The 113,867-nt window shown below is 71.4% G+C and carries 103 protein-coding genes, 1 pseudogene and 1 riboswitch; of the genes and pseudogenes, 64 read left to right on the forward strand and 40 right to left on the reverse strand.

Annotated features, from left to right (window positions below; genetic code table 11):
- Positions 1-141: 141 nt before the first annotated feature.
- The gene (locus ABZZ20_RS27045) at positions 142-1,071 is read right to left on the reverse strand and encodes a glycerophosphodiester phosphodiesterase family protein (protein WP_356873905.1); all 930 of its coding nucleotides are present in this window, start codon (positions 1,069-1,071) and stop codon (positions 142-144) included.
- Between the two features lie 247 nt (positions 1,072-1,318).
- Between ABZZ20_RS27045 and uvrB the strand changes: the two genes are divergently transcribed.
- The 4 genes from uvrB (at position 1,319) to ABZZ20_RS27065 (ending at position 7,492) form a co-directional block, all read left to right on the forward strand.
- Positions 1,319-3,484, forward strand: a complete 2,166-nt coding sequence (gene uvrB, locus ABZZ20_RS27050) for an excinuclease ABC subunit UvrB (RefSeq protein ID WP_356873907.1) — start codon at positions 1,319-1,321, stop codon at positions 3,482-3,484.
- Between the two features lie 87 nt (positions 3,485-3,571).
- Positions 3,572-4,150: a TerD family protein gene (locus ABZZ20_RS27055; RefSeq protein ID WP_356873909.1), complete on the forward strand. Its 579-nt coding sequence runs from the start codon at positions 3,572-3,574 to the stop codon at positions 4,148-4,150.
- A gap of 103 nt (positions 4,151-4,253) precedes the next feature.
- Complete coding sequence (locus ABZZ20_RS27060; RefSeq protein WP_356873911.1) at positions 4,254-6,275, forward strand: TerD family protein; 2,022 nt, start codon at positions 4,254-4,256, stop codon at positions 6,273-6,275.
- A 221-nt stretch (positions 6,276-6,496) separates the two neighbouring features.
- Positions 6,497-7,492, forward strand: a complete 996-nt coding sequence (locus ABZZ20_RS27065) for a TerC family protein (protein ID WP_356873913.1) — start codon at positions 6,497-6,499, stop codon at positions 7,490-7,492.
- A 29-nt stretch (positions 7,493-7,521) separates the two neighbouring features.
- On the opposite strand, the gene ABZZ20_RS27070 is transcribed toward ABZZ20_RS27065, so the two are convergent.
- The 3 genes from ABZZ20_RS27070 to ABZZ20_RS27080 all read right to left on the reverse strand — a co-directional run bounded on the left by ABZZ20_RS27070 (position 7,522) and on the right by ABZZ20_RS27080 (position 10,352).
- Positions 7,522-8,838 (reverse strand): MFS transporter, encoded by a 1,317-nt coding sequence (locus tag ABZZ20_RS27070; protein ID WP_356873915.1) that lies wholly within the window; start codon positions 8,836-8,838, stop codon positions 7,522-7,524.
- Between the two features lie 149 nt (positions 8,839-8,987).
- The gene (locus ABZZ20_RS27075; RefSeq protein ID WP_356873917.1) at positions 8,988-9,644 is read right to left on the reverse strand and encodes an MBL fold metallo-hydrolase; all 657 of its coding nucleotides are present in this window, start codon (positions 9,642-9,644) and stop codon (positions 8,988-8,990) included.
- 9 nt (positions 9,645-9,653) lie between these two features.
- Positions 9,654-10,352 carry a maleylpyruvate isomerase family mycothiol-dependent enzyme gene (locus ABZZ20_RS27080; RefSeq protein WP_356873918.1) on the reverse strand — a complete coding sequence of 233 codons (699 nt, stop codon included), beginning with the start codon at positions 10,350-10,352 and terminating at the stop codon, positions 9,654-9,656.
- A gap of 185 nt (positions 10,353-10,537) precedes the next feature.
- Between ABZZ20_RS27080 and uvrA the strand changes: the two genes are divergently transcribed.
- Entirely contained in the window at positions 10,538-13,543 is a 3,006-nt protein-coding gene (uvrA, locus tag ABZZ20_RS27085) for an excinuclease ABC subunit UvrA (protein ID WP_356873920.1), read from the forward strand.
- 537 nt (positions 13,544-14,080) lie between these two features.
- On the opposite strand, the gene ABZZ20_RS27090 is transcribed toward uvrA, so the two are convergent.
- A complete protein-coding gene (locus ABZZ20_RS27090) occupies positions 14,081-14,974 on the reverse strand; it encodes a carbohydrate kinase (protein ID WP_356873922.1) in 894 nt (297 codons plus the stop codon).
- A gap of 117 nt (positions 14,975-15,091) precedes the next feature.
- Here ABZZ20_RS27090 and ABZZ20_RS27095 point away from each other — a divergent pair, with 117 nt between their 5' ends.
- The 12 genes from ABZZ20_RS27095 (at position 15,092) to pgi (ending at position 29,922) form a co-directional block, all read left to right on the forward strand.
- Positions 15,092-15,523 (forward strand): Rieske (2Fe-2S) protein, encoded by a 432-nt coding sequence (locus tag ABZZ20_RS27095; RefSeq protein WP_356873924.1) that lies wholly within the window; start codon positions 15,092-15,094, stop codon positions 15,521-15,523.
- A 133-nt stretch (positions 15,524-15,656) separates the two neighbouring features.
- Positions 15,657-17,681 carry an excinuclease ABC subunit UvrC gene (gene uvrC / locus ABZZ20_RS27100; protein ID WP_356873926.1) on the forward strand — a complete coding sequence of 675 codons (2,025 nt, stop codon included), beginning with the start codon at positions 15,657-15,659 and terminating at the stop codon, positions 17,679-17,681.
- Positions 17,682-17,717: 36 nt separating this feature from the next.
- Positions 17,718-18,689: an RNase adapter RapZ gene (rapZ, locus tag ABZZ20_RS27105; RefSeq protein WP_356873928.1), complete on the forward strand. Its 972-nt coding sequence runs from the start codon at positions 17,718-17,720 to the stop codon at positions 18,687-18,689.
- A complete protein-coding gene (gene yvcK, locus ABZZ20_RS27110; protein ID WP_356873929.1) occupies positions 18,686-19,756 on the forward strand; it encodes a uridine diphosphate-N-acetylglucosamine-binding protein YvcK in 1,071 nt (356 codons plus the stop codon). Before rapZ ends, yvcK begins: the two co-directional genes overlap by 4 nt.
- Positions 19,747-20,736, forward strand: coding sequence for a DNA-binding protein WhiA (gene whiA / locus ABZZ20_RS27115; RefSeq protein ID WP_356873931.1), 990 nt, complete (start codon positions 19,747-19,749; stop codon positions 20,734-20,736). Before yvcK ends, whiA begins: the two co-directional genes overlap by 10 nt.
- Positions 20,737-20,895: 159 nt before the next feature.
- Positions 20,896-23,853, forward strand: coding sequence for a M14 family zinc carboxypeptidase (locus ABZZ20_RS27120; RefSeq protein WP_356873933.1), 2,958 nt, complete (start codon positions 20,896-20,898; stop codon positions 23,851-23,853).
- Positions 23,854-24,061: 208 nt separating this feature from the next.
- The gene (gene gap / locus ABZZ20_RS27125; protein WP_356873935.1) at positions 24,062-25,066 is read left to right on the forward strand and encodes a type I glyceraldehyde-3-phosphate dehydrogenase; all 1,005 of its coding nucleotides are present in this window, start codon (positions 24,062-24,064) and stop codon (positions 25,064-25,066) included.
- Between the two features lie 143 nt (positions 25,067-25,209).
- Positions 25,210-26,421, forward strand: a complete 1,212-nt coding sequence (locus ABZZ20_RS27130) for a phosphoglycerate kinase (RefSeq protein WP_356873937.1) — start codon at positions 25,210-25,212, stop codon at positions 26,419-26,421.
- 6 nt (positions 26,422-26,427) lie between these two features.
- Positions 26,428-27,204: a triose-phosphate isomerase gene (gene tpiA, locus ABZZ20_RS27135; protein ID WP_356873939.1), complete on the forward strand. Its 777-nt coding sequence runs from the start codon at positions 26,428-26,430 to the stop codon at positions 27,202-27,204.
- Positions 27,205-27,354: 150 nt separating this feature from the next.
- Entirely contained in the window at positions 27,355-27,576 is a 222-nt protein-coding gene (gene secG / locus ABZZ20_RS27140) for a preprotein translocase subunit SecG (RefSeq protein WP_054222744.1), read from the forward strand.
- A gap of 181 nt (positions 27,577-27,757) precedes the next feature.
- Positions 27,758-28,093 (forward strand): RNA polymerase-binding protein RbpA, encoded by a 336-nt coding sequence (locus ABZZ20_RS27145; protein WP_007263454.1) that lies wholly within the window; start codon positions 27,758-27,760, stop codon positions 28,091-28,093.
- Between the two features lie 173 nt (positions 28,094-28,266).
- Positions 28,267-29,922: a glucose-6-phosphate isomerase gene (gene pgi / locus ABZZ20_RS27150; RefSeq protein ID WP_356874091.1), complete on the forward strand. Its 1,656-nt coding sequence runs from the start codon at positions 28,267-28,269 to the stop codon at positions 29,920-29,922.
- A 61-nt stretch (positions 29,923-29,983) separates the two neighbouring features.
- Here pgi and pgl read toward each other — a convergent pair whose 3' ends face one another.
- The 5 genes from pgl to tkt all read right to left on the reverse strand — a co-directional run bounded on the left by pgl (position 29,984) and on the right by tkt (position 36,677).
- The gene (gene pgl / locus ABZZ20_RS27155; RefSeq protein WP_356873941.1) at positions 29,984-30,766 is read right to left on the reverse strand and encodes a 6-phosphogluconolactonase; all 783 of its coding nucleotides are present in this window, start codon (positions 30,764-30,766) and stop codon (positions 29,984-29,986) included.
- 97 nt (positions 30,767-30,863) lie between these two features.
- Positions 30,864-31,907: a glucose-6-phosphate dehydrogenase assembly protein OpcA gene (gene opcA, locus ABZZ20_RS27160; protein WP_356873943.1), complete on the reverse strand. Its 1,044-nt coding sequence runs from the start codon at positions 31,905-31,907 to the stop codon at positions 30,864-30,866.
- A complete protein-coding gene (gene zwf, locus ABZZ20_RS27165; RefSeq protein ID WP_356873945.1) occupies positions 31,904-33,430 on the reverse strand; it encodes a glucose-6-phosphate dehydrogenase in 1,527 nt (508 codons plus the stop codon). Before zwf ends, opcA begins: the two co-directional genes overlap by 4 nt.
- A gap of 5 nt (positions 33,431-33,435) precedes the next feature.
- A complete protein-coding gene (tal, locus tag ABZZ20_RS27170; RefSeq protein WP_356873947.1) occupies positions 33,436-34,554 on the reverse strand; it encodes a transaldolase in 1,119 nt (372 codons plus the stop codon).
- 35 nt (positions 34,555-34,589) lie between these two features.
- Positions 34,590-36,677, reverse strand: a complete 2,088-nt coding sequence (gene tkt, locus ABZZ20_RS27175; protein WP_356873949.1) for a transketolase — start codon at positions 36,675-36,677, stop codon at positions 34,590-34,592.
- 253 nt (positions 36,678-36,930) lie between these two features.
- Here tkt and ABZZ20_RS27180 point away from each other — a divergent pair, with 253 nt between their 5' ends.
- The 3 genes from ABZZ20_RS27180 to ABZZ20_RS27190 all read left to right on the forward strand — a co-directional run bounded on the left by ABZZ20_RS27180 (position 36,931) and on the right by ABZZ20_RS27190 (position 39,514).
- Positions 36,931-37,878, forward strand: a complete 948-nt coding sequence (locus tag ABZZ20_RS27180; protein WP_356874093.1) for a heme o synthase — start codon at positions 36,931-36,933, stop codon at positions 37,876-37,878.
- A 24-nt stretch (positions 37,879-37,902) separates the two neighbouring features.
- Positions 37,903-38,247 carry a hypothetical protein gene (locus tag ABZZ20_RS27185; RefSeq protein ID WP_356873951.1) on the forward strand — a complete coding sequence of 115 codons (345 nt, stop codon included), beginning with the start codon at positions 37,903-37,905 and terminating at the stop codon, positions 38,245-38,247.
- 139 nt (positions 38,248-38,386) lie between these two features.
- On the forward strand, positions 38,387-39,514 hold the full coding sequence (locus ABZZ20_RS27190) for an amidohydrolase family protein (protein WP_356873953.1): 1,128 nt from the start codon (positions 38,387-38,389) through the stop codon (positions 39,512-39,514).
- Between the two features lie 91 nt (positions 39,515-39,605).
- On the opposite strand, the gene ABZZ20_RS27195 is transcribed toward ABZZ20_RS27190, so the two are convergent.
- The 4 genes from ABZZ20_RS27195 to ABZZ20_RS27210 form a co-directional block, all read right to left on the reverse strand.
- The gene (locus tag ABZZ20_RS27195; protein WP_356873955.1) at positions 39,606-40,595 is read right to left on the reverse strand and encodes a COX15/CtaA family protein; all 990 of its coding nucleotides are present in this window, start codon (positions 40,593-40,595) and stop codon (positions 39,606-39,608) included.
- A 4-nt stretch (positions 40,596-40,599) separates the two neighbouring features.
- Positions 40,600-41,757, reverse strand: a complete 1,158-nt coding sequence (locus tag ABZZ20_RS27200; protein WP_356873957.1) for a hypothetical protein — start codon at positions 41,755-41,757, stop codon at positions 40,600-40,602.
- A gap of 84 nt (positions 41,758-41,841) precedes the next feature.
- Positions 41,842-42,624, reverse strand: a complete 783-nt coding sequence (locus ABZZ20_RS27205; RefSeq protein ID WP_356873959.1) for an ABC transporter permease — start codon at positions 42,622-42,624, stop codon at positions 41,842-41,844.
- Positions 42,621-43,547, reverse strand: coding sequence for an ABC transporter ATP-binding protein (locus ABZZ20_RS27210; RefSeq protein ID WP_356873961.1), 927 nt, complete (start codon positions 43,545-43,547; stop codon positions 42,621-42,623). Before ABZZ20_RS27210 ends, ABZZ20_RS27205 begins: the two co-directional genes overlap by 4 nt.
- Before the next feature lie 295 nt (positions 43,548-43,842).
- Between ABZZ20_RS27210 and ABZZ20_RS27215 the strand changes: the two genes are divergently transcribed.
- From ABZZ20_RS27215 to ABZZ20_RS27265, 11 genes are all read left to right on the forward strand, one after another.
- The gene (locus ABZZ20_RS27215) at positions 43,843-44,586 is read left to right on the forward strand and encodes an ArsR family transcriptional regulator (RefSeq protein WP_356874095.1); all 744 of its coding nucleotides are present in this window, start codon (positions 43,843-43,845) and stop codon (positions 44,584-44,586) included.
- Positions 44,583-45,998, forward strand: coding sequence for a Fe-S cluster assembly protein SufB (gene sufB / locus ABZZ20_RS27220; protein ID WP_356873963.1), 1,416 nt, complete (start codon positions 44,583-44,585; stop codon positions 45,996-45,998). Before ABZZ20_RS27215 ends, sufB begins: the two co-directional genes overlap by 4 nt.
- Before the next feature lie 101 nt (positions 45,999-46,099).
- Positions 46,100-47,278 carry a Fe-S cluster assembly protein SufD gene (gene sufD, locus ABZZ20_RS27225; RefSeq protein ID WP_356873965.1) on the forward strand — a complete coding sequence of 393 codons (1,179 nt, stop codon included), beginning with the start codon at positions 46,100-46,102 and terminating at the stop codon, positions 47,276-47,278.
- Entirely contained in the window at positions 47,278-47,595 is a 318-nt protein-coding gene (locus ABZZ20_RS27230) for a bifunctional 3-phenylpropionate/cinnamic acid dioxygenase ferredoxin subunit (RefSeq protein ID WP_356873967.1), read from the forward strand. Before sufD ends, ABZZ20_RS27230 begins: the two co-directional genes overlap by 1 nt.
- Before the next feature lie 7 nt (positions 47,596-47,602).
- Positions 47,603-48,367 (forward strand): Fe-S cluster assembly ATPase SufC, encoded by a 765-nt coding sequence (gene sufC / locus ABZZ20_RS27235; RefSeq protein ID WP_356873968.1) that lies wholly within the window; start codon positions 47,603-47,605, stop codon positions 48,365-48,367.
- Positions 48,364-49,620 carry a cysteine desulfurase gene (locus ABZZ20_RS27240; protein ID WP_356873970.1) on the forward strand — a complete coding sequence of 419 codons (1,257 nt, stop codon included), beginning with the start codon at positions 48,364-48,366 and terminating at the stop codon, positions 49,618-49,620. Before sufC ends, ABZZ20_RS27240 begins: the two co-directional genes overlap by 4 nt.
- Before the next feature lie 31 nt (positions 49,621-49,651).
- Positions 49,652-50,116, forward strand: a complete 465-nt coding sequence (sufU, locus tag ABZZ20_RS27245) for a Fe-S cluster assembly sulfur transfer protein SufU (protein ID WP_356873972.1) — start codon at positions 49,652-49,654, stop codon at positions 50,114-50,116.
- Positions 50,113-50,457: a metal-sulfur cluster assembly factor gene (locus ABZZ20_RS27250; RefSeq protein WP_030388904.1), complete on the forward strand. Its 345-nt coding sequence runs from the start codon at positions 50,113-50,115 to the stop codon at positions 50,455-50,457. The genes sufU and ABZZ20_RS27250 overlap by 4 nt, the downstream gene beginning before the upstream one ends.
- A 278-nt stretch (positions 50,458-50,735) precedes the next feature.
- Positions 50,736-52,109, forward strand: coding sequence for a DUF3616 domain-containing protein (locus ABZZ20_RS27255; protein WP_356873974.1), 1,374 nt, complete (start codon positions 50,736-50,738; stop codon positions 52,107-52,109).
- Positions 52,110-52,163: 54 nt separating this feature from the next.
- Positions 52,164-52,484: a multidrug efflux SMR transporter gene (locus ABZZ20_RS27260; protein WP_356873976.1), complete on the forward strand. Its 321-nt coding sequence runs from the start codon at positions 52,164-52,166 to the stop codon at positions 52,482-52,484.
- Positions 52,484-53,023 (forward strand): TetR family transcriptional regulator, encoded by a 540-nt coding sequence (locus ABZZ20_RS27265; RefSeq protein WP_356873978.1) that lies wholly within the window; start codon positions 52,484-52,486, stop codon positions 53,021-53,023. The genes ABZZ20_RS27260 and ABZZ20_RS27265 overlap by 1 nt, the downstream gene beginning before the upstream one ends.
- A 29-nt stretch (positions 53,024-53,052) precedes the next feature.
- Here the strand turns inward: ABZZ20_RS27265 and ABZZ20_RS27270 are convergent, their stop codons facing one another.
- The gene (locus tag ABZZ20_RS27270) at positions 53,053-53,928 is read right to left on the reverse strand and encodes a winged helix-turn-helix transcriptional regulator (RefSeq protein WP_356873980.1); all 876 of its coding nucleotides are present in this window, start codon (positions 53,926-53,928) and stop codon (positions 53,053-53,055) included.
- An 89-nt stretch (positions 53,929-54,017) separates the two neighbouring features.
- On the opposite strand from ABZZ20_RS27270, the gene ABZZ20_RS27275 reads away from it, so the two are divergent.
- Both ABZZ20_RS27275 and dapD read left to right on the forward strand, forming a co-directional pair.
- Entirely contained in the window at positions 54,018-55,289 is a 1,272-nt protein-coding gene (locus ABZZ20_RS27275; RefSeq protein WP_356873982.1) for an MFS transporter, read from the forward strand.
- Positions 55,290-55,298: 9 nt separating this feature from the next.
- The gene (dapD, locus tag ABZZ20_RS27280) at positions 55,299-56,279 is read left to right on the forward strand and encodes a 2,3,4,5-tetrahydropyridine-2,6-dicarboxylate N-succinyltransferase (RefSeq protein ID WP_356873984.1); all 981 of its coding nucleotides are present in this window, start codon (positions 55,299-55,301) and stop codon (positions 56,277-56,279) included.
- A 168-nt stretch (positions 56,280-56,447) separates the two neighbouring features.
- On the opposite strand, the gene ABZZ20_RS27285 is transcribed toward dapD, so the two are convergent.
- From ABZZ20_RS27285 to ABZZ20_RS27295, 3 genes are all read right to left on the reverse strand, one after another.
- Complete coding sequence (locus ABZZ20_RS27285) at positions 56,448-56,702, reverse strand: hypothetical protein (RefSeq protein WP_356873986.1); 255 nt, start codon at positions 56,700-56,702, stop codon at positions 56,448-56,450.
- A 150-nt stretch (positions 56,703-56,852) separates the two neighbouring features.
- Positions 56,853-57,290, reverse strand: a complete 438-nt coding sequence (locus ABZZ20_RS27290) for a GNAT family N-acetyltransferase (RefSeq protein ID WP_356873988.1) — start codon at positions 57,288-57,290, stop codon at positions 56,853-56,855.
- A gap of 101 nt (positions 57,291-57,391) precedes the next feature.
- Positions 57,392-59,233 (reverse strand): endonuclease/exonuclease/phosphatase family protein, encoded by a 1,842-nt coding sequence (locus ABZZ20_RS27295; protein ID WP_356873990.1) that lies wholly within the window; start codon positions 59,231-59,233, stop codon positions 57,392-57,394.
- 318 nt (positions 59,234-59,551) lie between these two features.
- On the opposite strand from ABZZ20_RS27295, the gene ABZZ20_RS27300 reads away from it, so the two are divergent.
- Both ABZZ20_RS27300 and ABZZ20_RS27305 read left to right on the forward strand, forming a co-directional pair.
- Complete coding sequence (locus ABZZ20_RS27300; RefSeq protein ID WP_356873992.1) at positions 59,552-61,021, forward strand: hypothetical protein; 1,470 nt, start codon at positions 59,552-59,554, stop codon at positions 61,019-61,021.
- Between the two features lie 184 nt (positions 61,022-61,205).
- Positions 61,206-62,645, forward strand: coding sequence for an alkaline phosphatase PhoX (locus tag ABZZ20_RS27305; RefSeq protein WP_356873994.1), 1,440 nt, complete (start codon positions 61,206-61,208; stop codon positions 62,643-62,645).
- 51 nt (positions 62,646-62,696) lie between these two features.
- On the opposite strand, the gene ABZZ20_RS27310 is transcribed toward ABZZ20_RS27305, so the two are convergent.
- The 4 genes from ABZZ20_RS27310 to ABZZ20_RS27325 form a co-directional block, all read right to left on the reverse strand.
- A complete protein-coding gene (locus tag ABZZ20_RS27310) occupies positions 62,697-62,882 on the reverse strand; it encodes a hypothetical protein (protein ID WP_356873996.1) in 186 nt (61 codons plus the stop codon).
- Between the two features lie 114 nt (positions 62,883-62,996).
- Positions 62,997-64,220 (reverse strand): TerD family protein, encoded by a 1,224-nt coding sequence (locus ABZZ20_RS27315; protein WP_356873998.1) that lies wholly within the window; start codon positions 64,218-64,220, stop codon positions 62,997-62,999.
- A gap of 54 nt (positions 64,221-64,274) precedes the next feature.
- Positions 64,275-64,496 (reverse strand): hypothetical protein, encoded by a 222-nt coding sequence (locus tag ABZZ20_RS27320; RefSeq protein ID WP_356874000.1) that lies wholly within the window; start codon positions 64,494-64,496, stop codon positions 64,275-64,277.
- 129 nt (positions 64,497-64,625) lie between these two features.
- Positions 64,626-66,149, reverse strand: a complete 1,524-nt coding sequence (locus ABZZ20_RS27325; RefSeq protein ID WP_356874001.1) for an aldehyde dehydrogenase (NADP(+)) — start codon at positions 66,147-66,149, stop codon at positions 64,626-64,628.
- A gap of 147 nt (positions 66,150-66,296) precedes the next feature.
- On the opposite strand from ABZZ20_RS27325, the gene ABZZ20_RS27330 reads away from it, so the two are divergent.
- From ABZZ20_RS27330 to ABZZ20_RS27360, 7 genes are all read left to right on the forward strand, one after another.
- The gene (locus ABZZ20_RS27330; protein WP_356874003.1) at positions 66,297-67,109 is read left to right on the forward strand and encodes an IclR family transcriptional regulator; all 813 of its coding nucleotides are present in this window, start codon (positions 66,297-66,299) and stop codon (positions 67,107-67,109) included.
- 94 nt (positions 67,110-67,203) lie between these two features.
- Complete coding sequence (locus tag ABZZ20_RS27335; RefSeq protein ID WP_356874005.1) at positions 67,204-68,244, forward strand: hypothetical protein; 1,041 nt, start codon at positions 67,204-67,206, stop codon at positions 68,242-68,244.
- A 110-nt stretch (positions 68,245-68,354) separates the two neighbouring features.
- Positions 68,355-69,635 carry a histidine kinase gene (locus tag ABZZ20_RS27340; protein WP_356874097.1) on the forward strand — a complete coding sequence of 427 codons (1,281 nt, stop codon included), beginning with the start codon at positions 68,355-68,357 and terminating at the stop codon, positions 69,633-69,635.
- The gene (locus ABZZ20_RS27345) at positions 69,632-70,324 is read left to right on the forward strand and encodes a response regulator transcription factor (RefSeq protein ID WP_356874007.1); all 693 of its coding nucleotides are present in this window, start codon (positions 69,632-69,634) and stop codon (positions 70,322-70,324) included. Before ABZZ20_RS27340 ends, ABZZ20_RS27345 begins: the two co-directional genes overlap by 4 nt.
- Before the next feature lie 62 nt (positions 70,325-70,386).
- Positions 70,387-71,835, forward strand: a complete 1,449-nt coding sequence (locus tag ABZZ20_RS27350; protein ID WP_356874009.1) for a penicillin-binding protein 2 — start codon at positions 70,387-70,389, stop codon at positions 71,833-71,835.
- 63 nt (positions 71,836-71,898) lie between these two features.
- Positions 71,899-72,411 (forward strand): GNAT family N-acetyltransferase, encoded by a 513-nt coding sequence (locus ABZZ20_RS27355; RefSeq protein WP_356874011.1) that lies wholly within the window; start codon positions 71,899-71,901, stop codon positions 72,409-72,411.
- 81 nt (positions 72,412-72,492) lie between these two features.
- Positions 72,493-73,203, forward strand: a complete 711-nt coding sequence (locus tag ABZZ20_RS27360; protein ID WP_356874013.1) for a DsbA family oxidoreductase — start codon at positions 72,493-72,495, stop codon at positions 73,201-73,203.
- A 77-nt stretch (positions 73,204-73,280) separates the two neighbouring features.
- Here the strand turns inward: ABZZ20_RS27360 and ABZZ20_RS27365 are convergent, their stop codons facing one another.
- A complete protein-coding gene (locus ABZZ20_RS27365) occupies positions 73,281-74,363 on the reverse strand; it encodes an aminotransferase class V-fold PLP-dependent enzyme (RefSeq protein ID WP_356874015.1) in 1,083 nt (360 codons plus the stop codon).
- 65 nt (positions 74,364-74,428) lie between these two features.
- Here ABZZ20_RS27365 and ABZZ20_RS27370 point away from each other — a divergent pair, with 65 nt between their 5' ends.
- A complete protein-coding gene (locus ABZZ20_RS27370) occupies positions 74,429-75,517 on the forward strand; it encodes an amidohydrolase family protein (protein WP_356874017.1) in 1,089 nt (362 codons plus the stop codon).
- Positions 75,518-75,813: 296 nt separating this feature from the next.
- Positions 75,814-76,731 carry an SCO1860 family LAETG-anchored protein gene (locus ABZZ20_RS27375; protein ID WP_356874019.1) on the forward strand — a complete coding sequence of 306 codons (918 nt, stop codon included), beginning with the start codon at positions 75,814-75,816 and terminating at the stop codon, positions 76,729-76,731.
- A 9-nt stretch (positions 76,732-76,740) separates the two neighbouring features.
- Here the strand turns inward: ABZZ20_RS27375 and ABZZ20_RS27380 are convergent, their stop codons facing one another.
- Both ABZZ20_RS27380 and cobC read right to left on the reverse strand, forming a co-directional pair.
- Entirely contained in the window at positions 76,741-77,973 is a 1,233-nt protein-coding gene (locus ABZZ20_RS27380) for a CapA family protein (protein WP_356874021.1), read from the reverse strand.
- Positions 77,974-78,158: 185 nt separating this feature from the next.
- On the reverse strand, positions 78,159-79,589 hold the full coding sequence (gene cobC, locus ABZZ20_RS27385) for an Rv2231c family pyridoxal phosphate-dependent protein CobC (protein WP_356874023.1): 1,431 nt from the start codon (positions 79,587-79,589) through the stop codon (positions 78,159-78,161).
- An 86-nt stretch (positions 79,590-79,675) separates the two neighbouring features.
- Between cobC and ABZZ20_RS27390 the strand changes: the two genes are divergently transcribed.
- Positions 79,676-80,401, forward strand: coding sequence for a ZIP family metal transporter (locus ABZZ20_RS27390; RefSeq protein ID WP_356874025.1), 726 nt, complete (start codon positions 79,676-79,678; stop codon positions 80,399-80,401).
- A 2-nt stretch (positions 80,402-80,403) separates the two neighbouring features.
- Here the strand turns inward: ABZZ20_RS27390 and ABZZ20_RS27395 are convergent, their stop codons facing one another.
- From ABZZ20_RS27395 to ABZZ20_RS27425, 7 genes are all read right to left on the reverse strand, one after another.
- Entirely contained in the window at positions 80,404-81,834 is a 1,431-nt protein-coding gene (locus ABZZ20_RS27395) for a cobyrinate a,c-diamide synthase (RefSeq protein ID WP_356874027.1), read from the reverse strand.
- The gene (cobO, locus tag ABZZ20_RS27400; RefSeq protein ID WP_356874029.1) at positions 81,828-82,427 is read right to left on the reverse strand and encodes a cob(I)yrinic acid a,c-diamide adenosyltransferase; all 600 of its coding nucleotides are present in this window, start codon (positions 82,425-82,427) and stop codon (positions 81,828-81,830) included. Before cobO ends, ABZZ20_RS27395 begins: the two co-directional genes overlap by 7 nt.
- A complete protein-coding gene (locus ABZZ20_RS27405; protein ID WP_356874031.1) occupies positions 82,427-84,568 on the reverse strand; it encodes a putative cobaltochelatase in 2,142 nt (713 codons plus the stop codon). Before ABZZ20_RS27405 ends, cobO begins: the two co-directional genes overlap by 1 nt.
- 184 nt (positions 84,569-84,752) lie before the next feature.
- Complete coding sequence (locus tag ABZZ20_RS27410; protein ID WP_356874033.1) at positions 84,753-86,273, reverse strand: cobyric acid synthase; 1,521 nt, start codon at positions 86,271-86,273, stop codon at positions 84,753-84,755.
- Positions 86,270-87,229 carry a cobalamin biosynthesis protein gene (locus tag ABZZ20_RS27415; protein ID WP_356874035.1) on the reverse strand — a complete coding sequence of 320 codons (960 nt, stop codon included), beginning with the start codon at positions 87,227-87,229 and terminating at the stop codon, positions 86,270-86,272. The genes ABZZ20_RS27410 and ABZZ20_RS27415 overlap by 4 nt, the downstream gene beginning before the upstream one ends.
- A 38-nt stretch (positions 87,230-87,267) precedes the next feature.
- Positions 87,268-87,419: riboswitch (cobalamin riboswitch) on the reverse strand.
- Between the two features lie 102 nt (positions 87,420-87,521).
- On the reverse strand, positions 87,522-87,743 hold the full coding sequence (locus ABZZ20_RS27420) for a hypothetical protein (protein ID WP_356874037.1): 222 nt from the start codon (positions 87,741-87,743) through the stop codon (positions 87,522-87,524).
- Positions 87,744-87,771: 28 nt separating this feature from the next.
- Entirely contained in the window at positions 87,772-89,073 is a 1,302-nt protein-coding gene (locus ABZZ20_RS27425) for an inorganic phosphate transporter (RefSeq protein ID WP_356874038.1), read from the reverse strand.
- 361 nt (positions 89,074-89,434) lie between these two features.
- Here ABZZ20_RS27425 and ABZZ20_RS27430 point away from each other — a divergent pair, with 361 nt between their 5' ends.
- On the forward strand, positions 89,435-90,565 hold the full coding sequence (locus tag ABZZ20_RS27430; RefSeq protein WP_356874040.1) for an alpha/beta fold hydrolase: 1,131 nt from the start codon (positions 89,435-89,437) through the stop codon (positions 90,563-90,565).
- Positions 90,566-90,772: 207 nt separating this feature from the next.
- Complete coding sequence (locus tag ABZZ20_RS27435; protein ID WP_356874099.1) at positions 90,773-92,167, forward strand: hypothetical protein; 1,395 nt, start codon at positions 90,773-90,775, stop codon at positions 92,165-92,167.
- A 52-nt stretch (positions 92,168-92,219) separates the two neighbouring features.
- On the opposite strand, the gene ABZZ20_RS27440 is transcribed toward ABZZ20_RS27435, so the two are convergent.
- Complete coding sequence (locus ABZZ20_RS27440; RefSeq protein ID WP_356874042.1) at positions 92,220-92,615, reverse strand: VOC family protein; 396 nt, start codon at positions 92,613-92,615, stop codon at positions 92,220-92,222.
- A gap of 81 nt (positions 92,616-92,696) precedes the next feature.
- A pseudogene (locus ABZZ20_RS27445) lies at positions 92,697-92,911 on the reverse strand (neutral zinc metallopeptidase); the annotation flags it as partial.
- A 366-nt stretch (positions 92,912-93,277) separates the two neighbouring features.
- Here ABZZ20_RS27445 and ABZZ20_RS27450 point away from each other — a divergent pair.
- From ABZZ20_RS27450 to amaP, 8 genes are all read left to right on the forward strand, one after another.
- Complete coding sequence (locus ABZZ20_RS27450) at positions 93,278-94,876, forward strand: ABC-F family ATP-binding cassette domain-containing protein (RefSeq protein WP_356874044.1); 1,599 nt, start codon at positions 93,278-93,280, stop codon at positions 94,874-94,876.
- 363 nt (positions 94,877-95,239) lie between these two features.
- A complete protein-coding gene (locus ABZZ20_RS27455) occupies positions 95,240-95,461 on the forward strand; it encodes a helix-turn-helix domain-containing protein (RefSeq protein WP_005319113.1) in 222 nt (73 codons plus the stop codon).
- A 163-nt stretch (positions 95,462-95,624) separates the two neighbouring features.
- Positions 95,625-96,404 carry an enoyl-CoA hydratase/isomerase family protein gene (locus ABZZ20_RS27460; protein ID WP_356874046.1) on the forward strand — a complete coding sequence of 260 codons (780 nt, stop codon included), beginning with the start codon at positions 95,625-95,627 and terminating at the stop codon, positions 96,402-96,404.
- Positions 96,405-96,655: 251 nt separating this feature from the next.
- Positions 96,656-97,087 carry an Asp23/Gls24 family envelope stress response protein gene (locus ABZZ20_RS27465; protein WP_356874048.1) on the forward strand — a complete coding sequence of 144 codons (432 nt, stop codon included), beginning with the start codon at positions 96,656-96,658 and terminating at the stop codon, positions 97,085-97,087.
- Between the two features lie 10 nt (positions 97,088-97,097).
- Positions 97,098-97,280 (forward strand): hypothetical protein, encoded by a 183-nt coding sequence (locus ABZZ20_RS27470; protein WP_356874050.1) that lies wholly within the window; start codon positions 97,098-97,100, stop codon positions 97,278-97,280.
- A 7-nt stretch (positions 97,281-97,287) separates the two neighbouring features.
- Positions 97,288-97,671 (forward strand): hypothetical protein, encoded by a 384-nt coding sequence (locus ABZZ20_RS27475; RefSeq protein WP_356874052.1) that lies wholly within the window; start codon positions 97,288-97,290, stop codon positions 97,669-97,671.
- Entirely contained in the window at positions 97,668-98,303 is a 636-nt protein-coding gene (locus ABZZ20_RS27480) for a DUF6286 domain-containing protein (RefSeq protein WP_356874054.1), read from the forward strand. Before ABZZ20_RS27475 ends, ABZZ20_RS27480 begins: the two co-directional genes overlap by 4 nt.
- A gap of 4 nt (positions 98,304-98,307) precedes the next feature.
- The gene (amaP, locus tag ABZZ20_RS27485) at positions 98,308-98,862 is read left to right on the forward strand and encodes an alkaline shock response membrane anchor protein AmaP (protein ID WP_356874056.1); all 555 of its coding nucleotides are present in this window, start codon (positions 98,308-98,310) and stop codon (positions 98,860-98,862) included.
- Between the two features lie 24 nt (positions 98,863-98,886).
- Here the strand turns inward: amaP and ABZZ20_RS27490 are convergent, their stop codons facing one another.
- The 5 genes from ABZZ20_RS27490 to ABZZ20_RS27510 form a co-directional block, all read right to left on the reverse strand.
- Entirely contained in the window at positions 98,887-99,642 is a 756-nt protein-coding gene (locus ABZZ20_RS27490) for an SDR family oxidoreductase (protein ID WP_356874058.1), read from the reverse strand.
- Between the two features lie 10 nt (positions 99,643-99,652).
- On the reverse strand, positions 99,653-100,447 hold the full coding sequence (locus tag ABZZ20_RS27495) for an SURF1 family protein (protein WP_356874060.1): 795 nt from the start codon (positions 100,445-100,447) through the stop codon (positions 99,653-99,655).
- 116 nt (positions 100,448-100,563) lie between these two features.
- Complete coding sequence (locus tag ABZZ20_RS27500) at positions 100,564-100,797, reverse strand: hypothetical protein (RefSeq protein ID WP_078613516.1); 234 nt, start codon at positions 100,795-100,797, stop codon at positions 100,564-100,566.
- 63 nt (positions 100,798-100,860) lie between these two features.
- Positions 100,861-101,838: a DEDDh family exonuclease gene (locus ABZZ20_RS27505; RefSeq protein ID WP_356874062.1), complete on the reverse strand. Its 978-nt coding sequence runs from the start codon at positions 101,836-101,838 to the stop codon at positions 100,861-100,863.
- A gap of 155 nt (positions 101,839-101,993) precedes the next feature.
- Positions 101,994-102,653 carry a TetR family transcriptional regulator gene (locus ABZZ20_RS27510; protein ID WP_356874064.1) on the reverse strand — a complete coding sequence of 220 codons (660 nt, stop codon included), beginning with the start codon at positions 102,651-102,653 and terminating at the stop codon, positions 101,994-101,996.
- Between the two features lie 112 nt (positions 102,654-102,765).
- Between ABZZ20_RS27510 and ABZZ20_RS27515 the strand changes: the two genes are divergently transcribed.
- From ABZZ20_RS27515 to ABZZ20_RS27545, 7 genes are all read left to right on the forward strand, one after another.
- Positions 102,766-103,563, forward strand: a complete 798-nt coding sequence (locus ABZZ20_RS27515) for an acetoacetate decarboxylase family protein (protein WP_356874066.1) — start codon at positions 102,766-102,768, stop codon at positions 103,561-103,563.
- A gap of 1 nt (position 103,564) precedes the next feature.
- The gene (locus ABZZ20_RS27520; protein ID WP_356874068.1) at positions 103,565-104,449 is read left to right on the forward strand and encodes an SDR family NAD(P)-dependent oxidoreductase; all 885 of its coding nucleotides are present in this window, start codon (positions 103,565-103,567) and stop codon (positions 104,447-104,449) included.
- Positions 104,450-104,459: 10 nt separating this feature from the next.
- The gene (locus ABZZ20_RS27525) at positions 104,460-105,791 is read left to right on the forward strand and encodes an amidohydrolase family protein (protein WP_356874070.1); all 1,332 of its coding nucleotides are present in this window, start codon (positions 104,460-104,462) and stop codon (positions 105,789-105,791) included.
- Positions 105,788-107,014 (forward strand): amidohydrolase family protein, encoded by a 1,227-nt coding sequence (locus tag ABZZ20_RS27530; protein WP_356874072.1) that lies wholly within the window; start codon positions 105,788-105,790, stop codon positions 107,012-107,014. The genes ABZZ20_RS27525 and ABZZ20_RS27530 overlap by 4 nt, the downstream gene beginning before the upstream one ends.
- A gap of 221 nt (positions 107,015-107,235) precedes the next feature.
- Positions 107,236-108,111, forward strand: coding sequence for a sterol desaturase family protein (locus tag ABZZ20_RS27535; protein WP_356874074.1), 876 nt, complete (start codon positions 107,236-107,238; stop codon positions 108,109-108,111).
- A gap of 74 nt (positions 108,112-108,185) precedes the next feature.
- Complete coding sequence (locus ABZZ20_RS27540; protein ID WP_356874101.1) at positions 108,186-108,806, forward strand: lysoplasmalogenase; 621 nt, start codon at positions 108,186-108,188, stop codon at positions 108,804-108,806.
- 36 nt (positions 108,807-108,842) lie between these two features.
- Positions 108,843-109,886 carry a zinc-dependent alcohol dehydrogenase family protein gene (locus ABZZ20_RS27545; RefSeq protein WP_356874075.1) on the forward strand — a complete coding sequence of 348 codons (1,044 nt, stop codon included), beginning with the start codon at positions 108,843-108,845 and terminating at the stop codon, positions 109,884-109,886.
- Between the two features lie 128 nt (positions 109,887-110,014).
- On the opposite strand, the gene ABZZ20_RS27550 is transcribed toward ABZZ20_RS27545, so the two are convergent.
- Positions 110,015-111,568 (reverse strand): S8 family serine peptidase, encoded by a 1,554-nt coding sequence (locus tag ABZZ20_RS27550; protein ID WP_356874077.1) that lies wholly within the window; start codon positions 111,566-111,568, stop codon positions 110,015-110,017.
- Positions 111,569-111,828: 260 nt separating this feature from the next.
- On the opposite strand from ABZZ20_RS27550, the gene ABZZ20_RS27555 reads away from it, so the two are divergent.
- Both ABZZ20_RS27555 and ABZZ20_RS27560 read left to right on the forward strand, forming a co-directional pair.
- Positions 111,829-112,194 carry a DUF485 domain-containing protein gene (locus ABZZ20_RS27555; protein ID WP_356874079.1) on the forward strand — a complete coding sequence of 122 codons (366 nt, stop codon included), beginning with the start codon at positions 111,829-111,831 and terminating at the stop codon, positions 112,192-112,194.
- The gene (locus tag ABZZ20_RS27560; RefSeq protein ID WP_356874081.1) at positions 112,191-113,822 is read left to right on the forward strand and encodes a cation acetate symporter; all 1,632 of its coding nucleotides are present in this window, start codon (positions 112,191-112,193) and stop codon (positions 113,820-113,822) included. Before ABZZ20_RS27555 ends, ABZZ20_RS27560 begins: the two co-directional genes overlap by 4 nt.
- The last annotated feature ends 45 nt before the right edge of the window (positions 113,823-113,867 follow it).

A 113,867-nucleotide genomic window follows, 5' to 3' on the forward strand; every position in this document is an offset into this window, starting at 1 on the left:
CGTCGGATCGGACAGTGTCGCCCTGCACCCCAACCAAACCTGACCGGGCCACCCTCAGGTTCTCAGCAGCCCTTGACTGCCAATAGGAGCATCAGCCCGGTCGGTGCCGCCGCGCGGCGGGCCGCCGGCGGCACCGGGGGCTCAGTGCGCGAAGGCCCCGAGCACCGCCTTCCGTACGACGTCGGGGGCGTTGGTGATGATCCCGTCCACGCCCATCCCCTGTACCTTCCGGGCGGTCGCCGGGTCGTCCACGATCCACGTGTCCACTTCCATGGCCCTGCCGTGGGCGCCGAGCAGGCCGTGCACCGCCGTCACCCAGTCCGCCGAGATGGTGGTGTGCCACGGGTTGATCCGGTCGGTGAACTGGGCGTACTTCGGGAGGTCGGCAACGGTCGGGGTGCCCAGGAAAGCCGTCACCAGGTCCGGTCGCATCTCGTGCACGATGCGTACGGAGTCGGCACTGAAGCTCTGCACGACCAGGCGGCGCTGCACATGGCCCTCGTCGAGCCAGCCGGCCTCATCCAGTACCTGGAGCGTCTGCTCTTCGATCCCGGGGTAGATCTCGGGCTTCTTGATCTCCAGCAGCAGTCGCTGCTGGTTGCGCTGTACCCGGTCGAGGTACTCCCGCAGGGTCGGGACACGGGTGCCGGCGAACCCCGCGCCGAACCAGCTGCCCGCGTCGAGCGTGGCGATCTCCGCGTACGTGAAGTCCTTGACGTGCCAGGGTTTGCGGTCCGGGAACGCCTGCTCGACGTCGGTGGTGCGGGCCAGGGTGTCGTCGTGGATCACGACGAGCTCGCCGTCCTTGGTGCGCTGGACGTCGTTCTCGACCCAGTCGAAGCCCATCCGCATGGCGAGGTCGATGGAGGCCAGGGTGTTCTCCGGGGCGTACGCCGAAGCCCCCCGGTGGGCGTACACGACGGGGCCCAGCGGCCCGGTCTTGCCGGTGGGGGAGGCGGGGCCGGTGGAGGAGGACGGGCCGGTGGCGGCGGACGAGGTCGTCCCGCCCAGCACGGTCAGGGTGAAGCCCAGGAATGCGGCGGCGGCCACGGCGGCGGGGCGGACGTACATGTGCGTTCTCCTCGGTTCGGGAGCCCTGTTCCTGCGTCAGACTTGTGCGGAATGGGAGACGTTGCGGCGATGCACTTCACGGCGGGACCTGTACCGCGATCATGGCGTTGAAGATCACGGGGCCGCCACCGAACTACGACAAACGGACCAGAAAGGGGGACATGCACTCCGTTCGCCGGACGCGCCGGGGCAGCGCCGCGATCCGCGCGGATACCGTCGTGTCAGTGGAGGGTCGTACGGTTGACCCATGCGGCCCGTATCGAAGATCGAACGCACGGTGGCGCCTTTCGAGGTCGTCAGCCCCTACCAGCCCAGCGGCGACCAGCCGGCGGCCATCGCCGAGCTGGAGAAGCGCATCCGTGCAGGTGAGAAGGATGTCGTCCTGCTGGGTGCGACCGGCACCGGCAAGTCGGCCACCACCGCCTGGATGATCGAGAAGCTCCAGCGCCCGACCCTGGTGATGGCGCCGAACAAGACGCTGGCCGCCCAGCTGGCGAACGAGTTCCGCGAGCTCCTGCCGAACAACGCCGTCGAGTACTTCGTCTCGTACTACGACTACTACCAGCCCGAGGCGTACGTACCGCAGTCGGACACCTACATCGAGAAGGACTCCTCGATCAACGAGGAAGTGGAGCGGCTGCGCCACTCCGCGACCAACTCGCTGCTCACCCGGCGGGACGTGATCGTCGTCGCGTCCGTGTCCTGCATCTACGGCCTCGGTACCCCGCAGGAGTACGTCGACCGGATGGTCCCCCTCAAGGTCGGGGAGGAGATCGACCGGGACCAGCTGCTGCGCCGCTTCGTGGACATCCAGTACACGCGCAACGACATGGCCTTCACCCGCGGCACCTTCCGCGTGCGCGGCGACACCATCGAGATCTTCCCGGTGTACGAGGAACTGGCCGTACGCATCGAGATGTTCGGTGACGAGATCGAGGCCCTCTCGACCCTGCACCCGCTGACCGGCGAGGTCATCAGCGAGGACCGTGAGCTGTACGTCTTCCCCGCCAGCCACTACGTCGCCGGCCCCGAGCGCATGGAGAAGGCGATCGCCGGCATCGAGGCGGAGCTGGCCGAGCGCCTCGCCGAGCTGGAGAAGCAGGGCAAGATGCTGGAGGCGCAGCGACTGCGCATGCGCACCACGTACGACCTGGAGATGATGCGCCAGATCGGGTCCTGCTCCGGCATCGAGAACTACTCGCTGCACATGGACGACCGTGAACGCGGCTCCGCACCCAACACCCTCATCGACTACTTCCCGGAGGACTTCCTCCTCGTCATCGACGAGTCGCACGTCACCGTGCCGCAGATCGGCGCCATGTACGAGGGTGACGCCTCGCGCAAGCGGACCCTGGTCGACCACGGCTTCCGGCTGCCTTCCGCGCTCGACAACCGCCCGCTGAAGTGGGAGGAGTTCCAGGAGCGGATCGGCCAGACGGTCTACCTTTCGGCGACCCCCGGCGCGTACGAGCTCTCCCGCAGCGACGGCTTCGTCGAGCAGATCATCCGTCCCACCGGCCTCGTCGACCCCGAGGTCGTGGTCAAGCCCACCGAAGGACAGATCGACGACCTGGTCCACGAGATCCGGCAGCGGGTGGAGAAGGACGAACGCGTCCTGGTCACCACCCTCACCAAGAAGATGGCCGAGGACCTCACGGACTACTTCCTTGAGCTCGGCATCCAGGTCCGCTACCTGCACAGCGACGTCGACACGCTGCGCCGGATCGAGCTGCTACGCGAGCTGCGGGCCGGCGAGTACGACGTCTTGGTCGGCATCAACCTCCTGCGCGAGGGCCTCGACCTGCCCGAGGTGTCGCTGGTGGCGATCCTCGACGCCGACAAGGAGGGCTTCCTGCGCTCCGGGACCTCGCTGATCCAGACCATCGGCCGTGCGGCGCGCAACGTGTCCGGCCAGGTGCACATGTACGCGGACAGGGTGACCCCGGCGATGGAGAGGGCCATCGAGGAGACCAACCGGCGCCGGGAGAAGCAGATCGCGTACAACGAGGCCAACGGCATCGACCCGCAGCCGCTGCGCAAGAAGATCAACGACATCGTCGCCACCATCGCCCGGGAGGAGCTGGACACCGAACAACTGCTCGGCACCGGCTACCGTCAGTCGAAGGACGGCAAGGGTGCCAAGGCGCCCGTGCCCGCACTCGGCAGCGGTGCGAAGACGGTGCAGGGTGCAGCAGCCGGTGGCAAGGCGGCCAAGCGGGGCAAGGGTGCCAAGGCCGCCGCGGTGCCGACCGACCGACCGGCCGAGGAACTGGCCGCGCTCATCGAGCAGATGACCGAACGGATGCGGGGCGCCGCCGCCGAGCTCCAGTTCGAAGTGGCGGCCCGGATCCGCGACGAGGTGAGCGAGCTGAAGAAGGAGCTGCGGCAGATGAAGGAAGCGGGCCTCGCCTGACCCGGAGCCGGTCAGTAGGGTTGGCTCCAGCCGCAGGTACACGCTGCGCCCGTACAAGTGGGGCGGGCTATGGAGAGGGGACAGCGCGTGACGGTCAACATGACCAAGGGTCAGGCCATCAGTCTGCAGAAGCAGGACGGAGGCACGCTGACCGCGGTCCGGATGGGCCTCGGCTGGCAGGCGGCCAAGCGCCGCGGCCTGTTCGGCTCGCGGACCCGGGAGATCGACCTGGACGCGTCGGCGGTGCTCTTCGCCGACAAGCAGCCCGTGGACGTCGTGTTCTTCCGGCACCTGCAGAGCGACGACGGCTCGGTCCGGCACACGGGTGACAACCTCATCGGCGGCGCCGGCCAGGGTGGGGACGACGAGTCGATCCTCGTCGACCTGCAGCGCGTGCCGGTGCACATCGACCAGATCGTCTTCACGGTGAACTCGTTCACCGGCCAGACGTTCCAGGAGGTACAGAACGCGTTCTGCCGCATCGTCGACGAGACCAACGGCCAGGAGCTGGCCCGCTACACGCTGGACGGCGGTGGCCAGTACACCGCGCAGATCATGGCGAAGGTGTCGCGCCTCGGTAGCGGCTGGCAGATGACGGCCCTCGGCAACCCGGCCAACGGACGGACCTTCCAGGACCTGATGCCGGCGATCCTGCCGCACCTGTAAGCAACACGGCAGCATCGCAGTACGGCAGTACGGCAGTACGGCAGTACGGCAGTGCTGTAGAGCGTCAGAACAGAAGCACAAGGGCACGGGGGAGGGCTGCACGATGACGGCCGAACTGGTCCGGGGGCAGAACCACCCCCTGTCCCAGGGGCGGGTGGAGATCAGGGTCTCGGCGGGCACGCCCGTACTCGCCCTGGCCTCGGCCTGCGACAACGCGGGCCGGCTGGCCGGCTCCGAGGCGGTGGCCCACCCCGGAGCCCGGAACCTGCCCGGAGTGGAGGTGCCGGCGGCGGTGGCGGGCGAGCACCGCTTCGCCGTCGACCTCGACGCGGTAGGGCCGGCCGTGCACCGGCTCGGCGTGGTGCTCGTCCTGCCTCCCGGCGGTCCGACCCGGTTCGGTGCGGCCCCCGCGTCGTACGTGGCCGTGGCCGATCCGGGGGGCACCGAGTTCGCCGGGTACACGCTGACCGGACTGGACTCCGAGACCGCCGTCGTGGCCCTGGAGCTCTACCGGCGCCAGGGCGCCTGGAAGGTCCGCGCCGTGGGCCAGGGTTACGCCGACGGGCTCGGCGCACTGCTGGCCGACGCCGGACTGGCTGCACCGGCCGCCACGGCGCTGGCCGCCGAGGTCCTCGCGGGCGCGGCGACGCCCCCGCGGTCGGGACCGGCTCCGACGACGGCCTCGGCGGCCTTGGCCCCGACGGCCGTACGGGACCCGCAGGCCCCGCAGGACGCGGTGCCCGCCGCTCCCGCTCCTCCGGTACCGCCGACCCCCGAGCCGACCGAGCCGCTCCCGGTGTCCGCAGTCCCGGTCGCGGACCCGCCCGGCTCCGCGACCGGCGCCGGCGACCCGGTGGGCGTCGCCCCGTCAGGGAACACCATCGGCGGGCCGCCCACCCTCGACTACGTGCACCCGCGGCGCCGCCGCAGCTCCACCGAGCCGCCCGAACCCGCTCCGCAGGCGACCGCGCCCGCAGAGCCCGGCCGGCCGCCGGTGCCCGTCGCCGGGGACGCCAGCGGCTGGTCCATGGAAGAACGGCTCTACAACCAGGTCTGGGGCATGTTCGAGGACCTGGCCCGCTCGGTGGCCGCCTACCGCAGCGCCTGCGAATTCGCCGGCTCCCGGATGGACCGCGAGCTCGACGACGCCCTGTCCGACCCCCGGCACCGCCTGGGGGGTTCCGGCGACGCCGCCCGCGAGGAGGCCCGGGCCCGTCGCGACGAGCTCGTCTCCCGGGCCGAGGCCGTCCTCGACCGGGACCTCGCCCAGCTGATCGCCGAGTCCGAGGTGGTCGAGCCGGCGCTGCCACCCGCGTACGCCCGCTGGGCGAACCCGGTCTGGCACGGGCACGGGCTTCCCGAGGAGGCACCCATGGCCCTGCGCCTCGGTGACCTGCACCTGCCCGAGCGGCCCGACCTGCGCATCCCCATGCTGGTGCGGGTTCCGCTGGAGCGCGGCCTGTGGATCGACAACGGCCGCACCGGTTCCGAGGCGGCGATGGCCATGGACACGGACCAGCTGCGCCGGGCCGCCTTGGACACGGCCGTCGCTCTTGCGGTCCGGCTGCTCGCCGTCCATCCCCGCGACCGGTTCTCGGTCCACGTCATCGATGCGGCCGCCGCCGGAGCCGCCTCCCTCGCACCGCTCGTCGGGGCCGGGGTACTGGCCGCGCCGCCCGCCGCGGGGGCCGCCGGGGTCACCCGGACCCTGGCGGAGCTGACCCGGCGGGTGGACCTCGTACAGATGGCCGTGCGGGCGGGGGCTCCCGAGGACCTGCCGTCCGATGTGGACACCGCCGACCAGCTGCTGATCGTGCACGACTTCCCGCACGGCTTCGACGACCGGGCCGTCACCCAGTTGCGCTACCTGGCCGACGAGGGGCCGGCGGTCGGCGTGCACCTGCTGATGGTGGCGGACCGGGACGAGGCGTCGGCGTACGGGCCGCTGCTGGACCCGCTGTGGCGCTCGCTGATGCGGCTGTCCCCGGTGCCGGACGACCATCTCGCCGACCCGTGGGTCGGCCACGCCTGGACCTTCGCACCGGACCTGCCGCCGCCGGGCAGCCGGGTCCTGGAACAGACGCTGGATCGGGTCGCCACCACCCGGCGCAATGCCCGCCCATGACTCTTTCTTGGCGTTCCCTTTACCTTCATGGCCCCTGACCGGTAACCTGAGGCTCGCGGAGGGGAGTATTCCTGCTTTCCTGCTTCGGCGTACCCGTCAGTACGGACCGCAACGGTCCCGGGGTGCCGGCCCACGGCCTCCAGGCCGCCCGGGTGGAAGAGACCTCCGGCAGCGATGACGCTGACACGTGTGCTGAGCCATCTGCCGGAGGCGAATAAGCAGTGGATGTTTCGTTGACCCTCTGGGTGCTGACCATTCTCGGTCTCTGCATCCTCATCGGCGCCGATTTCCTCATCGGCCGCAAGCCCCACGACGTATCGATCAAGGAAGCGGGCGCCTGGACGGTCGTCTGGATCGTCCTTGCCGCGCTCTTCGGTCTCGGTCTGCTGCTCTTCGGCAGCGGCCAGGCCTCCCAGGAGTTCTTCGCCGGCTTCATCACCGAGAAGTCCCTCAGCGTGGACAACCTCTTCGTCTTCGTGCTGATCATGGCGAAGTTCTCGGTGCCCTCCCACCTCCAGCAGCGCGTGCTGCTGATCGGCGTACTGGTGGCGCTGGTGCTGCGCGCGGTCTTCATCGCCGCGGGCGCCGCGATCATCACCACCTTCTCGTGGGTCTTCTACCTCTTCGGCGCCTTCCTGATCTACACCGCGTGGAAGCTGATCCAGGAGGCCCGCAAGGACGAGGCGGAGGAGGAGTTCGAGGAGAACCGCCTCCTCAAGTCGATCGAGAAGAAGTTCGGCGTCGCCGACAAGTACCACGGCACCAAGCTCTTCATCGAGAACAACGGCAAGCGCATCCTGACCCCCCTGATGGTCGTCATGCTCGCCATCGGCACCACCGACGTGCTGTTCGCCCTGGACTCGATCCCCGCGATCTTCGGCCTCACCCAGGACCCGTACATCGTCTTCACCGCCAACGCCTTCGCGCTGATGGGTCTGCGCCAGCTGTACTTCCTCATCGGCGGCCTGCTCAAGAAGCTGGTCCACCTCAGCTACGGCCTGTCCGTCATCCTCGGCTTCATCGGCGTCAAACTCGTCCTGCACGCGCTGCACGAGTCCGGGGTGCACGTCCCGCAGATCTCCGTCCCGGTCTCCCTCGGCGTCATCTGCAGCGTCCTGGTGATCACCACGATCACCAGCCTGATGGCGTCGAAGAAGCAGGCGGCCACCGAAGAAGCCGCCCGCTCGGAGAGCGTCGAAGCCAACGCCCAGGTGTAGCGACCCGCGGGGCGGAGCTGCCCCACGGACTATGCGGAGGTGGCCGCTTCGGCCGCCTCCGTTTCCGTACCCGGGCCCGGGCCCGTCCGCGTCCGGACCACCGTCGGGTTGGTCTCCGGAAGGAGCGCGAAGCAGGCCAGGCTCAGCAGGGCGATCGCGGTCAGGTAGAGGGCGACTCCCCAGGGCGGACCGGAGCCGTCCGCCAGCGCCGTCGCCACGATCGGGGTCAGGGCCCCACCCAGCACCCCGCCCAGGTTGTACCCCACGGCGGCTCCCGTACAGCGGATCCGCGGGGCGTACAGCTCCGGCAGGTACGCGCCCACCACCGCGAACATCGTCACCATGCCCAGCAGCCCGCCGAGGCAGCCCAGCGTCATCAGTAGCGGGTCCCCGGTGCGCAGTAGCGCGACGAACGGGAACATCCACAGTGCGCAGATCGTGCAGCCGATCAGGCACAGCGGCCGTCGGCCGTGGCGGTCGCCGAGCACGGCCACCAGCGGGGTGAGCGTCCCCTTGAGCGCCACGGCCGCCATGATGCAGGCCAGCATCACCGTGCGGTTCACCCCGAGGCGATCCGTGGCGTACGCGAGCGACCAGGTGGTGGCCGCGTAGAAGACCGCGTACCCCGCGGAGAGGGCCCCGCCGGTCAGCAGGAGGAGTCGCCAGTGGCCGCGCACCACCTCGGACAGCGGTGCGTCGGACCGGCGGCCCGTCTCGGCGAGGGCGCGGAACTGCGGGGTCTCCTCCACCGAGCGGCGCAGCCACAACCCGGCCACGGCCAGCACGCCGGCCGCCCAGAACGGTACGCGCCAGCCCCAGGAAGCGAACTGTCCGTCGGTCAGCGTCGCGGACAGGGTGAGGGTCATGCCGTTGGCCAGGAGGAAGCCCATCGCCGGGCCGACCTGCGGGAAGCTCGCCCACAGACCGCGTTGCTGCTCGGGGGCGTGTTCGGCGGTCAACAGCACCGCGCCGCCCCACTCACCGCCGAGACCGAGCCCCTGGAGGAAGCGGAGCATGAGCAGCAGGAGCGGCGCGGCCATGCCGATCGAGGCGTACGTCGGCACGCAGCCGACCGCCACCGTGGCGAGGCCGGTGAGCAGCAGGGAGGCGAGCAGCACCGGGCGGCGGCCGTGCCGGTCGCCGATGTGCCCGAAGAGCACCGAGCCCAGCGGGCGGGCGAGGAAGCCGATGCCGAAGGTGCCGAAGGCGGCGAGGGTCCCGGCGAGCGGGGAGAAGGAGGGGAAGAATAGCGGGCCGAGCACGAGGGCGGCGGCCGTGCCGTAGACGAAGAAGTCGTAGAACTCGATGGCGGTACCGGCGAGGGAGGCAGAGGCCAGCCGCAACATCGAGGGGGAACGTGGTCGGTCGCAGAGGGAGGGGGCGGGGTCTTGTTGCATGGTGCAGCAACTACCCCGCCCCACACCCCCAGGACGTGCGTTCGGTCATCTTCGACCGGAAGGAGTGCACGGACGCACCGAGTTGACCGGAGCGGGTGCTACCAGCCGCGCTCGCGCCACTCCGCCAGGCGCGGACGCTCCGCGCCGAGCGTGGTGTCGTTGCCGTGCCCCGGGTAGACCCAGGCCTCGTCCGGCAGCTGCTCGAAGAGCTTGTGCTGCACGTCGTCGATGAGGCTGGCGAAGGCCTTCGGGTCGCCCGAGGTGTTGCCGACGCCGCCCGGGAAGAGGCAGTCCCCGGTGAACACGTGCGGGTGCCCGTGCGGGTCGTCGTAGATCAGGACGATCGAGCCGGGGGTGTGTCCGACCAGGTGGCGGGCGGTCAGCGTGACCCGTCCGACCTGGATCGTGTCCCCGTCCGCAACGGGTACGTCGGTCGCCACCGGGATGCCCTCGGCGTCGAGGGCGCCCGCGTAGGTCCGCGCGCCGGTCGCCTCCACGACGGCCTGGAGCGCGCCCCAGTGGTCGCCGTGCCGGTGGGTGGTGACCACGGACGCGATGCCGTCGTCGCCGATCAGCTGGAGCAGGGTCTCCGGCTCCGCCGCCGCGTCGATCAGCAGCTGCTCGCCGGTGGCCCGGCAGCGCAGCAGGTACGCGTTGTTGTTCATGGGGCCCACCGCGACCTTGGAAACCATCAGGTCCGTGAGCTCGTGCACGTCGGCCGGACCGCCGACCTTGACCGCTCCGCTGTACGTCATGTTCTGATCCTAGAGCGGGGGGAGGGCCGGGAGGGGGCCGCCGACGACCGTGAGGTGTGCGCCCTTGTCCCCGCGTCCGGCCAGCCAGCCGAGGAGTTCGGCCCCGGTGCCGACGAGGGTGAGGGGGCCGCCTTCGGGGCCGCCGGTGTGCCAGGTGGCGCCGGTGCCGTCGTCGCCGATCTGCAGGGTCACGGCGGGCACGTCGGGGCGTCCGGCCCAACGGTCGGCGAGGAAGGCGATCTCGCGGCCGGTGAACTCGTGCGGGAGGTCTTCGAGCGCGTAGCCGACATTGAGGTCCACGTGGTGCAGCTCGATCTCGACGAGGCGGCGGAACGGCACGTTCGCAGCGAGGTCGGTGACCCCGTTGCGCAGCTCGACGGTGCGCGACCAGTCCTGGTCGAGCTCGGTCTGGGCCAGGAACCGGGCATGGGTCTCGCGGAGGTCGGTGAGCTGCACGTCGAGGGTCCGCGTGGCGTCCCGCTCGATGTCCGCGTCGCGGGCGGCGGCGCTCTCGTACATCGGGCGGCCCGCGAAGACGTTGACGAGGGCGTCCGCGTTGCGCGCGAGGTGGGCGAGCACGTGGCCGCGGGTCCAGCCCGGGAGGTGTGACTCCTCGGCCAGGGCGGCGTTGTCCAGTTTCGCGACCGCGGTCAGCAGCCGGTCCGTGGCTTCACGTACAGATTGCAGGTCGTGCACATGATCAGTCATGGGTCCGAGCCTAGTGGTCGAGGGCTTCCGGCCACACGAACGGGTGAAGCCGTCTGCGGAGTGCCGTAAATCGAATGCGCGTGCTATACGCTCGGAAGTCCAGCCCTTCTCCATCGCCGAGGCGCCCCCCATACCCTGGGACGGGGGCCCCGTGCCCCGCTCTCTCAAGAAAGGTGCGGACCGGCGTGACCGACCGTCTCATCGTTCGTGGCGCTCGCGAGCACAACCTCAAGAACGTCTCGCTCGACCTGCCCCGCGACTCACTCATCGTCTTCACCGGACTCTCCGGGTCGGGCAAGTCCTCCCTGGCCTTCGACACGATCTTCGCCGAGGGACAGCGCCGCTACGTCGAGTCGCTCTCGTCGTACGCCCGCCAGTTCCTGGGGCAGATGGACAAGCCCGACGTGGACTTCATCGAGGGCCTCTCCCCGGCCGTCTCGATCGACCAGAAGTCGACCTCGCGCAACCCGCGCTCGACGGTCGGCACCATCACCGAGGTGTACGACTACCTCCGCCTGCTCTTCGCGCGCATCGGCAAGCCCCACTGCCCCGAGTGCCGCCGCCCGATCTCGCGGCAGTCGCCGCAGGCGATCGTCGACAAGGTGCTCGCGCTCCCCGAGGGCAGTCGCTTCCAGGTGCTCTCGCCGCTGGTGCGCGAGCGCAAGGGCGAGTTCGTCGACCTCTTCTCCGACCTCCAGACCAAGGGCTACAGCCGGGCCAGGGTGGACGGGGAGACCATCCAACTCTCCGAGCCGCCCACGCTGAAGAAGCAGGAGAAGCACACCATCGAGGTGGTCGTCGACCGCCTCACCGTCAAGGAGGGCGCCAAGCGTCGGCTCACGGACTCCGTGGAGACCGCCCTCGGCCTCTCGGGCGGCATGGTGATCCTGGACTTCGTAGACCTCCCCGAAGGGGACCCCGAGCGTGAGCGGATGTACTCCGAGCACCTCTACTGCCCGTACGACGACCTGTCCTTCGAAGAGTTGGAGCCGCGCTCCTTCTCCTTCAACTCGCCCTTCGGTGCCTGCCCCGAGTGCACGGGTATCGGCACCCGCATGGAGGTCGACCCGGAGCTGATCGTTCCGGACGAGGACAAGACCCTGGACGAGGGTGCGGTCTCGCCCTGGTCGCTCGGCCACACCAAGGACTACTTCCAGCGGCTGGTCGGCGCGCTCGCCGGCGAGCTGGGCTTCCGCACGGACATCCCCTGGGCCGGGCTGCCGCAGCGGGCGAAGAAGGCCCTGCTGTACGGGCACAAGACGCAGATCGAGGTCCGCTACCGCAACCGCTACGGGCGCGAGCGGGCCTACACGACGGCCTTCGAGGGCGCCGTGCCGTTCGTCAAGCGCCGGCACAGCGAATCGGAGAGCGACGCCAGCCGCGAGCGCTTCGAGGGCTACATGCGCGAGGTGCCCTGCCCGACCTGTGAGGGCACCCGGCTCAAGCCGATCGTGCTCGCGGTGACGGTGATGGAGAAGTCCATCGCCGAGGTCGCCGCGATGTCGATCAGCGAGTGCGCCGACTTCCTGGGGCAGCTGCGCCTCGACGCCCGCGACAAGAAGATCGCCGAGCGGGTCCTCAAGGAGGTCAACGAGCGGCTGCGCTTCCTCGTCGACGTCGGCCTGGACTACCTCTCGCTGAACCGCGCCGCGGGCACGCTGTCGGGCGGCGAGGCCCAGCGCATCCGACTGGCCACCCAGATCGGCTCCGGCCTGGTCGGCGTGCTGTACGTACTGGACGAGCCGTCCATCGGCCTGCACCAGCGGGACAACCACCGCCTGATCGAGACGCTGGTGCGGCTGCGGGACATGGGCAACACCCTGATCGTCGTCGAGCACGACGAGGACACCATCAAGGTGGCCGACTGGGTCGTGGACATCGGTCCGGGAGCGGGCGAGCACGGCGGCAAGGTCGTGCACAGCGGCTCCCTGAAGGAGCTGCTGAAGAACGGCGAGTCGATGACCGGGCAGTACCTGTCCGGCAAGCGTTCCATCGCGGTGCCCGACGTACGCCGCCCCGTGAACGGGGAGCGGAAGCTGACCGTCCACGGCGCCAAGGAGAACAACCTGCAGGACATCGACGTGTCCTTCCCGCTGGGCGTGCTCACGGCGGTGACGGGCGTGTCCGGGTCGGGCAAGTCCACGCTGGTCAACGACATCCTGTACACGCACTTGGCGCGCGAGCTCAACAACGCCCGGTCGGTGCCGGGGCGACACACGCGGGTGGACGGGGACGACCTGGTCGACAAGGTCGTGCACGTCGACCAGTCGCCCATCGGCCGCACGCCGAGGTCGAACCCGGCGACGTACACGGGCGTCTTCGACCACGTCCGCAAGCTCTTCGCGGAGACGATGGAGGCGAAGGTCCGCGGCTACCTGCCGGGTCGCTTCTCCTTCAACGTGAAGGGTGGTCGGTGCGAGAACTGCTCCGGCGACGGCACCATCAAGATCGAGATGAACTTCCTGCCGGACGTGTACGTCCCCTGCGAGGTCTGCCACGGCGACCGGTACAACCGGGAGACCCTGGAGGTCCACTACAAGGGCAAGTCCATCGCGGAAGTCCTGAACATGCCGATCGAGGAGGCGCTGGACTTCTTCGAGGCGGTGCCGACGATCGCGCGGCACCTGCGGACGCTGAACGAGGTGGGCCTCGGGTACGTCCGGCTCGGCCAGTCGGCGCCGACGCTCTCGGGCGGTGAGGCGCAGCGCGTGAAGTTGGCCTCGGAGCTGCAGAAGCGGTCGACGGGGCGGACGGTGTACGTACTGGACGAGCCGACCACGGGTCTGCACTTCGAGGACATCTCGAAGCTGATCAAGGTGCTGTCGGGTCTGGTGGACAAGGGGAACTCGGTGATCGTCATCGAGCACAACCTGGACGTCATCAAGACCGCGGACTGGGTCATCGACATGGGCCCGGAGGGCGGGTACGGCGGCGGTCTGGTGGTGGCCGAGGGCACCCCGGAGCAGGTGGCGTCGGTGGGCGCGAGCCACACCGGCAAGTTCCTGCGGGACATCCTGGGGGCGGACCGGGTCTCCGACGCGGCTCCGACCGCGGCCCCCGCCAAGAAGACGGCCGCAAAGAAGACGGCCGCCAAGCGGACCGCGGCCAAGAAGACGGCAGCGGCTGCGCCGGCGCCGGCCCGGAAGACCGCCCCGGCGGCGAAGAAGACCGCACGGGCCCGCAAGGCCTAGCTGTATTGCCCCGGGAGGTTGTGGACGGGCGATGCAGGTCTCGGCTGAGGCAGCTTGAACGGGTGAGGGCCTTCCGGGTTCGGTGTGGATTGCGACATCTCCACCGAACGACAGAAGGCCCTCATGCCCCACCGTAATGCACCCCTGACCGAGGGGGTCCGGCCGTCGGGCCGGGCCCCTCGGTCCGTGGCGCCGCTCAGGACCCCCGTACCGGTGCGGCGCGCCACTGCCGGGGCCCGCCGACGCCATGCCGCTGGCCGCCTCGCTCTTCGCCGAGCCCGCCCTGCTGGCCCGCCACCGCGCGGGCATCCAGAAGATCGGCACCGGCCCCCACGTCGTACGCGGCGCCCTGGCCGGCCATCTGCGGGGCGAGCTCGACCGGGGACGGTTGCGTCCCGACGCCGATCCGGAAGCGGCGGCCCGCACTGCTGCTGGGCGCCTGCTTCCAGCGGGCCTTCTTCCTGCACTTCTCCGGCGAGGAGGTGGTCCAGCCCGTCGAGGAGTTCGCCCCCGCCGTGGCCCGGACCCTGTGGGCCGCTATCGGCTGAGCTCCACCGCGTACGGAGGCTCCGCACCCGCCCTGGTGCAGGTCAGCGCCGCAGCACGGGCCGCGTAGCCCAGGACGTCGGGCCAGTCCACCGCGGTGCGGTCCGTCGCCGCGCCGGCCGGGCCCGCCAGGCGGTGTAGCAGGGCCGCGTTGACGGTGTCACCCGCGCCGATCGTGTCCGCCACCGGGACCCGCCGGGACGGTACGGAGTGCTCGGCGCCCTCCCGCGTCCAGACCGTCATTCCGTCGGCGCCGCGGGTGAGCACCACTGCCGAGGGCCCCGCCGCCAGCCAGTCCGCGACCCGGCCGCCCAGCCACTGCGCGTCCTCCTGCGACAGCTTGAGGACGGACACGTACGGCAGCCAGCTGAGGAACCGTTCGCGGTAGCGGGCCGGGTCCGCGATCAGTGCCGGACGGATGTTGGGGTCCAGCAGGGTGAGCAGGCCGCGCCCGGACTCCCGGCGCAGCAGGGTCTCGTACGCGCTCGCGCCCGGCTCCAGCGCGAGGGAGCAGGTCCCGAGCGCCAGCGCCCGGGCGCCCGCGGGCAGCGCCTCCGGCAGGGTGAAGAACCGGTCCGCCGTGCCCTCCACGTAGAAGCCGTACGCCGCCGAGCCGTCCGGGGCCAGCGAAGGTACGGCAAGGGTGGTGGGCTCCGGCCCGCGCTGGACCAGGGAGAGGTCCACTCCGGCCGCGCCCAGCCCGGCCAGCAGGCTCTCGCCGAAGCCGTCCGACGAGACCCGGGAGCAGAAGGCGACCTCCGCTCCGAGCCGGCCCAGCGCCAGCGCGGTGTTGTACGGCCCTCCGCCCGGCCGCGGCAGCAGTGCGCCCGGCGGCTGCGCCACGGGGACGAGGTCGATCAGGGCTTCTCCACCGACGACGATCACGCGGGGGAAGGTATCCCATCGGGCGGCGGAACCGGACGGCGGTATCGTCGAGGCCGGGCAGAACCTCCACGTCAGCCTCCACGTCCGTCCGCACCACCTTCACGCCAGGAGAACCGCATGTCCGCGTCGCAGCCCGCCGCCCGCCGTACCGTGCTCAAGGGCGCCGCCGCGATCGTCGGGGCGGTCGGGGGTGGGGCGGCGCTCGCGGCCTGTTCCACCGAGACCAATAGCGGCGCCGGCTCCCCGGCGGTCCCGGCCGCCCCGGTGGAGCTCGGGGTCGCCTCCGAGGTCCCGGTCGGCGGTTCGAGGCTGTTCCGGGAGGAGAAGCTGGTCGTCAGCTGCCCGGCAGAGGGCCAGTACAAGGCGTTCAGCGCCCAGTGCACGCACGCCGGCTGCGTCCTGGACAAGATCGTCAAGGGTGAGGGCAACTGCCCCTGCCACGGCAGCCGCTTCGACGTGACCACGGGCAAGGTGCTGCGCGGCCCGGCCACCGACCCGCTGCCCGCCGTGCCGGTCAAGGTCGAGGGCGGCAAGCTCATCGCGGGCTGAACCCGGAGCGGGCGGTACGTCGCCCGGGCGGGCGTTCCTCGCCGGCGAGGCCGTCTCCTCGGACGGGCCGCTGGGGGCGCGGGTGGGCCCCGGTGCGGGGGTGTTGTCGGCGGGCGCAAGTAGGGTGGTTGGCATGGCCGACCCTTCCAGCTACCGCCCCGCGCCGGGGCAGGTCCCCGACTCCCCGGGGGTCTACAGGTTCCGCGACGAGCACCGCCGGGTGATTTACGTCGGGAAGGCCAAGAGCCTGCGCCAACGCCTGGCCAACTACTTCCAGGACCTGGCGAGCCTGCATCCCCGTACCGCCACGATGGTGACGACGGCCGCGTCCGTCGAGTGGACCGTCGTGTCCACCGAGGTCGAGGCGCTCCAGCTCGAATACTCCTGGATCAAGGAGTACGACCCCCGGTTCAACGTCAAGTACCGGGACGACAAGAGCTATCCCTCCCTCGCCGTCACGATGAACGAGCAGTTCCCGCGGGTCCAGGTCATGCGCGGCCCGAAGAGGAAGGGCGTCCGCTACTTCGGCCCGTACGGCCATGCCTGGGCGATCCGCGAGACCGTCGACCTGATGCTGCGGGTCTTCCCCGTCCGCACCTGCTCCGCCGGGGTGTTCAAGCGCTCCGCGCAGATCGGCCGCCCCTGCCTGCTCGGCTACATCGGCAAGTGCTCCGCTCCCTGCGTCGGCCGGGTCACCCCCGAGGAGCACCGGGAACTGGCCGAGGACTTCTGCGACTTCATGGCCGGCCGCACCGGCACCTACCTCACCCGCCTCGAACAGCAGATGCACGAGGCCGCCGAGGAGATGGAGTACGAGAAGGCCGCCCGGCTGCGCGACGACATAGGGGCGCTGCGCCGCGCCATGGAGAAGAACGCCGTCGTGCTCGCCGACGCCACCGACGCCGACCTGATCGCGGTCGCCGAGGACGAACTCGAAGCAGCCGTGCAGATCTTCCACGTACGCGGCGGCCGGGTCCGCGGCCAGCGCGGCTGGGTCACCGACAAGGTGGAGGCCGTCGACACCGCCGGGCTCGTCGAGCACGCGCTCCAGCAGCTGTACGGGGAGGAGAAGGGCGAGGCCGTCCCCAAGGAGGTGCTGGTCCCGGTGCTGCCCGAGGACGTGCCGGCGCTGGGCCAGTGGCTCGCCGAGCGCCGCGGGTCCCAGGTCAGCCTGCGCGTGCCCCAGCGCGGGGACAAGAAGGCCCTGATGGAGACCGTCCACCGCAATGCGCAACAGTCCCTGGCCCTGCACAAGACCAAGCGCGCCAGCGACCTGACCACCCGCTCCCGGGCCCTGGAGGAGATCGCCGAGGCGCTGGAGCTGGACAGCGCGCCGCTGCGCATCGAGTGCTTCGACATCTCGCACCTCCAGGGCGACGACGTCGTGGCGTCCATGGTCGTCTTCGAGGACGGGCTGGCGAGGAAGAGCGAGTACCGGCGCTTCCAGATCACCGGTCGGGTCGGGGACCGGCAGGTCTGGCACGGCGAGGGGCAGGACGACGTCCGGTCCATGCACGAGGTGGTCTCCCGCCGCTTCCGCCGCTACCTCCAGGAGAAGCTGAAGACGGGGGAGTGGTCCCCGGAAGACGGGGAGGATCCCCTCGCCGAGGACGACGGGCGGCCGAAGCGCTTCGCGTACCCGCCGCAGCTCGTCGTGGTCGACGGCGGGCAGCCGCAGGTGGCCGCCGCCAAGCGCGCCCTGGAGGAGCTAGGGATCGACGACGTGGCCGTGTGCGGGCTGGCCAAGCGCCTGGAGGAGGTCTGGCTGCCCGGCGAGGACGATCCGGTCGTGCTGCCCCGCACCAGCGAGGGCCTCTACCTGCTCCAGCGGGTCCGTGACGAAGCCCACCGGTTCGCGATCCAGTACCAGCGCAACAAGCGGGGCAAGCGGCTCAAGGCCGGGCCGCTGGACGAGGTGCCCGGCCTCGGGGAGAGCCGCAAGCAGGCCCTGGTCAAGCACTTCGGTTCGGTGAAGAAGCTGAGACAGGCGACAATCGACCAGATCTGCGAGGTCCCGGGCATAGGTCGCAAGACGGCCGAGACCGTGGCCGCGGCCCTCGCCCGATCGGTTCCCGCCGGTCCTGCCGTCAATACGGCGACAGGAGAGATCATTGAGGATGAGTACCCCGCCCCGCCGGTGGGGGCACCCCCCCAGTAGTAGCTGGGGAACATCGTCCGAACGGGGGACCGAGCAATGACCGAGCACGCGTCCGAGCAGACGACCGAGCACACGACCGAGTACGACCGAGACGGAGCACAGGTGAGTACGGGCACGACAGTGGAGCCCGGAGATACCGCCGAGGCGGCCATCCCCGAGCTGGTGATCATCTCCGGAATGTCCGGGGCCGGCCGCAGTACGGCGGCCAAGTGCCTGGAGGACCTCGGCTGGTTCGTCGTCGACAACCTCCCGCCGGCTCTGATCCCCACCATGGTGGAGCTGGGCGCCCGCTCGCAGGGCAACGTGGCGCGCATCGCCGTCGTCGTCGACGTCCGAGGCCGCCAGTTCTTCGACGCCCTGCGCGAGTCCCTCGCCGACCTGGAGCACCGCGGGGTCACCCGGCGGATCGTCTTCCTGGAATCCTCCGACGACGCGCTGGTCCGCCGCTTCGAGTCGGTCCGCCGCCCGCACCCCCTCCAGGGCGAAGGCCGCATCGTCGACGGCATCGCCGCCGAGCGCGACCTCCTGCGCGAGCTGCGCGGTGACGCCGACCTGGTCATCGACACCTCCAGCCTGAACGTGCACGAGCTGCGGGCGAAGATGGACGCCCAGTTCGCGGGCGGGGAGGAGCCCGAGCTGCGGGCCACCGTCATGTCCTTCGGCTACAAGTACGGCCTCCCGGTCGACGCCGACCTCGTCGTCGACTGCCGCTTCATCCCGAACCCGCACTGGGTCCCCGAGTTGCGCCCCTTCACGGGCCTCAACCCGGAGGTGTCGGGTTACGTCTTCAGCCAGCCCGGCGCCAAGGAGTTCCTCGACCGCTACACGGAGCTGCTCCAGCTCATCGCCACCGGCTACCGCCGCGAGGGCAAGCGGTACGTGACCATCGCGGTCGGCTGCACCGGCGGCAAGCACCGCAGCGTGGCCATGTCCGAGAAGCTCGCTGCCCGCCTCGCCTCCGAGGGAGTCGAGACCGTCGTAGTCCACCGGGACATGGGGCGCGAGTGACCGGACGGACGTTGCGGCTGCGCCGCCTGCGTCGCCTCACCTCGGGACGGGGCGAGGACGGCGCGGGCCGCACGGGGCTGCGCCGCGGCGCAGCCCCCAAGGTGGTCGCACCCAAGGTCGTCGCCCTCGGCGGCGGCATGGGCCTGTCAGCCTCCCTGGCGGCCCTGCGCCGGATCACCGGCGAGCTCACGGCCGTGGTCACCGTCGCCGACGACGGCGGTTCCAGCGGCCGGCTGCGCGAGGAGCTCGGCGTGCTGCCGCCCGGTGACCTGCGCAAGGCGCTGGCCGCGCTGTGCGGGGACGACGAGTGGGGCCAGACCTGGTCCCGCGTCATCCAGCACCGCTTCCAGTCGGCCGGCGCCCTGCACGAGCACGCGGTCGGCAATCTGCTGATCGTCGCCCTGTGGGAACAGCTCGGTGACCCCGTCCAGGCCCTCGACCTGGTCGGCAGGCTGCTGGGCGCGCAGGGCCGGGTCCTGCCCATGTCGGCGGTGCCGCTGGAGCTCCAGGCCCTGGTGCGGGGCCACGACCCGGCCCGCCCGGGAGAGGTCGACACCGTCCGCGGGCAGGCCACGGTGGCCACCACCCCCGGCGAGGTGATCTCGGTACAGGTCGTACCGAGCGATCCGCCGGCCGTACCGGAGGCCGTCGCCGCGGTCCTGGACGCCGACTGGGTGGTACTCGGTCCGGGGTCCTGGTTCTCCTCGGTGATCCCGCACCTGCTGGTGCCGGAACTGCTCGACGCACTGGTGGAGACCAAAGCCCGGCGGGTGCTCTCGCTGAACCTCGCCCCGCAGCCCGGGGAAACCGAGGGCTTCTCTCCGCAGCGTCATTTGGAGGTTTTGGCCCGACACGCCCCTAAACTCGCCCTGGACGTGGTGCTGGCCGACGAGGCCGCCGTGCCCGACCGCGAGTCCCTCGCCGATGCCGCAAAACGGTTCGGTGCCGCGGTCGAGCTGGCGCCGGTGGCCAGGGAAGACGGCTCTCCGAAGCATGATCCGGAGCTGCTCGCCGCCGCGTACGACCGTATTTTTCGGATGCATGGAAGGATCGGCCCATGGCGATGACGCCAGCGGTGAAGGATGAGATCTCCCGGCTCCCCGTCACCCGGACCTGCTGCAGGAAGGCGGAGGTCTCGGCGATTCTTCGGTTCGCGGGCGGGCTGCACCTGGTGAGCGGGCGGATCGTCATCGAGGCGGAGCTGGACACGGGAATCGCTGCCCGGCGCCTGCGCAAGGACATCCTGGAGATCTTCGGCCATTCCTCGGACCTGGTGGTGATGGCTCCCGGCGGTCTGCGCCGCGGCAGCCGGTACGTGGTCCGGGTCGTGGCCGGGGGCGACCAGCTGGCGCGCCAGACGGGCCTCGTGGACGGCCGCGGCCGGCCCATCCGGGGTCTTCCTCCGCAGGTGGTCTCCGGGGCCACCTGCGACGCGGAGGCGGCCTGGCGCGGCGCCTTCCTGGCCCACGGCTCACTCACGGAGCCGGGCCGGTCCTCCTCCCTGGAGGTCACCTGCCCCGGTCCGGAGGCCGCCCTGGCCCTGGTGGGCGCCGCCCGTCGGCTCTCCATCGCCGCCAAGGCGCGCGAGGTGCGCGGCGTGGACCGGGTGGTGGTCCGTGACGGCGACGCCATCGGCGCCCTGCTGACCCGGCTCGGCGCCCACGAGTCGGTGCTGGCCTGGGAGGAGCGCCGGATGCGGCGCGAGGTCCGCGCCACCGCCAACCGCCTCGCCAATTTCGACGATGCCAACCTGCGCCGCTCGGCGCGGGCCGCCGTGGCCGCCGGAGCCCGTGTCCAGCGCGCCCTGGAGATCCTCGGGGAAGAGGTGCCCGAGCACCTCGCCGCGGCAGGCCGGCTGCGCATGGAGCACAAGCAGGCCTCCTTGGAGGAGCTGGGTGCGCTCGCCGACCCGCCGCTGACCAAGGACGCGGTCGCGGGCCGGATCCGCCGGCTGCTGGCCATGGCGGACAAGCGGGCCCAGGACCTGGGCATCCCGGGTACCGAGTCGAACCTCAGCGAGGAGATGGCCGACAACATGGTCGGCTAGCCGATCCGATCCGGCCGCACCTCGTACCCCTACGCCACCCAGGGGCCCGCACGTGACCCGTGCGGGCCCCTTTCGGCCACGCCCCATTGACATGGCCATGGACCGGTCGTGAGCCTGTCGTCCGAACGCTTTCGTGGCAGACGACGCCCAGGGGGGCACATGAGGCACCGCGCGAGATCGATCCTCGCCGCAAGCGCACTCGTCTTCGGAACCACACTGGCCGCCCTCCCGGCGGCGCACGCCCGGCCCGCGGCAGCCACCCCGTCCGGCGCCGACGAGGTACGGGTCTACGACGCGGACGTGACCAAGGAGCAGATCCCGCTCCTCCTCGCCGCCGGCCAGGACGCCCACGAGCTCACCGCACGCGCTCCGGAGAGCGGGACCGCCAAGGTCGAGCTGTTCCTGACCGGCGCCCAGGCCAAGGAGCTCGCCGCCCGGGGCGTGCGGCTCGCCGAGCACAAGGTGCCCGCGAGCGCGACCCGCTCCCAGGTCGCCGGCGACGGGGTGTTCCGCCCCTACAGCGGGAAGGGCGGTCTCCAGGAGGAGATCCTCAAGACCGCCCAGGCCAACCCCGCCCTCAGCAAGGTCGTCTCCATCGGCAAGACCGTGCAGGGCAAGGACATCCTCGCCCTGAAGGTCACCAAGAACGCCCGCAGGACCAAGGACGGCGCCAAGCCTTCCGTGCTCTACATGTCCAACCAGCACGCCCGTGAGTGGATCACGCCCGAGATGACCCGCCGGCTGATGCACCACACCCTCGACCAGTACGGGAAGGACCCGCGGATCACCAAGCTGGTGGACTCCACCGAGCTGTGGTTCCTGCTGTCCGCCAACCCGGACGGGTACGACTACACCCACGCCCCCGGCGGCGACCGGCTGTGGCGCAAGAACCTGCACGACAACAACGGCGACGGCAAGATCACCGTGGGCGACGGCGTGGACCTCAACCGGAACTTCGCCTACAAGTGGGGCTACGACAACGAGGGTTCCTCCCCGAACCAGTCGAGCGAGACATTCCGCGGCCCCAAGCCGTCCTCCGAGCCCGAGACCGTCGCCCTCGACGGGTTCGAGAAGCGCATCGGGTTCAGGTACGCCATCAACTACCACTCAGCCGCCGAGCTGCTGCTCTACGGCGTGGGCTGGCAGGTGGCCACCCCGACCCCGGACGACGTCGCCTACAAGGCGCTCGCCGGCACCCCGCAGAACCCGGCCGTCCCCGGCTACTACCCGCAGGTCTCCTCCGAGCTGTACACCACCAACGGCGAGGCCGACGGCCACGCCGCGAACGTCAACGGCGTCATGATGTTCACGCCGGAGATGACCACCTGCCAGACGGCCTCCGCGAGCGACCCGAACGACCGGTGGAAGCCCGAGGACTGCCAGTCCGGCTTCAACTTCCCGGACGACGAGAAGCTCATCCAGGCCGAGTTCGCGAAGAACGTCCCCTTCGCCCTCGCCGTCGCCGAGAGCGCCGCCCACCCGGACCAGCCGAAGTCCAGCGTGGGTCTGACCGCCGCGGACCTCACCCCGGACCCCTTCACCACCTCCTACGCGGCCAAGGGCGAGGACCAGACCGTCTCCGTCACCGCACGCAAGGCGCTGAAGGACAAGCAGCTCAAGTTCCGCATCAACGGCGGTCGCACGCACGACGACGGACTCAAGGCCTGGAAGGGCGGCGACGTCTACGGAGGCGAGGACAACAACTGGTTCGACGAATACCGGGCCGAGGTGGACGGCGCCGCGCCCGGCGACCGGGTAGAGGTCTGGTTCACCGGCCGCGACCGCTCGGGCAAGCAGGTCTCCAGCGAGCACTTCACGTACACGGTGGCCCAGCGACCGCGCGCCGCGGACGTCCTGGTGATCGCGGAGGAGGGCGCCAAGGCCCAGCACGCGCAGGAGTACGTCGACGCCCTGCGCGCCAACGGGAAGTCCGCCGCGGTCTGGGACGTGGCCACCCAGGGCGCCCCGCACCACCTCGGCGTGCTGTCCCACTTCCGTACGGCCGTGCACTACACCGGCGCCAAGACCCCCGGCGGCGACACCCAGCTGGCCGTGCGCGACTTCCTCAACGAGGGCGGCAAGCTGATCGAGGCCGGCGAGCTGGCGGGCGGCAACGCCCAGGTCGGCCGCGCCGTGACCAACGACTTCAGCCAGTACTGGCTCGGCGCCTACAACCGTACGAGTGCCGGCGGAGCCACCGCCTTCACCGGTACGGGTGGCCTCGCCGGAGCCAAGGGCGGTCTGGGCGATGCGACGGGCAACCCGCTCAACGCCCCCGGCTCCTACTCGGTGACCTCCGATTCCCTGCCGGCCGCGCAGTTCCCGCAGTTCAAGAGCGCGCAGGCCGGCCAGTACGTCGGGGTCGTCAACCCGTACGCCCCGTACGCCGGGACCGGGATGGCCGCGGCCATCCATGCGGACGACGACTGGAAGCGGCTGACCCGCACGATCGACCTGACCAAGGTCACCGCCGCCGACAAGCCGCAGTTGAAGATGGCCCTCAACTGGAACACCGAGGAGGGCTACGACCACGCGGTCCTGGAGGCCCACACGGTCGGTGCGGAGGACTGGACCACGCTGCCCGAGGCGGGCGGCCTGAGCAGCACCGCCGTACCGACGGAGTGCGAGGCCGGGTTCTTCGTCAACGGCCACCCCTTCCTGCGCCACTACCTCACCCTCGACAGCGCAGGTTGCGCCGCGAAGGGCACCAGCGGCTCGTGGAACAGCTTCACCGGCTCCTCCGAGGGTTGGAAGCAGGTCTCCTTCGACCTGAGCGGGTACGCGGGCAAGACGGTCGAGGTGTCCCTCTCGTCCCTCTCGGACGGGGGATCCGGCGGCCGGGGCGTGTTCGCGGACGAGGCGCGCGTCTCGATCGGCGGGACCGACCAGGCTTCGGAGGGGTTCGAGACATCGCTGGGTACCTGGACCGCTCAGGGCGCACCGGCCGGCAGCCCCGAGGTTCCGGGCGATTGGGCCCGGTCGGGAGAGCTGTTCAAGTCGTACGCCTCCGTCACTACGCGTGACACGGTGCTCCTCGGCTTCGGCCTCGAACACCTGCCTTCGGCGGCGGACCGAGCCGTACTCGTCGGTAAGGCGCTTCGTTCGCTTAGCCGCTGATCAACGGCCCTTCCGTCACTCACTCTGAGTGACGGGGGCCGAAGTCCCGAGGCTCCTTGTCGGCGCGTCCGGTGCGGGGCCTCGGGGTGTGTCAGGTCCCGGCCGATGTCACTCAGAAGCTCACGGAGAGGTAGGGTCGTAAGCGGTCGGGGACATCCCATACAGCTCGCCGGCGCACTTACCGGCGCACCAACGAGGAGATCGGTTCGTGACGATCCGCGTAGGCATCAACGGTTTTGGCCGAATTGGCCGCAACTACTTCCGGGCGCTCCTTGAGCAGGGAGCGGACATCGAGATCGTCGGTGTCAACGACCTGACTGACAACGCAACTCTGGTGCACCTGCTCAAGTACGACACCATTCTGGGCCGCCTCAAGGCCGAGGTCTCCCACACCGACGACACCATCACCGTCGGCGGCAACACCTTCAAGACGTTCGCCGAGCGCGACCCCGCGAACCTCCCCTGGGGTGAGCTGGGCGCCGACATCGTCATCGAGTCGACCGGCATCTTCACCAAGAAGGCCGACGCCGCGAAGCACATCGCCGCCGGTGCGAAGAAGGTCCTCATTTCGGCTCCGGCCAAGGACGAGGACATCACCATCGTGATGGGCGTCAACCAGGACAAGTACGACGCGGCCAACCACCACGTCATCTCCAACGCCTCCTGCACCACCAACTGCGTGGCGCCGATGGCCAAGGTCCTCGACGAGAACTTCGGCATCGTCAAGGGCATGATGACGACCGTCCACGCGTACACGAACGACCAGCGCATCCTGGACTTCCCGCACTCGGACCTGCGTCGCGCCCGCGCCGCCGCCGAGAACATCATCCCGACCTCCACCGGTGCCGCCAAGGCCACCGCGCTGGTCCTCCCGCAGCTCAAGGGCAAGCTGGACGGCATCGCCATGCGCGTCCCGGTCCCGACCGGCTCGGTCACCGACCTCGTCCTGGAACTCGACCGCGAGGTCACCAAGGACGAGATCAACGCGGCCTTCCAGAAGGCCGCCGAGGGTCAGCTCAAGGGCATCCTGGACTACACCGAGGACGCGATCGTGTCCTCGGACATCGTGAACTGGCCGGCCTCGTGCACCTTCGACTCTTCCCTGACCATGGTCCAGGGCAAGCAGGTCAAGGTCGTCGGCTGGTACGACAACGAGTGGGGCTACTCCAACCGTCTTGTCGACCTGACCGTCTTCGTCGGCGGCCAGCTCTAAGTCGTCAGTAGCAGGGCAAGGCACCACGATGTGAGCACAGGGTCCGGTCAGCGCGATGGAGCGCTGTACGGGCCCTGTTGCTTGCCTCGTCCTCACGCCCTGCACCGGCGGAAGTCGTGCATGGGATAAGGAGTAGAAACAGCATGAAGACGATCGACGAACTCCTCGCCGAGGGCGTCACCGGCAAGCGGGTCTTCGTCCGCGCCGACCTCAACGTGCCGCTCGCGGGCGACACCATCACCGACGACGGCCGCATCCGCGCCGTGCAGCCGACCATCGCGAAGCTCGCCGGAGCCGGCGCCCGCGTGGTCGTCGCCTCGCACCTGGGCCGCCCCAAGGGTGCTCCGGAGCCGGCCTTCTCGCTCGCCCCGGCCGCCAAGCGCCTCGGTGAACTGCTCGTTGCGGACGTCGCGTTCGCCACCGACACCGTCGGATCCTCCGCCAAGGAGACCGTCGCCGCCCTCGCCGACGGCCAGGTCGCCGTCATCGAGAACCTGCGCTTCAACGCCGGTGAGACCTCCAAGGACGACGCCGAGCGCGGCGCCTTCGCGGACCAACTCGCCGAGCTGGCCGACATCTACGTCGGCGACGGCTTCGGTGCCGTCCACCGCAAGCACGCCTCGGTCTTCGACCTCCCCGCGCGCCTCCCGCACGCGGCAGGCGACCTGATCGCCACCGAGGTCGGCGTCCTGAAGAAGCTGACCGCCGAGGTCAAGCGCCCGTACGTCGTCGTCCTCGGCGGCGCCAAGGTCTCCGACAAGCTCGCCGTCATCGACGAGCTGCTCGGCAAGGCCGACCGCCTCCTGATCGGCGGTGGCATGGCGTACACCTTCCTCTACGCCAAGGGCTACGAGGTCGGCATCTCCCTGCTCCAGAAGGACCAGGTGGACGTCGTCAAGGAGTACATGGCGCGCGCCGAGAAGAACGGTGTCGAGCTGGTCCTCCCCGTCGACATCCTGGCCTCCACGGACTTCCCCGACCTCAAGGGCAAGACCCCGGCCGAGTACGTCACCGTCGACGCGGACAAGATCCCCGCCGACAAGGAGGGTCTGGACATCGGTCCCAGGACCCGTGAGCTGTACGCCTCGAAGATCGCCGATGCCGAGACCGTCTTCTGGAACGGCCCCGTGGGCGTCTTCGAGCACCCCGACTACGCCGAAGGCACCCGCGCCATCGCGCAGGCCCTCGTCGACAGCAACGCGTTCACCGTGGTCGGCGGCGGCGACTCCGCCGCGGCCGTGCGGACGCTCGGCTTCGACGAGAACGCATTCGGCCACATTTCGACCGGCGGTGGCGCCTCCCTCGAATACCTCGAGGGCAAGACGCTCCCCGGCCTCGCCGCACTGGAGGTCTGACCCTCAATGACCACGCGTACCCCGCTCATGGCGGGCAACTGGAAGATGAACCTCAACCACCTTGAGGCCATCGCGCACGTCCAGAAGCTCGCCTTCGCGCTCGCAGACAAGGACTACGACGCCGTCGAGGTCGCGGTGCTCCCGCCCTTCGTCGACCTGCGCTCCGTCCAGACCCTGGTCGAGGGCGACAAGCTGAAGATCAAGTACGGCGCCCAGGACATCTCGGCGCACGACTCCGGCGCCTACACCGGCGAGATCTCCGGCTCCATGCTCTCCAAGCTGAAGTGCACGTTCGTGGCCGTCGGCCACAGCGAGCGCCGCCAGTACCACGGCGAGAGCGACGAGCTCTGCAACGCCAAGGTCAAGGCCGCCTACCGGCACGGGCTCACCCCGATCCTGTGCGTCGGCGAGGGCCTGGAGATCCGCAAGGCCGGTCAGCAGGTCCAGTACACGCTGAACCAGGTCGACGGCGGCCTCAATGACATCCCGGCCGAGCAGGTCGAGTCCATCGTGATCGCGTACGAGCCCGTTTGGGCGATCGGGACCGGCGAGGTCGCCACCCCCGAGGACGCGCAGGAGGTCTGCGGGGCGATCCGCGGTCGCCTCGCCGAGCTGTACTCCCAGGAGCTGGCCGACAAGGTCCGCATCCAGTACGGCGGCTCGGTCAAGTCCGGCAACATCGCCGCGATCATGGCCCAGCCCGACGTCGACGGCGCCCTGATCGGCGGCGCGGCGCTGGACGCGGACGAGTTCGTCAAGATCGTCCGGTTCCGGGACCAGTGACCTGCGTGATCGTCGCAGCGAGTATGCGGTAGGGCGGATCCGTCGTACCCTTGCGGGGGCCAGGAGGCTGAACCATCAGCCACTGGCCCCCGCGCACATCCAGCAGAGCCGGAAAGCCAGAAAGCCAGAAAGTAGGAATCAGCCGTGATTATGGGGTTCTCGATCGCCCTGATCGTCTTCAGCGCCCTGCTGATGCTGCTCGTGCTGATGCACAAGGGCAAGGGCGGCGGCCTTTCCGACATGTTCGGCGGCGGCATGCAGTCGTCCGTCGGCGGCTCCTCGGTCGCGGAGCGGAACCTGGACCGCATCACCGTCGTGGTGGGTCTGCTCTGGTTCGCGTGCATCATGGCGCTGGGCATCCTGATGAAGTAGTGCGACCGACGGTTCTGGCCATTCCGCCAGCCCGGTCGGCTCCGCCCCGCCTATCATGAGGACCGGCGTCCACGGCCTGGAGTGAGTAACTCCATGTGATGGACGCGCGTTGGCCTTACGTAGACTGGGGCGCCCGCGGCGGCTCACGCTTCGCGGCACCATCACGCAGGGAGTTACGACCGTGGCAAGTGGCAACGCGATCCGTGGTAGTCGGGTCGGAGCGGGGCCGATGGGTGAGGCCGAGCGCGGCGAGTCCGCGCCCCGCCTGCGCATCTCCTTCTGGTGCTCGAACGGGCACGAGACGCAGCCGAGCTTCGCCAGCGACGCGCAGGTGCCGGACACCTGGGACTGCCCGCGCTGCGGGTTCCCGGCCGGCCAGGACCGGGACAACCCGCCCGCGCCGCCGCGCACCGAGCCGTACAAGACGCACCTGGCGTACGTACGGGAGCGGCGCACGGACGCCGACGGCGAGGCGATCCTCGCCGAGGCCCTCGCCAAGCTCCGCGGCGAGATCTGAAACGCAGAAGTGACGGTGCGACACGGGGCCCGGCCCGCAGGAGACTTCTCCAGCGGGCCGGGCCCCTTCGCGTGCGCCCGCGCCGACGGCGTGTCCGGCACAGCCGCTTCCCATCCCTTAAGTTGGTGAGCGGCGGGGCACGACAGGATGGAAGAAACGGGTTGATGTCCGAGATGAACGCAGACGGCCGTACGAGGCTCAACCGGACGCCCGAGTGGCTGGCACTCGGCAAGCACCGGGAAGAGCTGGGGCAGACGCATCTGCGAGAGCTGTTCGCGGCGGATCCGAACCGGGGCACGAGCTACGCGCTGCAGGTCGGGGACCTGTACATCGACTACTCGAAGCACCTCGTGACCGACGAGACGCTGGAACTGCTGCGGGAGCTGGCCGCGGCGACCGGCGTGGCTGAGCTGCGCGAAGCGATGTTCCGCGGCGAGAAGATCAACACGACCGAGGGGCGGGCGGTCCTGCACACCGCCCTGCGCGCGGCCGACGACGCGGCTATCGAGGTGGACGGGGAGGACGTCGTCCCGGCGGTGCACGCCGTCCTCGACAAGATGGCCGCCTTCTGCGACCAGGTCCGGTCCGGGGCGTGGACCGGCTTCACCGGCGAGCGCATCACGAACGTGGTCAACATCGGCATCGGCGGCTCCGACCTGGGCCCGGCGATGGCGTACGAGGCGCTGCGCGCGTTCACCGACCGCGGGCTGACCGTGCGGTTCGTGTCCAACGTGGACGGCGCCGACCTGCACGAGGCCGTGCGGGACCTGGACCCGGCCCGGACGCTGTTCATCATCGCCTCCAAGACCTTCACGACGATCGAGACCATCACCAACGCCGAATCGGCGCGGGAATGGCTGCTGGCGGGTCTCGGCGGCGACCCGGCGGCCGTGGCCCGGCACTTCGTGGCGCTGTCGACCAACGCCGAGAAGGTCACCGGGTTCGGCATCGATCCGGCCAACATGTTCGAGTTCTGGGACTGGGTCGGCGGGCGCTACTCCTTCGACTCCGCGATCGGGCTCTCGCTGATGATGGCGATCGGGCCGGACGCCTTCCGGGAGATGCTGGGCGGCTTCCGGGAGATGGACCAGCACTTCCGCACGGCGCCGCCGGAGCAGAACGCCCCCCTGCTGATGGGCCTGTTGGGGATCTGGTACGGCGCGTTCTTCGACGCGCAGTCGCACGCGGTCCTGCCGTACAGCCACTACCTGTCCCGCTTCACCGCGTACCTCCAGCAGCTGGACATGGAGTCCAACGGCAAGTCCGTGGACCGCGACGGCAAGCCGGTGGACTGGCAGACCGGCCCGGTGGTGTGGGGCACGCCCGGCACCAACGGACAGCACGCGTACTACCAGTTGATCCACCAGGGGACGAAGGTGATCCCGGCGGACTTCATCGGCTTCGCCCGCCCGATCGGCGAACTGCCGCCGAAGCTCGCGGCACAGCACGACCTGCTCATGGCGAACTTCTTCGCACAGACGCAGGCGCTGGCCTTCGGCAAGACGGCGGACGAGGTCCGGGCCGAGGGTGCCCCGGAGACCCTGGTCCCGCACAAGACCTTCAAGGGGAACCACCCGACGACGACGATCCTGGCGCGGGAGCTGACCCCGGCGGTGCTGGGCCAGCTGATCGCACTGTACGAGCACAAGGTGTTCGTCCAGGGCGCGGTCTGGAACATCGACTCCTTCGACCAGTGGGGCGTCGAGCTCGGCAAGGTGCTGGCGAAGCGGGTGGAGCCGGCGCTGACGGAAGGCACCGACGTGCCGGGCCTGGACCCGTCGACGAAGTCCCTGGTCGCCACCTACCGCTCCCTGCGCGGCCGCTCCTGACGTAGTCCCCGACGCACGAAGGGCCCGCTCCACGGAGCGGGCCCTTCGTGCCTCGTACGGGTCAGGCGGACGCCGGGGGGTACAGCGAGTGCGGGAGCTTCGCCGCCGCCGCCCCGTCCAGCAGCCACAGCGTGCGCGAGCGGCCGTACGCCGCCGCCGCCGGGGCCTGGACTTCGCCGGCACCGCCGAGCGCGATCGCCACCGCGCCCGCCTTGTCCTCGCCCGCCGCGAGCAGCCAGACCTCCCGGGCCGCGCGAATGGCCGGCAGGGTCAGCGAGATGCGTGTCGGAGGCGGCTTCGGCGCCCCGTGGACACCGACCACCGTGCGTTCGGTCTCCCGGGCCGCCGGGTGTTCCGGGAACAGCGAGGCCACGTGCGTGTCCGGGCCCACGCCCAGCATCAGCACGTCGAAACGCGGCACCGGACCGTGGTCCTCCGGGCCGGCGGCCCGCCGCAGCTCCGCCGCGTAGGCCGCTGCCGCCGCGTCCACATCGGCCCCGTACGGGCCGTCCGAGGCCGGCATGACGTGCACCCGCGCCGGGTCCACCGGGACGGCGTCCAGGAGGGCCTGGCGGGCCTGGACGTGGTTGCGCTCGGGGTCGTCCGCCGGGACGTACCGCTCGTCGCCCCACCACAGGTCGAGCCGGGCCCAGTCGATGGCGTCCCGGGCCGGTGCGGCCGCCAGGGCCGCGAGCAGGCCGTTGCCGTTGCGGCCGCCCGTGAGCACCACCGAGGCGGTGCCGCGGGCGGCCTGCGCGTCCACGATCTTCGTGATGAGCCGGGCCGCCGCGGCCTGGGCCATCAGTTCCTTGTCCCGGTGGACGACGACCTGGGGAGTCGTCATACCCATGTTGTTGCCGCCTTCTTCGTCGAGAAATGGCTCGGCCGCCGGCCGGACCGCACCCCGGAAGGGGACGGGCCCGGCCGACGGCCGTCGTGCTTCACTGCTTGGCCGAGGCCTTCTTGGTCGGTGCCTTGGTCGGCGCCTTGGCCGCGGTCTTGGCGGCCTGCGCCGCCGGGTCGGCGGCAGCGGCCTGCGCGGGAGCCGTCGAGGCGTGCACCGACTCCAGCTTCGCCACGCCGAACTTCAGCGAGGCCGCGTAGGTGTTGTCCGGGTCGAGCCGGCGCAGCTCCTCCGCCAGCAGCTCGGCCGTGTCACGGCGCTTCAGCGCTACGGCACGGTCGGGCTGCCCCGGCATGCACAGCGTGGCGAGGGAACCGTCGGCCCGGTCCAGGACGATGTCGCCGTCCTTGGTCTCCAGCCGGACCGAGGTCAGACCGGGGCCCGCCGACGGGGTCCGCTTGACCGGCACCTGGAGGCGGTCCGCCAGCCACATGGCCAGCAGCTCGCAGCTCGGATTATCCTCCTCGCCCTCCACGACGGCCGAGGTGACCTTCAGGGCCTGCTGGTCCAGTGCGGCGGCCAGCATCGAGCGCCACGGGGTGATCCGGGTCCAGGACAGGTCCGTGTCGCCCGGCGCGTAGGCCGCAGCACGGTCCCCGAGTTCCCGCAGGGGGTCCTCGCAGGCGTACGTGTCCGTGATCCGGCGCTGTCCCAGCGCACCCAGCGGGTCGCCCGCCAGGTCCGACGGAGCACCGTCCGGCCACCAGACCACGACGGGCGCGTCGGGCAGCAGGAGCGGGAGAACCACCGACTGGGCGTGGTCGACCAGTTCACCGTGGAGGCGGAGCACCACCGTCTCGCCCGTGCCGGAGTCCGCCCCGACGCGGATTTCCGCGTCGAGACGGGCGTCGCGGCGGCTGCGCGGCGAGCGGCTGACCCGCTTGATGACGACGACGATCCGCGAAGGGTGTTCGTGGGACGCGTCGTTCGCCGACTTGAGCGCGTCGTACGCGTTCTCCTCGTCGGTCACGATCACCAGCGTGAGGACCATGCCGATGGCCGGCGTGCCGATGTCCCGGCGCGCCCGCACCAACGCGGCGTTGATCTTGCTGGAGGTGGTCTCCGTGAGGTCGATCTTCATGGCCGGCGCCAGCTCCGTCCGTCTCGTGCGAGCATCTCGTCCGCCTCGACCGGCCCCCAGGTTCCCGCCGGGTACTGCGCGGGCTTGCCGTGCTTGTCCCAGTACTCCTCGATCGGGTCGAGGATGTTCCAGGAGAGCTCGACCTCCTGGTGGCGCGGGAACAGGTTCGCGTCACCCAGCAGGACGTCGAGGATCAGCCGCTCGTACGCCTCGGGGCTCGACTCCGTGAAGGACTCGCCGTACGCGAAGTCCATCGTGACGTCCCGGACCTCCATGGAGGTGCCCGGAACCTTGGAGCCGAAGCGGACCGTCACGCCCTCGTCCGGCTGGACCCGGATGACCAGGGCGTTCTGCCCCAGTTCCTCGGTCGCGCCCGACTCGAACGGCAGGTACGGGGCCCGCTTGAAGACGACCGCGATCTCGGTCACCCGGCGGCCCAGGCGCTTGCCGGTCCGCAGGTAGAACGGGACGCCCGCCCAGCGGCGGTTGTTGATCTCCAGGCGGATGGCCGCGTACGTGTCGGTCTTCGACTTGGGGTCGATGCCGTCCTCCTCGAGGTACCCGACGACCTTCTCGCCGCCCTGCCACGCCGCCGAGTACTGGCCGCGCACCGTGTGCTTGCCCAGGTCCTCGGGGAGCTCGACGGCCGTGAGGACCTTGAGCTTCTCCGCGACCAGCGCCTTGGGGTGGAAGGAGCCGGGCTCCTCCATCGCGGTCAGCGCGAGCAGCTGGAGCAGGTGGTTCTGGATGACGTCGCGGGCCGCACCGATGCCGTCGTAGTAGCCGGCCCGGCCGCCGATGCCGATGTCCTCCGCCATGGTGATCTGCACGTGGTCCACGTACGACCGGTTCCAGATCGGCTCGAACATCGTGTTCGCGAAGCGGAGCGCCAGGATGTTCTGGACGGTCTCCTTGCCGAGGTAGTGGTCGATCCGGAAGACCTCGTCCCGGGGGAAGACCTCGTGGACGACCTTGTTGAGCTCCTCGGCGCTCTTCAGGTCGTGCCCGAAGGGCTTCTCGATGACGGCACGCCGCCAGGAGCCCTCCTTCTGCGCCAGCCCGTGGTCCTTGAGCTGCTGGACCACCTTCGGGAAGAACTTCGGAGGGACGGAGAGGTAGAAGGCGAAGTTGCCGCCCGTGCCCTGCGCCTTGTCCAGCTCCTCGATCGTCGCCTTCAGCGTCTCGAACGCCTCGTCGTCGTCGAAGTCGCCCTGCACGAAGCGGCAGCCCTGCACCAGCTGCTGCCAGACCTCCTCGCGGAACGGCGTACGGGAGTGCTCCTTGACGGCGTCGTGGACCTCCTGCGCGAAGTCCTCGTCCTGCCACTCGCGTCGGGCGAAACCGATCAGCGAGAAGCCCGGGGGTAGCAGGCCTCGGTTGGCCAGGTCGTAGACGGCAGGCATCAGCTTCTTGCGCGACAGGTCACCCGTAACGCCGAAAATGACCAGGCCGGACGGTCCCGCGATGCGCGGGAGCCGCCGGTCCTGTGCGTCACGAAGCGGGTTCGCTCCGTTTACAGACAAGGTGTTCAGGCCTCCGTGGGGGCGAGGCGCTCAAGCTCTGCCTCGGTCGACTTCAGCAGGTCGTTCCAGGACGCCTCGAACTTCTCGACGCCCTCGTCCTCAAGCAGCTGCACCACATCGTCGTACGAGATGCCCAGCTTCGCGACCGCATCGAGCTCGGCGCGCGCCTGCTCGTAGGTGCCGCGCACGGTGTCGCCCGTGATCTGGCCGTGGTCGGCGGAAGCCTCCAGCGTGGCCTCCGGCATCGTGTTCACCGTGTTCGGGGCGACCAGGTCGTCCACGTACAGCGTGTCCTTGTAGGCCGGGTCCTTGACGCCGGTCGAGGCCCACAGCGGACGCTGCTTGTTGGCGCCGACACGCTCCAGGGCGTTCCACCGGTCGGAGGAGAAGACCTCCTCGTAGGCCTCGTAGGCCAGACGGGCGTTGGCGAGGGCCGCCTTGCCCTTCAGGCTCTTCGCCTCGTCGGTGCCGAGCGCGTCCAGCCGCTTGTCGATCTCGCTGTCCACACGGGACACGAAGAAGGAGGCGACCGAGTGGATCTCGGAGAGGTCCAGGCCCGAGGCCTTGGCCTTCTCCAGGCCCGCCAGGTAGGCGTCCATGACCTCGCGGTAGCGCTCCAGCGAGAAGATCAGCGTGACGTTGACGCTGATGCCCTTGCCGATGACCTCGGTGATCGCCGGCAGACCGGCCTTGGTCGCCGGGATCTTGATCAGGGTGTTCGGGCGGTCCACCAGCCAGGCGAGCTGCTTGGCCTCGGCGACGGTCGCCGTGGTGTCGTGCGCCAGGCGCGGGTCGACCTCGATCGACACGCGGCCGTCCTGGCCGTCGGTGCGGTCGTAGACCGGGCGCAGGATGTCGGCGGCGTCACGGACGTCCGCCGTCGTGATCATGCGGATCGCCTCGTCGACGGTGACCTTGCGGGCGGCGAGGTCGGCGAGCTGCTGCTCGTAGCCGTCACCGCTGCTGATCGCCTTCTGGAAGATGGACGGGTTGGTGGTGACACCGACCACGTGCGACTGGTCGATGAGCTCGGCCAGGTTGCCGGACGTGATGCGCTTGCGGGACAGGTCGTCCAGCCAGATCGCCACACCCTCGTCGGAAAGGCGCTTGAGTGCGTCTGTCATGGGAATTGCATCTCCTACTGAGTCTTGTACCGGCGTCAGCGCGCTGCGGCTTCGAGGGATTCCTTGGCGGCGGCGGCCACGTGCTCGGGCGTGAAGCCGAACTCGCGGAACAGCACCTTCGCGTCGGCCGAGGCACCGAAGTGCTCCAGCGACACGATCCGGCCGGCGTCGCCGACGTAGCGGTGCCAGGTCAGGCCGACGCCGGCCTCGACCGCGACGCGCGCCTTGACCGACGGCGGCAGGACGCTGTCCTTGTACGCCTGGTCCTGCTCCTCGAACCACTCGACGGACGGCATCGACACGACCCGGGTGGGGATGCCCTCGGCCTGGAGCTGCTCGCGGGCCTCGACGGCCAGGTGCACCTCGGAGCCGGTGCCGATGAGGACGACCTGCGCGTCGCCGCCGTCGGCGTCGAACAACACGTAGCCGCCCTTGGCCGCGTTCTCGTTGCGCTCGTACGTCGGCACGCCCTGGCGGGTCAGCGCCAGTCCGTGCGGGGCGCCCTTGCCGAACACCTTGGTGTGGCGCTTGAGGATCTCGCGCCAGGCGATGGCGGTCTCGTTCGCGTCGGCCGGGCGGACCACGTTCAGGCCCGGGATGGCGCGCAGCGAGGCGATGTGCTCGACCGGCTGGTGGGTGGGACCGTCCTCGCCCAGACCGATGGAGTCGTGGGTCCACACGTACGTCACCGGCACGTGCATCAGCGCGGACAGGCGCACGGCGTTGCGCATGTAGTCGGAGAACACGAGGAAGGTGCCGCCGTAGACACGGGTGTGGCCGTGCAGCGCGATGCCGTTCATGGCCGCGGCCATGGCGTGCTCACGGATGCCGAAGTGGATGGTGCGGCCGTACGGGTCGGCCTCCGGCAGCGGGTTGCCCTTCGGCAGGAAGGACGAGTGCTTGTCGATCGTGGTGTTGTTGGAGCCGGCCAGGTCGGCCGAACCGCCCCACAGCTCCGGGATGATCGCGCCGAGCGCCTCCAGGACCTTGCCGGAGGCCGCGCGGGTGGCGACGCCCTTGCCGGCCTCGAAGACGGGAAGCTCGTCCTCCCAGCCCGCGGGCAGTTCGTTGGCGTTGATGCGGTCGAACTCGGCGGCACGCTCCGGGTTGGCGGTGCGCCAGGCGGAGAAGTCCTTCTCCCAGGCGGCCTTGGCCTCGCGTCCGCGGTCCAGCGCCTTGCGGGTGTGCGCGATGACCTCGTCGGACACCTCGAAGGTCTGCTCCGGGTCGAAGCCGAGGACGCGCTTGGTGGCGGCCACCTCGTCGTCACCGAGGGCCGAGCCGTGCGAGGCCTCGGTGCCCTGGGCGTGCGGGGCCGGCCAGGCGATGATCGAGCGCATCGCGATGAAGGAGGGGCGCCCGGTCTCGGCCTTGGCGGCGGCCAGGGCCTCGAACAGGCCCTTCGGGTCGAGGTCGCCGTTCGGCTGCTGCGCGACGCGCTGGACGTGCCAGCCGTACGCCTCGTACCGCTTGATGGTGTCTTCGGAGACGGCCGTCTCCGTGTCGCCCTCAATGGAGATGTGGTTGTCGTCCCACAGCAGCACCAGGTTGCCGAGCTTCTGGTGGCCCGCGAGGGAGGAGGCCTCGGCGGAGATGCCCTCCTGGAGGCAGCCGTCACCGGCGATCGCGTAGATCATGTGGTCGAACGGGGAGGTGCCCGGGGCGGCCTCCGGGTCGAACAGGCCGCGCTCGTAGCGGGCGGCCATGGCCATGCCCACCGCGTTGGCGACACCCTGGCCCAGCGGGCCGGTGGTGGTCTCGACGCCGGCCGTGTGCCCGTACTCGGGGTGGCCGGGGGTCTTGGAGCCCCAGGTGCGGAATGCCTTGAGGTCGTCCAGCTCCAGGCCGAAGCCGGCCAGGTAGAGCTGGGTGTACAGCGTCAGGGACGAGTGCCCCGCGGAAAGCACGAAACGGTCGCGGCCGACCCACTCGGGGTCGGCCGGGTCGTGCCGCATCACCTTCTGGAAAAGGGTGTAGGCGGCAGGGGCCAGGCTCATCGCCGTGCCGGGGTGGCCGTTCCCAACCTTCTGGACCGCGTCGGCGGCCAGGATGCGGGCGGTGTCGACGGCCCGCTGGTCCAGATCGGTCCAGTCGAGCTCTGTGGTCGTCGGCTTGGTGCTCACCGTGGGTCAGGGCTCCTCTCCACATGTTTGTTCCCGGTGACGTACGGTGCACCGGCGCGATTCTGAGCCTACCCCCGTGGCGGCGTGCAGCTATTCGAGTGCCCGCAGTCCGTCACAACGTCGCCGGTCTGATCGGACCAACACGAGGCGACCCCCGCGCAGGGCGACGTAGGCACAACGTCTAGAGTGGCGTGGTACGTGCAAGCCTTTATCGGACCTTCATGTCCGGAGCTTGCTGGATTCTCTGTCAGGGGTGTGCGTGACGGCCGTCGAATCCCGTCCAGCGGGGGTGCTCGGGACGAGCCCCGGTCACCGGCCGTTCGGGGCCCGGGTCATGGCTTTCGTGGCTTTGACCAAGCCGCGAATCATCGAACTTCTGCTGATCACCACAGTGCCGGTGATGTTCCTCGCGGAGCAGGGCGTGCCGCAGCTGTGGCTGGTCCTCGCGACCTGCTTCGGTGGTTACTTGTCCGCGGGCGGTGCCAACGCACTGAACATGTACATCGATCGCGACATCGACGCGTTGATGGACCGGACCTCACAGCGGCCGCTGGTGACCGGCATGGTCAGCCCGCGCGAGTGCCTGGCCTTCGGGATCACGCTCGCCGTCGTCTCCACCCTGTTCTTCGGGCTGCTGATCAACTGGCTGTCGGCCGCGCTCGCGCTCGGTGCGCTCCTCTTCTATGTCGTCGTCTACACGATGCTGCTGAAGCGCCGCACCGCGCAGAACATCGTCTGGGGCGGCATCGCGGGCTGCATGCCGGTGCTCATCGGCTGGTCCGCCGTCAAGAACGAGGTCTCCTGGGCCGCCGTCATCCTCTTCCTCGTCATCTTCTTCTGGACGCCGCCGCACTACTGGCCGCTCTCCATGAAGGTGAAGGAGGACTACGCGCGCGTCGGCGTGCCGATGCTGCCGGTCGTCGCGGGCAACAAGGCGGTGGCGCGCCAGATCGTCCTCTACAGCTGGGTGATGGTGGCCGTCTCGCTGCTGCTCACCCCGCTGGGGTACACGGGCTGGTTCTACACCGCGGTCGCGCTGGCGGCGGGCGGGTGGTGGCTGTGGGAGGCGCACGCGCTGCACGCGCGGGCCAAGGCGGGCGTGACGGGCACGAAGCTCAAGGAGATGCGCCTGTTCCACTGGTCCATCACCTATGTGTCGCTCCTCTTCGTCGCCGTGGCCGTGGATCCCTTCCTCCGCTGATTACTCGCCGGTAGCATGCTGTTCATGGCAGACACCACCGCGGACACCGCAGACAAGAAGCAGGACCGGACGGCCGCGAAGCTGGCCAAGCAGATCGGCGCGTTCGCCAAGCAGCACGGCGGCGCCGAGGGCCAGCTCGCGCACATCGGCCAGGCCGGCACCCGCATCGTGCTCGTCGGCACGGACGGCGGCTGGGGAGACTTGGTCGCCCCGACCTACGCGGTGGCCGAGCTGGCTGCCGAGAGGGCCGGCCTGACCCTCCACGAGGAGTTCGACGGCGAGTTCGCCGCCCGCGTGAAGACGGGCCCGTACGAGTGGACGCGGATGGCCGGCATCCAGCTCGGCGGGGCGGCGAACCCGGCGGCCTGAGCCCCGCCGCTCCCGGGACGGTCCGCTCCGGGGACCCCCAGGTGGGCGCTCGGTCAACAGCGCGAGGAACACCTCACACCCCGCTCACCCGTTAGGACGTGTGGAAGCCCCTTCCTCACGTCCGCAACGGGATGCCCGGATGATCGAAACGCCGCCCCTGGTGGACCAGTACTGCCACGGGGTCCTCCGTACGGAGCTGGGCCTCGGCACCTTCGAGGCACAGCTGATCCGCTCGGCCGGCCCGCCGGCCGCGGGAACCACCTTCTTCGACACCCAGACCGGCTTCGCCGTGCGCCGCTGGTGCCCACCGCTGCTGGGACTGGAGCCGCACTGCGCCCCCGCCCGGTACCTGGCCCGACGGCGCGAGCTGGGCGTGGTCGAATCCGGGCGCCGACTGCTGCGCGGCTCCGGCGTCGCCGCCTACCTGGTCGACACGGGGGCGCCCGGGGACCTCACCGGGCCCAAGGAACTGGCGCTCTCGGGGGACGCCGACGCCTTCGAGGTCGTACGGCTGGAGTTGCTGGCCGAACAGGTCGCGGACACCTCGGGGACGGTGCCCGCCTTCCTCGCCAACCTCGCCGAGGCCGTCCACCACGCCGCCGTCGCGGCCGTGGCCTTCACCTGTGGCGCCGACGCGGGGTACGCCGCCGTCCTCGAACGCGCCCCCGAACCGCCCGGCCCGGGCGAGGTCCGCGGGGCAGCCGGGCGGTGGCTGGACCAGCGCTCCAAGGGCGGGTCCGTACGGGACCCCGTGCTCCTGCGACACCTGCTGTGGAGCGCGGTGGCGACCGGGCTGCCGCTGCAATTGCATACGGGCGTCGGGGTGGGGGAGCCGGGGCAGCGGCCGGGCCGGGCCGATCCGATGCTGCTGACGGAGTTCGTACGGGCCACTGCGGGGCTGAGTACCCGGCTGGTGCTGCTCGGCGGGTACCCGCACCACCGGCAGGCCGCCCAGCTGGCAGCCGCGTTCCCGCACGTACACGCCGATCTCGGCGCGGCCCTCGGGCAGAGCGGCGCGCGGGCCGCGGCAGTGCTGGCCGAGGTGCTGGAGCTCGCTCCCTTCGGCAAGCTGCTGTTCTCCAGCGGCGGGCGGCAGCTGCCCGAACTGCACGCGGTGGGCGCCCTGGTGTTCAGGGAGGCACTGGGCCGGGTGCTGGGCGGCTGGGTCGCCGAGGGGGCCTGGTCCTGGCGGGACGCCGAACGGGTCGCGGCGATGATCGCGGCGGGCAACGCCCGCCGCGTCTACCGGCTGGACGGGCACGGGTGAGCCGCTCCGGGAGGACGCCGAGCCGCCCCGGACGCCCGCGCCGGCTTCGAAAGCCCCTGCCGGTGCGGGCGGATCGGGTGGCTCGGGCGGATCAGACGGAGGAGAGCTGCGGGTCGCCCTGCGCCGGGATGTCCGCCTGCGCGGCGGGCCGCTCCCGCAGGCTCAGCGCCACACGGAGCGCGGCGATCCACACCAGGCAGGAACCCAGCATGTGGGCGGCGACCAGGACCTCGGGCACGTGGGTGAAGTACTGCACGTAGCCGACGGCGCCCTGGGCGAGCAGGACGAGCAGCAGGTCCCGGGCACGCGCCCGGGTGTCGACGGGCGCGTCGACCACGCGCAGCACCAGCCACATGGCCACGGCGAGCGCGCACACCAGCCAGGCGGAGATCGCGTGGACATGGGCGGTGGCCGCCCAGTCGAACGGCATCCGCTTGATCTCGCTGCTGTCTCCGGCGTGCGGACCGGAACCCGTGACCACCGTGCCCGCCGCGATCAGCGCCAGGGTCGTGGCCAGCAGGGCCCACGCGAGCTTGCGCACCGGACCGGGCACGCGCGGCCGGGGAGCGGCGTCGCCCTCGCCGGTGCGCTGCCAGGTGATCGTCGTTACGGTGATCAGCGAGGTGGCGAGCAGGAAGTGCCCGGCGACGCTGTACGGGTTGAGGCCCGTCAGGACCGTGATGCCGCCGAGGACGGCGTTGCCCATCACGATGAAGAACTGGAGCCAGCCGAGCCTGGTCAGGGAACGTCGCCAGGGCGTGGCCGAGCGGGCCGTGACGATGCCCCAGCCGACGGCCGCGCAGAGCACGTACGTCAGCATGCGGTTGCCGAACTCCACGGCCCCGTGGAAGCCCTGCTCCTGGGTCACGATCAGGCTGTCGTCGGTGCATTTGGGCCAGGTGTCGCAGCCGAGACCGGATCCGGTCAGGCGCACCGCACCGCCGGTGACGACGATGGCCACGCTCATGAGGAGCGCGGCGAGCGCGGCCCGCCGGACGGTCCGGGGTGACGGGGTCCAGCGGCTGGCGAGGTAAGCGAGAGGGGTCAACACGGCCTTTATCGTACGCGCGGCCTTGTGCAAACTTTCACGAGGGGGTGTCCGAAGGGCCGCCCAAGGATGTGTCGGGTCCGACGAGCAGCCGGAACCGAGCCCCCGCGGGGTCGCCTTCCGCGTGCCACCAAAGGAGCAGGCGCCAATGGGCGCCGTCTCCCGGGTAGTCCGCCGACCCCCTGAATCCGTGCGCCAATTCGAGGCCTACGTCCTCGGCCGTCCTATTTCTTATGTCTGTCCTGCTGTGCCACGGATGTTCCTGTACGGCCCACAACCCGTCAGGACCTCGCACCTCGAAGCGCCACACCGCGCGCCAGGGGGTGACCTCCAGCATCGTGCGCACCTGCTCGGCGTCGAGGTGCAGCCCGGACGCGATCTCGGACTCGGCCACCCCGTCGATCCGGGCCGCCACCACCGCCCGGGGCAGCAGCCGTTCGGCCAGCAGGCCCCGTGCGCGCAGGTTCACCAGGGAGTCGAACGAGAGGAAGCGCAGGCGCAGTTCCAGCTGGCGGCCGATGTGGTCGAGGGCCTCCTCCGCTTCCTGGGTCTCCTGAGCCTCCTGCGAACCGGGGTCCGCGAGCAACAGCTGTCGGAAAGCGCCCTCCGCGTCCACCGCCCACGCCACCGCATCCTCCGTGGAGCCCAGCTCCGCGAGACGGTCCCCGAGGAACACCTCGGCCTGCGCCAGGCCCCGCCGGTTTACGGGATCGCGCTGGTCCAGGGCGGCCCACACATCGACCGCGGCCCGGGTCAGGTCCCGGGCGCGCTCTCCCGCCGCCCGCTCCATGGCGCTCGGCCCGGTCTCGGCCTTCGGGCCCAACGGGTACCGGGGCAGCCTCTCCCCGTCGCTCAGTGGCCAGGCCAGCCAGACCCCGTGGTTGATCAAGCCCCGGGCGTACCAGCGGGCGTACTCGGGGTCGTGTCCTGCGGCTTGCTGCGCGTACCGCAGCCCCTCCTCGACGGCCGCCAGCGCCCCGGCGCGGTCGCCGCCGGCGAAGCGCCGGGCCGCCAGGTCACCCAGGCGCAGGCCGAGCCGCGCCGCACACTCCGGATCGGTCCCGGCCGGTTCGCGCAGTGCGCCGATCAGCTCCTGCAGCAGCCCCTCGGCCTCGGCGGGCGCCGCTCGAACGGCCCCCGACCGGATCCGGTCCCACTGTTCGTCCAGCCGTAGTACGGCTTCCCGCTGCGCCATGCCCGCCCCCCGGCGTCCTGGTGTGCGCCGCCCCTGCGGGGCCGCGCACATCCTCCTGCCGGGACAACGATCGGCCCGGCGGAATCACTCCCAGCGGAAGAGCTTCGCGGCGGCGCCGAGCCCGAGGACGGCCCAGAGGGCGAGCACGGCCGCGTCCCCCCACGGAAGCGCGGCCCCGTGCTGGAGCACCTCGCGCAGCCCGTCGGACAGCGCCGAGATGGGCAGCAGGCCCAGGACGGACTGCACCGCACCGGGGAACTTCTCCATCGGCACGATCACCCCGCCGCCGACCAGCAGCAGCAGGAAGACCAGGTTGGCGGCGGCCAACGTCGCCTCGGCCCTGAGGGTGCCCGCCATCAGCAGTCCGAGCCCGGAGAAGGCGGCGGTGGCGAGCAGGACCAGTGCGGCCACGGAGAGCGGGTTCCCGTGCGGGGACCAGCCCAGCGCGAGGGCGATCACCGTGAGCAGAGCGATCTGGAGCACCTCGGTGACCAGCACGGACAGGGTCTTGGCCGCCATCAATGCCCAGCGCGGCAGGGGAGAGGCGCCGAGCCGCTTGAGGACCCCGTAGCGGCGGTCGAAGCCGGTGGCGATCGCCTGGCCGGTGAAGGCGGTGGACATCACGGCCAGCGCCAGGATGCCGGGAGCCAGGAAGTCCACGGACTTCTCGGTGCCCCCCTCCGCGAGGGGCACCGTGATGATGTCCACGGCCGAGAACAGCACCAGCAGCAGCGCCGGGATGATCACCGTCAGCAGCAGCTGCTCGCCGTTGCGCAGCAGCATCCGGGTTTCGAGCGCCGTCTGGGCGAGGATCATGCGGGACACGGGCGCGGCCCCCGGGTTGGGGGCGAACGTACCGGCGCTCATGCGCGCAGCTCCTTACCGGTGAGTTCGAGGAATACGTCTTCGAGGGTGTGCCGCTCCACCGAGAGGCTGCTCGGCATCACCCCGTGCTGGGCGCACCAGGAGGCGACGGTGGCCAGCATCTGCGGGTCCACGGTGCCGGTGACCCGGTAGACCCCCGCGCTGAGCTCGGCCGCCTCCGTGCCGTCGGGTAGCGCCTTCAGCAGCGCGGCCAGGTCGAGGGCGGGCCGGCCGGTGAAGCGCAGGGTGTTCTCGGCGCCGCCGCGGCACAGCTGCTCGGGGCTGCCGTGCGCGATGACCCGGCCGGCATTGACGATGGCCACCTCGTCCGCGAGCTGCTCGGCCTCGTCCATGTGGTGGGTGGTGAGGACGACGGTGACCCCGTCGGCGCGCAGTTCCCGGACCAGGTCCCAGGTCGCCCGGCGGGCCTGCGGGTCCAGGCCCGCGGTCGGCTCGTCCAGGAAGACCAGCTCGGGGCGGCCCACCACGGCCATGGCGAGGGAGAGGCGCTGCTGCTGGCCGCCGGAGAGCCGCCGGTAGGGGGTACGGCCGCAGCCGCCCAGCCCCAGGCGCTCCACCAGGACGTCCACGTCGAGCGGGTCGGCGTACAGCTGGGCCATGTGGCGCAGCATCTCGACGGCGCGGGCGCCGGAGTACACGCCACCGGACTGGAGCATGACGCCGATCCGCGGGCGCAGCGCCTCGGCCTGGGAGACGGGGTCGACGCCGAGGACGCGAACGGTTCCGGAGTCGGGGCGGCGGTAGCCCTCGCAGGTTTCCACCGTGGTGGTCTTGCCCGCGCCGTTGGGGCCGAGGACCGCGGTGACCGAGGCTCTCCGGATGGTGAGATCCAGGCCGTCCACGGCCGTCTTGGGGCCGTACCGCTTCACCAGTCCGCGGATCTCCACGGCGGGGTCGTTGCTCATGCGGGTGAGTCTACGGAGCGGGGAAGGGGGTCCGGGGCGCCAGGGTCGAAGGGGTGCTGACCCCTGTGAGCCCCGTGTCCACGACCGTGTGCACGACCTTGAGGATTGCTGGTGGGGGCCGTGCGGCGGCCCGAGGGAGGGCCCGGCGAGATGGCGGATCACTGCCCTCCGCTTAACCCTGTGTGGACAGATTAGGTAACCCTTAGTGATGGAGGCCACCAGGAGTGGCGTCCGTCACGGCTTGTCGGAGCTCGACTAATTACGCAACAATGGCGTTGTGAAATACGGCGAACGGATGATCGAGGCCCCACAGGGGGAACTCGCTACCGGGGAGCGGTCAACCCGCAACCGGGTCGCGCGCTCGATCCTGGACCACGGTCCGTCCACCGTCGCCGACCTCGCCGCACGCCTCGGCCTCACCCAGGCCGCCGTACGCCGCCACCTCGACACGCTCGTCGCCGACGACGTGGTCGAACCGCGTGAGCAGCGCGTCTACGGCGCGCGCACCCGGGGCCGGCCCGCCAAGGTCTTCGCGCTGACCGACTGCGGTCGCGACGCGTTCGACCAGTCCTACGACTCGCTCGCTGCGGACGCACTGCGCTGGATCGCGCAGGCCGCCGGCGGCGGTGAGCAGGGGGACGCGGCCATCGCCGCCTTCGCCAGGGCGCGGATGGACGCACAGGCCGAGGCCTACCGCAAGAGCCTCGAAGCCGCCGCTCCCGCTCAGCGCACCGAGGCCCTGGCCAAGGCGTTGACCGCAGACGGGTACGCTGCTACGGCGAAGAGCGCTCCTGGTCCGCGCAGCGGTGAACAGCTCTGCCAGCACCACTGCCCGGTCGCCCACGTCGCCGAGCAGTTCCCGCAGCTCTGCGAGGCGGAGACCGAGGTCTTCTCCCGCCTGCTCGGGACGCATGTGCAGCGCCTCGCCACGATCGCCCACGGCGACGAGGTGTGCACGACGTTCATCCCGCGAGGCGCGGGCACCACACAGACCGACACATCAGTATCTGCAAGCACGGCCGGGAGGAACCCCGCATGACCACGGAGACTGCTCACCCTGAGCTCGAGGGTCTGGGCAACTACGAGTACGGCTGGGCCGACTCCGACGCGGCCGGCGCGGCTGCCAAGCGAGGTCTGTCCGAAGACGTCGTCCGCGACATCTCGGAGAAGAAGAACGAGCCCGAGTGGATGCTGAAGCTCCGTCTCAAGGGCCTCAAGCTGTTCGACAAGAAGCCCATGCCGACCTGGGGCTCCGACCTCTCCGGCATCGACTTCGACAACATCAAGTACTTCGTGCGTTCCACCGAGAAGCAGGCCGCTTCGTGGGAGGACCTGCCCGAGGACATCAAGAACACGTACGACAAGCTCGGCATCCCGGAGGCGGAGAAGCAGCGCCTCGTCGCCGGTGTCGCCGCCCAGTACGAGTCCGAGGTCGTCTACCACCAGATCCGCGAGGACCTGGAGGAGCAGGGCGTCATCTTCCTCGACACGGACACCGCGCTCAAGGAGCACCCGGAGCTCTTCCAGGAGTACTTCGGCACGGTCATCCCGGTCGGCGACAACAAGTTCGCGTCGCTGAACACCGCCGTGTGGTCGGGCGGCTCGTTCATCTACGTGCCCAAGGGCGTCAAGGTCGACATCCCGCTCCAGGCCTACTTCCGCATCAACACGGAGAACATGGGCCAGTTCGAGCGGACGCTGATCATCGTCGACGAGGACGCGTACGTCCACTACGTCGAGGGCTGCACCGCCCCGATCTACTCCTCGGACTCGCTGCACAGCGCCGTGGTCGAGATCATCGTGAAGAAGGGCGGCCGCTGCCGCTACACGACCATCCAGAACTGGTCGAACAACGTCTACAACCTGGTCACCAAGCGCGCCGTGGCGTACGAGGGCGCGACCATGGAGTGGATCGACGGCAACATCGGTTCCAAGGTCACCATGAAGTACCCGGCCGTCTACCTGATGGGCGAGCACGCCAAGGGCGAGACCCTGTCCATCGCCTTCGCGGGCGAGGGCCAGCACCAGGACGCCGGCTCCAAGATGGTCCACATGGCGCCGAACACCTCCTCCAACATCGTCTCCAAGTCGGTGGCGCGGGGCGGCGGCCGTACCTCGTACCGCGGCCTGGTCGAGATCGGCGAGGGCGCCCACGGCTCCAAGTCGAACGTGCTCTGCGACGCGCTCCTGGTCGACACGATCTCCCGCTCGGACACGTACCCGTACGTGGACGTGCGCGAGGACGACGTCTCCATGGGCCACGAGGCCACCGTCTCCAAGGTCTCCGACGACCAGCTCTTCTACCTGATGAGCCGCGGTCTGACGGAGTTCGAGGCCATGGCCATGATCGTGCGCGGCTTCGTCGAGCCCATCGCGCGCGAGCTGCCCATGGAGTACGCCCTGGAGCTGAACCGGCTGATCGAGCTGCAGATGGAGGGCTCGGTCGGTTAGTCCCGACCGCCCACCCCAGCTCCACGGTCCGCGGCCCGGCCGGCCGAGGACCGCAACGACGTAGCCAGTGTTCTTCAAAGAGAGTGAGCAAGACGACAGCCATGGCTGAGGCTCAGAACATTCCGGCGGGTTCGACCACCGCCGGCGCGATCGCGGTGGCCGCCGAGTCCACCGTCGCCACCCGGATGAGTGCGCCCCCGTCCTTCGACGTGGCGGACTTCCCCGTGCCCCACGGCCGCGAGGAGGAGTGGCGGTTCACCCCGCTGGCCCGCCTGCGTGGCCTGCACGACGGCACCGCGGTCGCCAACGGCACCATGAAGGCCCAGATCGACGCGCCCGAGGGCGTCACGGTCGAGTCCGTCGAGCGCGACGACGCGCGCATCGGCAAGGCCGGCACCCCGGTGGACCGGGTCGCCGCCCAGGCGTTCTCGTCCTTCGCCAAGGCCACGGTCGTCACGGTGCCCAAGGAGGCCGTTCTGACCGAGCCGGTGCGCCTCTCGCTGCACGGCGAGGGCGGCACGACCTTCGGGCACACCGTCTTCGACGTACAGGCCTTCGCCGAGGCCGTCATCGTCATCGACCACACCGGCGACGGCGTGCGCGCCGCCAACGTCGACTTCCTGGTCGGCGACGGCGCCAAGCTGACCGTCGTGTCCGTGCAGGACTGGGACGACACCGCCGTCCACTGCTCCCAGCACAACACGCTGATCGGCCGCGACGCGACCTTCAAGTCGATCGTGGTCACCTTCGGCGGCGACGTCGTACGCCTGCACCCGCGGGTCAGCTACGCGGGCCCCGGCGGCGAGGCCGAGCTCCTCGGCCTGTACTTCACGGACGCCGACCAGCACCAGGAGCACCGCCTGCTGGTCACGCACGACGCCCCGCACTGCAAGTCCCACGTCGTCTACAAGGGTGCGCTGCAGGGCGACGGCGCCCACGCCGTCTGGATCGGTGACGTGCTCATCGAGAAGAGCGCCGAGGGCACCGACACCTACGAGATGAACCGCAACCTCGTCCTCACGGACGGTGCGCGGGTCGACTCGGTGCCGAACCTGGAGATCGAGACCGGCGAGATCGTCGGTGCCGGCCACGCCTCCGCGACCGGCCGCTTCGACGACGAGCAGCTCTTCTACCTCCAGGCCCGCGGAATCCCGGCCGACGAGGCCCGCCGCCTGGTCGTGCGCGGCTTCTTCGCCGAGCTCGTCCAGCAGATCGGTGTCCCGGACATCGAGGAGCGACTGCTGACCAAGATCGAGACCGAGCTTGAGGCGTCCGTCTGATGACCTACGTCAAGGCCTGTGCGCTGAGTGAGCTGGAGGAGAACACCCCGAAGCGGGTGGAGCTCGACGGCACGCCGGTGTCCCTCGTCCGTGCCGAGGGCGAGGTGTTCGCGATCAACGACATCTGCTCCCACGCGAACGTCTCGCTCTCGGAGGGCGAGGTCGAGGACTGCATGATCGAGTGCTGGCTGCACGGGTCGTCCTTCGACCTGCGCACCGGCAAGCCGTCCGGTCTGCCCGCGACGCGCCCCGTACCCGTATACCCCGTAAAGATCGAAGGGGACGACGTGCTCGTCTCCCTCACCCAGGAGTCCTGAGGTATCCATGGCAACGCTTGAAATCCACGACCTGCACGTCTCCGTCGAGGCCGAGAACGGCGCCCGCGAGATCCTCAAGGGCGTCGACCTCACCGTCAAGCAGGGTGAGACGCACGCCATCATGGGTCCGAACGGCTCCGGCAAGTCCACGCTGGCGTACTCGCTGGCCGGTCACCCGAAGTACACCGTCACCGGTGGCACCGTGACCCTCGATGGCGAAGACGTCCTGGAGATGTCCGTCGACGAGCGCGCCCGCGCCGGCGTCTTCCTCGCCATGCAGTACCCGGTCGAGGTCCCCGGCGTCTCGGTCTCCAACTTCCTGCGCACCTCGGCCACCGCCGTCCGCGGCGAGGCCCCCAAGCTGCGCACCTGGGTGAAGGAGGTCAAGTCCGCCATGGAGCAGCTCCAGATGGACCCGGCCTTCGCCGAGCGCAACGTCAACGAGGGCTTCTCCGGCGGTGAGAAGAAGCGCCACGAGATCCTCCAGCTGGAGCTCCTCAAGCCGAAGATCGCGATCCTCGACGAGACCGACTCCGGCCTCGACGTCGACGCCCTGCGCATCGTCTCCGAGGGCGTCAACCGCGTCCGCGAGACCGGTGAGGTCGGCACCCTGCTGATCACCCACTACACGCGCATCCTGCGCTACATCAAGCCCGACTTCGTGCACGTGTTCGCGAACGGTCGCATCGCCGAGTCCGGTGGCGCCGAGCTCGCGGACCAGCTGGAGGCCGAGGGCTACGACAAGTACGTGAAGGGTGGCGCGACCGCGTGACACAGCTGCCTGGCCTCCTCGACACCGAGGCGATCCGCAAGGACTTCCCCCTGCTGGATCGTGTGGTCCACGACGGGAAGAAGATCGTTTATCTGGACAATGCGGCGACCTCGCAGAAGCCGCGCCAGGTGCTCGAGGCGCTGAACACCTACTACGAACGGCACAACGCCAACGTCCACCGCGGCGTGCACGTGCTCGCCGAGGAGGCCACGGCACTGTACGAGGGCGCTCGCGACAAGGTCGCCGCCTTCATCAACGCGCCGAGCCGCGACGAGGTCATCTTCACGAAGAACGCCTCGGAGTCGCTCAACCTGGTCGCGAACATGCTCGGCTGGGCGGACGAGCCCTACCGGGTCGACCGCGAGACCGAGATCGCCATCACGGAGATGGAGCACCACTCCAACATCGTGCCGTGGCAGCTGCTCTCGCAGCGCACCGGCGCGAAGCTGAAGTGGTTCGGCCTGACCGAGGACGGCCGGCTCGACCTGTCCAACATCGAAGAGGTCATCACGGAGAAGACGAAGATCGTCTCCTTCACGCTGGTCTCCAACATCATGGGCACGATCAACCCGGTCGAGGCGATCGTCCGCCGTGCGCAGGAGGTCGGCGCGCTGGTGCTGATCGATGCCTCGCAGGCCGCTCCGCACATGCCGCTGGACGTGCAGGCGCTCGGCGCCGACTTCGTGGCCTTCACCGGCCACAAGATGTGCGGCCCGACCGGCATCGGCGTGCTCTGGGGTCGCCAGGAGCTCCTGGAGGACCTGCCTCCGTTCCTCGGTGGCGGCGAGATGATCGAGACCGTGTCGATGCACGCCTCGACGTACGCCCCGGCGCCGCACAAGTTCGAGGCGGGTACGCCCCCGATCGCCCAGGCCGTCGGCCTCGGTGCGGCCGTGGACTACCTCACCGCGATCGGCATGGACAAGATCGCCGCGCACGAGCACGCGATCACCGAGTACGCGGTCAAGCGCCTCCTGGAGGTCCCCGACCTGCGGATCATCGGCCCCACCACGGCCGAGGACCGCGGAGCCGCGATCTCCTTCACGCTCGGTGACATCCACCCGCACGACGTCGGCCAGGTCCTGGACGAGCAGGGCATCGCGGTCCGCGTGGGACACCACTGCGCGCGCCCGGTCTGCCTGCGCTACGGAATTCCTGCGACCACGCGAGCGTCTTTCTACCTGTACTCCTCTCCGGCCGACGTCGACGCGCTGATCGACGGGCTGGAGCACGTACGGAACTTCTTCGGATGATGACGAGAGCTACGAACGCGCTGGGGCCGCAGTGAAGCTGGATTCGATGTACCAGGAACTGATCCTGGACCACTACAAGCACCCGCACGGGCGTGGCCTGCGCGACGGCGACGCCGAGGTGCACCACGTCAACCCGACGTGCGGCGACGAGATCACGCTGCGCGTGAAGTACGACGGCGAGACGCTGACCGATGTCTCGTACGAGGGCCAGGGCTGCTCCATCAGCCAGGCCAGCGCGTCCGTACTGAACGAGCTGCTCGTCGGCAAGGAGCTGGCCGAGGCGCAGAAGATCCAGGGCGTGTTCCTGGAGATGATGCAGTCGAAGGGCAAGATCGAGCCCGACGAGGCCATGGAGGAGGTGCTGGAGGACGCGGTCGCGTTCGTCGGCGTCTCCAAGTACCCGGCTCGTGTGAAGTGTGCTCTGCTGAGCTGGATGGCCTGGAAGGACGCGACCGCCCAGGCGCTGGGCGACGGCGCGGAGAGGAAGACGGTATGACCGAGAACGCGACGCCCGAGGCGTCGATCAAGCCGGCCACCGAGGAGGAGGTCCGCGAGGCCCTCTACGACGTGGTGGACCCCGAGCTGGGGATCGACGTCGTCAACCTGGGCCTGATCTACGGCATCCACATCGACGACGCGAACATCGCCACCCTCGACATGACGCTGACCTCGGCGGCCTGCCCGCTGACGGACGTCATCGAGGACCAGGCGAAGTCGGCGACGGACGGCATCGTCAACGAGCTCCGCATCAACTGGGTCTGGATGCCCCCGTGGGGCCCGGACAAGATCACGGACGACGGCCGTGAGCAGCTGCGCGCGCTCGGCTTCAACGTCTGACCCGCTTGATCTGCTGCATTTCGAGGAGGGCCCCGGCACTGCCGGGGCCCTCTCTCGTTCCACGGGCCCTGCGTGTTCGTCCGGCGGACGGTTGAAGTGCACCGGGAGTTGGCCCCGGTGGCCGAACCTTCTCGACGGCCGTCGTGACGTGAGGCCGTACACGCGCGGACCGCACCGGTCCGGGGGGCCGTGGATCACGGTGCGTGGGTCCGTGGCCCGCGGTTCCTGGAGCCGTGGGTCCGTGGGTCCGTGTTCGGCCCGACACCTGGGGGACACCGATGAAGCAGCAGCAGCTGGGCATTGCAGGGATCGCGGCGCTGGTCGTCGCCGGGACGGTCACGGTCGTGCCCGCACGGGCGGTGACGTACGGCACGCCGACCATCGCCCTGTCCGCGTCGTACCTGTCCGGGGCCGTCGGCGCGGTCGGGGATCCCGTGGTGAAGGTGACCGTGGGCCAGAGCGGAGCCGACGCGTCCGCGCTGACCGTCAGCGCCTCCGCGTCGAGCCGGGCCTCGGTCGCCGGCACAGGCGACGTGACCGTCACCGGGGCTGGGGCGGTGCGGCAGCTGGCCGTCACCGCGCGGGGCCGCGGCTACACCAACCTCACCGTCAAGGTGACCGGTCTGGGCGGCAAGACCGCCACCAAGACCCTGTACTACGCCGCTTCGTCCGCCGTGCAGAACCCGGCCGACGCACGGTACTTCACCGGGGCCTCGGATTCCTCGGCCGCCGTGGACGTGGGCGGCGGCTACACCGTGGTAGCCGACGACGAGAACAACGTGCTGCGGCTGTACGACCGTTCCGCTTCGGGGGCGCCGGTCAGGACCTGGGACTTCGGCGCGCAGCTCGGCGTCACCAAGGAGGTGGACATCGAGGGCGCGACCCGGATCGGCAACACCATCTACTGGACCGGCTCGCTCGGCAACAACAAGGACGGCATCTACAAGGCGCCCCGGAACACGGTGTTCACCACCACGGTCAGCGGCTCCGGTGCGGGCACGCAGCTCGCGTACGGGCGCGCCTACAAGCGGCTCCGCGATGACCTGGTGGCCTGGGACGAGGCGAACGGCGACCGCTACGGCTTCGCCGCCGGGACGGCGGACGGCGAGGCTCCGAAGCAGGTCGACGGGTTCAACGTGGAGGGACTGGAGTTCGCGCCGGGCTCGACCACGACCGCGTACGTGGGCTTCCGTGCCCCGCTGGCCCCGGCCGTGCTCGGCGGCAGGGCACTGATCGTGCCGGTGACGAACTTCGATCGGGTGCTGTCGAGCGGGGCCGCGGCGACCTTCGGGGCGGGCATCGAGCTCGACCTCGGTGGGCTGTCGGTCCGCGACATCCGCAAGAACGCGGCGGACCAGTACCTGATCCTGGCCGGCTCCTGGGCCGCGGACGACAACGCGGACCCGTACGCGCTCTACCAGTGGGACGGGATCGCGGGCCATGCCCCGGTCAAGCGGGCCGACCTGCCGACGACGGACCCGGGCGGCTGGGAGGCCATCGTGGACGTGCCGGACCTGTCGGTGGCGGGCGCGCGGGTGCAGCTGGTGACGGACAGCGGGTCCGCGGATCTGTACGGGGACGGGGTCGAGGCCAAGGACCTGACGCACCCGGAGTGGAAGAAGGCGCGTGCGGCCTGGTTCACCCTGAACTGATTCCCCGCCAGTCGTTGTGTACGACCGTACACAACGATGCGTACACTCGTACGCATGCCTTACGTACTGCTTGCCGCGGCCATCGCCGCCGAGGTGGCCGGCACCACCGCCATGAAGTTCAGCGACGGCTTCACGAAGCTGTGGCCGTCGCTGGGCACGCTGGTGGGCTACGCCATCGCCTTCACGTTGCTCGCCCAGACACTGAAGTCGATGTCGGTGGGCACCGCGTACGCGATATGGGCCGGGGTCGGCACGGCCACCATCGCCGCGCTGGGCATGGTGTTCATGGGGGAGGCGGCCACTGCCGCGAAGATCGCCGGAATCGCGCTGATCATCGGCGGGGTGGTGCTGTTGAACCTGGGCGGTGCGCACTGATGGCGACCACCGGTGGCCGCAGGTACGACCCGGAGCGGCGGCAGCGGATCATCGACGCGGCGATCCGGGTGGTGGGTGCCAAGGGCATCGCGGGGCTGAGCCACCGCAGCGTGGCGGCGGAAGCGGATGTTCCGCTCGGCTCGACCACGTACCACTTCAAGACGTTGGACGACCTGCTGGTCGCCGCGCTGCGCCAGGCGAACGAGGGCTCCCTGACGGTGCCGGCCGCCACCCCGGGGGAGGACCTGGCGGCCGGGCTCGCCCGCGCGCTGGGGGAGTTCCTGTCGGCGGACCGGGGGAGGGCGCAGCTGGAGTACGAGCTCTACCTGGAGGCCCTGCGGCGGCCGGCGCTGAGGCCGGTGGCCGCCGAGTGGACGAGGCAGGTCTGCGCCGCTCTGGGTGACCGGGTGGACCAGGCGACGGCGCGGGCGCTGGTCGCGGTGATGGACGGGATCAGTCTGCAGGTGCTGCTGACGGGATCGGAGTACGACGAGCCGTACGCCCGCGAGGTGCTGGCGCGCATCCTGTCGCGCCGGTAGCAGTCCGCCCGATCCTTCCGGTCGCGGCACTAGGCGGCGCCGCGGACCGCTTCCAGTGCGGCCAGCACACTGGCTTCGACGTCCCGGATCGGGTAGATCACCTCGCGCACGGTGCGCTCGCGGTCCACCACCAGCGTCAAACGCTTGAGCCGGCTCACCCCGGCGGCCCGAAACGTCGGTAGGCGCAGCGCCGCCGTCAGCGCCAGATCGGCATCCGAGAGCAGCGGGAACCGCAGCCCCTCCGACTCTGCGAACTCCCGCTGTTCGTCGGGCCGCTGGGTCGAAACCCCGTGCACCGTCGCCCCTGCCGCGGTGAACTCTGCCAACTGGTCCCGGAACGTGCACGATTCGAAGGTGCAGCCCTTCGCCCCCGGGATCCCGGCCCACCCCGGCGGGTAGGACTCGGCCCGGGCGTACGCGCCGGGGAAGCAGTACAGGACCGTGAACGGCGTGTCCGCCACCGGATCCCGCTCGTCCCCGAAACGATCCGGCAGTACCAGCTCCGGCAGCCGCGTGCCGCGCAGTGCATGTACCCGCTCCGCCTCCCGTGAGGCCTCCTGCGTCGTCGCCGTCATCTCTCCCTCTCCCAGGACCCACGTGTCTCCCCAGTCCTGGAGGGCCACCAGGACGGGCAGCAGCCCCCGCCCGCGCGGGGTCAGCCGGTATGCGTGCCGCACTGGGCGCTCCTGGTACGGCTCGCGCGTCAGCACCTCGGCCTCGACCAGCAGCTTCAGCCGCTCGGCCAACACCTTGCGGGACATCCCCAGCTCGCGCTGGAACTCGTCGAAGCGGTGCAGGCCGCGCGCGGCGTCGCGCACGATCAGCAGCGTCCACCAGTCGCCCACCACGTCGAGGGCCTGGGCGATGGCGCAGTCCGCGTCGCCGAGGTGTGTGCGCTGGGCCATGGGCACTCCTTTGTCCGTTGACCCAAGGCTGTCATGCTGGCATAGTCCGTTCCCAAAAGGAACTTACCGAGGGCGGGGGAGTGGCGAGCGTGGCGCAGGGCCTCAAGGACGTGCCCAGAACGGTGTGGTTGCTGGCAGCGGGGGTGTTCGTCAACGCCGTCGTCAGCTTCACCTTCGTCTTCGTCTTCCTGTACCTGACCGGCCCCCGCGGTCTCGGCCCTGCCCAGGCGGGAGTGGCCACCGGCCTCGGCGGCATCGGCCTGGTCGCCGGGAACTTCACCGGCGGCTGGTACGGGGACCGCTTCGGCCACCGCCGGGTACTGCTCGCCGCCTCCACCCTCGGCGGTCTTACCCTGATGACCTTCCCCCTCCTGTCCACCCCGCTGCTGTACGCCGCCCTGCCGCTGGCCCAGTACGCCTCCGGCGTGATCCGGGCGGCCAACTCCGCGCTGGTCGCCGTCACCGTCCCGGAAGGGGCCCGCCGCCAGGCCTTCGCCGTCGTACGATGCGTCTCCAACGGCGGGTTCACCCTCGGGCCGCCCCTCGGAGCCCTGGTCGCGACCGGACTCTCGTATGACTGGCTCTTCGTCGGCGACGGCCTCGGAACCCTGTTCTTCGCCCTGTGGACCGCGCGCGCCGTCCCGGCCCGCGGCGCCGCCCGCACACCCTCCGCGGCCCCGGTCGGGGGACGGGGCCGCGGAGTCCTACAGGAGCTGCGCGCCCGGCCCGCCGTACTCGTCCTGCTCGGCGCGATCCTGGTGACGGACCTCGTTTACCGCCAGCAGTACGGCACCTTCCCCGTCTTCCTCGCCGACCACGGGCTCGACACCCGGTCCTTCGGCTTCCTGATCGCCCTCAACGGCGCGGTCATCCTGCTGCTGGAGATCCCGGCCGCCGTCGCACTGAGCGCCCGGCCGCCGCTGCCGGTCATCGGCTCCGGCCTGGTGCTGGTCGGGGCCGGGTACGCCGCGCTGCTGCTCGGGGTGGGGGTCGCGAGCGCCGCCCTGATGATGGTCCTGTTGAGCCTCGGCGAGATCCTCTACAAGACCACCGCCACCGCGTACGTCGCCGACCAGGCGCCCGATCACGCCATCGGGCGGTTCCAGAGCCTGTACGCGGGGGTCTCGGTCAGTGGCGTCGTCCTCGGCCCGCCGCTGGGCGGGGCACTGTACGCGGCTGCTCCCGGGCTGCTGTGGCCGCTGTGCGCGGCACTGGCGGCGGGCGCGGGCGGAGCGGTGCTGTTCGCCCACCAGCGCTCGGCGCACCGTCGGGCCGAACCGCAGGGGCGACGCGAAGGAGGGGGGCCCGAAGGGGGACCGGCACATGAGACCGGTTCGCAACCTCGGGCCGTCGCCGGTTAGGTTTCGGGCATGACTGCTACGCGTACCACCGGCGCCGTCGCCGCCGGACTTGCCACCATCGCCGCCGACGGCACCGTCCTCGACACCTGGTTCCCCGCCCCCGAGCTGGTCGCCGAGCCCGGCCCGGCCGGGACCGAGCGCCTCACCGCCGACCAGGTCGTGGAGCTGCTGGGCACCGCCGCGGCCAGGGCGATCCGCCTGGACGCGGTCCGCGGCGTCGAGGTCGTAGCCGTCCGCACCGTGATCACCTCCCTGGAGGACAAGCCGCTGGATGCGCACGACGCGTACCTGCGCCTGCACCTGCTCAGCCACCGCCTGGTCAAGCCGCACGGCCAGAGCCTCGACGGGGTCTTCGGACTGCTGGCCAACGTCGCCTGGACCTCGCTGGGCCCGGTCGCCGTGGATCAGGTGGAGACCGTCCGGCTGAACGCCCGCGCCGAGGGCCTGCACCTGCAGGTCACCTCGATCGACAAGTTCCCGCGGATGACGGACTACGTCGCCCCCAAGGGCGTGCGCATCGCCGACGCGGACCGGGTCCGCCTCGGTGCGCACCTCGCCGAGGGCACCACCGTCATGCACGAGGGCTTCGTCAACTTCAACGCCGGCACCCTCGGCACCTCCATGATCGAGGGCCGCATCTCGGCGGGCGTCGTCATCGGCGACGGATCCGACATCGGCGGCGGCGCCTCCACCATGGGCACCCTCTCGGGCGGCGGCAAGCAGATCATCTCGATCGGCGAGCGCTGCCTGATCGGTGCGGAGGCGGGCGTCGGCATCGCGCTGGGCGACGAGTGCATCGTCGAGGCCGGCCTGTACGTGACCGCGGGCACCCGCGTCACCCTCCCGGACGGCCAGATCGTCAAGGCCCTGGAGCTCTCCGGCGCCAGCAACATCCTCTTCCGCCGCAACTCGATCACCGGCACGGTCGAGGCCCGCCCGAACAACGCGGTCTGGGGCGGCCTGAACGAGGTCCTCCACAGCCACAACTGAGCTCTGGGCCACAACTGAGCTCTGGGCCACGACCGACCTTCGGGTCCTGGCTGCCACGACGCCCTCCCCACCCCCGACGAGGGGTGGGGAGGGCGTCGTGCACGGCCGCACGGCCGCTGGCCCCCGGTGGCCCTCCCTCCCCGAGCGGGGGAGGGCGCGCCGGGCGGGTCAGTGGGGGGAGAGGGACCGGATCAGACCCGCGAAGGCCTCCTCTTCTGCCTCGGTCAGTTCGACCGACTCCATCGGGTGCCCGGCCGCGCCGCGCTGCGCCGGGATGGCCGCGGCGCCCTCGAACGCGCTCGGCTCCGGGCGCCGCAAGCGGGTGTCCCGCACCATGTGGCCGAGGCCGAACACCCAGACGAGGGCGGCCACCAGCAGGACGGCAAGGCCGATTTCCTGGGCGGGTGAGATGGAGGGGAACACGCGGGGTCCTCCAGGGATGCGGGGGGACTGGATCGAGCGTGGGGACACTCAACACCACAACCCGGGTCGAACGGGTCATGATGTGTCGAGCGTCACGTCAGGGGTGAAAGTCCCCGACTTCACCCCGGGCCACCCCCCAGAGGCCGCCGCTCAGCCCGGCAGGTGCAGCTTGAAACCCTCGTGGCTGCGCGCGAAGCCCAGTCGCTCGTAGAAGCGGTGGGCGTCCCCGCGCTGCTTGTTGCTGGTCAGCTGCACCAGGCCGCATCCGCGGTCGCGCGCCCGCGCCACCGCCAGCCCCATCAGCTCCGCGCCCAGGCCGTCGCCACGCCGGTCGGCGCGGATCCGTACCGCCTCGACCAGGGCCCGGTCACGGCCGCCCTGGCCGAGGCCCGGGACGTAGGTGAGCTGGAGGCAGCCCACTATCCGGTCGTCGTCCACCAGGACCAACATCTCGTTGCGGGCGTCCGACTCGATCGCTGCGAAGGCCCGCTCGTGGGCTTCGGTGACCACGGCCCGCTCGGTACCATCGTCCGCCAGCAGGGCCAGTACGAACGGGAGTTCCTCACGGGTGGCAACACGGAAGATCATGCCCACGAGTGTGGCAGGGGCCCGGTCCCGGGGTACCTCCGGGTGGTGGCCGGGGGAGACGGCGACCGGGCCCCGTGCGGCAGCGGGGCCGCAGGACAGGGCTACGGGCGGAAGCGCAGCACCTGCGGGTCGTGGTCGCTGTTCTGGGCCGAGAACTCCGCGTTGATGTGCACGCTGTCGTACGTGAAGGACTTGATCGCCGGGCTGGTCAGGATCTGGTCCAGCACCTGCGCGTTGCCCTGGTAGACGTACGAGTACCGCTCCGCCTTCGGCAGCGACTTGATGGCCGAGTACAGCGCCCCGCCGTCCTCCAGGGCCTTCGCCGTCCCGGAGAACTCGAAGTCGTTGATGTCGCCGAGGACGAGGACGTTCGCGTTCTTCTGCGTCGCCAGGAGGTCCTTGACGAAGCCGTTCACGGCCTGCGCCTGCAGCAGCCGCTTGGCCTCCGACTTGCGGACCGGCGGCTGGTGGTGCGAGGCCAGGCCCTCGTCGCCGCCCTTCGAGCTGAAGTGGTTGGCGATCACGAAGACGGTGCGGCCGCGGAAGACGAACTCACCGGCCAGCGGCTTGCGGCTGTCCTCCCACGCCGGGTTGGCCGGGTCGATCCGGCCGGGGGAGTGGGTCAGGGCCGCGTGGCCCTGCTCCGTCATCACGCCGGTCGCGGTCGCCGCGTCGCCCGCCGCACGGTCGGTGAAGGAGACGCGGGCGGGGTTGAACAGGAACACCTGGCGGATGTTGCCGCCGGGCTCGCCGCCGTCCTTGTTGTTCTCCGGGTTGATGGTGCGCCACTGGTACGAGGGGCCGCCCGCCGCAGCGATGGCCGCCGTGAACTTCGTCAGCGTCTGCTCCGCGGACACCGTGCCGTCGTTCTTGGCGCCGTTGTCGTCCTGGATCTCTTCGAGGGCCAGGATGTCGGGCGAGGCGAGGTTCGCGACGACGGCCTTCGCCAGGTTGTCGAACTTCTCCTGCGGGTCACTCGGGTCGAGGTTCTCGACGTTGTACGTGGCCACCGCGAGCTCGCCCGGGGCCTGAGCCTTGGTCTTCTCGGGGGCGAGGGTGCCCGCCTTGACCGTGCCCAGCGTGCGGGCCGCCAGCGTGTAGCCGCCGAACTGGTTGAAGTCCAGGGGGCCTTCGGTGGTGCCCGTCAGCTTGTCGCCGACGTTGGCCACCGGGAAGGGCTGCTGGGCCAGCGGCGCCAGCTGCTGGATCTGGAGCCGGCCGGTGTTCTGGGACTCGTAGGAGCCGTAGATCGTGCCGCCGCGCTTGGCGGTGTTCTCCCAGCCCTTCACCGTGACCCACAGCTCCGCGTGCGGGTCGGTGGCGCCGACCACGCGGGAGGTGCCGATCTTCACGTTCATGCCTTCGAGGGACTCGTAGAAGTCCAGGGCGTAGCGCGACGGGTCCAGGTCCAGGCCGTTGATGCTGCCGCCGGCGGCGGGGTCGCCCGCCGGGGCGTACGCGGCGGGCACGTTGTACTCGTTGATCGCAGTGGCCTCGGGCAGCGCGTTGCCCGAGGAGACCACGGTCACGGCCGGCTTGGAGATCTGGGTGACCGACTGGTTGCCGGAGGCGGCGCCGCCCGGAACGTACTCGCCGACCAGACCGGAGACCTTGACCGCGTCGCCCACGGCGACGGTCGGGGCAGAGCCGGTGAAGACGAAGACTCCCTCGCTCGTGGCCGCGTTGTCGTCTGCGTCGGGGTCCTGCATCCAGAAGCCGCGCGAGCCGTACGTGCGCACGCCGGTCACGATGCCCGTGACGTCGGCCACCTGCTTGCCGTTCAGCGGGGATATCCGGGTGGTGCCCTGGATGTCGTGGATGCGTATCGGATCGGCGGACGCGGCGCCTTCGGCCGCGTCGGCGGTGCCCGCCAGCAGGCCGGTGGCCAGAGCGGTGGCGACGAGGGCCGCGACGGCGGCGGAACGGGGATGCGAGGAGCGCATGGTCAGGAACTCCGGTGTGTGGAGGCGGAAAGCGAAGGGGTGATGCGTGCTTTTGGCGGGATATCTGCGGTGGGCCCGCGGATGGTCCGCAGGAGATCCGCAGGGATCCCGGGGGTTCCCCATATATCTACGCGCGTCAATTTCCTGTGTGACCAGGGAAGTTGTCAAGGCCTCCAGGGAAGACGGGAGCTGACTGTGGGATGAACCAAAGGAGATGGCCCGTCAGGCGCGCCCGAAATGCGTCTACGCTGGTGCGCCGGACGGCCGCCCCAACGGCGACCGCGCCCCCGCCCACCGCGTCCGCGAGGAGACCGCCCCATGTCCGCTGAGCCGCACGCCACGCTGCCGCCGGTACGGCTGCCTTCCGATGCGGAACTGGCCCGAGACGCGCTCGTCGCACCGCTGTTCGCCCGCGCCGTACGGCTGGCCCGCTGGGCCGGACCGGACACCCGCGTCGACCTCGGCGGCGAACTCGTCGCCGCACAGCTACCCGAAGCCGCCGCCGCGCTCGGCCTCGACGCCGACCCCAACGGTCCGGTGCTCGCGAGCCAGGCCTGGCGGGTCGCCGTCGACACCGGGCTCGTGGACGTGACCGAGCCCGAGGACGACGGCGAGGAGGAGTACGGCACCGCGCTCCCCGGCGAGGATGTGGCCCTGGTGACCGGCGGCGCGCCGGGCGAGGTGCTCGACCTCTGGCTGTCCGCCCTGGACACCGTGCTCGCCGACGCCGCGGTGCCCGATCTGGACGACCTCGTCGACGCGTTGGACGCCGGCAGCGAGATCGACTTCGACCAGCTCGACTGGAACCCCCGCCGCGAGGCCGACTTCCTCGACGGGGTCCTCGCCAATCTCTACCTGCTCACCGTCTCCGAACGCGGAGCCTCCGAAGGGCCGATCCCGCTACCCGTGCTCGCCGCCTCGATGGTCATCCCCGAGGGCATGGGAGAACCGACCGACGCCGTGCTGGAGCAGGTATCGGACGCGATGATGCGCCTCGACGACCAGTTCCGGCAGTTGGAGCCGATCGGGCTGGTCGCCTTCCAGCCCGTCGACGAGGCGCTGATGGCGGAGGCGGACGGCGAGGAGTTCGCCGCCGGCTCGGTGGCCGGCGCGGCCGACGAGGAGGACGTCACCCGCTACGGGATGGTCCGGCTGACTCCGCTCGGCCTGTACGGCATCCGGGCCCGCATGCTGGAGGCCGGGGTCGCCGCCCCCGCCGTCGGAGACCTGGCCGACAAGGGTGCGGACGCCCTCCTCGATGCCGTCTCCGGCTACCCCGAGGGCGCCGCCCAGGCCGAGATCGAGCAGTGGCTCGCAGGCCGTGAACTGCCCGTCGCGGTCACCGAACTGCTCGCCGCCGCCCGGGGCGACGACGGGGGCGGCCCGCTGCGCCGGTTGCGTTGCCAGCAGGCCCTTGCCCCGGCCGGTCAGGAGGCCGAGCCGGCGGTCCGCGCGGTGCTGGACGACCCGGAGCTCGGCGGGCTCGCCCGGGTCTGGCTGGCCGAGCGCGGGGTGGCCGACGTACCGGCGCCGGCGGCGTCGATGGTGTTCTGGCTGACCGTGGACACGATCGCGGCCCAGCTCGCCGCCGACGGGGAGACGGCGGAACTGCCGATGCTGATGGAGTCCCTGACCGCCCACCACGCCGGGTTCTTCGAGCAGGCGTGGCGGGTGGAACACCCGGCGACGGCGTACGTGCTGGAGGCGATGGGCCGGCTGCACCCGGACAAGAAGGCGGCCAAGGAGGCCCGCAAGGCGGCCTTCAAGGCCCGCTCGCGGCAGCCGTGACGTGACTGGCCTCTCGGGCGAGGGGCGGAACGAGCCGTTCCTGAGTCGGAGTTGGCCATTCCGGTCACCGGCAAGAGGCCGGTTCGCCGTCGCGGGTAGTTCAGCCGCCGTTCACGTGCGGGCGGGAGCGTGTGCGCCGACGCCCGCACGACAGGCGTACTGCCTCCCCACTCCAGGAGACCCGATGCCGCTCAGCCGTAGAGACTTCACCGCCCGCACCGTCATCGCCGGCGCGGGAGTCGCGCTCACCGGAACGGTCGGTGCACTCGCCACCGCCCCGGGGGCGCTGGCGGCCGACGACAGCACGCAGCGCGACGAACACGGCCGGCCCTGCGAGCCCGGCTACGGCCCGCTCCTCGCGGACCCTGCCGGACTGCTCGCCCTCCCGGCCGGATTCAGCTACCGCGTCATCACGCACAGCGGTGTCACCACCCTCGAATCCGGCGAGTCCACCCCCTCCAACCACGACGGCACGGCCGCCTTCGAGGGCCACCGCGGGGTCACCCTCCTGGTCAACAACCACGAGCTCAAGGGCAAGCGCGCCAACTGGGCGCACCCCGTCCCGCTCGCCGAGGGCCTCGTCTACGACCCAGCCGCAGCGGGCGGCTGCACGGTCGTCGAGGTCCGGCGCGGCGGCGAGGTCGCCGAATGGGTGGGCGTCGCCGGCACGTCGACCAACTGCGCGGGCGGAGCCACCCCTTGGGGCACCTGGCTGACCTGCGAGGAGACCGAGGACCTCGCCGGCAAGAACGGCATGACGAAGGACCACGGGTACGTGTTCGAGGTTGACCCGCACGACCGGCGGGCCAACCGCGACCCGCAGCCGATCAAGGCCTTCGGGCGGTACGCGCACGAGGCCGTGGTCATCGACCCCCGCCAGGGTCACGCCTACCTGACCGAGGACGCCTCGGGCCCCAACGGGCTGCTCTACCGCTGGACCCCGCCGAGCGGCTTCCGCCACGGGCGCGGCAAGCTCCGTACGCTCGCTGCCGACGCCGGGGTGCTGGCGGCCGCCAAGTGCTTCGACAGTGCGGGCCGGTTCGTGGACGACCTCTCGCGTACGACGAAGATCGGCACCGTGTACGGGGTCGACTGGGTGGCGGTGCCCGACCGCGACGCACGGACGGTCCCGGTGCGCAAGCAGTTCGCGGACGGTGCAGTCACCCGTGCCCGCAAGTTGGAAGGCATGTGGTGGGCCGACGCAGGCGCCTACTTCGTCTCCTCGTACGCCCGTGAGGAGAGCCCGGGCACGGCGCACGACGGCCAGGTGTGGTTCTACGACCCCAAGCGGCGCACGGTCCGGCTGATGGTGCTGCTCGGCGTGAACGCGGACCCGTCGAAGGACGGTTCCTTCGACGGCCCCGACAACATCACGGTGTCCCCGTACGGCGGCCTGGTCATCGCGGAGGACGGCAGCGGCCTGCAGCACCTGTTCGGCGCGACCGAGTCGGGCCGCACGTACCCGCTGGCGCGCAACGAGCTGAACATCGGGACCGAGCAGGAGCCGGACTACTCCGAGTTCACGGGCGTCTGCTTCTCCCCGGACGGGCGCACGCTGTACGCCAACATCCAGGATCCCGGCATCATGCTGGCCATCACCGGACCGTGGCGGCGCGCCCACTGACGACCCACTGGCGACCCACGGCCGACCATCGACGGCTGCGCCGCCGCCCGTTCACTGGGCGGCGGCGACCTCGGCGATCTCGGCGCGGCTGGCTGCGGCCCATTCCTCAAGCAGGAACTCGTACGCTTCGGAGGGCCACTCGTCGTCCACCCGGGTCTCGACGAGGTGCCGAATCGCCTCGTTCGCCTCTGCGGCGGACGGGCGGGCGGGACCCACGGGCCGGAGTGTGCTGTACATGCTTTCAAGGCTACGGGCGGGCACTGACAGCCACCCCCGGTTTTCGGGTGGAATCCATCACCTCGGACGTCCGACCCGGTCCCTGATGGTAGCTCCATGTGCCCGCCCACCTGCTCAGAGTGTCTGCGAGCCGGGCTTGACCATGCCGCGCACTGTGCGCGACTTCACAAACTCCCCGATGGCCGTCATCTCCCATTCGCCCGAAAACTGGCGGATCAGCTTGGCCATCATGACGCCGGTCTGCGGTTCGGCGCCCGTGAGGTCGAAGCGGACCAGCTCCTCCCCGCTCGCCGCGTCGATCAGGCGGCAGTAGGCCTTGGCGACCTCGGTGAACTTCTGACCGGAGAAGGAGTTGACCGTGAAGACCAGCCCCGTCGCCTCGGCGGGCAGTCGGCCGAGGTCCACGACGATCACCTCGTCGTCCCCCGCACCCTCACCGGTGAGGTTGTCCCCCGAGTGCTTGACGGCGCCGCCGAGGATGGACAGCTTGCCGAAGTAGCAGCTGTCGATGTGGTTGCGCTGGGGGCCGTACGCGATGACGGAGGCATCGAGGTCGATGTCCCGACCGCCGTAGGCCGGCTCCCAGCCGAGCCCCATCTTCACCTGGGAGAGCAGCGGGCGGCCGTTCTTGACCAGGGAGACGGTCTGGTTCTTCTGGAGGCTGACCCGGCCCTTGTCGAGGTTGATCTTCCCGGTGCCGACGGGGGCCGGTGCCGCGGCGGGCGGGGCGGGCGGAGCCACCGGCGCGGTCTGGCCCCAGGCCGAGGCCGCCGGGGTGACCGGGGCGGAGGGGGCTGCCGGGGCCTGCGGGGCGGTCGCGGGCGGCGGGGCGGACTCCTCGTCCACGGAGACCCCGAAGTCTGTGGCGATGCCCGCGAGGCCGTTGGCGTACCCCTGGCCGACCGCGCGCACCTTCCACACGCCGCCGCGCTGGTAGACCTCGACGACCACGAGCGCGGTCTCGGTGCCCAGCTGCGGAGGGGTGAAGGTGGCGATCACCGCACCGCTGTCCGCGTGCCGGACGGTGGCGGTGGGCTCGATGCCCTGGAAGGTCTGACCGGCGGCGTCGGGACTGGCCGTCACCACGATGCGCTCGATGCCCGGCGGCAGCGCGCCCGTGTCCACGGTGATCGAGTCCGGCGCCGCGCCGCCACCGGACCGGTAGGCGACACCGGGCCCGGACGGCTGGTTGTAGAAGATGAAGTCGGCGTCGGAACGCACCTTGCCGTCCGCCGCGAGGAGGAGTCCCGATACGTCGAGCCGCACCGGGGCAGCCACGTCGACCGTCACACGGACGGCATTGAGCGGCAGGTTGGAACCAGGGGTCATAGCGGTCATGCCCGGAGAACGACCGGAGGTGCTTTGCCGTTCCCTTACCCTCGCGAGAGATTTTCAGCGCCGGTTGCGGGGGTGGTTCTTCGCCGTCCGCTCGTTGCCGAACTTGTACGAGCCGGTCCAGCGGGCCATCACGAGCTGGGGGTCACCGGACTCCACCTCGGTGAGGAACTTCTCGGCCCGCCCGCCCCGCAGGGTGCTCGCGGCGCGCCCGTGGTGCGTGATGACCACGCTCTTGTCGTTGCGCTGTTCGTAGGTGAACCCGTGTGGTCTCGGCATGACCGGAGCCTGCCGCGCTCGGGGCGGGGCGGGCAACGGGTTTACGGGTCCCGCGCGGACCCGGCCCGAGCGGGACCCGGCGGGCTCGGGACCTGGCCGGGCCGGGCCCGGCCAGGCCATGGGTCCGACTCAGTCGCCGGTGACGCGGCGCGGCAGTCCCAACGGGTTGGCCTCGCGCAGTTCTGCCGGAAGTAGCGGGTCCGGTACTGACTGGTAGACCACCGGCCGCAGCCAGCGCTCGATCGCGGTCCCGCCGACCGAGGTGGAGTGGGAGGTCGCGGCCGGGTACGGGCCGCCGTGGTGCTGGGCCGGTGCCACGGCGACGCCGGTCGGCCAGCCGTTGACCACGATCCGCCCGGCCAGCGCCGTGACCTGCGCGATCAGCTCCTGCGCGGGGCCGGGACCGCCGTCGGCCTCGGCTGCGGACAACTGGAGGGTGGCACTCAGGTTCCCGGGGAGCAGGCCGAGCACCGCCCCCGCCTCGCGCTGGTCGGCGTACCGGACGACCACGGTCACCGGTCCGAAGCACTCCTCCAGCAGCACCTCGTACGCACCCCCTTCCAGGAGGCTCCCGGCCGGCACGGTCAGATACCCCGCGCCGACGGTGTGCTCCCCGCCGGAGCCCGGGGTGACGGGCGCGGTGACGCCGGGCAGCGCGGCCCGCTCGCGCACGCCGGCGATGAAGTTCTCCCGCATCCGGTGGTCGAGCAGCACGCCCGGCTCGGTCTCGCCGAGCGCCTTGGTCAGCGCACCGGTGAACCGGTCGCCGTCCGCACCCTCGGGGACCAGGACCAGGCCCGGCTTGACGCAGAACTGGCCGACCCCGAGGGTGACCGAGCCCGCGAGCCCGGTGGCGATCTCCTCGGCGCGTTCGGCGGCGGCCGCGGGGGTGACCACGACGGGGTTGAGGGAGCCGAGCTCGCCGTGGAAGGGGATGGGCACGGGCCGAGCGGCGGCCGCGTCGAACAGTGCCCGCCCGCCCCGGATGGAACCGGTGAATCCGGCGGCGGAGACGAGGGGGTGCCGGATCAGCTCCAGGCCCGCGCCGAAGCCGTGGACCACGGCGACCACGTCCGCCGGCAGCCCGACCGACACCGCCGCCCGGCGCAGCAGCGAGGCGCACAGCTCCGAGGTGGCCGGGTGGTCGGGGTGGGCCTTGACGACCACGGGGCAGCCGGCGGCCAGTGCGCTCGCGGTGTCCCCGCCGGGGACGGAGAAGGCGAGCGGGAAGTTGGAGGCGGCGTAGACCGCGACCACGCCCAGCGGCATCTTGTAGCGGCGCAGTTCGGGGCGCGGCGGGACGGCGGCGGGATCCGCCCGGTCGATGCGGACGTCGAGGTACGAGCCCTCGTCGACGACGTCCGCGAAGGCCCGCAGCTGGCCGGTGGTGCGGGCGAGCTCGCCGGTGAGCCGGCCCGGCCCGAGGGCGGTCTCGGCGTCGGCCGCCTCGATCACATGGGCCGCGGCCTCGTCGAGGAGCTCTGCGGCCGCGCGCAGGAAGGCGGCGCGGGTGGTGTGGTCGGCGAGCGCGCCGCGCACCGCATGGGCGGCGCGGACGGCCTCGTCCACCTCGCCGGACGTGGCTTCCACCGCAACCTGCTCGCGCTGCTTCCCGGTGCGGGGGTCCACACTCCAGACTGGTGTTGCTGCCATGGCGCACTGCCTCCTGGATCTACGCTGGCCCGCGCGGCGGCGTTCAGTATTCTGAACGCCGTTCCGGGGGATGAATGATCACATTCGTTCCGGACTCTATTTCCGGGTCTTCCGCGTTGACAAGAGACAAGAGGGGCAAGAAGGCGAATGACCACAGGTGAGCCGGGCCGATCCGTCGCGGAACCAGCCAACCCCGCGGCACCGGGAACGCCGGCGGCCGTCAAGTCGGCCGTCCGCACGGTCCTGTTGCTGGAGCACTTCGCCGCGCGGCCCGGACTGCACAGCCTGGCCGACATCCAACAGGACCTCTCGCTGCCCAAGTCCAGTCTCTACATGCTGTTGCGCACGCTGGTGAACCTGGGGTGGGTGGAGACGGATGCGACGGGGACGCGGTACGGCATCGGCGTACGGGCCCTGCTCGTCGGCAGCTCGTACATCGACGGGGACGAGGTGGTCGCCGCGGCCCGGCCCACCCTGGACCGGCTGTCCGACGACACGACCGAGACCATCCACCTGGCCCGTATGGACGGCACGAACGTGGTCTACCTCGCCACCCGCCCGTCCCAGCACTACTTGCGGCCGTTCACGCGCGTGGGACGGCGGTTGCCCGTGCACTCCACCGCGCTGGGCAAGGCGTTGCTGGCGACCCACTCCGACGCGGAGGTGCGGGCGCTCCTGCCGAGGCGGCTCGATGCGGTCACGGAGCACACCATCACGGACCGGGAACGACTCGTCGAGGAGCTGGCGCTGGTACGGGAGCAGGGCTACGCGGTGGACCGGGAGGAGAACACGCTCGGGCTGCGCTGCTTCGGGGTGGCGGTGCCGTACCGGACGCCGGCCCGGGACGCGGTGAGCTGCTCGGTGCCGGTGGCTCGGCTGACGGCGGGCCACGAGCAGCGGATCAAGGCGGCACTGTTCGAGGCGCGGGACCGACTGTCGGTGGCGACCCGCCGCATGTGATGCGGCGGACGCGGGGGGTTCCTCCCCCGGGCGGGGGAGGCGGTTCACCTTCGTGGGGGAGGTGGCGGGCGGGCGCGCACGCGACCGTTGAGTCATGACCACACGAGCGGTGCACACCAGTGAGACGACGTACGCGGCGCAGCCGTCGGCCCCCGGCCCGGGGACTGCGCGGAGGGTCCTGGGCGCGGTGGCCGTCGCCGCCACCGTGCCGTACCTGGGCCTCAAGGCGGCCTGGCTGGCCGGGAGTCACATCGGCATACCGGCCGACAGCGTGCTGCTGAAAAGCGGACCGTTCCTCGTCGTCGCCAACTCCGTGACGCTGGCCATGGACGCCACGGTGATCCTGCTCGTACTGGCGCTCACTCGGCCCTGGGGCCTGCGGATACCGGCCTGGCTGCTGACCGTTCCGGTGTTCACGGCGACCGGACTGCTCACCCCGATCCTCACGGCGTTCCCCGCCCAAATACTGGTCAAGGCCATGGGCATGGGGGTCGACGAGACGGTGAGGGCTGCTCAGGAACCCTTCCTCGACCCGTGGGTGTTCACCGTCGTCTACACCGGCTTCACGATCCAAGGACTCGCCCTGGCCGGGCTGTTCGTGCCCTATGCGCGGGAGCGTTGGGGCCGTTGCTGGCAGGGCGTGCTGGGCGCGCGGCTCCCGTCACCCACGGGGGTGGTGGCGGGAGCTGCGGCCGCGGTCGGCGCGGCCGTGGGGGCGATGCACCTGTACTGGGCCTTCGGCGGTACGGCCTGGCTGAGCGCCCGCCAGGCGGCGCTGTACTCGGCGGAAACGGGTGTGGTGTCCGCAGCGCACGGGACGTGCGCGCTGCTCGCCGGCGCGGGGGCTCTGTTGCTGGCCCGGGGCGGGGCGCGCCGGGTGCGGTGGCCACTGGCCCTCGGATGGATCGGGTCGGCCGCGGCACTGAGCTGGGGGCTGTGGATGCTGACGGGCGCACTGGGCCCGAACCTGGGCCACGACGAACAGACCTCGACCGTGATCGTCCTGACCTACGCTGGCCAGATGATCACCGGATTGCTCTCGGTCGGCGTGCTGACCCGGTTCGTCACCTCGCGCCTCGCTGCGGGAGGCGGGGAGGTGCAGGAGACGGGAGGGAGACGGAGCGGGTCGGTATGACGGGGCCGGGGCCGGCAGGCCGGCAGGCCGGCGGGGCGGCGGGGCGACGTGAGGAGGGGGAAGACGTGACGGGGAGCGGCCGAACACGGACCGGCGCACAGGCTGGGGTGCTGGCCGTCACGGGCCGGTTACCGGGAGCGCGGGCCGGGCTGCGTTGGGTGCACCTGATACTCGGCGGGGCCCTGCTGATGCCGTACTTCCTCCTCTCCCACGTGGTGGTCGGTGTCGCGGCGGGCGGTGTCAATGTCTTCTCCTCCACTCCGCTGACCTTCGCCGCCTACGGGCTGTCCCTACCGCTGGCCGCGGCCACCGGCCTGTTCGGGCTCGTTCGGCCGATGTCCGTAGGCGTCGTCCGGGTCCTGAGCGCGGTACCGGGGGAGCGGCTGGCCGAGGGCCCGGCCCGGTCGTGGGCGGCCCGCGGGCGGACCTCGGCCTGGTGGTCCCTCCACCTGGGGCTCGGCGCGGCGATCAGCGGGATGAGCCTCGCGGTGCCGCCCATGGCCGTGGTGCTGATCGCGCTGCCGTTCGTGAGCGCATTGCGGAACGCGTCGCTGTGGCGGGGCTGGTTCGGCCCCGACATCACGCCGTACCTCGCACCTCTGCTCGGGATCGGGCTGCTGGGCGGGCTCGCCCTGTGCGCCACCGGGGCCGGGGTCCTGCTGGCCCGGCTGGCACCCGTACTGCTCGGGCCGACGGCCGCGGACCGGTTGGCCGCCGCCGAGGAGCGGACCGCCGACCTGGCCGTACGCAACCGGCTGGCCCGGGAGCTGCACGACGCGGTGGGGCACGCCCTGAGCGCCGTCACCCTCCAGGCGGTGGCCGCACGGCGGGTGCTCGACAGCGACCCGGAGTTCGTGCGGCAGGCGCTGGCCGCGATCGAGGACACCACCCGGCGGACGGTGGGCGAACTGGACACCGTACTGGGCCTGCTGCGGGACGGGGACCCGGCCCGGCCGGACGCCGCGCCCGCGCCCACCCTCGACACCGACCTCGACGCCCTGCTGGCCCGCACCCGGGCCGCCGGCACCACCGTCAACGCCCACCAGGACCCCGGACCCGACGGGAACTGGGCACGCCTCCCGGCGATCGCCTCCCGCGAGGCGTACCGGATCGTCCAGGAGGGCCTGAGCAACGCTCTGCGCCACGGCGCGGGCCCGATCGAGCTGCGGATCGCCGTACGGGGCGAGGAAGGCGGCACACACCGTGAACTGGAGATCGCCATGACCAATCCGCCGGGCACCGCCGCCGCGCAGCCCCGCACCACCGGTGGCCGAGGGCTGCACGGCGCCGCCGAGCGGGCCACGCTGCTGGGCGGCCGTCTCGAAGCCGGCCCGCACCAGGGACGGTGGCGGCTGCGGGCCGTCCTTCCGCTCGGTGGAGGAGCCCGATGACCCCGGAGACCCCGACGGCCCCGGTGGGTCGCCCGGCGCTGCGTATCGTCCTCGCCGACGACGAACGGATGGTCCGCACGGCCCTGCGGGTCATCCTCGAAGCCGAACCCGACCTGGAGGTCGTCGGTGAGGCGGCCTCCGGCGCCGAAGCCGTTTCGTTGGTCCGCTCCTTGGCCCCGGACGTGGTGCTGATGGACGTCCGGATGCCCGAGATCGACGGGATACGGGCCACCGAGCAGATCCTCGCCACGATGACGCAGCCGCCCCGGATCGTGGTCGTCACCACTTTCGAGAACGACGCGTACGTCTATGACGCGCTGCGCGTCGGTGCCGCCGGGTTCCTCCTCAAGCGGGCCGACCCCGACGAGTTGGTCGGCGCCATCCGGCTGGTGGCCCGGGGCGATTGCCTGCTCTTTCCGGCGGCCGTCCGGTCCCTGGCCGCCTCCTACGCGCCCGGCGCCCCGGGCGCGACAGCACCCTGGGTGTCCCGGCTCACCGAGCGGGAGGCCGACGTGCTGCGTCTGATGGCCACCGGACTGTCCAACCACGAGATGAGTGAGCGCCTCGGGGTGGGCCCGCAGACGGTCAAGACGCACGTCGCCGGGGTCCTGTCCAAAACCGGCTCCCGCGACCGTACCCAGGCGGTCATCGCGGCCTACGAGGGCGGTTTCATCATGAAGAAAAGCTGAGAACCCCGCCACAATCGGGGCAGAGCGGAACGCTGGGCGGCGCTCGCGCGTCCTTCTGGGGGATGAACAAGACGATCAGGCGTGCGTCGGTCTTCTGTCTGCTCCTGGTGCTGGCCCTTTTGGTGCGGGTCACCTGGGTGCAGGCCTACCAAGGCCAGGCCCTCGCAGACAACGAGAACAACCGGCGGAACCTCATCGGGCAGTTCGAGAACCCGCTGGGGAACATCATCGTGGGCGGGGAGGCGATCACCGGCTCGGTGAAGACGGAGGGCAAGGACTTCGGCTACAAGCGCACGTACGTCGACGGTCCGCTCTACGCGCCGGTCACCGGCTACAGCTCGCAGGCCTTCGGCACGAGCATGCTGGAGGGGGTCTACAAGAAGGTCCTCAACGGTTCCGACGACCGGCTCAAGACGGTGATGGACATGCTCACCAACAAGCGGGCCTCGCCGGGCAACGTGCTGACCACCATCGACAAGGGCGTGCAGAAGGCCGCGTACGACGCCCTCCAGGGCAAGCAGGGCGCCGCCGTGGCGATCGACCCGGCGACCGGCGAGATCCTCGCCATCGTGAACAACCCCTCCTACGATCCCGGCACCATCACGGGCGCCAACGACAAGGCGGCCTGGGAGAAGCTGATCGAGGACCAGGGCAAGGCCATGGAGAACGTGGCCCTGCGCAAGCCGCAGGCGCCCGGCTCCACCTTCAAACTGGTCACCTTGGCGGCGGCCATCGAGAACGGGCTGGTCACCAACCTCGACACGCCGACGGGCATCCCGGACCCATACACGATCCCCGGCACCAAGACCCTGCTGCCCAGTGAGGTGGGCTCCGCCGCCTGCAACAACGCCACGCCGCGCGCCGCCCTGCGGCAGTCCTGCAACAACGTCTTCGCGGAGCTGGCGTACAGGTTGGGCCAGGACAAGATGCGGTCGATGGCCGAGAAGCTCGGGTTCAACACGGAGACCGCCACGCCGGTGGCCGCCCGGCCCGCGAGCAAGTACCCGTCGAAGAAGATGTCGATCGACCAGGTCGCGCAGACGGGCATCGGCCAGTTCGACGTGCAGGCCACCCCGCTCCAGATGGCGATGGTGACCGCCGCGATCGAAAACGGCGGCAAGCTCGCCGCCCCGCACGCGGTCTCCGAGGTCACCGACGCGAACGGCAACGTGCTGGAGAGCTTCAAGGACCCGAAGTCCACGCAGGTCATGAGCGCCAAGACCGCTTCGATGCTCCAGGACGCCATGCGGACGGTCGCCACCGAAGGCGGCGGCAGGCCCGCACAGGTGGCGGGTGCCGAGGTGGGCGGCAAGACCGGTACCGCCCAGCGCGGAGTGAACAACAGCCTTCCGCCGCTCGCCTGGTTCACCTCGTACGGCAAGTCGGGCGGCAAGCAGATCGCGGTTGCCGTGGTGGTCGAGAACTCGGACACAGACCGTTCCGAGATCGGTGGCGGCAGGCTCGCCGCCCCCATCGCCCAGAAGATGATGGAGGCGTGGCTGAAGAGGTAGCCGCGCGGGTCGCCGTACCGACGCGCCGGGAACCGACACGGTTCCCGGCGCGTTTCCCTTCCCATGATCAGGATCGCGCAACCCGCAGACCTCGACGCCATAGCCGCCCTCCACACCCGGGCCCGGGCCACCTACTACCGCGGTCGTGTCCCCGAGCAGGTCTACGGCGGCGAAGCCGAACTCGCACGGACCCGCGAGGGCTGGTTCCGCGCCATCGCGCGCGCCACTGCCGACGGCGGAGTGCTCTGCGCCGAGCAGGACGGCGAGCTCACCGGGGTCGCCGCCTTCCGCTCCGTGGACGGCGAGACCACCCTCACCCAGCTCCACGTCGACCCGGACCATTGGCGCCGCGGCACCGGGGCCGCACTGCACGCGGCCTGCCTCGACGCCTGGCGGCGGTCCGGTGTGGACCGCGTCCGACTGGAGGTCTACGAGCACAACCTCCGTGCCCAGGCCTTCTACGCCCACCACGGCTGGCGTCCGGATCCGACCGTCGCGCGCTCCGGCTCCCACCTCACTCTCTGGCTCAGCGTCGGTCCGCCCGCCGGGGAAGCGGCTCCGCCTTCCAGGGAATGAGGCGCTCCGGCAGGTGGTTGAACACGAAACAGCCGCGGCCCCAGCCGCGGCGCCCCATTGGACCCGGAGAGAAGAAGGATCATGCGCGTCGAGATCTGGAGCGACATAGCCTGCCCCTGGTGCTACATCGGCAAGGCCCGTTTCACCAAGGGGCTGGCCGAGTTCGCGCACCGCGACGAGGTGGAGGTCGTGTTCCGGTCCTTCGAGCTCGACCCCAACAGCCCCAAGGGCAGCGCCGCCCCGGTTCTGGAGATGCTCGCCAAGAAGTACGGCCGCACGCTGGAGGAGGCGCGCGGAATGGAGGAGCACGTCGCCGCGAGCGCCCGCGCCGAGGGGCTGACGTACCGGACCGAAGGCCGCGACCACGGCAACACCTTCGACGTCCACCGCCTGCTGCACCTGGCCGCCGCCCGGGGCCGTCAGGAGCAGTTGCTCGACCTCGCCTACCGGGCGAACTTCGCCGAGGAGCGCTCCGTCTTCGACCCCGAGGTGCTCCTCGCCCTCGCCGTCGAGGCCGGGCTGGACGAGACGGAGGCCCGAGCCGTCCTCGCCGACGACTCCGCGTACGCCGCCGAGGTGCGTGCCGATGAGCGCGAGGCGGCCGAGCTCGGCGCCAACGCCGTGCCGTTCTTCGTTCTCGACCGCCGCTACGGAATCTCCGGCGGGCAACCCGCCGAGGTGTTCACCCGGGCGCTGGAGCAGGCGTGGGCGGGGCGCGAGGTCACCGAGCCCGCCGCCGGCGCCGAGGCGTGCGAGCCCGACGGCGCCTGCGCCGTCCCCCAGCAGGCATAGGGCCCACCGCCCCGCGGCACGCCCGCGGGGCGGTCGGGCCCGTGGGGCGGTCGGGGCGGTCGGGGCGGTCAGGGCGGTCAGTGCAGGGAAGCCGCCCAGGCGGCTTCCGCCGCGGCCCTCGCCCCGGCCGGGTCGGCCGCCAGGGCCGCGGCGAGGGCCGTCAGACAGGCCTGTACCGCCGACAGCGAGGCGTCCCGCCCGTAGTGGTTGACCCGGACCATCTCGCTGGCCAACGCACCGCCGCCGGCCGCGAGCGGGGCCGCCGGGTCCGCCGCCAGGGCCTTGGCCGCCACCAGGGACGCGTCGGACACCCGGAGGGTGGTGGCCACCGGGGCCGCTTCCGAGGCCCGGCCGACGTACGGGGCCAGGCCCAGCGCGACCGCGCCCGCGCGGCTCGCCGCAGCAGCGGCGGCATGTCGGGCCGTCACCGCGGGCAGGCCCTCGGCCGCGATCCGGTCCAGGCAGGCCTCCAGCGCCAGCATCTCCAACTGCGCCGGTGCGTGCAGTAGGGCCTTGCGTCCGCCGTCGATCCAGCGCTCCTTCCAGTCCAGGAGCGAGAGGTAGGAGCGGCGCGGTGCGGCCGGGTTCTCCGCGAACCTGGCCCATGCGCGCTCGGAGACCGACACCGCCGACACGCCTGCCGGGCCACCCATCGCCTTCTGGGCACCGATCACGCACAGGTCCACGCCCCACGCGTCCGGAAGGAGCGGCTCCGCGCCCACCGACGCCACCGCGTCCAGCATGAACAGCGCGCCGTGGGACCGTACGACCTCGCCGATCTCGGCGACCGGGTTGGTGTTGCCGGTCGCCGCCTCCGCGTGCACCAGGGAGACGAAGTCGATCTGCGGGTGCGCGGTCAGCGCCCGCGCGACCTGGTCGGCGGTCACGGCGCTGTCGAAGGGCACCGCCAGGTCCACCACCGTCGCCCCGCAGTCACGCAGCCAGTTGCCGAAGGTGGTCCCGTAGGGACCGGTGACGATGTTCAGCGCCGTCGAACCGGGCCGCGCCCCCGAGCGGATGCACCCCTCCAGCGGCAGCAGGGCCTCGCCCTGCGTGATCACCACGTCCTCGGGGGTGCCGAGGAGGTCCGCGACCCCCTGCTCGATCCGTGCGAAGCGCTCCGCGGTGAGTGGCGCAAGGTCAAGGAGGGGGTGGGTCACGGTGGTGCTCTCTTCGTCCGGGGCTACCGCATGAGCCTACCGAGCACGCACGTACAGTGCGGGACATGACCGATGACGTGCTGCATGTGAAAGGGCGTGTGCTCGTCGGACCCGACGACGCACGCGACGAGCTCTGGGTGGTCGGTGGCCGGATCTCGTACGAACGCCCGCACGGCGCCCGGGAGATCACCACGGTGTCCGGCTGGGCCCTGCCGGGTCTGGTCGACGCGCACTGCCACGTGGGACTGGACGCCCACGGCCCGGTCGACGCGGAGACCGCGGAGCGGCAGGCACTGACGGACCGCGACGCCGGCACCCTGCTCATCCGCGACGCCGGATCCCCCTCCGACACCCGCTGGATCGACGACCGCGAGGACCTGCCGAAGATCATCCGGGCCGGTCGGCACATCGCCCGGCCGCGCCGCTACATCCGCAACTTCGCCCACGAGATCGAACCGGCCGACCTCGTCGCGTACGTCGGCCAGGAGGCCCGGCGCGGCGACGGCTGGGTGAAGCTGGTGGGGGACTGGATCGACCGCGAGGTCGGGGACCTGGCGGCCTGCTGGCCGCGTGCCGAGGTGGAGGCGGCCATCGCCGAGGCGCACCGGCTGGGTGCCCGGGTCACCGCACACTGCTTCGCGGAGGACTCGCTGCGCGATCTGGTCGAGGCGGGCATCGACTGCATCGAGCACGCCACCGGGCTCACCGAGGACACCATCCCGCTGTTCGCGGAGCGCGGGGTCGCGATCGTCCCGACGCTCGTGAACATCGCGACGTTCCCGAAGATGGCCGCGGGCGGCGAGGCGAAGTTCCCCCGCTGGTCGGCGCACATGCGACGGCTGCACGAGCGCCGGTACGACACCGTGCGGGCCGCCTACGACGCGGGGATCGGCGTGTACGTCGGCACCGACGCGGGCGGTTCCCTGCCGCACGGCCTGGTCGCGGCGGAGGTCGCGGAGCTGGTACGGGCCGGCATCCCGGCCTTGGACGCCCTCTCGGCGACGACGTGGGCGGCGCGCGAGTGGCTCGGCAGGCCAGGGCTGACCGAGGGCGCGCCGGCGGACCTGGTGGTCTACGACGCCGACCCGCGGGCCGACGTCCGGGCCCTGGCGCGACCGCTGCGCGTGGTCGTGAACGGCAGGGTCCGGGCCTGAACGCGGGGTTGACGCACCGCGTGACGCCGGTGCCCCGGTGGTCGTTGTGAATGGCTTCCCGGGGCGCCGGCGTCGGCGTATTCCCCTTAGTTCTGTGGCGAAAAAGGACTCCCGTTTCCCGTGATGCGCCGCGAATCGAATGTGTGCATGGAAACCACCCTTTGGGGTGAACTCACCCCGGGTTGCCGCACGTTCACTCTCCGTGCGTAAAGATGTCGAGGGTAGAGGCCGTCGGCGCACGCAATGTCCCCCATTGGCGGCGCGACGGCTCCCATCTCCCTGGGGGTTCCACCACCTTGAACAGCAACACCTTCCGCATGCCCGCGACCGTCCTGGTCGCCACCGGAGCACTCGCCCTGCTCACCGCTCCGCCCGCCCTCGCCACCGGAGGCAGCGGCTCCACCGGCGGCGAGGGCAAGGCCAGTGCCGTCGTCCTGCGCGCCGGACTGGACGTGGGCCTGCTCAACAAGAGCGTCCACATCCCGCTGAAGACCACCCTCAACGAGGTCAGTGCCCCCGCCACGGCCGAGAAGACCGCTCTCACCGTGGCCCTGGACGGGGTCGAGGGAGGTCGGCCGGTGAGCGTGCTGCGCGCCGACGTGGCCACGTCCAAAGCCACCGCGGACAAGACCGGCGCGCGGGCGGAAGCCGATCTGGCCCACGCCGAGGTGCACGTGCCGGGGCTGCCGCTGCTCTCCCTCATCCAAGTGGACAAGGTCATCTCCAAGGCCGTGTGCGAGGCGGGCAAGAAGCCTTCGGCCAGCGCGAACGTCCTCGGCGCGGTGACCGTGTTAGGCAAGAAGGTCACCCTCTCGGCCGGTGGCCCGACCAAGGTCGAGATCCCGAAGGTGGGCCTGGTCAGCCTGGAGCTCTCCGGTACCGAGACCACCTCCACCACCGCGGCGGCGGCCGCGCTCCGCCTGAAGGTGTCGGTGAACCCGCTGGACCTGAACGTGGCGCAAGTCGAGGGCGAGGTCGTGCTCGCCGAGGCACGCTGCGAGGCCCCGGCCGGCGCGGCCCCCGCCCCGTCGGTGGCGCCCGACGTCAAGCCGCAGACCGCCGCCTCCGGGACCGGGGCCGGCATCACGACCGACGCCAACCTGGCCGAAACCGGGGGCGGTTCGATGACCCCGTACGTGGCGGGCGGCGCGCTGGTCCTGCTCGGTATCGGTGCGACCGCGCTGATCGTGACCCGGCGGGGCCGCACCTCGTAGCGCCGCGGATCAGCGGGTGGCGTGCACCAGCCCCTGCTGGTCGGCTCCGCGCGACAGCACGGCCGTGCTGATCTGCTGGTCGACGGCGGCGTACTCGGTCCGCTTGTGGGCACTGGTTCCGGAGTCGGAGGCCGCGCAGGAGGCGCAGACGACGCGGAACGGCGGGCCCATGTCGGAGAACTGCGTGAGGTACTCGGCCTTGACCACGTCCCAGCGGCCCGGGTGCGCGGTCGCCGGGGCGAAGGTGAACCGCGGGATCGAGGACATGTTGCCGCGCGCCTTGTCGGCCTCGTAGAAGCTGGCGACCTGGTCGCCCATGCCGAACACCACCCAGGTGCCGTTGATCTTCTCGTAGGGCTGCGGCACGTGGTTGTGCGTGCCGAGGATCAGATCGATGTCGGGGAGCCCGTCCGGGCCGCGCGAGGCGGTCAGCGCCCGTGCCAGATCATGCTGTTGCTGGTCGGGTGCCGTCTGCCACTCGGTGCCCCAGTGGATGCTGAGGACGACGACGTTCGCGCCGGCCGCCCGCGCCGCGCGGGCCTCGGAGATGATCCGGTCCTGGTCGATCAGGTTGACGGCCCAGGGCTTGCCGGCCGGGAGCGGGATGCCGTTCGTCCCGTACGTGTAGTCCAGCTGGGCGACCTTGGCCCCGCCGGCCGAGAGGACGGCCGGGGCCTTGGCCTCGTCGGCGCTGCGGGCCGAGCCGACGTGCTTGATGCCGACCCGGTCGAGGTGGTCGAGGGTGCGGACGAGACCGTCGTAGCCGTCGTCGAGGGTGTGGTTCGAGCCGGTCGAGCAGCTGTCGTACCCGGCGTCCTTCAGCGCGTCGGCCAGCTGGTGCGGGGCCTTGAAGGCGGGGTATCCGGTGTAGGGGCCGCCGGGTCGGCCGTACGGTATCTCGTGGTGGCATATCGCCAGGTCGGCGGCGGTCACCAGGGGCTTGACCCCCGCGAGTATCTTTCGGAAGTCGTGCCCGTCGCCGCTGTCCCGGGCGTCCTCCGCGGCCCGCTGGACGATGGACGGGTACGGGATGACGTCGCCGGTCGCGACCAGCGTGAAGGGGCGGGCGTCGGGGGTCGCGCCGGGACTCGACTCACCCTGGCCGGGCTTGGCTCGGAGCCGTTGCTCGGTGGCGCTCCGGTGTCCCCCGCCGTGGTCGAGCAGGGCCGGGACGGCGTAGATCCCGCCGCCCACGACCGCCAGCCCGGCCAGTGCCGCGCCCATCTTGGCGGCTGCCTTCATACCGGATCCCCCGATGTCTTCCTGCCTACGCGGAGATCATCGCTCAGCTCCACCCCGACCGCCATCGGAGCCAACCCGTCCGGATATATCGCAGCGCCGCAGGTCAGAGGGCCCGTCGGGCAGCCAGGAAGCAGACCAGGGGTGGGCCGGGCACGGGCCGGGCACGGGCCGGGGAAGGCCCCGGGCTACCGCGCGGTCAGGGTGAGGGCGTGGTCCAGGGCCTGGAGGAGGCGGCCCGTCGTCGCGCGGTCGCGGACCGCCAGGCGGAGCCAGGAGGCGTCCAGGCCCGGGAAGGTGTCCCCGCGGCGGACCGCGAAGCCGAGGGCACGCAGCCGGGTGCGGACCTCCGCCGCGCCCGCCACCTGGATCAGGACGAAGGGCCCCTCCGCCACCCCCGACACCGCGATCTCCTCGAACTCTGCGATCCCGGCCAGCAGATGGGCCCGGTCGACCGCGATCTGCCGGGCCGCGGCCTCCGCCTCCGCCAACGCCGCCGGGGTCATGCAGGCCTCCGCCGCCACCAGTGCCGGCGTGGACACCGGCCACAGCGGCTGTGCGGCCGCCAGCTTCGCGATCACCTCCGGATCGGCCAGCACGTACCCGATCCGCAGCCCCGCCAGCCCCCACGTCTTGGTCAGGCTCCGCAGCACCACCAGGCCCGGTACGTCCGTCCGCCCGGCCAGCGCCTCCCGCTCGTCCGGAACCGCGTCCATGAACGCCTCGTCCACCACCAGGATCCGGCCCGGCCGGGCCAGCGCGGCCAGTGTGGCCGCCGGGTGCAGGACGGACGTCGGGTTGGTCGGGTTGCCGACCACCACGAGGTCCGCCTCCTCCGGGACCGCCGCCGGGTCCAGCCGGAACCCGTCCGCCGCGCGCAGCACCACCCGCTCCACCGTGTGCCCCGCGTCGCGCAGCGCCGCCTCCGGCTCCGTGAACTGCGGGTGCACCACGACCGGCCGCTGCGCGCCCAGGGCGCGCGCGATCAGTACGAACGCCTCCGCCGCCCCCGCCGTCAACAGCACCCGATCGGCCGGCAGCCCGTGCCGAGCCGCCACCGCCGCGCGGGCGGTCCGCCCGTCGGGGTACGCGCTGAGACCGTCGAGCGAAGCCGCGATCCGCTGCTTGAGCCAGTCCGGCGGGGTGTGCGCCCGTACGTTGACCGCGAGGTCGACCAGCGCGCCGCCGGCGTCCAGCACCTCCGCGTCCCCGTGGTGGCGCAGGTCGTGGGCCTGCGCGGTGGCCACGGCGCAGGTCGCCGCCACCGACCGGCGTTTGGGCACGAGGAGTTCCCCGCCGCCGGCGAGCGCCGCGGCCTCCGCCACCGAGGAGGTCCCAACGGCGTCGCGCACCGTGTCGCAGGGGTGCGGCACGACGATGCCAGCCAGTTCCTCGGCGGGGTAGCTGAGCAAGGGCACGCCGAATCGTTTCGCCGCGCCCGCGATCCCTGCCTCGCCCGCCTTCGACTCCACCGTGACCAGCGCCTTCACTGCGCCGACGGCCAATCCGGCCCCCCGCAGCGTCTCCTCGACCAGGGCACAGACCTCCGCCACGGAAACCCCCGCGCGTCCGCCGACCCCGACCACCACCTGTGTCGCGTACTCGCCCACCGGGATCAAGCCCCCTCCGTCGTCGTCAATGCTTCGTGGACCGCGGCCCGCACGCAGACGTGCGCGGAAGGCCGACAGTCGGTATTCAGGGGCACATGGCCGTGATCGTGGCGTTGGGCGCGTTCCTGATGACCCTGGCGGGCGGATGGACGGCGCAACGCGTCACCGACCGCCGCCACCTCGTGCTGGGCCTGGCCGGCGGGCTGATGCTCGGCGTCGTGGGCCTGGACCTGCTCCCCGAGTCCCTGCACGCGGCGGGCGGCGAGGTGTTCGGCGTCCCGCTCGCCCTGCTGCTCTTCGTGGCCGGGTTCCTGGTCGCACACGTCGGAGAACGCCTGCTGGCGGTGCGTCAGGCCGCGCACGGCGCCGAGAACGGGGGCCGCGCCCCCCAGGTCGGGATGACGGCGGCCACGGCCATGGTCTGCCACAGCCTCGCCGACGGAGTGGCCCTGGGTGCGGCCTTCCAGGTCGGCGAGGGGATGGGCGTGGCCGTGTCGCTGGCTGTCGTCACGCACGACTTCGCCGACGGGTTCAACACGTACACGCTCACCCGGTTGTACGGGCACGCCCGCCGCCGGGCCCTGATGATGCTCTACGCGGACGCCCTGGCCCCCGTGGTGGGCGCGGCGTCCACTGTGCTGTTCACCCTTCCGGAGGAACCGCTCGCGGCGTACCTCGGCTTCTTCGGCGGAGCCCTGCTGTACTTGGCCGCCGCCGAGATCCTGCCCGAGGCGCACCACACGCACCCCGCTCTGTCCACGCTCCTGTGCACGGTGGGCGGGGTGGCCGGGATCTGGCTGGTGGTGGGCCTCGCGGACTGATCTCACCGGTGCGCTGCCGCGGCTTCCACGAAGCGGCCGGCGACGGAGGGCTCCGCCGCCCAGTGCGTGTGCAGATAACTGGCGTGTACGCCCTGCCGGACGAAGCCCTCGACCCGGCGTTCGGGGTGCGTGAACCCCCAGGCGGGGGTCGAACCCGCGCCGGGCTCGATCACCGTCCGGTGGAACTCGTGCCCACGCAGCCGGGTCCCGGCGGCGGCGAGGGCACTGTCCGACACCGCCACGGCCTCGCGGTAGCCGAGGGTCAGGCGCTCCGACATCCGCGCGTCGGCGTCGAGGACCCCGCACATGGGCTTCCCGTCGAGCGACCGCGCGAGGTAGAGCAGTCCGGCGCACTCGGCGGCAACGGGCCCGCCGGCTGCGGCGAAGCCGGCGACGGCCCCCCGCAGGGGCTCGTTGGCGGCGAGCTCGGGGGCGTACACCTCGGGGAAACCGCCGCCTATCACCAGGCCGGTGGTGCCGGGTGGCAGCGATTCGTCGCGCAGCGGGTCGAAGGTGACGACCTCGGCGCCCGCGGCGCCGAGCAGCTCGGCGTGCTCGGCGTAGGAGAACGTGAAGGCCGCGCCCCCGGCGACGGCGACGATGGGGCGGCCGGGCGAACCCGGCCCCGCCGGCGACTGGGACCCGGGTCCGAGCGGAGCCCGGTTCCGGGAGGGGCCGGGGCCGGAGAGCAGGGCCCGCTGCGGACTCCAGGCCTCGCAGGCCAATGCGGGGGCCGTGCGGGCGAGGGCCATCAGCGCGTCCAGGTCGCAGCCCTGGCGCACCTGTTCCGCCAAGGACGCCACCGCGGCCAGCGCGTCGGCGCGTCGCTCGGCCACCGGCACCAGGCCCAGGTGTCGTGACGGCGCGGCCACCTGCGGAGCCCGCCGTAGGACGCCCAGCACCGGCATCCCCACCTCTTCCAGGGCCTCCCGCAGCATCGCCTCGTGGCGGTCGGACCCGACCTTGTTCAAGATCACGCCCCCCAGCCGCACCTGCGGGTCGAACGACGCGAAGCCGTGCACCAGTGCCGCCACCGACCGCGACTGCGACGAGGCGTCGACCACCAGCACCACCGGCGCCCGCAGCAGCTTCGCCACCTGCGCCGTCGACGCCAGTTCACCCTGGCCCGCGGCCCCGTCGTAGAGCCCCATCACGCCCTCGACGATCGCGAGGTCGCACCCCGACGCGCCGTGCACGAACAGCGGGGCGACCAGCTCCGGCCCGCACATGAATGCGTCGAGGTTGCGCCCCGGGCGGCCCGTGGCCAGCGCGTGGTAGCCCGGGTCGATGTAGTCGGGCCCGGCCTTGTGCGGGGACACGGCGAGGCCGCGCTCCGAGAAGGCCGCCATCAGGCCCGTCGCGACCGTGGTCTTGCCGCTGCCGGAGGACGGCGCGGCAATGACCAGGCGCGGAATGGGGAGCGACGTCACCACTCGATGCCCTTCTGGCCCTTCTGGCCGGCGTCCATCGGGTGCTTGACCTTGGTCATCTCGGTGACCAGGTCCGCGAACTCCAGCAGCTTCTCGGGCGCGTTGCGCCCCGTGATCACCACGTGCTGGGTGCCGGGGCGGTCGCGCAGCACCTCGATGACCTCGTCGACGTCGATCCAACCCCAGTGCATCGGGTACGCGAACTCGTCCAGCACGTACAGCTTGTGCGTCTCAGCGGCCAGGTCGCGCTTGACCTGCTCCCAGCCCTCCTTGGCCGCCTGCTCGTTGTCCAGCTGCGCATCGCGCTGGACCCAGGACCAACCCTCGCCCATCTTGTGCCAGGCGACCGGGCCGCCCTCGCCGGAGGCACCGAGGACCTTGAGCGCGTTCTCCTCGCCGACCTTCCACTTCGCCGACTTGACGAACTGGAACACCCCGATCGACCAGCCCTGGTTCCAGGCGCGCAGCGCCAGCCCGAAGGCCGCCGTCGACTTGCCCTTGCCCGGGCCGGTGTGGACGAAGACGAGCGGGCGGTTGCGGCGCTGGCGCGTCGTGAGTCCGTCGTCCGGAACGACGGTCGGCTGTCCCTGCGGCATTACGCGGCCTTCCTGTGGGTGTGGTGCGACGGTGAAGTCGTCGCGGTACGTACGTTCTTCACGAGCCCGGCCAGCGAGTCGGCCCGCAGCCCGTCGAGCGTGACGGCGGGCCCGCCGAGGTCGGCGGCCAGTTCGCCGGCCAACCCCAGCCGGACCGGCCCCGACTCGCAGTCCACGACCACCGAGGCGACCCCCTCGGCCCGGAGCAGCCGGGCGGCGAGCCCGGCCAGCTCGCGCGGCGTGCCGCCCTGTCGGCCGCCGACGGAACCGGCGGAGGTGGCCCGCCCGTCGGTGACGACCACGAGCAGCGGCCGGCGGCTCGGATCCCGCAGCCGCTCGATCCGCAGTACGTCGTGGGCCTTGAGCAGCCCGGCGGCGAGCGGGGTGCGTCCGCCGGTCGGCAGCCGTTCCAGCCGGGCCGCGGCCGCGTCCACCGAGGAGGTGGGCGGCAGCGCCAGCTCGGCGGCGGAGCCGCGGAAGGTGATCAGGCCCACCTTGTCTCTGCGCTGGTAGGCGTCCAGCAGCAGCGAGAGCACCGCGCCCTTGACGGCGCTCATGCGCTGTCGGGCGGCCATGGAGCCGGAGGCGTCGACGACGAAGAGGACCAGGTTGCCTTCGCGGCCCTCCCGGGTGGCCTGCCGCAGGTCGTCCCTGCGGACGACGAGCCCGCGCCCGCTGCGCCCGCGCGCCTTCTGGTGCGGGGCGGCGGCCTGGACGGTCGCCGCGAGGTGCAGCTTCGTTAGCTGGCCGCGGGGGCGCTGGGCGCCGGTGGTCCGGCCGTGTGCCGTGCGGGCGCGCGAACGCCGTCCGGACGCGCCCTCGCCGAGCCCCGGCACGCTGAGCACCTTGGTCCGGAACGGCGCGGTGGCTCGTACGGCGGCCTGCTCGGGCGCGTCCGCCCGCCCGGGCTGCTCGCCCGCGTCGGCCCGGGCGGGCTCGGGGGCCTGCCCGTCGGTGCCGGGCTCCGGCTGCGACTCCGGCTGCGACTCCGCCGGCGGTTCCGACTCCGGCTGCTGCGCCGGATCCTCGGGACCCGCCTGCGGCGGCACGCCGCCGCCCCCGTCGGGGCCGCCGTCGTCCGGACCCTCGGGGCCGGGGTCGGGCTCGGGGTCGTGGTCCGGCTCCTCGTCGGGGAACCCGTCCAGGATCTCGTCGAGCTTGTCCTCGTCGAGGCCGGGCGCGTCGAACGGGGCGCGCCTACGGCGGTGCGGCAGGGCCAGCAGGGCGGCCCGGCGCACGTCCGCCTTCACCACCTCGGTCCGTCCGTCCCAGGCGGCCAGCGCCGTCGCAGTCCGGGCCATCACGATGTCGGCGCGCATGCCGTCGACCTCGAAGCCGGCGCAGGTCGCGGCGATCTGGAGCAGGGCGGTGTCACCGAGGACGACCTTCGCAAGCAGGGCGCGCGCGGCCACGACCCGGGCCCGGACCTCGTGCTCGTCCTCGGACCAGCGGCTCGCGAAGCCCGCGGGATCGTCGTCGTACGCGAGCCGGCGGCGCACCACCTCGACGCGCTGGGCGGGCTCCCGCGAGGCGGTGACCTCCACGGTCAGCCCGAACCGGTCGAGCAGTTGGGGCCGCAACTCGCCCTCTTCCGGGTTCATCGTGCCGACGAGCAGGAAGCGGGCGGCGTGGCGGACGGAGACGCCCTCGCGTTCGACGTAGGAGGAGCCCATGGCCGCGGCATCGAGAAGTACGTCCACCAAATGGTCGTGGAGAAGGTTCACTTCGTCGACGTACAGGATCCCGCGGTGCGCGTCGGCGAGCAGGCCGGGCTCGAAGGCCTTCACACCCTCGGCGAGGGCCCGTTCGATGTCGAGGGCGCCGACCAGGCGGTCCTCGGAGGCGCCGACCGGCAGCTCGACCATTCGGGAGGGGCGGGCCGTGCCCTCGCCGGGCTCGTGCGGGCCGTCGGGACAGGCCGCGTCGGGCGCGTCGGGCGCGCAGCTGAACCGGCAGCCGGGGACGACGTCCACCTGCGGCAGCAGCGCGGACAGCGCGCGGACGGCGGTGGACTTGGCGGTCCCCTTCTCGCCGCGCACGAGCACGCCGCCGACCGCCGGGCTCACGGCGTTGAGCAGCAGTGCCAGCCGCAGGTCGTCCTGCCCGACCACGGCCGAGAACGGAAAGTGGGCGCTGCTCATGAGACGGTCACTCCTTCGAGTGGCTTGCGATGGATATCGGTGCCGAAGTGCCAGCGGCTCGCCCGGCCTGGTGCTCGCTCCCCGGATCTGCGGGGATGTCCCGCTCCTGCACGAGCACCTGAACGGGCTCCTGCTCTGCTCCCCGTGACAGCGGGGATGTTCCCCCTCAGCACGGCCGGGGCCGTCACGGCGCGCCCGGCGGCAGGAACGGCAGGCCCGCCGGAGCCCCGCCCTCGATCAGGCGCAGCAGCGCGTCCGTATCGGCGTGTTCCTCGATCAGGTCGCCCAGCAGGTCGAGCTGCTCCTCGCGCAGCGCGGCGAACGAGGTGTCCGGGGCCGGGACGAACCGGCGGCCCGCGGCCGAGGCCACCTCGCGCAGGAAGGCCCGACGGAAGGCGTCCGACTCCAGCGAGCCGTGCCAGTGCGTACCCCACACCGAGCCGACCCGGCAGCCGTCCAAGAACGGCTCCCCGCCCAGGACCTCGGCCACCCCGTGGTGGATCTCGTAGCCCGTCACCGACTCGCCCAGCGCCGAACCCTCCGGCCGGGCCAGGGTCTTCTCCCGCTCGAAGCGGATGCGCACCGGCAACAGGCCGAGGCCGTCCACCGAGCCCGCCCGGGACTCGACCTCGTCCTCGATGTGCTCGCCCAGCACCTGGAACCCGCCACAGATGCCCAGTACCGGGCGGCCCTGCGAAGCCCGCCGCGCCAGCGCGTCCGCGAGCCCGCGCTCGCGCAGCCACTCCAGGGCTTTCACCGTGCCCCGCGTCCCGGGTACGACGACCAGGTCGGCGTCGACGAGCTCCTCGGCCCGGTCCACGAACCGCACCACCACGCCCGGCTCCGCAGCCAGGGCGTCGACGTCCGTGAAGTTCGACATCAGCGGCACCGCGCACACCGCGACCCGTAGGACGTCCTCGCCGACCGGCGGCGCCACCACCGACTCGCGCACCGCGCCCCGCAGGGAGACCCTCAGGCCGTCCTCCTCGTCGATGCCCAGCCCGTGCTGGAACGGCAGAACGCCGTACGTCGCCCGCCCCGTCAGCCCGCGCAGCATGTCCATGCCGGGCTCCAGCAGCGAGACGTCCCCGCGGAACTTGTTCACCAGGTAGCCCGCGATCAGCTCCTGGTCCTGCGGCGACAGCAGCGCCGTCGTCCCGAAGAACGAGGCGAAGACACCGCCCCGGTCGATGTCCCCGACCACGACCACCGGGAACCGCGCGGCCCGCGCGATGCCCATGTTCACGATGTCGGTCCGGCGCAGGTTGATCTCGGCCGGACTGCCCGCTCCCTCGCAGATCACGGCGTCATACGTGCCCCGCAGTTGCTCCAGGCAGTCCGTGACGACGCCGAGCAACTGCTCCTGGCGCCCGCCGTGGTAGCCGTGCGCGCTCATTTCGCCCACCGGCTTGCCCAGCAGCACCACCTGGCTGCTGCGGTCACTGCCGGGCTTGAGCAGCACCGGGTTCATCAATGCGGTCGGCTCCACGCAGGCCGCCTGCGCCTGCATGGCCTGTGCGCGCCCGATCTCGGCGCCCTCGCGCGTCACGAACGAGTTCAGCGACATGTTCTGCGCCTTGAACGGCGCCACCTTCACGCCCTGCCGGGCCAGCCAACGGCAGATGCCCGCCGTGACCACGCTCTTGCCCGCGTCCGATGTCGTGCCGGCGACGAGGAGTCCCCCGCCCCGCTTTCCGCCGCTCATGCGCGTCCCCTCCGCGACCGACGTGACACCGCACAGCGCAGTGCCACACAGGTTCCCCATGCCAGCCACGTCACCTGTCGTGACAGCCGCACCGCCCGTTCGATGTCCGCGACCTCCACGGGCCGTCCCGTCCCGCCGTTCAGGACGGCCCGGTGCTCGACCCGCCCCCCGTACGCGAGGGTGCCCCCCAGCCGTACGCCGAGGGCACCGGCGAACGCCGCCTCCACCGGCCCGGCATTCGGGCTGGGGTGCCGGGCGGCATCCGCGCGCCAGGCCCGTACGGCTCCGCGCCGGTCGGGGCCGGCCACCACTGCGGCCAGGGCGGTCAGCCGGGCGCCCGGCCAGCCCGCGAGGTCGTCGAGCCGGGCCGAGGCCCAGCCGTAGCGCAGGTGGCGCGGAGACTTGTGGCCGACCATCGCGTCGAGGGTGTTCACGGCGCGGAAGGCCAGCAGCCCGGGGACGCCGGCGGCGGCGCCCCACACCAGGGCACCGACCACGGCGTCGGAGGTGTTCTCGGCGACCGACTCCACGACGGCGCGGGCCATCTGCTGCTCGTCCAGGGACTGCGGGTCGCGCCCGCACAGGTGTGGCAGCCGCTCCCGGGCCACCTCGGCGTCCCCGGCAGCGAGCGCGCCGCCGATGGCGCGGGCCTCCCGGCCCAGCGAGGTCCCTCCGACGACGGCCCAGGTGGCCGCCGCGGTCAGGGCGATACGGGCGCCCGCGGGCCGGGAGCGCACGGCGCGCGCGCCCAGCACACCGACGGCGGCAGCGCCTCCGGCGCATATGAGGGTGTGGACGATGCCCCGGGCGCGGTCGTCGCGCCACAGGGCGCGTTCGACGGCGGCGGCGGCTCGTCCGAAGGCGGCCACGGGGTGCCCTCGGCGCGGATCACCGAAGATCCGGTCGCCGATCAGGCCCGCCGTGGCGCCGTACGCGAAGACGCGATCGGCACGCATGGTGGCAGGTATGTCCTCACTCAGGGTCCGCGCCCTGGTTCGACGTGTCCGGCGGTGGGAGTTCCTGGCTCCCGGGACGCACGTCTCGCGTGCTCCCCGGTGACAGTGGCGGGACCGCGCCGGATTCGCACCGGACTTCCTCTCCATGCCGCCGTATTGGCTCGGGCAGTCCACCACGCACCGCGAACGCCCGTCAACTCGCCGTTGACCTGCGGCGAGGCAGGTCACAGCACACGGGAAAGCTCCCTCCGGGAAACCCGGAGGGAGCTTTCGTGCGCCGTGCGTGGATAGCTCAGCTGACGATCAGGTAGATCCCGTATGTCACGGCCGCTGCGACGACCGCGAAGCAGGCGTACGCGCCGCTGCGGGCCAGGGTGGCGGTGCCGCCCTGCTCGGTGGCGGCCTCGTGCTTGGAGAGGCCCACCAGGCCCAGGGTGAACAGGGCCACGAGCGCGACGGTGGCGGAGAGGCTGACTCCGAAGACGGAGCCGAGTGCTGCCCAGTCGATCTTCATGCTGCGGATTCCTCTGTCGTTCTCGGGGTCAGACCGCGGCGGCCGGAGCCGCGGGGGTCGTCGGTGCGGCCGCCGGGATGGTGGCCTTCAGCTCCTCGTCCGTCACGGCGGAGGCCGCGGCGGCGGTGGAGGCGGTACCGGCGGCAGTGGCCTCGGCGGCCACGGTCGGCGGGACGGCGACGGCGGCCATGGCCGTGGTGACGACACCCGGCTCCTCGGCGGCGGTCGGCTCCACGTCGTTGACATTGTGGTGGCCGACGACCTGGCGGCGCGAGATGACCCAGATGGCGACGCAGGAGCCGATCAGGAAGACCGCGACGGCGGCGATGCCGATGTCACCGGTGCGCATGACCAGCTCGGCGCCGGAGGCGACCACGGCGGCGGCCGGCAGGGTCAGGCCCCAGGCGATGAACATGCGGGTGGCGGTGGACCAGCGGACCACACCGCCCTTGCGGCCCAGACCCGCACCCATGACGGCGCCGGAGCACGCGTGGGTCGTGGAGAGGGAGAAGCCGAGGCTGGAGGAGGCCAGGATGACGTTGGCGGCCGCGGTCTGGGCGGCGAAGCCCTGCTGCGGCTGCAGGTCGGTCAGGCCGCTGCCCATGGTGCGGATGATGCGCCAGCCGCCCAGGGAGGTACCCAGCGCGATGGCCATGCCGGCGGAGACGATGACCCAGACCGGCGGGTTGGCACCCGACTCCAGTGCACCGCCGGCGACGAGCGCCAGCGTGATGATGCCCATCGTCTTCTGCGCGTCGTTGGTGCCGTGCGCGAGGGAGACGAGACCGGCCGAGGCGATCTGCCCGGCACGGTAGCCCTTGGTCGCGGTCTTGCCGCCGAGCTTGCCACCGATCTTGTACGTGACCTTGGCGGCCAGCATCGCGGCCGCACCGGCCACGATCGGAGCGGCGACCGCGGGGATGAGCACCTTGGTGACCAGGACGCTGCCGTTGACCGCGTCCAGGCCGGCCGAGGCGACCGCGGCACCGATCAGACCGCCCATGAGGGCGTGGGAGGAGCTGGAGGGGAGTCCGACCAGCCAGGTGACGAGATTCCAGAGGATCGCGCCGACCAGGGCGGCGAAGATCACCTCTGGCTGGATGCCCTCCTCGTTGACCAGGCCCTTGGAGATCGTCTTGGCGACCTCCACGGACATGAACGCGCCGACGAGGTTGAGCACGGCGGACATGGCCACCGCCGTCTTGGGCTTGAGGGCGCCGGTCGAGATGGTGGTAGCCATCGCGTTGGCTGTGTCGTGGAAACCGTTCGTGAAGTCGAACACGAGAGCGGTGATGATCACGATCCCGAGGAGAAGCGTTATGTGCTCCATTTACCCAGGCTTCTGTTTGGCGTCAGTGGCTCGGCGACCGTAGGCAACCTGGGTGAACAGAAGATGAACTGACTCGGGCGGAGCGGTGTACTGGCTCGGCATCCCATCGGGAGCTTCATCCCGTTTTAGCCGTCGATACATCGATTAATGCACGTCAAAGCGGGGTGAACGAACCCCTCCGCAGGAGGCCCGGGGCCCTCCGGTCCCCTCGCGCGGATCTCGGAAGAGATCTAGATCACTCTCCCGCCCGCCTCGCCGGCACCCCCGGACCTCTTCCCGATACCTGCACACGCCGTCCCGGCGGTATGCGGAGCGTTCCGCTCCAGTGGCCCGTCCGGGCTCGCGCCTCGACACTGGAGCGGTGCGTACCGCCACAGTGACGGCCGCGGCCGTCGCAACCACCTTGATCGGTGCCGGTGCGGCCGCGGTCGCGGCCGGCCGATACGCCGCCGACGCCGCCCTGCGGCACCGACCCGGCCGCCCACTGCCCGGCGAGCCGCGGCTCAGCGTCCACGCCGCCGACGCCGGGCAGGTCGAGCTCACCCGCTCACTGGCCTCCCTGCGCCCCGGTACGTACGGACTGGACGCCCCCGGGGTGCACGCCGTGGTCGGCTCCGTCCTCGACGGGGCCGCGACCGGCCCGGACACCGTCGTGCGCCGGCTCCTCGCCGTCACGCACGGCAGCCTCGACATCGGGACCCGAGTCGCCCTCACGCCCCAGGTCCACCTGGGCGACCCGCGCACCGCCCTTGGGCTCGACCACGCCGACGTGGACGTCCCCGGAGAGCTCGGCGCCCTGCCCGCGTGGTTCGTGCCCGCGGCCCGCGACACCTGGGTGATCGCCGTGCACGGGCTGGGCGCCAGCCGCGAGCACCCCATGGTGGTCATGCCCTTCCTGCACCGCCAGCAGATGCCCGTGCTGGCCCTCGCCTACCGGGGCGACCTCGGCGCACCCGCCTCGCCGGACGGCCTCGGCCACCTCGGCGAATCGGAATGGCGGGACGTGGACGCCGCCATCCGCTACGCCCTGCGCTACGGTGCCCGCCGCGTCGTCCTGCACGGCTGGTCCACCGGGGCCGCGATGGCCCTGCACGCCGCCGAGCGCTCGGCGCTCGCCGACCGGATCGCCGGGCTCGTGCTGGACTCGCCGGTGCTCGACTGGCACGCCACCCTGCGCGCGCTCGTCGCCGCGCACCGCACCCCGGCCGCGCTGCTGCCGCTCGCGGTGCGCGCCGCCGAGGGGCGCGCCGGGCTGCGGGCCGACCACCGGGCTCCGGGGGCGGACCCCGCGGCGCTGCGCGTCCCCGTCCTGATCTTCCACGGCCCGGACGATGCGCTGGCCCCCTGGGGACCCTCGCGCCGGCTCGCCGCCGCCCGGCCCGACCTCGTCACCCTGAAGACCGTCCGCGAAGCCCCGCACGGGGCGATGTGGAACGCGGATCCGGCCGGGTACGAGGAGGCCCTGAGGCGCTTTCTGACCCCTCTTATGTGAAGGCCGTGTGGCGGAGGGGGCGCAGAGGGCGCATTGCCCTGGTCTGTCCCTAGGGTGACCATCGATAATGGCTGGTTCCGTTTGGGCTTTCGGCCGGTGACGGGCGAGACTGCATCCGTGACGTCCCGAAAGCCTGATGAGCAGTTGGCTCGCGACTCCAGACTCCGACTCGTCTCCCCGCGTTCCGTTGCCGCGGCCCGCAAGGCGGTGACCGACCGACGTGCCCGACCCGCCTCCCGACCCCCGGCGGGCACCCCAGCCACGGCCGAACTCGCGAACCGGGCCCGGGCCTCGCTCGCCGACGCCGTACGGCTCGCCCGCTGGGCCGAGCGCAACCTCGGCGCGGGCGACGGAGGTCGACCCGCCCCGGCGGGAGCGCTGCCCGCGGCCGACGTCGAACGGGCCGCTGGCGAACTGAACCTGACCCACGGGCAGATCCGGGTCGGCTGGGACCGCGCCCGCCTCGCCGGTCTCGTCGAAGTGCACGGCGGCCACGCCCGGCCCGGCTGGCGGCTGCGCGCCTGGGATCGTGACGACACCGCCGTACTGCGCGGCTGGGTCGCCTTGTTCGACGCCTGGTCCCTCGTCCACCCGGCCCCCGCCGACATCGCCACCGCGGTCGTCGCCGAAGTGGTCGAGGCGATGCCCCAACTGCTGTCGCTGCTCCAGCTGTCCGCCGGTCCCGTGACCGTTCCGGACCTCTTGGACCTGCTCGACCAGCGGGTCACCGAACTGCGCGACGAGCGGTGCGAGGTCCCCTACGACGCCGCGCCGGGCGAGACCGCGGACCCTGACGGGGCGGCAGCCACCGTAGACACGGCAGCCACCGCGGGAGCGACCGCCCCCGAGGCGAACGGGCACGCCGCCACCGCGACGGCCGTCCCGCTCGCCCGGCTGCTGCGCTGGGCACTCGGGGGGCTCGCCGCCGTGGACGCCGTCACCCTCGGTCCCGCACAGGCCGCCCTGACCCCGCTCGGCAGCTGGGCCGTCTGGGTCAAGCTGGAGCAGATCTGCGTGGCCGCGCAGAGCCCCGCCGGGAACATCGAGCAGTCCGCCGCCGCGATGCTGCACGGCTGTGCCCGCCTCACCCCGGGACCGGCCCGCGCCGAGTACCGGGCCTGGCTCGCCGCCCGGCCCGTCGGCCACGCCGTCAGCGAGCTGCTGCACGCCGCCCGCGGCGAGGACGCCCTGCTCCGCGGCCTCGCCTTCGAGGCCCTGCGCGTGGTCGGTGCCCCCGCTGAACCCGAGGTGCGCGCCGCCGTTCGCGAGCCCGCGCTGAGGCCTTACGCCCTCCTGTGGCTCGCCGAGCACGACGGCGTGGACCCCGACGAGGCCCAGGACGTACTGACCGCCGAGGAGTCGACCTGGCTCTGGGTGGACACCGCGGCCGCCATTGCCGACCACGGTGAGGCGGACCTGTTGGCGCGCCACCTCGACTCGGCGGTCCGCACCACCGTTCCGCGACTGCTGGACGAGGTCCGCGCGGTCGGCCATCCGCGGACCGTGCAGGTCCTGGTCGCGCTGGCCGCCGCCCACCCCGACCCGGCCCTGGCCAAGGCGGTCCGCCGGGCCGCCTTCCAGGTCCACACCGGCGGCGCGTAGCACCCGTACGGACGGACGCGCCGCAGGGGCGCCTCCCGGGCGACCGGGGGAGTCAGACCTGCGGCGCGTACGTACCGAAGCTCCAGACGTTGCCCTCCGCGTCGCGGGCCATGTAGTCCCGCGAGCCGTAGTCCTGGTCGGTGGGCTCCATCGCGATCTCCACCCCGTGCTCGACGGCCCGGCGGTGGTGCGCGTCCACGTCATCGACCACGACGTAGATCCCGGCAGGGCCGGCATGCTCCATCAGCTTGTCGAAGGTGCCGCCGCGGCCCTTGCTACCGAGCATCACCGCGCCGGTCCCGTACGCCAGCTCCGCGTGCATCACGACGCCGTCGTCCCCCTCGTAGACCGCGACCTGGGTGAATCCGAACGCCTCCGTCAGCAGCTGGATCGCCGCCTTGGCGTCCCGGTAGAGCAGGGTCGGAAAGATGGACGGAACGCCTGCCATGACGATCACTCCTTCTCGTGCTCGCGAATGTGACCCACGGCACAGCATGGCAGGCGTCCGTGACGGTCCGGGGGAAGGCGGTCAGCCGAAGGTGTTGCACTGGGCCATGTCGCCCGTGCGGTAGCCCTGGAGAACCACTGCTCGGCGCTGCCGGGCCGAGCCGTGGGTCCAGGACTCCGGGGCCACCCGGCCGTGGAACCCTGCCCGTGCTCGTGGGCGACCACGTGCGCCTGGGCGAAGGGTCCGCCGCTCACGCCGAACTGTGTCCGCGGGTCGTCGAAGAAGCCCAGGTCCAGCCGTCCTCCCGGGCGTTCGCCTGCCTGCCGGTCCGACAGCCCGCTGCACCTCACCGACCGATCGCCCGGGACGCGGCTGCCGCGCACGTCCTTGACCTCGGAAGTGTCCAGCTCGGCGCCGTCGAACTGCCCCGCACCGCCCTCCATTCGTGGAACGAGGGCGGTCGCGCGTGCGGCGCGTATCACCCGGTCCGCCCTGGTCTGCGCCCCGGCCGTGGCCCCCGGCAGCAGGGGCCCGACGGCCTCATAACTAGTTGCGGACCCCCGGTAGAATGAATCCCATGGCAAATCTCCTCGCGGATTAGCGGCGTCGAAGCATCGCGTCCTGCCCCCCTTCCGCCGTCCCCACCGCCCTGGAGTATTTCCGTGATCACCGCCACCGGCATCGAGCTGCGCGCCGGCGCCCGCGTCCTCATCGAGTCCGCCTCCTTCCGTGTCGCCAAGGGCGACCGCATCGGCCTGGTCGGCCGCAACGGAGCGGGCAAGACCACCCTCACCAAGTGCCTCGCGGGCGAGGGGCAGCCCGCCGCCGGCAGCATCGCCCGCTCGGGCGAGGTCGGCTACCTCCCCCAGGACCCGCGCACCGGCGACCTCGACGTGCTCGCCCGCGACCGGATCCTCTCCGCCCGCGGTCTCGACGTGCTGCTGCGCAAGATGCGGATGAACGAGGAGCGCATCGCCACCGGCTCCGGCGCCACCCGTGAGAAGGCGCTGCGCCAGTACGAACGCCAGGAGACCGAGTTCCTCACCAAGGGCGGGTACGCCGCCGAATCGGAGGCCGCCACCATCTCGGCCGCCCTCGGCCTGCCCGACCGGGTGCTCGGCCAGCCGCTGCACACCCTCTCCGGTGGCCAGCGCCGCCGCGTCGAGCTGGCCCGGATCCTCTTCTCGGACGCCGACACCCTGCTCCTCGACGAGCCGACGAACCACCTCGACGCCGACTCGATCGTCTGGCTGCGGGATTACCTGAAGAACTATCGCGGCGGCTTCATCGTCATCTCCCACGACGTCGACCTGGTCGAGACCGTCGTCAACAAGGTCTTCTACCTGGACGCCAACCGCTCCCAGATCGACGTCTACAACATGGGCTGGAAGCTCTACCAGCAGCAGCGCGAGGCCGACGAGAAGCGCCGCAAGCGTGAGCGCCAGAACGCGGAGAAGAAGGCCGCCGCCCTGAACTCCCAGGCCGACAAGATGCGCGCCAAGGCGACGAAGACCGTCGCCGCGCAGAACATGGCCAAGCGCGCCGAAAGGCTGCTGTCGGGGCTGGAGGCCGTCCGCGTCTCCGACAAGGTCGCCAAGCTGCGCTTCCCGGACCCGGCGCCCTGCGGGAAGACCCCGCTGACCGCCGAGGGCCTGTCGAAGTCGTACGGCTCCCTGGAGATCTTCACCGACGTCGACCTGGCCATCGACAAGGGCTCCCGCGTCGTCATCCTGGGCCTCAACGGCGCCGGCAAGACCACCCTGCTGCGGCTGCTCGCGGGCGCCGAGAAGCCGGACACGGGTGAGGTCACCCCGGGCCACGGACTCAAGCTCGGCTACTACGCCCAGGAGCATGAGACGCTCGACCCCGAGCGCACGGTCCTGGAGAACATGCGCTCCGCCGCGCCCGACCTGGACCTGGTCCAGGTGCGCAAGACGCTCGGCTCGTTCCTGTTCTCCGGCGACGACGTGGACAAGCCGGCCGGGGTCCTCTCCGGCGGCGAGAAGACCCGGCTGGCCCTGGCCACGCTGGTCGTCTCCTCGGCGAACGTGCTGCTCCTCGACGAGCCCACCAACAACCTGGACCCGGCCAGCCGCGAGGAGATCCTGGGCGCGCTGCGCACGTACAAGGGCGCGGTCATCCTCGTCACGCACGACGAGGGTGCGGTCGAGGCGCTGGAGCCGGAGCGGATCATCCTGCTCCCGGACGGTGTCGAGGACCTGTGGGGACCGGACTACCGGGACCTGGTCGCGCTCGCCTGACGTCACCCGAGGGCGGCCCGGTGCGTTGATCCAGTTCCTTATGGATCATTCGGCTCAGACGTGATCCATCATCTGAGTGAGACCGTCTCGTACCTCTGCGCTCTGTACGACGGCCCCGGCCGTGCCCGCCCGGGCGCGGCGCCGGGGCCGTCGTCTTTCCCGTTCCGGCCTCTGACCTGGTGATTCCCCGAGGGTGCGGAGAAGTGTGACGGACGTCATGCAGCGGAAGGGGGGATTCCGTTCTGCTTGGGCGTCCACTGCTCGGGAAATGCCGGCGTATCGACCTTGCTGAATGGGTGGCCAGGAAGCCGGGGAGGGGTGATCATGAGAAGTCCAGAGCGCACTTCCCATGAGGAGGCACGGGTGGCCGAGACTCTGAAGAAGGGCAGCCGGGTAACCGGCGCCGCGCGCGACAAGCTCGCGGCAGACCTGAAGAAGAAGTACGACTCCGGTGCGAGTATCCGGGCGCTGGCCGAAGAAACCGGTCGGTCCTACGGATTCGTCCACCGGATGCTCAGCGAGTCCGGAGTCGTGCTGCGTGGTCGCGGTGGTGCGACACGCGGCAAGAAGGCGGCTTCTGCCTGACCCGGATCCCGGCCCCGAGGGCCGGGACCGGTTCGGAAGACGCTGCTGCCTGCCCACACCGCGGTTCCTTCGGTGACCCCCGGTCGGCCGTCCGGTCGACTGGGTGGTTACTGTGCAGTCACTTAGGCCGGGATTGCGGCCGACTGCACACCGGAGGCACCAGATGGCTCTGCTCGACAAGGACGGCGTACGGCTCACCGTGGACGACTCGGTCGCCACGGTGACACTGACCAATCCGGCCAAGCGAAACGCTCAGTCCCCCGCGCTCTGGCGGGCGTTGACGGAGGCCGGAAGGTTGCTGCCGGGCACCGTCCGGGTCGTGGTGCTGCGCGGTGAGGGCAAGTCCTTCTCCGCCGGACTCGACCGGCAGGCGTTCACTCCCGAAGGTTTCGAGGGTGAACCGTCCTTCCTCGACCTGGCGCGCGGATCGGACGAACTGCTGGACTCCACCATCGCCGAATACCAGGAGGCATTCACCTGGTGGCGACGCAACGACATCGTCTCCATCGCCGCCGTGCAGGGACACGCGATCGGCGCCGGCTTCCAGCTCGCGCTGGCGTGTGACCTGCGGGTGGTCGCGGACGACGTGCAGTTCGCCATGCGCGAGACCAGCCTGGGCCTCGTGCCGGACCTGACCGGCACCCAGCCGCTGACCGCCCTGGTCGGCTACGCCCGCGCGCTCGAAATCTGCGCGACGGGTCGCTTCGTCCATGCAGAGGAGGCCGAGCGGGTCGGGCTGGCCAACCTGGTCGTGCCCGCGGACGAGCTCGACGCCGCGGTGCAGGACCTCACGACGGCGCTGCTGGCTCCGCCGCGGGACGCGGTGATCGAGACGAAGGGGCTGCTGCGGGACGCCACGTCCCGTTCGTACGACGCCCAGCGCTCGGCGGAACGTGCCGCTCAGGGCCGCCGCCTGCGTGACCTGGCGGGCCTCTCGGACTGACCTCGGGCACCGCACCCCCGCGCCCCGGGCCGCACCCCCGCGCCCCGGGCCGTCCTGTCGTGCTCCGGCTCCGGCGGCCCGGGGGCGCACCGCCCCCGCGGGCCCGCGCGTACGCTCGCGGTCTCGGCGCCGGTCGGGGCCGACCGGGATCGGGTACTCGCTCCGGGCCGACCGGCGTAGTCCCAGCGCGCCGTCGCCGCCCCGCGCTTACCGTGGTGCGGAGTGAGTCCATCCGCGCGAAGGGACACGCGATGACAGAATCCGCACCGGTGGGCGCAGGCCGGGCTGCGGCCGACCGTGGCCGCACCACCATCTCCGACGGGGTGGTCGAGAAGATCGCCGGACTGGCCGCCCGCGAGGTGGTCGGCGTCCACGCCATGGGCAGCGGCGGCGGCCTCGCCCGGACCTTCGGCGCCGTCCGGGAGCGGGTTCCCGGCGGGGCCAAGCAGTCCGTCAGCCGCGGGGTCAAGGCCGAGGTCGGCGAGGTGCAGACCGCCCTCGACCTGGAGATCGTCGTGGACTACGGCGTGTCGATCCGCGACGTGGCCCGGGCCGTCCGTGAGAACGTCATCTCATCGGTCGAGCGGATGACGAGCCTGGAAGTCGTCGAGGTCAACATCGCGGTCAGCGACGTCAAGCTCCCCGATGAGCCCGATGAAGGGCCGGAGTCCCGACTCCAGTGAAGGAGCCCGCATGAGCATGGCGGTCGCCGGCCTGTTCGCCGGCATGGCGCTGGCGTTCGCCGGATACTTCGGCGGCTTCGGGGCTTTCCTGCTGGTGGCTGCGCTCGGCACCATCGGCTTCTTCGTCGGCCGGTTCCTGGACGGGGACCTGGAACCCGGCGACTTCTTCCGCCCCCGCGACCGCGACAGGTGAGGCCCCGATGAGCACGCCACGGGCCACCCCGCCCCGGGTGCCCCCCGCCGAGCGGGGGGCCACCCGCATCGCCGACCGGGTCGTCGCCAAGATCGCGGCCCAGGCCGCCAGGGAAGCGCTCGCCGCGACGCCCGGCGGGCCGCCGCGCCCCGCGGCGCCCCCTGCGCATGCCACCGTCACCGTGCACCACGACATCGCACGGGTGCGGGTGAGTCTCGAACTCGACTACCCCTCCGACCTCGCCGCCCAGTGCGCGGCCGTGCGCAGCCAGGTGGTTCGGCGCGTCGAGGAGTGCACCTCCATGTCCGTACCCGAGGTGGACCTCGACATCGAGCACCTGCACTCCGCGCACACCCGCTCCGCCGCCGCGCGTCACCGGAAGCTCCGGTGACGGTCCCGGTCCCGGGTCCGGGCCCCGCCCCGGACCCGGCAGCCCCGGACCCGGCCGTCCCGGTTTCCGCCGGTCGCTCCCGGCACGGCCGGTTCCGGTCCGCCCGGCGGATCCCGGCCGCGCTGACCGCCCTCGCCGTGCTCGCGGTGGCAGGCCTGTTCCTCTACGACCTCGCCGCCGTACGGGCACACCGCCCCGGTATGCAATGGCGCCGCGAACTCGCCCAGCAACTGGAGCGGCGCACCCCCGCCGACCCGTGGGTGCTCGTCTGTGCGGGGGCCGTTGCCGTGGCCGGGGCGGTGCTCCTCCTGCTGGCGCTGACCCCCGGGCTGCGCGGAATCCTGGCGATGCGGCAGGCCGGCCCGGCCGCCGACGTACGGGCCGGGCTGGAGCGGAAGGCCGCGGCACAGGTGTTGCGGGACCGGGCCATGGAGGTGCCCGGGGTGCGGTCGGCACGGGTCAGGGTGGGCCGGGCCCGCGTCAAGGTCCGGGCTGCTTCGCACTTCCGCGAGCTGGACGAGGTACGGGCCGACCTGGACGCGGTGATCGCCGTCGGCATCGAGGAACTGGGCCTCGCGCACGTACTGCAGCCCCGAGTGCGGGTCACCCGGGCCGCCGCCGGAAAGGGGTGACGCCGTGCTCGGTACGGTGAACCGGATCTTGCTGGGACTCATCGGCCTCGTGCTGCTGGCGGCCGGGGTGGTGGTCCTGACGGCGGCGTGGCCGCTCGGCGGCCGTCACGAGCCGCTGCTGACGGCGGCGACCCGGCAGCGCTGGCACCCCGAGGGCTGGTGGTGGTGGGCGGTGTTCGCCGGGCTCGGGGCGTGCGTGCTGCTCGCACTGTGGTGGCTGTTGGCGCAGCTGCGGCGCTCGCGGCTGGCAGCCGTGGTGGTGGACACCGGTGACGGGGGGTTCGCGCTGCTGCGCGGGCGGGCCCTGGTGGAGGCGGTGTCCGCGGAGGCGGGGGCCCTGGACGGGGTCGCCCGGTGTCGGGTCGCACTGCTGCGGCGGCGGGGCGGGCCGCACCTGCGGGTGGGGCTGGAGCTGGAACCGTACGCCGTCCCGGCCGATGTGCTGGCCGCGCTGGCCGGGCCGGTGCTGACGCAGGCCCGCGCCTCGACGGGCCTCCCCGAGCTCCCCACGGAGGCCCGCCTCCGGATCACCTCCCACCGGGCCCGCCGCGTCACGTGAGCGGCGGCCGGCCCGGGGGACCCGTCAGAAGCCGTGGCGGGAGCCGCCGTCGACCGGGAGCATGATGCCCGTGAGGTACGACGCCGCGGGGGAGAGCAGGAACGCCGCGGTGCGGCCGAACTCCTCCGGGGTGCCGTAGCGCCGCAGCGGGATGAGGGCCTCGTTGGCCGCGCGGGCCACCGTCGCATCGCCCGACAGGGCGTCGAGCTCACGGACGCGGTCGGTGTCGATCCGCGCCGGCAGCAGCCCGACCACCCGGATGCCGCGCGGCCCCAGTTCCACCGACAGGGACTTCGCGAAGCCCGCCAGCCCCGGCCGCAGGCCGTTGGAGATGGTCAGGCCGGGGATCGGCTCGTGGACCGAACCCGAGAGGACGAAGCCGATGACCCCTCCCTCGCCCAGCTCGGCCGCTGCCGCGCGGGCCAGGCGCACCGCGCCCAGGAAGACCGACTCGAACGCTTCGCTCCACTGCGCGTCGGTGTTGCTGGCCGCCGAGCCCGGGGCCGGGCCGCCGACGCTGATGAGGATGCCGTCGAAGCGGCCGAAGCGTTCCTTCGCCGTGGCGACGAGTGCGGCAGCCGCTTCCGGGTCGGCATTGTCCGCGGCGATCCCCACCGCGTTCGGACCCAGCAGGGCCGCCGATTCGGCGGCGCGGTTCGCATCGCGGCCCGTCACGATCACCCGTGCGCCGTCCGCCGCCAGTTCACGAGCCGAGGCGAAGCCCAGGCCGCGCGTGGCTCCGGTGACGATGTAGACACGGTCCTTCAGTCCAAGATCCATGCCCGACACGCTACGCCGTCGGCGCCGTCTCCCGCTCGGAGGTCACCGCGGCAGCCGCGGCCGCCGCGCGGTCGTGCTTCTCCCGTCGTACGAGGACCATCCAGCCCACCGGGACCGCCGAGGCGAACAGCCACCACTGCACGGCGTACGCCATGTGCGGGCCGATCGAGTCGTGGTCGGGCTCGGCGACCACCTCGGGCGTGCCCTTCGGCGGGACCGGATCGGTGAGTTCCAGGTAGCCGCCGAGGACGGGCTTGCCCAGGTACTCCGCCTGCTGCGTGCTGTTGATCAGCATCACCTGGCGCTCCGGCAGACCCTTGCGGTCCTTGATGCCGCTGCCGCCGCTCGTCTCGTCGGCCTTCAGCCGCCCGGTGACGGTCACTTCGCCCGGGGGCGCGGCCGGCACCGGCGGGTACGCCCGCGGGTCGTCGCCGCCCGCCACCCAGCCGCGGTTGACGAGCACCACGCGGCCGTCGGCCAGCACGAGCGGCGTCACGACGTGGAAGCCGACCTTGTCGTTGTCGGAGGTGCGCATGCGTACGACGACCTCGTGCGCGGCGTCGTAGGTGCCGGTGGCGGTGACCGCGCGCCAGTAGTCCGCGCGCGGGACCCGGTGGCCGGGGGAGGTCAGCTCGGTCATCGGGACCGGCTTCGCGGTCAGGTTCGATGCGATCAGCTCGTTCTGGGCGACCCGGTGTTCATGGCGGTGGTACTGCCAGAACCCCAGCTTGATCATCACGGGGATGAGAACGAGGGCGATGAGGGTGAGGCACACCCACTGCCGGGTCAGCACAAAGCGGTACACGCCCTCGACGGTACCCCCAACCGCGAAGACCCCGGCGGCCGGGTGGCCGTCCGGGGTCGTGGAGCGGGGAAGGGGGAGCGGGCGAGGGGTCAGGGGGAGGGGGGACCGAGGGGCGCTCACACCCGGTCGACGATGCCCACCTTCCCCTCTGCCCGGGCGCAGTGCGCCCCGCAGAACCATTGGCCCTCCACCTCGACGCCCTGTCCGATGATCTGCACCCGGCAGTGCTCGCAGATCGGCGCCATGCGGTGAATGGCGCAGGAGAAGCAGTCGAAGACGTGCACGCTGCCTTGCGCGTGCACCTCGAAGGACATGCCGTAATCGTTTCCGCAGACCTCACAACGTGCCATGCGCCACAGGGTGGGACGGGACGGCGGGCCGGGAAAGCGAGCGCCGGGCGAGTCGCACCACGCTCACCCGTCTGCCGCAGCCACGTCCCGCAGCAGCTGGGTGAAGGCCGCCTCGTCGACCACCGGCGTACCGAAGGACTTCGCCTTGGTCGTCTTCGAGGTGGCCGAGTCGGGGTCGTTCGTCACGAGCAGGCTCGTGAGCCGCGACACACTCGACGCGATGTGCAGGCCAGCCTCGACCGCCCGGTCCTCCAACAGCTCCCGGTCGACCGAGGTGTCACCCGAGAAGGCGATCCGCATGCCCTGCTTCAGGGGCTTGCCGTCCTCGAAGCGCCCCGGGTTCGGGTACGGGCAGGGGGGTCGCTTGCGCGACGGACGCCAGCTGCTGCCCCGGTAGGAGGCCTGGTGGCCGATCCTCGGGGTGACGGGGGAGTCCGACCACTCCGTCAGCGGTCGGCATTCCAGCAGGGGCAGCCGTACTCCGTCCCGCGCGGCGGCGTGCAGCGACGGACGGAACGCCTCCGCCAGGACGCGGGCGTCGTCGAGCGCGTGGTGGGCGCGCTCCTGGACCACGCCGAAGTGGGCGGCGAGCGACTCCAGCTTGTGGTTGGGCAGCGGGAGGTTCAGCTCCTTCGACAGGGCGATGGTGCACAGCCGCTGCCGGACCGGCGCGGTCTCGGCGGCCCGCGCGTACTCCCGGGCGATCATCTGCCAGTCGAAGATGGCGTTGTGCGCGACCAGCACCCGGTCCGCGAGCCGGCCCGCGAACTCCTCGGCGATGTCCTTGAAGAGCGGCGCGTCCTGGAGCACGTCGCTGGTCAGCCCGTGGATCCACACCGGTCCCGGGTCCCGCTGCGGGTTGACCAGGGTGTACCAGTGGTCCTCCACGTTGCCCTGCGCGTCGAGCCGGTAGACGGCTGCGGAGACTATCCGGTCGTCGCGCGCGAGCCCGGTCGTCTCCACGTCGACGACCGCGTACCCCTGGGGGTACGCGGTCGGCCACGTCGTCTCTGCGGTCGTACGGTCGTCGAGCATGGTCACAGAGGATATCGGCCCGCACTGACACCCGGGCGCCGCGGCAGTCCTTCCCGGCCGTCGGCCCCACGCCGCCACGAGGTGTCCCGCCGCGAGCGGTTCGAGCCCACGGCCGTCAACCGACCCCGGCAGCAAGCGGTGCACGGCCCTGCCGTGCACCTTCATTGCGGTGGCGCGGGCGGTGTCAGCAGGGCGTGCACGAGGGCCCGTACGGACAACAGGAACAGCCGCTCCGCATCTGCCGGGCGGGCGAGGGCGCGGGCGAGCGCCGGGTCGTCGGGCGCCGCGGCCGGGTCCCAGAGCTCGCTCTCGGCGGGGGACTGGGCGGGGGAGCGTTCGCGGTTGCGTTCGACGAGGACGAAGCCGACGATCTGGAACTGGATCGCGCGCACCGCGTCGGCGGCCCGGGTGCCGCGCAGCCCCGCCGCGTGCACCTCGTGGACCAGCGCCTGCTGGGCGGGCAGAAACATCCGCTCGGTGAGTCCGCGTTCGTGGACCATCGCGATCAGGTGCGGGCGCCCGCGCAGTTCGCGGCGCAGGATGCGGGCCACCGAGACGATGCGCTCGGCGGGCGTGCGGCCGGCCGTGGAGCTCCCCCCGGACGGGGTCCGGGGAACGATCGCGCCCATCTGTTGGACGGTCCGCTCCACGAGTGCGTCGAGCAGCGACTCGCGGTTGCCGACGTGCCAGTAGATGGAAGTCACCGCCGTGCCCAGCTCGGCGGCGAGTTTGCGCATGGTGAGGGCGCCCGGGCCGTGCTGCTTGACCAGGGAAGCGGCCGTCTCCAGCACCTCGTCGCGGGTGAGCGCGCTTCGGGCCATCACCGTCCACCAATCTGTTGGATCGTCAGTTCCGTTGTATGCAAGGGGCTTTACCCTTCATCGGGGGGGGGTGTAACTGTGTTACAGAACCGACCGAAGGGTGGTGCGAGACATGGCACGCGTACGGTACGGAGCGCGCACCGAGGCCGAGATCGCGGCGTCGCGCGAGAAGGGTTCCAGGCTCCCCGACATCTGGTCCACCGGTGTGGTGGCAGTCTGGGAGAGCGACCCGGACGTGGTGGCGGCGGTCCTGCCGCCACCGCTCAAGCCCGCCGAGCGACCCCTCGTACGGGCCAACATCAGCAAGGTCGAGCTGCCCGGCTACCCGCTCGGCGCGGGCTCGGTGGCCGTCGCCGCACGGCACGGCGGGGTCGAGGGCTGGTACCCGCTGGTCATGCCCATGACCCACGAGCGGGCGCTGGTCGGGGGCCGCGAGGTGTTCGGCGAACCGAAGAAGCTGGGTGAGGTCACCGTCGAGCGTGAGGGCCTCGTCGTCCGGGCCTCTCTGTCCCGGCACGGGATCGCGTTCGTGGAGGTGCGCGGGGCGGTGGACCGCGGGATGCCGCTGCCCGAGCCCAGCACCAAGACCGACTTCTACTTCAAGTTCTCGCCGGCCGTGGACGGTTCGGGCTTCGACGGCGACCCCGTGCTGGTGCACTGCACGCGCAACGAGAAGCACCGCACCCTGGAGCACGTCACCGGTGACATCGTGCTGCGCGAGTCGATGTTCGACCCCGTGGCCGACCTCCCGGTACGCCGGATCGTGGAGATCACCATCGGTGAGAAGACCACCGACCAGAAGGGCCGCGTGGTCGAGCGGGTCAGCGCCCGGGCCCTCCTCCCCTACGTTCACCAGCGCTACGACGACCCCCTGCAGATCCTGGACGGTCCGCCCGAAGGGAGCGTCTGAGATGCGGCTCGAACCCGGACAGGTGGCCGTCGTCACCGGAGCGGCCAGTGGCATCGGCCTCGCGATGGCCCGCCGTTTCGCCGCCGAAGGGCTGAAGGTCGTCCTCGCCGACGTGGAGGAGGGAGCCCTGCGCAAGGCCGCCGACGAACTGACCGCCGACGGCGCCGAGGTGCTCGCCGAGCGCGTCGACGTCGGCGACCGCGCCTGCGTGATCGCGCTGGCCGACGCCGCGTACGAGACCTTCGGCGCCGTGCACGTGCTCTGCAACAACGCGGGCGTCGGCTCCGGAGCCGAGGGCCGGATGTGGGAACACGAGCCCAACGACTGGAAGTGGGCCTTCTCCGTCAACGTCTGGGGCGTCTTCCACGGCATCCAGGCCTTCGTCCCCCGCATGATCGCCGGCGGCAGCCCCGGCCACGTCGTCAACACCTCCTCCGGCGACGGCGGCATCGCCCCGCTGCCCACCGCCTCCGTCTATGCCGTCACCAAGGCGGCCGTGGTCACCATGACCGAGTCGTTGTACGCCCACCTCAAGGCGGAGGGCGCAGACATCGGCGCCTCCGTCCTCTTTCCCGGACCGCACATGCTGCGCACCGGACTGTGGGAGTCGCACCGCAACCGCCCCGAGCAGTACGCCAAGGAGCGCCCGCGCAGGACCCCATACCGCAGCCTCGACCAGTACGAGGCCGCGATGAAACGGGCCGGCCGAGAGGTGGAGTTCACCCCGGTCGAGGAGGTCGCCGGGCACGTCATCGACGGCATCCGGGCCGACCGCTTCTGGATGCTCCCGGCCAGCGAGCACAGCGACCGGCAGATCCGCGCCCGGTCGCAGTCGATGCTGGACCGCGCCAACCCCGCCTACCTGGAAAGCTTCATCCTCGACTGAGGGGTCCGCCGTGACGCACGAAGGCACGCACGAAGGCACGCACGAAGGCGCACGCGAAAACACGCACGAAGATCCGTACCTGATCATCTCCTCCGACTGCCACGCGGGACTGCCGACCGAGCAGTACCGTCCGTACCTGGATTCCCGCTTCCACCGCGAGTTCGACGAGTTCCTCGGCCAGCGCGACGCCCGACGCGCCGAGGCGACCCGGCTGGGCGTCCGCAACGAGGCCTTCGCCCAGAAGTGGTTCCACGACCACGAGGAAGGTCTCAGGGGCGGCTGGGACACCGGGCAGCGCCTGAAGGAGCTCGACGGCGACGGCGTGGCCGCCGAGGTCGTCTTCCCGGACGCCGACGCCGTGGACAGCCAGACCGCCGCGCCCTTCGGAGTGGGCCTCGGGCTCTCGGGCGACCAGGACCCGCAGCTCGGCATGGCGGGTGCGCAGGCGCACAACCGCTGGTTGGCGGAGTTCGTCTCCGCGACCCCCGAACGGCACTGCGGGGTCGCCCTGCTGCCGATCACGGGGGAGCCGGCGACGGTCGTCGCCGAGGTCCACCGGGCCAAGGAGTCCGGGCTCGGCGCGCTGATGATCCCCGCGATGTGGGTGGACCAGGCGCCGTACCACGACCGCCGCTACGACCCCGTCTGGGCGGCCGCCGCCGAGACGCAGATGCCGATCGTCACCCACTCGGGGTCCTCGCCCCGCCACGAATACGGCGACCACCTGGGCATCTTCGTCTCCGAGGTGACCTGGTGGCCGGCCCGCCCGCTCTGGTTCCTGCTCTGGTCGGGGGTCTTCGAACGCCACCCGGGCCTGAAGTTCGGCGTCGCCGAGTCGGGCTGCTGGTGGTTGCCGAACCAACTGTGGTTCATGGACCGGCTCTACCTGGGCGCGCACGGCGGGAAGAAGCTGTCGCCGTTCGAGGAGCTGAACCGCCCGCCGAGCGAGTACCTGGACCGTCAGGTGTTCGTCTGTGCGACGAACACCAAGCGGCGGGAGCTGGCCCAGCGCTACGAGATCGGCGTGGACAACATCCTGTGGGGATCGGACTTCCCGCACCCCGAAGGGACCTGGCCCGACACGCGCGGCTGGCTGAAGAGGACCTTCCATGACGTCCCGGTCACCGAGACGCGCCGGATCCTCGGCCTGTCGGCGGCCGAGGTCTTCGGCTTCGACACCGCCGAACTGGCCCCGATCGCCCGCCGGATCGGCCCCACTCCGGCGGAGCTCGGCCAGCCCGCGGACCAGGCCTCGGTCGAGGCCTCCTGGGCCCGCTCGCGCGAGGTGGGCCGCCACTGGCTGACGGACCACGACTTCCCGGTCCTGGGGGTGTCGCGATGACGCGGTCCCCCGACCGCTACACGGTCATCTCGGCGGACTGCCACGCGGGCGCCGACCTGCTCGACTACAGGCCGTACCTGGAGCAGCGGTACCACGAGGAGTTCGACGCCTGGGCCGCGACGTACGTGAACCCGTACGAGGACCTCCTCGCGGACACGGCGGACCGCAACTGGAACTCCCAGCGCCGCCTGTCCGAACTGGAAGCGGACGGCATCGTCGCCGAAGTCCTCTTCCCGAACACCATCCCGCCGTTCTTCCCGAGCGCCTCCCTGCTGGCCCCGGCTCCCTCGGCCGCGGAATTCGAGCTCCGCTGGGCGGGTCTGCGCGCCCACAACCGCTGGCTGGCGGACTTCTGTGCGGACGCCCCCGGCCGGCGGGCCGGCGTGGTCCAGATCCTCCTGAACGACGTGCCCGAGGCGGTGAAGGAGATCCGCCGCACGAAGGAGGCCGGCCTCACGGGAGGTGTCCTCCTGCCGGGCGTGCCTCCGGGCAGTGGCGTTCCGGAGCTGCACTCGGCGCAGTACGACCCGATCTGGGCGGTCTGCGAGGAGCTGGACGTCCCGGTCAACCACCACGGCGGCTCGGCCTCGCCCCCACTGGGCGATGAGCCGGCGGCCCGGGCCGTCTTCATGGTGGAGACCACCTGGTTCTCGCACCGGGCCCTGTGGCACCTGATCTTCGGCGGGGCCTTCCGTCGCCACCCGGGCCTGAAACTGGTCCTGACCGAACAGGGGTCCGGCTGGATCCCGGGCGTGCTGGAGATGCTGGACTACTACCACGGCCGCCTGGTGGCGGCGTCGGCCACGGCGGAGTCGAAGTTCGGCGCGGGCCTGGCGCAGTCCATGGGCAAGGGTCCGAGCCAGGTCTGGCGGGACAACTGCTTCGTGGGGGCGAGCTTCATGCGCCCCCACGAGGTCCCGCTGCGGGAGCGGATCGGCCTCGACAAGATCATGTGGGGCAGCGACTACCCCCACGACGAAGGGACCACGCCGTTCTCCCGCGAAGGCCTGCGCATCGCCTACGCGGGCCTGCCGCGCGAGGAGATCGCCGCGATGGTCGGCGGCAACGCGGCCCGCGTGTACGGCTTCGACCTGCCGCTGCTCGACGCGGTCGCCGCCAAGCACGGCCCCCTGGTCGCGGAGATCGCCCGGCCCCTGACCCGGATCCCCCCGCAGGCCACCAGTCCGGCCTTCGCCCGCGGAGCCTCGGTCCGCGTCTGGTGACCGTGCGACTCCTCCGGCGCGGCTCGGGCCAGTGAACCCGAGCCGCGCCGGAGGACCCGGCCGCGCCGGAGGACCCGGCCGCGCCGGAGGACCCGGCCGCGCCGGCGGACCCGTCCGGTACCGACAACTCGGGTCATCTTGCGAACCGTCGGTAACCCCGACGGATACCGATCGGTAACAACCTCTAGCGGCAGCCCCGAAGCCGCCTCTATGGTGCGGACATGCCGAACCTGCCCGATGTCGTGCTGTGGTCCATACCCGCCTTCGTCCTGCTCACCGTCATCGAGCTCGTGAGCTACCGGATCCATCCCGACGAGGACGCCGCCGGGTACGAGACCAAGGACGCCGTCACCAGCATCGGCATGGGACTCGGCAGCCTCGTCTTCGACCTGCTGTGGAAGATCCCGATCGTCGCGATCTACACGGCGGTGTACGAGCTCACCCCGCTCCGCGTCCCCGTCCTGTGGTGGACCGTCCTGCTCATGCTGCTCGCACAGGACTTCTGCTACTACTGGCAGCACCGCGGGCACCACGTGATCCGGATCCTGTGGGCCTGCCACGTCGTCCACCACAGCAGCCGGAAGTTCAACCTCACCACCGCCCTGCGCCAGCCGTGGACCAGCGCCACCTCCTGGCCCTTCTACCTGCCGATGATCGCCCTCGGGGTGCACCCGGCCGCCGTCGCCTTCTGCTACTCGGTCAACCTCGTCTACCAGTTCTGGATCCACACCGAGCGCATCGGGAAGCTGCCCCGCCCGATCGAGTACGTCTTCAACACCCCCTCCCACCACCGCGTCCACCACGCCTCCCAAGGGGGCTACCTGGACCGCAACTTCGGCGGGATCCTGATCGTCTGGGACCGGATGTTCGGCTCCTGGGTGGGGGAGGAGGACAAGCCCGTCTTCGGGCTGACCAAGAACATCAGCACCTACAACCCGCTGCGCGTCGCCACCCACGAGTACGTCGCCATCGCCCGCGACGTACGTGCCGCCCGCAGTTGGCGCGAGCGCGCCGGGCGGGTCTTCCGCGGCCCCGGCTGGCAGCCCGCCCCCGTCGCTTCCGCGGCCCCGGCCGGCACCCCCGAGCACGCCGCGTGAGCGCCGCCGAGCCCCGTACGCCCTCCTGGGCCCGGCCCGCGGCCGTACCCGTCGGGGCCGGCTCCGCCTCCCCGATCCTGCTCGGTGCCTTCGCCGCCGCCACCGTCGTCGACCTCGTCTCGCTGCTCGCCGGCTGGCACCTCGGGCACGTCATCGCCAAGCCGCTCCTGATGCCGCTGCTCGTCGGCTACGTGATCACCCGTCGGGCTCCCCGACTGCTGATCGCCGCCCTGCTGTTCGGTTGGGGCGGGGACCTGGCCCTGCTCTTCGACGCCGACGTCGCCTTCCTCGTCGGCATGGGCTCCTTCGCCGCCGGACACGTGTGCTACCTCGTGCTCTTCGGCCGGCGCAGGACGCACCCCGCACTCGGGGGCGCGTACGCCGCCGCCCTCCTCGCAACCGTAGGCCTGCTCTGGGGAGACCTGCCGGCCGACCTGCGTATCCCGGTGGCCGGGTACAGCCTGCTGCTCACCGCCATGGCCTACCGCTCCAGCGCCCTCGGCCTGAAGGCCGGACTCGGCGGGGCGTTGTTCCTGCTCTCCGACACGCTGATCGCCACCGGGGTCGCCGCGTGGCCGCAGCTGCCCCGCCCCGACTTCTGGGTCATGGCCACCTACCTCGCCGCCCAGTACCTGCTGGCCGAAGGCGGGCTCACCCCGAAGCAGGCGTACCGTATGACGGTCCTACAAGACTGAACCATCGCCGTCGCCGATCACGAGGGATGCACCACCATGCGCGCCACCGTCATCCACGCCCCGCACGACATCCGCGTGGAGGAGGTGCCCGACGCTGCGATCCAGCGCCCCGAGGACGTCGTCGTCCGCGTCCTGCGTGCCTGCATCTGCGGCAGCGACCTGTGGGCCTACCGTGGCGAGGCCGAGCGACAGCCCGGCCAGCGCATCGGCCACGAGTTCCTCGGCATCGTCGAGGAGACCGGCCCGGCCGTGACCGGACTGAAGACCGGCGACCTCGTCGTGGCTCCCTTCATGTGGTCCGACGGCACCTGTGACTACTGCTCCGAGGGCCTGTACACCTCTTGCGTGCACGGCGGTTTCTGGGGCTCCGTCGGCCACGACGGCGGTCAGGGCGAGGCCGTGCGCGTCCCGCACGCCGACGGCACCCTCGTGAAGCTGCCCGCAGCGGCGGTCTCCGACGACCACCTGCTGACCGGACTGCTCGCCCTGTCCGACGTCATGGGCACCGGTCACCATGCCGCGCTGGGCGCGGGCGTCCGCAAGGGCTCCACCGTGGCCGTCGTCGGTGACGGCGCGGTCGGCCTGTGCGGGGTCCTCGCGGCCAAGCGCCTCGGCGCCGATCGGATCATCGCCCTGGGCCGTCATGCCGCCCGTACGGACATAGCCAAGTTCTTCGGGGCCACCGACGTCGTCGCCGAGCGGGGCGAGGCCGCCGAGGCCGCCGTCCGTGAACTCACCCGGGGCCAGGGCGCCCACGCGGTCATCGAGGCCGTCGGCACCGAGCAGTCCATGCGCACCGCCGTGAACATCACCCGCGACGGCGGATCCGTCGGCTACGTCGGCGTCCCGCACGGCAGCGGCACCGGCCTCGACCTCGGCGTGATGTTCGACCGCAACATCAGCCTGCGCGGTGGTGTCGCCCCGGTGCGCGCGTACATCCCGGAGCTGCTGGAGGACGTGCTGAGCGGCGCGATCGACCCGGCCCCCGTCTTCGACCGCGCCGTGTCCCTGGACGAGGTCCCGGACGGCTACCGGGCGATGGACGACCGCAGCGCGCTGAAGGTGCTCATCAAGCCCTGACGGGCCTTGCGCCTGCACCTGAACCGGCACCGTTCACGGCACCGGCACCGGCACCGGCACCGGGCGAGCGGAGGGGCCGGTCCGGGGAGAATTCCCCAGACCGGCCCCTCCGGTTCACGCGACTGCGGTTACTTGACGGCCTTCAGCGCGTCCACCACGCCGTAGCCGTAGTAGCCGGTCTGGCCCCACTTGCTCTGGCAGGTGGTGGCGTCGATCAGCGCGCCCGTGCCGTCGTAGACCTTCTCCGGGCAGGCCGTCTTCGTGGCCTGGGCCTTCAGCATGGCCTGGAGCTGCGACGGCGTGGCCGTCGGGTGCGCGCTCTTGAGCAGCGCCGCCACGCCCGCCACGTGCGGTCCGGCCATGGAGGTGCCCTGCTTGTAGCCGTAGTTGCCGCCCGGCAGGGTGGACAGCACACGGCCGTTGGCGTCCGGGGTGGCCGGCACCTGCCACTTGTCGCCGCCGGGGGCGGCGACGTCGACGACGCCCAGGCCGTAGCTGGAGTAGTACGACTTGAAGCCCTTGTCGCCAGTGGCACTCACGGTGACCACGCCCGGCAGCTGGGTGGGCAGGTCCAGGCAGACGTGCGGGTCGATCGTGCGCGGGACCGGGGTCGTGTCGTTCGGGCTGGAGTCGTCGACGATCGCGTTGGAGGCCAGGTCGTGGTTCGAGTTGCCGGCCGAGGCCACGCTGAGCACGCCCTTGCGCTCGGCGTACTTGGTGGCCCGGGAGAGGGCCTCCACCAGCGCCTTCTGGTCGTCGTCCGACTTGCAGTTGTACAACCAGGGGTCGACGTAGTAGCTGTTGTTGGTCACCTCGATCCCCTTCTCGGCGGCGAACATGAAGCCGCAGACGACCGCCTCGGTGTAGAAGAAGCCGGCGCCCGGCTCGCTCACCTTGATCGCGGCGACCTTCACTCCCGGGGCGACACCCGAGATGCCTATGCCGTTGCGCGCGGCCGCGATGGTCCCGGCCACGTGCGTGCCGTGGTCGCTGCCGTCCGGGTACGGGCGCCAGGCGCCCTCGGTGGTGTCCGCGATGCCGCCGACGCAGTTGGCCGACTGACCCTTGGAGAAGTTCGGCGCGAGATCCGGATGGGTGTCGTCGACGCCCGTGTCGATGACGCCCACGGTGACGTCCGGGCTGCCATCGTTGATCTTGTGCGCTTGATCGGCCTTGATCGCCCGCAGGTCCCACTGGTTGGGCTCCAGCGGTTCCTGACCGTCCGTGGCGGTCGACGCCGCCTTGGCGGCGTCCGCCGCGCTCAGCTTCTGCGTGGTGCCCTCTTCGGTGGTCTGCACCGGCGAGAGGGGGGCCGTCCGGGTGGCGCCGACCGACACGAACAGACCGCGTTGGGCGCGCAGCTGCTTGGCGAAGTCCGGGTTCTGGGAGTGTGCGACGACGACCCCGATCTGCTCATAGGACGTCACCACCGTTCCGCCGGCGCGTTCGATGGCCTTCTTCGCGGCCGTCACCGTGGCGTACGCGTTCAGGTTCGCGACGTACGAGAGCTTGGGGCCGGTGGTGTCCGGCTTCACCGCGGTCGCCGCGCCCGCCGTGTTGCCCAGCGGGGCGGCTGAGGCCGCGACCGAGGGCAGGAAGGCGAGCGAGGCGGTGAGCGCCAGGCCGACCGGTACGGCGAGACGTCCGCGCCCCTTGGGGGATCGTGACCCCAGCTGAGCCATGGGTTCTCCACATCATCCGTGAAAGGGCCGTCTGCGCGGGGTCGCGCACGACGACGGGTTCATGACAGGTGAACCTAGTGCCGGTGTTCGCATGTGCGCCATCCGTTCGGCACATCAGTTTCCAAAGAATCCACTGGTGTTGAACCGTCCCGGCGCGCCAGCCGTGCCGTTGTCAGGGGCCGATCAGCGCCACCGTCCCCCACACGGAGGTTGTTTTGTCCGTTGTCCCCAACGCACCCGCGTCACAAGGAGAGCCCCCCGTGACCACCGAAGCAGCGCCGCCGCCGGGCAGCGCGGGAACGCCGACGACGAGCCCCACGGTCGAAGAGTTCACCGTCGTTCAGCAGAGCGCCGAATTCGCCGAACTGCGCAGTTCCTACCGCTCCTTCGCCTTCCCGCTCACCGTGGCCTTCATCGCCTGGTACCTGCTCTACGTCCTGCTGTCCAACTACGCCGGCGGCTTCATGGGGACCAAGCTCTTCGGCAACGTCAACGTCGCCCTCGTGCTCGGCCTCGCCCAGTTCGGGACCACCTTCCTCATCGCCTGGCTGTACTCCCGGCACGCCGCCGCGAAGCTCGACCCCAAGGCCGCGGCGATCAAGGCGCGCATGGAGGCCGGCGAATGAGCGACACCCAGCAGCTCGCGACCACCGTCGCCGCCGGGGCCACCGAGCACCGGCCACTGATCATCACCCTGTTCGGGCTGTTCGTGGTCGCCACCCTGATCATCACGATCTGGGCCGGCCGCCAGACCAAGGGCGCCGCCGACTTCTACGCGGGCGGTCGCCAGTTCACCGGCTTCCAGAACGGCCTCGCCATCTCCGGCGACTACATGTCCGCCGCGTCCTTCCTCGGCATCGCCGGCGCCATCGCCCTCTTCGGCTACGACGGCTTCCTCTACTCCATCGGCTTCCTCGTGGCCTGGCTGGTCGCCCTGCTGCTCGTCGCCGAGCCGCTGCGCAACTCCGGCCGCTACACGATGGGCGACGTCCTCGCCTTCCGGATGCGCCAGCGGCCGGTCCGTACCGCCGCCGGCACCTCGACCATCGTGGTCTCGATCTTCTACCTGCTCGCCCAGATGGCCGGCGCCGGCGTGCTCGTCTCGCTGCTCCTCGGCATCACCAGCGACGGCGGCAAGGTCGCCATCGTCGCGCTGGTCGGCGTACTGATGATCGTCTACGTGACCATCGGCGGCATGAAGGGCACCACCTGGGTCCAGATGATCAAGGCGGTCCTGCTCATCGCGGGCGCCCTCGTCATCACATTCCTGGTGTTGCTGAAGTTCCACTTCAACATCTCCGACCTGCTGGGCAAGGCCGCGGAGAACAGCGGCCAGGGAGCCAAGTTCCTGGAACCCGGTCTCAAGTACGGCAAGGACGCAACGACGAAGCTGGACTTCCTCTCGCTCGGCATCGCGCTCGTCCTCGGCACCGCCGGACTGCCGCACATCCTGATCCGCTTCTACACGGTGCCCACGGCGAAGGCCGCCCGTAAGTCTGTGAACTGGGCCATCGGCATCATCGGCGCCTTCTACCTGATGACCATCGCGCTCGGATTCGGCGCCGCGGCCCTGCTCAAGCGCACCGACATCATCACCTCCAACAAGGCCGGTAACACCGCGGCCCCGCTCGTCGCCCAGGAGCTCGGCGGGGGCGCGGGCTCCACAGGCGGCGCGGTGCTGCTCGCCGTGATCTCCGCGGTCGCCTTCGCCACCATCCTCGCGGTGGTGGCCGGGCTCACCCTCGCCTCCTCCTCGTCCTTCGCCCACGACCTGTACGTGAACGTGATCCGCAAGGGCAACGCCACCGAGCAGGAGGAGGTACGGGCGGCCCGCTGGTCCACCGTCGTGATCGGCGCCGTCGCCATCGGCCTCGGAGCCCTGGCCCGCGACCTTAACGTCGCCGGCCTGGTCGCCCTCGCCTTCGCGGTCGCCGCCTCCGCCAACCTCCCGACGATCCTCTACAGCCTGTTCTGGAAGCGGTTCAGCACCCAGGGAGCGCTGTGGTCGATCTACGGAGGCCTCGTCTCCGCGGTCGTCCTGGTGCTCTTCTCCCCGGTCGTCTCCGGCAAGCCCACCTCGATGTTCAAGACCGCCGACTTCTACTGGTTCCCGCTGGAGAACCCGGGCATCGTCTCCATCCCGCTCGGCTTCCTGCTGGGCTGGCTGGGAACCGTCCTGTCCAAGGAGAAGGCCGACCCCCAGAAGTTCGCGGAACTGGAGGTCCGCTCCCTCACCGGAACCGGCGCCCACTGAGGCCCTGGCCAGCCCGTACGTGCCCCCGCACGCGCTCCGGCCGCG

This window comes from Streptomyces sp. NPDC006430 (assembly GCF_040612395.1).
GTDB lineage: Bacteria > Actinomycetota > Actinomycetes > Streptomycetales > Streptomycetaceae > Streptomyces.

Bases quoted from the DNA above. Each gene is read 5' to 3' on its own strand.
- ABZZ20_RS27045 (WP_356873905.1), bottom strand. From the start codon at position 1,071: ATGTACGTCCGCCCCGCCGCCGTGGCCGCCGCCGCATTCCTGGGCTTC.
- uvrB (WP_356873907.1), top strand. From the start codon at position 1,319: ATGCGGCCCGTATCGAAGATCGAACGCACGGTGGCGCCTTTCGAGGTC.
- ABZZ20_RS27060 (WP_356873911.1), top strand. From the start codon at position 4,254: ATGACGGCCGAACTGGTCCGGGGGCAGAACCACCCCCTGTCCCAGGGG.
- ABZZ20_RS27070 (WP_356873915.1), bottom strand. From the start codon at position 8,838: ATGTTGCGGCTGGCCTCTGCCTCCCTCGCCGGTACCGCCATCGAGTTC.
- ABZZ20_RS27075 (WP_356873917.1), bottom strand. From the start codon at position 9,644: ATGACGTACAGCGGAGCGGTCAAGGTCGGCGGTCCGGCCGACGTGCAC.
- ABZZ20_RS27080 (WP_356873918.1), bottom strand. From the start codon at position 10,352: ATGACTGATCATGTGCACGACCTGCAATCTGTACGTGAAGCCACGGAC.
- ABZZ20_RS27095 (WP_356873924.1), top strand. From the start codon at position 15,092: ATGTCCGCGTCGCAGCCCGCCGCCCGCCGTACCGTGCTCAAGGGCGCC.
- uvrC (WP_356873926.1), top strand. From the start codon at position 15,657: ATGGCCGACCCTTCCAGCTACCGCCCCGCGCCGGGGCAGGTCCCCGAC.
- rapZ (WP_356873928.1), top strand. From the start codon at position 17,718: ATGACCGAGCACGCGTCCGAGCAGACGACCGAGCACACGACCGAGTAC.
- whiA (WP_356873931.1), top strand. From the start codon at position 19,747: ATGGCGATGACGCCAGCGGTGAAGGATGAGATCTCCCGGCTCCCCGTC.
- ABZZ20_RS27120 (WP_356873933.1), top strand. From the start codon at position 20,896: ATGAGGCACCGCGCGAGATCGATCCTCGCCGCAAGCGCACTCGTCTTC.
- ABZZ20_RS27130 (WP_356873937.1), top strand. From the start codon at position 25,210: ATGAAGACGATCGACGAACTCCTCGCCGAGGGCGTCACCGGCAAGCGG.
- tpiA (WP_356873939.1), top strand. From the start codon at position 26,428: ATGACCACGCGTACCCCGCTCATGGCGGGCAACTGGAAGATGAACCTC.
- secG (WP_054222744.1), top strand. From the start codon at position 27,355: ATGGGGTTCTCGATCGCCCTGATCGTCTTCAGCGCCCTGCTGATGCTG.
- pgi (WP_356874091.1), top strand. From the start codon at position 28,267: ATGAACGCAGACGGCCGTACGAGGCTCAACCGGACGCCCGAGTGGCTG.
- pgl (WP_356873941.1), bottom strand. From the start codon at position 30,766: ATGACGACTCCCCAGGTCGTCGTCCACCGGGACAAGGAACTGATGGCC.
- opcA (WP_356873943.1), bottom strand. From the start codon at position 31,907: ATGAAGATCGACCTCACGGAGACCACCTCCAGCAAGATCAACGCCGCG.
- tal (WP_356873947.1), bottom strand. From the start codon at position 34,554: ATGACAGACGCACTCAAGCGCCTTTCCGACGAGGGTGTGGCGATCTGG.
- ABZZ20_RS27185 (WP_356873951.1), top strand. From the start codon at position 37,903: ATGGCAGACACCACCGCGGACACCGCAGACAAGAAGCAGGACCGGACG.
- ABZZ20_RS27190 (WP_356873953.1), top strand. From the start codon at position 38,387: ATGATCGAAACGCCGCCCCTGGTGGACCAGTACTGCCACGGGGTCCTC.
- ABZZ20_RS27200 (WP_356873957.1), bottom strand. From the start codon at position 41,757: ATGGCGCAGCGGGAAGCCGTACTACGGCTGGACGAACAGTGGGACCGG.
- ABZZ20_RS27205 (WP_356873959.1), bottom strand. From the start codon at position 42,624: ATGAGCGCCGGTACGTTCGCCCCCAACCCGGGGGCCGCGCCCGTGTCC.
- ABZZ20_RS27210 (WP_356873961.1), bottom strand. From the start codon at position 43,547: ATGAGCAACGACCCCGCCGTGGAGATCCGCGGACTGGTGAAGCGGTAC.
- ABZZ20_RS27215 (WP_356874095.1), top strand. From the start codon at position 43,843: ATGATCGAGGCCCCACAGGGGGAACTCGCTACCGGGGAGCGGTCAACC.
- sufB (WP_356873963.1), top strand. From the start codon at position 44,583: ATGACCACGGAGACTGCTCACCCTGAGCTCGAGGGTCTGGGCAACTAC.
- sufD (WP_356873965.1), top strand. From the start codon at position 46,100: ATGGCTGAGGCTCAGAACATTCCGGCGGGTTCGACCACCGCCGGCGCG.
- ABZZ20_RS27230 (WP_356873967.1), top strand. From the start codon at position 47,278: ATGACCTACGTCAAGGCCTGTGCGCTGAGTGAGCTGGAGGAGAACACC.
- sufC (WP_356873968.1), top strand. From the start codon at position 47,603: ATGGCAACGCTTGAAATCCACGACCTGCACGTCTCCGTCGAGGCCGAG.
- ABZZ20_RS27250 (WP_030388904.1), top strand. From the start codon at position 50,113: ATGACCGAGAACGCGACGCCCGAGGCGTCGATCAAGCCGGCCACCGAG.
- ABZZ20_RS27255 (WP_356873974.1), top strand. From the start codon at position 50,736: ATGAAGCAGCAGCAGCTGGGCATTGCAGGGATCGCGGCGCTGGTCGTC.
- ABZZ20_RS27260 (WP_356873976.1), top strand. From the start codon at position 52,164: ATGCCTTACGTACTGCTTGCCGCGGCCATCGCCGCCGAGGTGGCCGGC.
- ABZZ20_RS27265 (WP_356873978.1), top strand. From the start codon at position 52,484: ATGGCGACCACCGGTGGCCGCAGGTACGACCCGGAGCGGCGGCAGCGG.
- ABZZ20_RS27270 (WP_356873980.1), bottom strand. From the start codon at position 53,928: ATGGCCCAGCGCACACACCTCGGCGACGCGGACTGCGCCATCGCCCAG.
- dapD (WP_356873984.1), top strand. From the start codon at position 55,299: ATGACTGCTACGCGTACCACCGGCGCCGTCGCCGCCGGACTTGCCACC.
- ABZZ20_RS27290 (WP_356873988.1), bottom strand. From the start codon at position 57,290: ATGATCTTCCGTGTTGCCACCCGTGAGGAACTCCCGTTCGTACTGGCC.
- ABZZ20_RS27295 (WP_356873990.1), bottom strand. From the start codon at position 59,233: ATGCGCTCCTCGCATCCCCGTTCCGCCGCCGTCGCGGCCCTCGTCGCC.
- ABZZ20_RS27300 (WP_356873992.1), top strand. From the start codon at position 59,552: ATGTCCGCTGAGCCGCACGCCACGCTGCCGCCGGTACGGCTGCCTTCC.
- ABZZ20_RS27305 (WP_356873994.1), top strand. From the start codon at position 61,206: ATGCCGCTCAGCCGTAGAGACTTCACCGCCCGCACCGTCATCGCCGGC.
- ABZZ20_RS27310 (WP_356873996.1), bottom strand. From the start codon at position 62,882: ATGTACAGCACACTCCGGCCCGTGGGTCCCGCCCGCCCGTCCGCCGCA.
- ABZZ20_RS27315 (WP_356873998.1), bottom strand. From the start codon at position 64,220: ATGACCGCTATGACCCCTGGTTCCAACCTGCCGCTCAATGCCGTCCGT.
- ABZZ20_RS27320 (WP_356874000.1), bottom strand. From the start codon at position 64,496: ATGCCGAGACCACACGGGTTCACCTACGAACAGCGCAACGACAAGAGC.
- ABZZ20_RS27325 (WP_356874001.1), bottom strand. From the start codon at position 66,149: ATGGCAGCAACACCAGTCTGGAGTGTGGACCCCCGCACCGGGAAGCAG.
- ABZZ20_RS27330 (WP_356874003.1), top strand. From the start codon at position 66,297: ATGACCACAGGTGAGCCGGGCCGATCCGTCGCGGAACCAGCCAACCCC.
- ABZZ20_RS27335 (WP_356874005.1), top strand. From the start codon at position 67,204: ATGACCACACGAGCGGTGCACACCAGTGAGACGACGTACGCGGCGCAG.
- ABZZ20_RS27345 (WP_356874007.1), top strand. From the start codon at position 69,632: ATGACCCCGGAGACCCCGACGGCCCCGGTGGGTCGCCCGGCGCTGCGT.
- ABZZ20_RS27350 (WP_356874009.1), top strand. From the start codon at position 70,387: ATGAACAAGACGATCAGGCGTGCGTCGGTCTTCTGTCTGCTCCTGGTG.
- ABZZ20_RS27355 (WP_356874011.1), top strand. From the start codon at position 71,899: ATGATCAGGATCGCGCAACCCGCAGACCTCGACGCCATAGCCGCCCTC.
- ABZZ20_RS27360 (WP_356874013.1), top strand. From the start codon at position 72,493: ATGCGCGTCGAGATCTGGAGCGACATAGCCTGCCCCTGGTGCTACATC.
- ABZZ20_RS27370 (WP_356874017.1), top strand. From the start codon at position 74,429: ATGACCGATGACGTGCTGCATGTGAAAGGGCGTGTGCTCGTCGGACCC.
- ABZZ20_RS27380 (WP_356874021.1), bottom strand. From the start codon at position 77,973: ATGAAGGCAGCCGCCAAGATGGGCGCGGCACTGGCCGGGCTGGCGGTC.
- ABZZ20_RS27390 (WP_356874025.1), top strand. From the start codon at position 79,676: ATGGCCGTGATCGTGGCGTTGGGCGCGTTCCTGATGACCCTGGCGGGC.
- cobO (WP_356874029.1), bottom strand. From the start codon at position 82,427: ATGCCGCAGGGACAGCCGACCGTCGTTCCGGACGACGGACTCACGACG.
- ABZZ20_RS27405 (WP_356874031.1), bottom strand. From the start codon at position 84,568: ATGAGCAGCGCCCACTTTCCGTTCTCGGCCGTGGTCGGGCAGGACGAC.
- ABZZ20_RS27410 (WP_356874033.1), bottom strand. From the start codon at position 86,273: ATGAGCGGCGGAAAGCGGGGCGGGGGACTCCTCGTCGCCGGCACGACA.
- ABZZ20_RS27415 (WP_356874035.1), bottom strand. From the start codon at position 87,229: ATGCGTGCCGATCGCGTCTTCGCGTACGGCGCCACGGCGGGCCTGATC.
- ABZZ20_RS27420 (WP_356874037.1), bottom strand. From the start codon at position 87,743: ATGAAGATCGACTGGGCAGCACTCGGCTCCGTCTTCGGAGTCAGCCTC.
- ABZZ20_RS27425 (WP_356874038.1), bottom strand. From the start codon at position 89,073: ATGGAGCACATAACGCTTCTCCTCGGGATCGTGATCATCACCGCTCTC.
- ABZZ20_RS27440 (WP_356874042.1), bottom strand. From the start codon at position 92,615: ATGGCAGGCGTTCCGTCCATCTTTCCGACCCTGCTCTACCGGGACGCC.
- ABZZ20_RS27460 (WP_356874046.1), top strand. From the start codon at position 95,625: ATGGCTCTGCTCGACAAGGACGGCGTACGGCTCACCGTGGACGACTCG.
- ABZZ20_RS27465 (WP_356874048.1), top strand. From the start codon at position 96,656: ATGACAGAATCCGCACCGGTGGGCGCAGGCCGGGCTGCGGCCGACCGT.
- ABZZ20_RS27470 (WP_356874050.1), top strand. From the start codon at position 97,098: ATGAGCATGGCGGTCGCCGGCCTGTTCGCCGGCATGGCGCTGGCGTTC.
- ABZZ20_RS27475 (WP_356874052.1), top strand. From the start codon at position 97,288: ATGAGCACGCCACGGGCCACCCCGCCCCGGGTGCCCCCCGCCGAGCGG.
- ABZZ20_RS27490 (WP_356874058.1), bottom strand. From the start codon at position 99,642: ATGGATCTTGGACTGAAGGACCGTGTCTACATCGTCACCGGAGCCACG.
- ABZZ20_RS27500 (WP_078613516.1), bottom strand. From the start codon at position 100,797: ATGGCACGTTGTGAGGTCTGCGGAAACGATTACGGCATGTCCTTCGAG.
- ABZZ20_RS27510 (WP_356874064.1), bottom strand. From the start codon at position 102,653: ATGGCCCGAAGCGCGCTCACCCGCGACGAGGTGCTGGAGACGGCCGCT.
- ABZZ20_RS27515 (WP_356874066.1), top strand. From the start codon at position 102,766: ATGGCACGCGTACGGTACGGAGCGCGCACCGAGGCCGAGATCGCGGCG.
- ABZZ20_RS27520 (WP_356874068.1), top strand. From the start codon at position 103,565: ATGCGGCTCGAACCCGGACAGGTGGCCGTCGTCACCGGAGCGGCCAGT.
- ABZZ20_RS27530 (WP_356874072.1), top strand. From the start codon at position 105,788: ATGACGCGGTCCCCCGACCGCTACACGGTCATCTCGGCGGACTGCCAC.
- ABZZ20_RS27535 (WP_356874074.1), top strand. From the start codon at position 107,236: ATGCCGAACCTGCCCGATGTCGTGCTGTGGTCCATACCCGCCTTCGTC.
- ABZZ20_RS27545 (WP_356874075.1), top strand. From the start codon at position 108,843: ATGCGCGCCACCGTCATCCACGCCCCGCACGACATCCGCGTGGAGGAG.
- ABZZ20_RS27550 (WP_356874077.1), bottom strand. From the start codon at position 111,568: ATGGCTCAGCTGGGGTCACGATCCCCCAAGGGGCGCGGACGTCTCGCC.
- ABZZ20_RS27560 (WP_356874081.1), top strand. From the start codon at position 112,191: ATGAGCGACACCCAGCAGCTCGCGACCACCGTCGCCGCCGGGGCCACC.